At 29.0% G+C, this 115343-nt stretch carries 125 protein-coding genes, 1 pseudogene and 1 riboswitch (1 of these 127 running past the window's edge); of the genes and pseudogenes, 62 read left to right on the top strand and 64 right to left on the bottom strand.

Going from position 1 to position 115343, the window contains the following annotated elements:
- Both AMN83_RS03660 and AMN83_RS03655 read right to left on the bottom strand, forming a co-directional pair.
- Nucleotides 1-988 carry the 5' portion of a Gfo/Idh/MocA family protein gene (locus AMN83_RS03660; protein WP_075504320.1) on the bottom strand. Its footprint begins 95 nt before the window's first position, so 988 of the gene's 1083 nt are visible here — the first part of the coding sequence; its start codon is at nucleotides 986-988; its stop codon lies beyond the left edge, outside the window.
- A 30-nt stretch (nucleotides 989-1018) separates the two neighbouring features.
- On the bottom strand, nucleotides 1019-2236 hold the full coding sequence (locus AMN83_RS03655; protein ID WP_425304145.1) for a cytochrome-c peroxidase: 1218 nt from the start codon (nucleotides 2234-2236) through the stop codon (nucleotides 1019-1021).
- Between the two features lie 120 nt (nucleotides 2237-2356).
- On the opposite strand from AMN83_RS03655, the gene AMN83_RS05275 reads away from it, so the two are divergent.
- Nucleotides 2357-2827, top strand: a complete 471-nt coding sequence (locus tag AMN83_RS05275; RefSeq protein ID WP_075504319.1) for a tetratricopeptide repeat protein — start codon at nucleotides 2357-2359, stop codon at nucleotides 2825-2827.
- Between the two features lie 40 nt (nucleotides 2828-2867).
- Here AMN83_RS05275 and dctP read toward each other — a convergent pair whose 3' ends face one another.
- The 3 genes from dctP to AMN83_RS03635 all read right to left on the bottom strand — a co-directional run bounded on the left by dctP (nucleotide 2868) and on the right by AMN83_RS03635 (nucleotide 5896).
- Nucleotides 2868-3920: a TRAP transporter substrate-binding protein gene (dctP, locus tag AMN83_RS03645; protein ID WP_082255113.1), complete on the bottom strand. Its 1053-nt coding sequence runs from the start codon at nucleotides 3918-3920 to the stop codon at nucleotides 2868-2870.
- Between the two features lie 90 nt (nucleotides 3921-4010).
- Nucleotides 4011-5300 carry a TRAP transporter large permease gene (locus AMN83_RS03640; protein WP_075504318.1) on the bottom strand — a complete coding sequence of 430 codons (1290 nt, stop codon included), beginning with the start codon at nucleotides 5298-5300 and terminating at the stop codon, nucleotides 4011-4013.
- Nucleotides 5300-5896, bottom strand: a complete 597-nt coding sequence (locus AMN83_RS03635; RefSeq protein WP_218960976.1) for a TRAP transporter small permease — start codon at nucleotides 5894-5896, stop codon at nucleotides 5300-5302. Before AMN83_RS03635 ends, AMN83_RS03640 begins: the two co-directional genes overlap by 1 nt.
- A 111-nt stretch (nucleotides 5897-6007) precedes the next feature.
- Between AMN83_RS03635 and AMN83_RS03630 the strand changes: the two genes are divergently transcribed.
- A complete protein-coding gene (locus tag AMN83_RS03630) occupies nucleotides 6008-6973 on the top strand; it encodes a hydroxyacid dehydrogenase (protein WP_075504317.1) in 966 nt (321 codons plus the stop codon).
- 21 nt (nucleotides 6974-6994) lie between these two features.
- Here the strand turns inward: AMN83_RS03630 and iolE are convergent, their stop codons facing one another.
- Complete coding sequence (iolE, locus tag AMN83_RS03625) at nucleotides 6995-7897, bottom strand: myo-inosose-2 dehydratase (protein ID WP_075504316.1); 903 nt, start codon at nucleotides 7895-7897, stop codon at nucleotides 6995-6997.
- A 135-nt stretch (nucleotides 7898-8032) separates the two neighbouring features.
- Between iolE and iolG the strand changes: the two genes are divergently transcribed.
- The 8 genes from iolG to AMN83_RS03585 all read left to right on the top strand — a co-directional run bounded on the left by iolG (nucleotide 8033) and on the right by AMN83_RS03585 (nucleotide 16799).
- Nucleotides 8033-9034: an inositol 2-dehydrogenase gene (gene iolG, locus AMN83_RS03620; RefSeq protein WP_075504315.1), complete on the top strand. Its 1002-nt coding sequence runs from the start codon at nucleotides 8033-8035 to the stop codon at nucleotides 9032-9034.
- A gap of 1 nt (nucleotide 9035) precedes the next feature.
- Entirely contained in the window at nucleotides 9036-9890 is an 855-nt protein-coding gene (locus AMN83_RS03615) for an SDR family oxidoreductase (RefSeq protein WP_075504314.1), read from the top strand.
- 19 nt (nucleotides 9891-9909) lie between these two features.
- A complete protein-coding gene (locus tag AMN83_RS03610) occupies nucleotides 9910-10872 on the top strand; it encodes an aldo/keto reductase (protein ID WP_075504313.1) in 963 nt (320 codons plus the stop codon).
- 140 nt (nucleotides 10873-11012) lie between these two features.
- Nucleotides 11013-12257 carry an ABC transporter substrate-binding protein gene (locus AMN83_RS03605; protein ID WP_075504312.1) on the top strand — a complete coding sequence of 415 codons (1245 nt, stop codon included), beginning with the start codon at nucleotides 11013-11015 and terminating at the stop codon, nucleotides 12255-12257.
- Nucleotides 12258-12333: 76 nt separating this feature from the next.
- Nucleotides 12334-13254 (top strand): carbohydrate ABC transporter permease, encoded by a 921-nt coding sequence (locus AMN83_RS03600; RefSeq protein ID WP_075504311.1) that lies wholly within the window; start codon nucleotides 12334-12336, stop codon nucleotides 13252-13254.
- Nucleotides 13255-14106, top strand: coding sequence for a carbohydrate ABC transporter permease (locus tag AMN83_RS03595; protein WP_075504310.1), 852 nt, complete (start codon nucleotides 13255-13257; stop codon nucleotides 14104-14106). It abuts the gene before it with no gap.
- A 1-nt stretch (nucleotide 14107) separates the two neighbouring features.
- Nucleotides 14108-15436, top strand: a complete 1329-nt coding sequence (locus AMN83_RS03590; protein ID WP_075504309.1) for an alpha-glucosidase/alpha-galactosidase — start codon at nucleotides 14108-14110, stop codon at nucleotides 15434-15436.
- A gap of 1 nt (nucleotide 15437) precedes the next feature.
- On the top strand, nucleotides 15438-16799 hold the full coding sequence (locus tag AMN83_RS03585; RefSeq protein ID WP_075504308.1) for a GH1 family beta-glucosidase: 1362 nt from the start codon (nucleotides 15438-15440) through the stop codon (nucleotides 16797-16799).
- Nucleotides 16800-16838: 39 nt separating this feature from the next.
- Here AMN83_RS03585 and AMN83_RS03580 read toward each other — a convergent pair whose 3' ends face one another.
- Nucleotides 16839-17915, bottom strand: a complete 1077-nt coding sequence (locus AMN83_RS03580; RefSeq protein WP_075504307.1) for an ABC transporter ATP-binding protein — start codon at nucleotides 17913-17915, stop codon at nucleotides 16839-16841.
- A gap of 257 nt (nucleotides 17916-18172) precedes the next feature.
- On the opposite strand from AMN83_RS03580, the gene AMN83_RS03575 reads away from it, so the two are divergent.
- The 7 genes from AMN83_RS03575 to AMN83_RS03545 all read left to right on the top strand — a co-directional run bounded on the left by AMN83_RS03575 (nucleotide 18173) and on the right by AMN83_RS03545 (nucleotide 22309).
- A complete protein-coding gene (locus tag AMN83_RS03575; protein WP_075504306.1) occupies nucleotides 18173-18499 on the top strand; it encodes a GYD domain-containing protein in 327 nt (108 codons plus the stop codon).
- A 62-nt stretch (nucleotides 18500-18561) separates the two neighbouring features.
- The gene (gene moaA / locus AMN83_RS03570) at nucleotides 18562-19554 is read left to right on the top strand and encodes a GTP 3',8-cyclase MoaA (RefSeq protein ID WP_075504305.1); all 993 of its coding nucleotides are present in this window, start codon (nucleotides 18562-18564) and stop codon (nucleotides 19552-19554) included.
- Nucleotides 19554-20099 (top strand): cyclic pyranopterin monophosphate synthase MoaC, encoded by a 546-nt coding sequence (moaC, locus tag AMN83_RS03565; RefSeq protein WP_075504304.1) that lies wholly within the window; start codon nucleotides 19554-19556, stop codon nucleotides 20097-20099. The genes moaA and moaC overlap by 1 nt, the downstream gene beginning before the upstream one ends.
- On the top strand, nucleotides 20099-20368 hold the full coding sequence (locus tag AMN83_RS03560; RefSeq protein WP_075504303.1) for a MoaD/ThiS family protein: 270 nt from the start codon (nucleotides 20099-20101) through the stop codon (nucleotides 20366-20368). The genes moaC and AMN83_RS03560 overlap by 1 nt, the downstream gene beginning before the upstream one ends.
- Nucleotides 20368-20814: a molybdopterin synthase catalytic subunit gene (locus tag AMN83_RS03555; protein ID WP_075504302.1), complete on the top strand. Its 447-nt coding sequence runs from the start codon at nucleotides 20368-20370 to the stop codon at nucleotides 20812-20814. The genes AMN83_RS03560 and AMN83_RS03555 overlap by 1 nt, the downstream gene beginning before the upstream one ends.
- A 1-nt stretch (nucleotide 20815) precedes the next feature.
- The gene (gene msrP / locus AMN83_RS03550) at nucleotides 20816-21721 is read left to right on the top strand and encodes a protein-methionine-sulfoxide reductase catalytic subunit MsrP (protein WP_075504301.1); all 906 of its coding nucleotides are present in this window, start codon (nucleotides 20816-20818) and stop codon (nucleotides 21719-21721) included.
- A gap of 6 nt (nucleotides 21722-21727) precedes the next feature.
- Nucleotides 21728-22309, top strand: coding sequence for a protein-methionine-sulfoxide reductase heme-binding subunit MsrQ (locus AMN83_RS03545; RefSeq protein WP_075504300.1), 582 nt, complete (start codon nucleotides 21728-21730; stop codon nucleotides 22307-22309).
- Here AMN83_RS03545 and AMN83_RS03540 read toward each other — a convergent pair.
- From AMN83_RS03540 to AMN83_RS03510, 7 genes are all read right to left on the bottom strand, one after another.
- On the bottom strand, nucleotides 22292-22867 hold the full coding sequence (locus AMN83_RS03540) for a nucleotidyltransferase family protein (protein ID WP_075504299.1): 576 nt from the start codon (nucleotides 22865-22867) through the stop codon (nucleotides 22292-22294). The genes AMN83_RS03545 and AMN83_RS03540 overlap by 18 nt on opposite strands.
- Entirely contained in the window at nucleotides 22864-23544 is a 681-nt protein-coding gene (locus AMN83_RS03535) for an XdhC family protein (RefSeq protein WP_075504298.1), read from the bottom strand. The genes AMN83_RS03540 and AMN83_RS03535 overlap by 4 nt, the downstream gene beginning before the upstream one ends.
- Complete coding sequence (locus tag AMN83_RS03530) at nucleotides 23544-23873, bottom strand: XdhC family protein (protein ID WP_075504297.1); 330 nt, start codon at nucleotides 23871-23873, stop codon at nucleotides 23544-23546. Before AMN83_RS03530 ends, AMN83_RS03535 begins: the two co-directional genes overlap by 1 nt.
- Before the next feature lie 21 nt (nucleotides 23874-23894).
- Nucleotides 23895-24680 carry an FAD binding domain-containing protein gene (locus tag AMN83_RS03525; RefSeq protein WP_075504296.1) on the bottom strand — a complete coding sequence of 262 codons (786 nt, stop codon included), beginning with the start codon at nucleotides 24678-24680 and terminating at the stop codon, nucleotides 23895-23897.
- Between the two features lie 7 nt (nucleotides 24681-24687).
- Nucleotides 24688-27066: a xanthine dehydrogenase family protein molybdopterin-binding subunit gene (locus AMN83_RS03520; protein WP_075504295.1), complete on the bottom strand. Its 2379-nt coding sequence runs from the start codon at nucleotides 27064-27066 to the stop codon at nucleotides 24688-24690.
- Nucleotides 27067-27086: 20 nt separating this feature from the next.
- Nucleotides 27087-27548, bottom strand: coding sequence for a (2Fe-2S)-binding protein (locus tag AMN83_RS03515; RefSeq protein WP_075504294.1), 462 nt, complete (start codon nucleotides 27546-27548; stop codon nucleotides 27087-27089).
- 96 nt (nucleotides 27549-27644) lie between these two features.
- Nucleotides 27645-28211, bottom strand: a complete 567-nt coding sequence (locus tag AMN83_RS03510) for a CoxG family protein (RefSeq protein WP_075504293.1) — start codon at nucleotides 28209-28211, stop codon at nucleotides 27645-27647.
- A gap of 21 nt (nucleotides 28212-28232) precedes the next feature.
- Here AMN83_RS03510 and AMN83_RS03505 point away from each other — a divergent pair, with 21 nt between their 5' ends.
- Nucleotides 28233-28478, top strand: coding sequence for a DUF1244 domain-containing protein (locus tag AMN83_RS03505; protein WP_075504292.1), 246 nt, complete (start codon nucleotides 28233-28235; stop codon nucleotides 28476-28478).
- Here AMN83_RS03505 and AMN83_RS03500 read toward each other — a convergent pair whose 3' ends face one another.
- On the bottom strand, nucleotides 28479-28979 hold the full coding sequence (locus AMN83_RS03500) for a molybdenum cofactor synthesis domain-containing protein (protein ID WP_075504291.1): 501 nt from the start codon (nucleotides 28977-28979) through the stop codon (nucleotides 28479-28481). It abuts the gene before it with no gap.
- 9 nt (nucleotides 28980-28988) lie between these two features.
- On the opposite strand from AMN83_RS03500, the gene AMN83_RS03495 reads away from it, so the two are divergent.
- The 3 genes from AMN83_RS03495 to AMN83_RS03485 all read left to right on the top strand — a co-directional run bounded on the left by AMN83_RS03495 (nucleotide 28989) and on the right by AMN83_RS03485 (nucleotide 31427).
- Nucleotides 28989-29735 carry a sulfite exporter TauE/SafE family protein gene (locus tag AMN83_RS03495; RefSeq protein ID WP_075504290.1) on the top strand — a complete coding sequence of 249 codons (747 nt, stop codon included), beginning with the start codon at nucleotides 28989-28991 and terminating at the stop codon, nucleotides 29733-29735.
- Nucleotides 29736-29771: 36 nt separating this feature from the next.
- A complete protein-coding gene (locus AMN83_RS03490) occupies nucleotides 29772-30362 on the top strand; it encodes a putative 2OG-Fe(II) oxygenase (RefSeq protein WP_075504289.1) in 591 nt (196 codons plus the stop codon).
- Between the two features lie 91 nt (nucleotides 30363-30453).
- Nucleotides 30454-30519: riboswitch (SAM riboswitch) on the top strand.
- A 5-nt stretch (nucleotides 30520-30524) separates the two neighbouring features.
- Nucleotides 30525-31427 (top strand): homocysteine S-methyltransferase family protein, encoded by a 903-nt coding sequence (locus AMN83_RS03485; RefSeq protein ID WP_075504288.1) that lies wholly within the window; start codon nucleotides 30525-30527, stop codon nucleotides 31425-31427.
- Here AMN83_RS03485 and AMN83_RS03480 read toward each other — a convergent pair.
- On the bottom strand, nucleotides 31420-32307 hold the full coding sequence (locus AMN83_RS03480) for a DMT family transporter (protein ID WP_075504287.1): 888 nt from the start codon (nucleotides 32305-32307) through the stop codon (nucleotides 31420-31422). The two genes, AMN83_RS03485 and AMN83_RS03480, sit on opposite strands and share 8 nt — an antisense overlap.
- Complete coding sequence (locus AMN83_RS03475; RefSeq protein WP_075504286.1) at nucleotides 32304-32786, bottom strand: YbaK/EbsC family protein; 483 nt, start codon at nucleotides 32784-32786, stop codon at nucleotides 32304-32306. The genes AMN83_RS03480 and AMN83_RS03475 overlap by 4 nt, the downstream gene beginning before the upstream one ends.
- A gap of 137 nt (nucleotides 32787-32923) precedes the next feature.
- On the opposite strand from AMN83_RS03475, the gene glnA reads away from it, so the two are divergent.
- Complete coding sequence (glnA, locus tag AMN83_RS03470; protein ID WP_075504285.1) at nucleotides 32924-34330, top strand: type I glutamate--ammonia ligase; 1407 nt, start codon at nucleotides 32924-32926, stop codon at nucleotides 34328-34330.
- A gap of 9 nt (nucleotides 34331-34339) precedes the next feature.
- On the opposite strand, the gene AMN83_RS05215 is transcribed toward glnA, so the two are convergent.
- The 9 genes from AMN83_RS05215 to AMN83_RS03430 form a co-directional block, all read right to left on the bottom strand.
- Complete coding sequence (locus AMN83_RS05215) at nucleotides 34340-34510, bottom strand: hypothetical protein (RefSeq protein WP_023855029.1); 171 nt, start codon at nucleotides 34508-34510, stop codon at nucleotides 34340-34342.
- A gap of 66 nt (nucleotides 34511-34576) precedes the next feature.
- Nucleotides 34577-34912: a HesB/IscA family protein gene (locus tag AMN83_RS03465; RefSeq protein ID WP_072091219.1), complete on the bottom strand. Its 336-nt coding sequence runs from the start codon at nucleotides 34910-34912 to the stop codon at nucleotides 34577-34579.
- Complete coding sequence (locus AMN83_RS03460) at nucleotides 34912-35211, bottom strand: SUF system Fe-S cluster assembly protein (RefSeq protein WP_075485463.1); 300 nt, start codon at nucleotides 35209-35211, stop codon at nucleotides 34912-34914. Before AMN83_RS03460 ends, AMN83_RS03465 begins: the two co-directional genes overlap by 1 nt.
- 3 nt (nucleotides 35212-35214) lie before the next feature.
- Complete coding sequence (gene sufU, locus AMN83_RS03455; RefSeq protein WP_075504284.1) at nucleotides 35215-35679, bottom strand: Fe-S cluster assembly sulfur transfer protein SufU; 465 nt, start codon at nucleotides 35677-35679, stop codon at nucleotides 35215-35217.
- Nucleotides 35679-36896, bottom strand: a complete 1218-nt coding sequence (locus tag AMN83_RS03450) for an aminotransferase class V-fold PLP-dependent enzyme (RefSeq protein WP_075504283.1) — start codon at nucleotides 36894-36896, stop codon at nucleotides 35679-35681. The genes sufU and AMN83_RS03450 overlap by 1 nt, the downstream gene beginning before the upstream one ends.
- Nucleotides 36893-38140, bottom strand: coding sequence for a Fe-S cluster assembly protein SufD (sufD, locus tag AMN83_RS03445; RefSeq protein ID WP_075504282.1), 1248 nt, complete (start codon nucleotides 38138-38140; stop codon nucleotides 36893-36895). Before sufD ends, AMN83_RS03450 begins: the two co-directional genes overlap by 4 nt.
- The gene (gene sufC / locus AMN83_RS03440) at nucleotides 38141-38875 is read right to left on the bottom strand and encodes a Fe-S cluster assembly ATPase SufC (protein WP_075504281.1); all 735 of its coding nucleotides are present in this window, start codon (nucleotides 38873-38875) and stop codon (nucleotides 38141-38143) included. It lies immediately after the preceding gene.
- A 1-nt stretch (nucleotide 38876) separates the two neighbouring features.
- Nucleotides 38877-40319, bottom strand: coding sequence for a Fe-S cluster assembly protein SufB (gene sufB, locus AMN83_RS03435; protein ID WP_075504280.1), 1443 nt, complete (start codon nucleotides 40317-40319; stop codon nucleotides 38877-38879).
- A gap of 1 nt (nucleotide 40320) precedes the next feature.
- Nucleotides 40321-40746: an Rrf2 family transcriptional regulator gene (locus tag AMN83_RS03430; RefSeq protein WP_075504279.1), complete on the bottom strand. Its 426-nt coding sequence runs from the start codon at nucleotides 40744-40746 to the stop codon at nucleotides 40321-40323.
- A gap of 148 nt (nucleotides 40747-40894) precedes the next feature.
- On the opposite strand from AMN83_RS03430, the gene AMN83_RS03425 reads away from it, so the two are divergent.
- Nucleotides 40895-41539: an alpha/beta hydrolase gene (locus AMN83_RS03425; protein ID WP_425304144.1), complete on the top strand. Its 645-nt coding sequence runs from the start codon at nucleotides 40895-40897 to the stop codon at nucleotides 41537-41539.
- Here AMN83_RS03425 and AMN83_RS03420 read toward each other — a convergent pair.
- Entirely contained in the window at nucleotides 41533-42678 is a 1146-nt protein-coding gene (locus AMN83_RS03420; protein WP_075504277.1) for an anhydro-N-acetylmuramic acid kinase, read from the bottom strand. The two genes, AMN83_RS03425 and AMN83_RS03420, sit on opposite strands and share 7 nt — an antisense overlap.
- A gap of 45 nt (nucleotides 42679-42723) precedes the next feature.
- On the opposite strand from AMN83_RS03420, the gene tyrS reads away from it, so the two are divergent.
- Nucleotides 42724-43953: a tyrosine--tRNA ligase gene (gene tyrS, locus AMN83_RS03415; protein WP_075504276.1), complete on the top strand. Its 1230-nt coding sequence runs from the start codon at nucleotides 42724-42726 to the stop codon at nucleotides 43951-43953.
- Here tyrS and AMN83_RS03410 read toward each other — a convergent pair.
- The 3 genes from AMN83_RS03410 to AMN83_RS03400 all read right to left on the bottom strand — a co-directional run bounded on the left by AMN83_RS03410 (nucleotide 43950) and on the right by AMN83_RS03400 (nucleotide 49806).
- Nucleotides 43950-46379: an AsmA-like C-terminal region-containing protein gene (locus AMN83_RS03410; protein WP_075504275.1), complete on the bottom strand. Its 2430-nt coding sequence runs from the start codon at nucleotides 46377-46379 to the stop codon at nucleotides 43950-43952. The two genes, tyrS and AMN83_RS03410, sit on opposite strands and share 4 nt — an antisense overlap.
- Nucleotides 46369-47470 (bottom strand): peptide chain release factor 2 gene (gene prfB, locus AMN83_RS03405; RefSeq protein WP_425304143.1). Its coding sequence is split into 2 segments (ribosomal slippage): nucleotides 46369-47400 and nucleotides 47402-47470, totalling 1101 coding nucleotides; the frame shifts between segments, so codons are not numbered across the junction. The genes AMN83_RS03410 and prfB overlap by 11 nt, the downstream gene beginning before the upstream one ends.
- A complete protein-coding gene (locus tag AMN83_RS03400; protein WP_075504273.1) occupies nucleotides 47470-49806 on the bottom strand; it encodes a penicillin-binding protein 1A in 2337 nt (778 codons plus the stop codon). The genes prfB and AMN83_RS03400 overlap by 1 nt, the downstream gene beginning before the upstream one ends.
- Nucleotides 49807-49905: 99 nt before the next feature.
- Between AMN83_RS03400 and AMN83_RS03395 the strand changes: the two genes are divergently transcribed.
- Nucleotides 49906-51723 carry an Rne/Rng family ribonuclease gene (locus AMN83_RS03395; RefSeq protein ID WP_075504272.1) on the top strand — a complete coding sequence of 606 codons (1818 nt, stop codon included), beginning with the start codon at nucleotides 49906-49908 and terminating at the stop codon, nucleotides 51721-51723.
- On the opposite strand, the gene AMN83_RS03390 is transcribed toward AMN83_RS03395, so the two are convergent.
- Entirely contained in the window at nucleotides 51716-52489 is a 774-nt protein-coding gene (locus tag AMN83_RS03390) for a thiazole synthase (RefSeq protein ID WP_075504271.1), read from the bottom strand. The genes AMN83_RS03395 and AMN83_RS03390 overlap by 8 nt on opposite strands.
- Nucleotide 52490: 1 nt before the next feature.
- On the bottom strand, nucleotides 52491-52709 hold the full coding sequence (gene thiS, locus AMN83_RS03385) for a sulfur carrier protein ThiS (protein ID WP_075504270.1): 219 nt from the start codon (nucleotides 52707-52709) through the stop codon (nucleotides 52491-52493).
- A 16-nt stretch (nucleotides 52710-52725) separates the two neighbouring features.
- On the opposite strand from thiS, the gene aroQ reads away from it, so the two are divergent.
- Genes aroQ through accC form a run of 3 tightly spaced genes read left to right on the top strand, consistent with a single transcriptional unit; the run spans nucleotide 52726 to nucleotide 54937 of the window.
- A complete protein-coding gene (gene aroQ, locus AMN83_RS03380; protein ID WP_075504269.1) occupies nucleotides 52726-53175 on the top strand; it encodes a type II 3-dehydroquinate dehydratase in 450 nt (149 codons plus the stop codon).
- A complete protein-coding gene (locus AMN83_RS03375) occupies nucleotides 53162-53596 on the top strand; it encodes an acetyl-CoA carboxylase biotin carboxyl carrier protein (protein WP_075504268.1) in 435 nt (144 codons plus the stop codon). Before aroQ ends, AMN83_RS03375 begins: the two co-directional genes overlap by 14 nt.
- A gap of 3 nt (nucleotides 53597-53599) precedes the next feature.
- On the top strand, nucleotides 53600-54937 hold the full coding sequence (accC, locus tag AMN83_RS03370) for an acetyl-CoA carboxylase biotin carboxylase subunit (RefSeq protein ID WP_075504267.1): 1338 nt from the start codon (nucleotides 53600-53602) through the stop codon (nucleotides 54935-54937).
- Here accC and AMN83_RS03365 read toward each other — a convergent pair.
- A complete protein-coding gene (locus AMN83_RS03365) occupies nucleotides 54934-55341 on the bottom strand; it encodes a DUF2155 domain-containing protein (RefSeq protein WP_075504266.1) in 408 nt (135 codons plus the stop codon). The genes accC and AMN83_RS03365 overlap by 4 nt on opposite strands.
- Entirely contained in the window at nucleotides 55304-55663 is a 360-nt protein-coding gene (locus tag AMN83_RS03360) for an NADH-ubiquinone oxidoreductase subunit NDUFA12 family protein (RefSeq protein ID WP_075504265.1), read from the bottom strand. Before AMN83_RS03360 ends, AMN83_RS03365 begins: the two co-directional genes overlap by 38 nt.
- Before the next feature lie 113 nt (nucleotides 55664-55776).
- Here AMN83_RS03360 and AMN83_RS03355 point away from each other — a divergent pair, with 113 nt between their 5' ends.
- Nucleotides 55777-56601: a TSCPD domain-containing protein gene (locus AMN83_RS03355; RefSeq protein ID WP_075504264.1), complete on the top strand. Its 825-nt coding sequence runs from the start codon at nucleotides 55777-55779 to the stop codon at nucleotides 56599-56601.
- A 1-nt stretch (nucleotide 56602) separates the two neighbouring features.
- On the opposite strand, the gene aspS is transcribed toward AMN83_RS03355, so the two are convergent.
- The 3 genes from aspS to AMN83_RS03340 are packed head-to-tail and all read right to left on the bottom strand — an operon-like array spanning nucleotide 56603 to nucleotide 60125.
- The gene (gene aspS, locus AMN83_RS03350) at nucleotides 56603-58387 is read right to left on the bottom strand and encodes an aspartate--tRNA ligase (RefSeq protein WP_075504263.1); all 1785 of its coding nucleotides are present in this window, start codon (nucleotides 58385-58387) and stop codon (nucleotides 56603-56605) included.
- Entirely contained in the window at nucleotides 58388-59050 is a 663-nt protein-coding gene (locus AMN83_RS03345) for a P-loop NTPase family protein (RefSeq protein WP_075504262.1), read from the bottom strand.
- Nucleotides 59037-60125 carry a hypothetical protein gene (locus AMN83_RS03340; RefSeq protein ID WP_075504261.1) on the bottom strand — a complete coding sequence of 363 codons (1089 nt, stop codon included), beginning with the start codon at nucleotides 60123-60125 and terminating at the stop codon, nucleotides 59037-59039. The genes AMN83_RS03345 and AMN83_RS03340 overlap by 14 nt, the downstream gene beginning before the upstream one ends.
- An 11-nt stretch (nucleotides 60126-60136) precedes the next feature.
- Between AMN83_RS03340 and purM the strand changes: the two genes are divergently transcribed.
- Together purM and purN are read left to right on the top strand one after the other, a co-directional pair.
- A complete protein-coding gene (gene purM, locus AMN83_RS03335) occupies nucleotides 60137-61168 on the top strand; it encodes a phosphoribosylformylglycinamidine cyclo-ligase (RefSeq protein ID WP_075504260.1) in 1032 nt (343 codons plus the stop codon).
- Nucleotides 61143-61724, top strand: coding sequence for a phosphoribosylglycinamide formyltransferase (gene purN / locus AMN83_RS03330; RefSeq protein WP_075504259.1), 582 nt, complete (start codon nucleotides 61143-61145; stop codon nucleotides 61722-61724). The genes purM and purN overlap by 26 nt, the downstream gene beginning before the upstream one ends.
- Here the strand turns inward: purN and ndk are convergent.
- Together ndk and AMN83_RS03320 are read right to left on the bottom strand one after the other, a co-directional pair.
- Nucleotides 61714-62124 (bottom strand): nucleoside-diphosphate kinase, encoded by a 411-nt coding sequence (gene ndk, locus AMN83_RS03325; RefSeq protein ID WP_075504258.1) that lies wholly within the window; start codon nucleotides 62122-62124, stop codon nucleotides 61714-61716. The two genes, purN and ndk, sit on opposite strands and share 11 nt — an antisense overlap.
- Entirely contained in the window at nucleotides 62117-63571 is a 1455-nt protein-coding gene (locus tag AMN83_RS03320; protein WP_075504257.1) for a leucyl aminopeptidase, read from the bottom strand. The genes ndk and AMN83_RS03320 overlap by 8 nt, the downstream gene beginning before the upstream one ends.
- 61 nt (nucleotides 63572-63632) lie before the next feature.
- Between AMN83_RS03320 and AMN83_RS03315 the strand changes: the two genes are divergently transcribed.
- From AMN83_RS03315 to rsmA, 6 genes are read left to right on the top strand one after another with little or no spacing between them, the layout of a single operon-like run.
- Nucleotides 63633-64781 (top strand): LptF/LptG family permease, encoded by a 1149-nt coding sequence (locus tag AMN83_RS03315; protein WP_075504256.1) that lies wholly within the window; start codon nucleotides 63633-63635, stop codon nucleotides 64779-64781.
- Nucleotides 64778-65851 (top strand): LptF/LptG family permease, encoded by a 1074-nt coding sequence (locus AMN83_RS03310; protein WP_075504255.1) that lies wholly within the window; start codon nucleotides 64778-64780, stop codon nucleotides 65849-65851. The genes AMN83_RS03315 and AMN83_RS03310 overlap by 4 nt, the downstream gene beginning before the upstream one ends.
- 1 nt (nucleotide 65852) lies before the next feature.
- Nucleotides 65853-68459: an LPS-assembly protein LptD gene (locus tag AMN83_RS03305; RefSeq protein ID WP_075504254.1), complete on the top strand. Its 2607-nt coding sequence runs from the start codon at nucleotides 65853-65855 to the stop codon at nucleotides 68457-68459.
- 8 nt (nucleotides 68460-68467) lie between these two features.
- Entirely contained in the window at nucleotides 68468-69394 is a 927-nt protein-coding gene (locus tag AMN83_RS03300; RefSeq protein ID WP_075504253.1) for a peptidylprolyl isomerase, read from the top strand.
- Nucleotides 69384-70352: a 4-hydroxythreonine-4-phosphate dehydrogenase PdxA gene (locus AMN83_RS03295; protein ID WP_075504252.1), complete on the top strand. Its 969-nt coding sequence runs from the start codon at nucleotides 69384-69386 to the stop codon at nucleotides 70350-70352. Before AMN83_RS03300 ends, AMN83_RS03295 begins: the two co-directional genes overlap by 11 nt.
- A complete protein-coding gene (gene rsmA / locus AMN83_RS03290) occupies nucleotides 70349-71134 on the top strand; it encodes a 16S rRNA (adenine(1518)-N(6)/adenine(1519)-N(6))-dimethyltransferase RsmA (protein WP_075504251.1) in 786 nt (261 codons plus the stop codon). Before AMN83_RS03295 ends, rsmA begins: the two co-directional genes overlap by 4 nt.
- Here rsmA and gmk read toward each other — a convergent pair.
- From gmk to fabD, 4 genes are read right to left on the bottom strand one after another with little or no spacing between them, the layout of a single operon-like run.
- Nucleotides 71131-71763 (bottom strand): guanylate kinase, encoded by a 633-nt coding sequence (gene gmk, locus AMN83_RS03285; protein ID WP_075504250.1) that lies wholly within the window; start codon nucleotides 71761-71763, stop codon nucleotides 71131-71133. The genes rsmA and gmk overlap by 4 nt on opposite strands.
- A gap of 8 nt (nucleotides 71764-71771) precedes the next feature.
- A complete protein-coding gene (locus AMN83_RS03280) occupies nucleotides 71772-72011 on the bottom strand; it encodes an acyl carrier protein (protein WP_008544320.1) in 240 nt (79 codons plus the stop codon).
- Nucleotides 72012-72059: 48 nt separating this feature from the next.
- Complete coding sequence (gene fabG / locus AMN83_RS03275) at nucleotides 72060-72797, bottom strand: 3-oxoacyl-[acyl-carrier-protein] reductase (protein WP_075504249.1); 738 nt, start codon at nucleotides 72795-72797, stop codon at nucleotides 72060-72062.
- Nucleotides 72794-73720, bottom strand: coding sequence for an ACP S-malonyltransferase (gene fabD, locus AMN83_RS03270; protein WP_075504248.1), 927 nt, complete (start codon nucleotides 73718-73720; stop codon nucleotides 72794-72796). The genes fabG and fabD overlap by 4 nt, the downstream gene beginning before the upstream one ends.
- A gap of 87 nt (nucleotides 73721-73807) precedes the next feature.
- On the opposite strand from fabD, the gene rpsF reads away from it, so the two are divergent.
- The 12 genes from rpsF to AMN83_RS03210 all read left to right on the top strand — a co-directional run bounded on the left by rpsF (nucleotide 73808) and on the right by AMN83_RS03210 (nucleotide 85785).
- Nucleotides 73808-74161, top strand: a complete 354-nt coding sequence (gene rpsF, locus AMN83_RS03265; RefSeq protein WP_075504247.1) for a 30S ribosomal protein S6 — start codon at nucleotides 73808-73810, stop codon at nucleotides 74159-74161.
- Nucleotides 74161-74433 carry a 30S ribosomal protein S18 gene (gene rpsR, locus AMN83_RS03260; protein ID WP_075504246.1) on the top strand — a complete coding sequence of 91 codons (273 nt, stop codon included), beginning with the start codon at nucleotides 74161-74163 and terminating at the stop codon, nucleotides 74431-74433. The genes rpsF and rpsR overlap by 1 nt, the downstream gene beginning before the upstream one ends.
- Nucleotide 74434: 1 nt before the next feature.
- A complete protein-coding gene (gene rplI / locus AMN83_RS03255; RefSeq protein WP_075504245.1) occupies nucleotides 74435-74893 on the top strand; it encodes a 50S ribosomal protein L9 in 459 nt (152 codons plus the stop codon).
- Between the two features lie 67 nt (nucleotides 74894-74960).
- Nucleotides 74961-76379, top strand: coding sequence for a replicative DNA helicase (locus tag AMN83_RS03250; RefSeq protein WP_075504244.1), 1419 nt, complete (start codon nucleotides 74961-74963; stop codon nucleotides 76377-76379).
- A gap of 21 nt (nucleotides 76380-76400) precedes the next feature.
- The gene (locus AMN83_RS03245; RefSeq protein WP_075504243.1) at nucleotides 76401-78797 is read left to right on the top strand and encodes an efflux RND transporter permease subunit; all 2397 of its coding nucleotides are present in this window, start codon (nucleotides 76401-76403) and stop codon (nucleotides 78795-78797) included.
- Entirely contained in the window at nucleotides 78797-79342 is a 546-nt protein-coding gene (locus AMN83_RS03240) for a CvpA family protein (RefSeq protein ID WP_075504242.1), read from the top strand. The genes AMN83_RS03245 and AMN83_RS03240 overlap by 1 nt, the downstream gene beginning before the upstream one ends.
- Nucleotides 79296-80777 (top strand): amidophosphoribosyltransferase, encoded by a 1482-nt coding sequence (gene purF / locus AMN83_RS03235; protein WP_075504241.1) that lies wholly within the window; start codon nucleotides 79296-79298, stop codon nucleotides 80775-80777. The genes AMN83_RS03240 and purF overlap by 47 nt, the downstream gene beginning before the upstream one ends.
- Nucleotides 80778-80780: 3 nt before the next feature.
- The gene (locus AMN83_RS03230; protein ID WP_075504240.1) at nucleotides 80781-81338 is read left to right on the top strand and encodes an HD domain-containing protein; all 558 of its coding nucleotides are present in this window, start codon (nucleotides 80781-80783) and stop codon (nucleotides 81336-81338) included.
- A gap of 29 nt (nucleotides 81339-81367) precedes the next feature.
- Nucleotides 81368-82663 carry a glutamate--cysteine ligase gene (locus AMN83_RS03225; RefSeq protein ID WP_075504239.1) on the top strand — a complete coding sequence of 432 codons (1296 nt, stop codon included), beginning with the start codon at nucleotides 81368-81370 and terminating at the stop codon, nucleotides 82661-82663.
- A complete protein-coding gene (gene gshB / locus AMN83_RS03220; RefSeq protein ID WP_075504238.1) occupies nucleotides 82653-83579 on the top strand; it encodes a glutathione synthase in 927 nt (308 codons plus the stop codon). Before AMN83_RS03225 ends, gshB begins: the two co-directional genes overlap by 11 nt.
- On the top strand, nucleotides 83576-84451 hold the full coding sequence (locus tag AMN83_RS03215) for a DMT family transporter (protein WP_075504237.1): 876 nt from the start codon (nucleotides 83576-83578) through the stop codon (nucleotides 84449-84451). The genes gshB and AMN83_RS03215 overlap by 4 nt, the downstream gene beginning before the upstream one ends.
- Nucleotides 84452-84480: 29 nt before the next feature.
- Nucleotides 84481-85785, top strand: coding sequence for an MFS transporter (locus AMN83_RS03210; RefSeq protein WP_075504236.1), 1305 nt, complete (start codon nucleotides 84481-84483; stop codon nucleotides 85783-85785).
- Here the strand turns inward: AMN83_RS03210 and AMN83_RS03205 are convergent.
- The gene (locus AMN83_RS03205; protein ID WP_075504235.1) at nucleotides 85782-86231 is read right to left on the bottom strand and encodes an MOSC domain-containing protein; all 450 of its coding nucleotides are present in this window, start codon (nucleotides 86229-86231) and stop codon (nucleotides 85782-85784) included. The two genes, AMN83_RS03210 and AMN83_RS03205, sit on opposite strands and share 4 nt — an antisense overlap.
- Nucleotides 86232-86278: 47 nt before the next feature.
- Here AMN83_RS03205 and AMN83_RS03200 point away from each other — a divergent pair, with 47 nt between their 5' ends.
- The 4 genes from AMN83_RS03200 to AMN83_RS03185 are packed head-to-tail and all read left to right on the top strand — an operon-like array spanning nucleotide 86279 to nucleotide 89663.
- On the top strand, nucleotides 86279-87103 hold the full coding sequence (locus tag AMN83_RS03200) for a phytanoyl-CoA dioxygenase family protein (protein WP_075504234.1): 825 nt from the start codon (nucleotides 86279-86281) through the stop codon (nucleotides 87101-87103).
- 3 nt (nucleotides 87104-87106) lie between these two features.
- Complete coding sequence (locus tag AMN83_RS03195) at nucleotides 87107-88117, top strand: Gfo/Idh/MocA family protein (protein ID WP_075504233.1); 1011 nt, start codon at nucleotides 87107-87109, stop codon at nucleotides 88115-88117.
- Nucleotides 88114-89193 (top strand): Gfo/Idh/MocA family protein, encoded by a 1080-nt coding sequence (locus AMN83_RS03190; protein ID WP_075504232.1) that lies wholly within the window; start codon nucleotides 88114-88116, stop codon nucleotides 89191-89193. The genes AMN83_RS03195 and AMN83_RS03190 overlap by 4 nt, the downstream gene beginning before the upstream one ends.
- 2 nt (nucleotides 89194-89195) lie before the next feature.
- Nucleotides 89196-89663, top strand: a complete 468-nt coding sequence (locus AMN83_RS03185) for a hypothetical protein (RefSeq protein ID WP_075504231.1) — start codon at nucleotides 89196-89198, stop codon at nucleotides 89661-89663.
- A 224-nt stretch (nucleotides 89664-89887) separates the two neighbouring features.
- Here AMN83_RS03185 and AMN83_RS03180 read toward each other — a convergent pair whose 3' ends face one another.
- The 7 genes from AMN83_RS03180 to AMN83_RS03145 form a co-directional block, all read right to left on the bottom strand.
- A complete protein-coding gene (locus AMN83_RS03180) occupies nucleotides 89888-90457 on the bottom strand; it encodes a hypothetical protein (protein ID WP_075504230.1) in 570 nt (189 codons plus the stop codon).
- 498 nt (nucleotides 90458-90955) lie between these two features.
- The gene (locus AMN83_RS03170) at nucleotides 90956-91147 is read right to left on the bottom strand and encodes a hypothetical protein (RefSeq protein ID WP_075504229.1); all 192 of its coding nucleotides are present in this window, start codon (nucleotides 91145-91147) and stop codon (nucleotides 90956-90958) included.
- Complete coding sequence (locus tag AMN83_RS03165) at nucleotides 91144-91452, bottom strand: hypothetical protein (RefSeq protein ID WP_075504228.1); 309 nt, start codon at nucleotides 91450-91452, stop codon at nucleotides 91144-91146. Before AMN83_RS03165 ends, AMN83_RS03170 begins: the two co-directional genes overlap by 4 nt.
- A 65-nt stretch (nucleotides 91453-91517) precedes the next feature.
- Nucleotides 91518-93194 carry a DEAD/DEAH box helicase gene (locus AMN83_RS03160; RefSeq protein ID WP_075504227.1) on the bottom strand — a complete coding sequence of 559 codons (1677 nt, stop codon included), beginning with the start codon at nucleotides 93192-93194 and terminating at the stop codon, nucleotides 91518-91520.
- Nucleotides 93195-93392, bottom strand: a complete 198-nt coding sequence (locus tag AMN83_RS03155) for an HNH endonuclease (RefSeq protein WP_075504226.1) — start codon at nucleotides 93390-93392, stop codon at nucleotides 93195-93197.
- On the bottom strand, nucleotides 93389-93664 hold the full coding sequence (locus tag AMN83_RS03150) for a hypothetical protein (RefSeq protein WP_075504225.1): 276 nt from the start codon (nucleotides 93662-93664) through the stop codon (nucleotides 93389-93391). Before AMN83_RS03150 ends, AMN83_RS03155 begins: the two co-directional genes overlap by 4 nt.
- Nucleotides 93665-93675: 11 nt before the next feature.
- A complete protein-coding gene (locus AMN83_RS03145; RefSeq protein WP_075504224.1) occupies nucleotides 93676-94182 on the bottom strand; it encodes a hypothetical protein in 507 nt (168 codons plus the stop codon).
- A 193-nt stretch (nucleotides 94183-94375) separates the two neighbouring features.
- Between AMN83_RS03145 and AMN83_RS03140 the strand changes: the two genes are divergently transcribed.
- Nucleotides 94376-94576, top strand: a complete 201-nt coding sequence (locus tag AMN83_RS03140) for a hypothetical protein (protein WP_075504223.1) — start codon at nucleotides 94376-94378, stop codon at nucleotides 94574-94576.
- A 76-nt stretch (nucleotides 94577-94652) separates the two neighbouring features.
- A complete protein-coding gene (locus AMN83_RS03135; RefSeq protein ID WP_075504222.1) occupies nucleotides 94653-94880 on the top strand; it encodes a hypothetical protein in 228 nt (75 codons plus the stop codon).
- Here AMN83_RS03135 and AMN83_RS03130 read toward each other — a convergent pair.
- The 6 genes from AMN83_RS03130 to mobA are packed head-to-tail and all read right to left on the bottom strand — an operon-like array spanning nucleotide 94873 to nucleotide 101065.
- Nucleotides 94873-95922 (bottom strand): threonine aldolase family protein, encoded by a 1050-nt coding sequence (locus tag AMN83_RS03130; protein ID WP_075504221.1) that lies wholly within the window; start codon nucleotides 95920-95922, stop codon nucleotides 94873-94875. The two genes, AMN83_RS03135 and AMN83_RS03130, sit on opposite strands and share 8 nt — an antisense overlap.
- 2 nt (nucleotides 95923-95924) lie before the next feature.
- Nucleotides 95925-97040 (bottom strand): serine/threonine protein kinase, encoded by a 1116-nt coding sequence (locus AMN83_RS03125; protein ID WP_075504220.1) that lies wholly within the window; start codon nucleotides 97038-97040, stop codon nucleotides 95925-95927.
- A gap of 5 nt (nucleotides 97041-97045) precedes the next feature.
- Nucleotides 97046-98263 carry an aminopeptidase P family protein gene (locus AMN83_RS03120; protein WP_075504219.1) on the bottom strand — a complete coding sequence of 406 codons (1218 nt, stop codon included), beginning with the start codon at nucleotides 98261-98263 and terminating at the stop codon, nucleotides 97046-97048.
- Nucleotide 98264: 1 nt separating this feature from the next.
- Nucleotides 98265-99170 (bottom strand): DMT family transporter, encoded by a 906-nt coding sequence (locus tag AMN83_RS03115; RefSeq protein WP_075504218.1) that lies wholly within the window; start codon nucleotides 99168-99170, stop codon nucleotides 98265-98267.
- 49 nt (nucleotides 99171-99219) lie between these two features.
- Entirely contained in the window at nucleotides 99220-100464 is a 1245-nt protein-coding gene (locus AMN83_RS03110) for a molybdopterin molybdotransferase MoeA (RefSeq protein WP_075504217.1), read from the bottom strand.
- Nucleotides 100457-101065, bottom strand: a complete 609-nt coding sequence (gene mobA / locus AMN83_RS03105; RefSeq protein WP_075504216.1) for a molybdenum cofactor guanylyltransferase — start codon at nucleotides 101063-101065, stop codon at nucleotides 100457-100459. Before mobA ends, AMN83_RS03110 begins: the two co-directional genes overlap by 8 nt.
- A 42-nt stretch (nucleotides 101066-101107) precedes the next feature.
- Between mobA and AMN83_RS03100 the strand changes: the two genes are divergently transcribed.
- From AMN83_RS03100 to AMN83_RS03075, 6 genes are read left to right on the top strand one after another with little or no spacing between them, the layout of a single operon-like run.
- Nucleotides 101108-101506 (top strand): iron-sulfur cluster assembly scaffold protein, encoded by a 399-nt coding sequence (locus tag AMN83_RS03100; protein ID WP_075504215.1) that lies wholly within the window; start codon nucleotides 101108-101110, stop codon nucleotides 101504-101506.
- Nucleotides 101507-101983 (top strand): HPP family protein, encoded by a 477-nt coding sequence (locus AMN83_RS03095; protein ID WP_075504214.1) that lies wholly within the window; start codon nucleotides 101507-101509, stop codon nucleotides 101981-101983.
- 4 nt (nucleotides 101984-101987) lie between these two features.
- Nucleotides 101988-102827: a formate dehydrogenase accessory sulfurtransferase FdhD gene (gene fdhD, locus AMN83_RS03090; RefSeq protein ID WP_075504213.1), complete on the top strand. Its 840-nt coding sequence runs from the start codon at nucleotides 101988-101990 to the stop codon at nucleotides 102825-102827.
- 18 nt (nucleotides 102828-102845) lie between these two features.
- The gene (locus AMN83_RS03085) at nucleotides 102846-104501 is read left to right on the top strand and encodes an NADH-ubiquinone oxidoreductase-F iron-sulfur binding region domain-containing protein (RefSeq protein ID WP_075504212.1); all 1656 of its coding nucleotides are present in this window, start codon (nucleotides 102846-102848) and stop codon (nucleotides 104499-104501) included.
- Entirely contained in the window at nucleotides 104501-107269 is a 2769-nt protein-coding gene (gene fdhF / locus AMN83_RS03080) for a formate dehydrogenase subunit alpha (RefSeq protein WP_075504211.1), read from the top strand. The genes AMN83_RS03085 and fdhF overlap by 1 nt, the downstream gene beginning before the upstream one ends.
- Nucleotides 107270-107274: 5 nt before the next feature.
- Nucleotides 107275-108720 carry a protein adenylyltransferase SelO gene (locus tag AMN83_RS03075; protein ID WP_075504210.1) on the top strand — a complete coding sequence of 482 codons (1446 nt, stop codon included), beginning with the start codon at nucleotides 107275-107277 and terminating at the stop codon, nucleotides 108718-108720.
- A 169-nt stretch (nucleotides 108721-108889) separates the two neighbouring features.
- On the opposite strand, the gene AMN83_RS05100 is transcribed toward AMN83_RS03075, so the two are convergent.
- Genes AMN83_RS05100 through AMN83_RS03055 form a run of 3 tightly spaced genes read right to left on the bottom strand, consistent with a single transcriptional unit; the run spans nucleotide 108890 to nucleotide 111639 of the window.
- On the bottom strand, nucleotides 108890-110053 hold the full coding sequence (locus AMN83_RS05100) for a tetratricopeptide repeat protein (protein ID WP_082255111.1): 1164 nt from the start codon (nucleotides 110051-110053) through the stop codon (nucleotides 108890-108892).
- A gap of 12 nt (nucleotides 110054-110065) precedes the next feature.
- Nucleotides 110066-111169, bottom strand: coding sequence for an NAD(P)/FAD-dependent oxidoreductase (locus tag AMN83_RS03060; RefSeq protein ID WP_075504209.1), 1104 nt, complete (start codon nucleotides 111167-111169; stop codon nucleotides 110066-110068).
- Between the two features lie 2 nt (nucleotides 111170-111171).
- The gene (locus AMN83_RS03055) at nucleotides 111172-111639 is read right to left on the bottom strand and encodes a TspO/MBR family protein (protein WP_075504393.1); all 468 of its coding nucleotides are present in this window, start codon (nucleotides 111637-111639) and stop codon (nucleotides 111172-111174) included.
- Between the two features lie 23 nt (nucleotides 111640-111662).
- Here AMN83_RS03055 and AMN83_RS03050 point away from each other — a divergent pair, with 23 nt between their 5' ends.
- Nucleotides 111663-112421: an SDR family NAD(P)-dependent oxidoreductase gene (locus tag AMN83_RS03050; RefSeq protein ID WP_075504208.1), complete on the top strand. Its 759-nt coding sequence runs from the start codon at nucleotides 111663-111665 to the stop codon at nucleotides 112419-112421.
- Here AMN83_RS03050 and AMN83_RS03045 read toward each other — a convergent pair whose 3' ends face one another.
- From AMN83_RS03045 to AMN83_RS03030, 4 genes and pseudogenes are all read right to left on the bottom strand, one after another.
- On the bottom strand, nucleotides 112422-112970 hold the full coding sequence (locus AMN83_RS03045; RefSeq protein ID WP_034390313.1) for a DUF3833 domain-containing protein: 549 nt from the start codon (nucleotides 112968-112970) through the stop codon (nucleotides 112422-112424).
- A gap of 17 nt (nucleotides 112971-112987) precedes the next feature.
- Nucleotides 112988-114166, bottom strand: a complete 1179-nt coding sequence (locus AMN83_RS03040; protein WP_075504207.1) for an SAM-dependent methyltransferase — start codon at nucleotides 114164-114166, stop codon at nucleotides 112988-112990.
- Entirely contained in the window at nucleotides 114166-114930 is a 765-nt protein-coding gene (locus AMN83_RS03035; RefSeq protein WP_075504206.1) for a DUF1365 domain-containing protein, read from the bottom strand. The genes AMN83_RS03040 and AMN83_RS03035 overlap by 1 nt, the downstream gene beginning before the upstream one ends.
- Nucleotides 114923-115343: pseudogene (locus AMN83_RS03030) on the bottom strand (NAD(P)/FAD-dependent oxidoreductase); the annotation flags it as partial. The pseudogene AMN83_RS03030 and the gene AMN83_RS03035, both read right to left, overlap by 8 nt.

The raw sequence follows: 115343 nt of genomic DNA, 5'->3' as shown, positions 1-115343 counted from the left end.
ATGAAACCTCTGGATCTGAATTACTTTTAATAGCTTTCAAAAAAGCTAAGTGTTCGTAGTAAGTAGATCCATGATGGTGGCCAGCCTCAAGAATTTTTTTATCTACTTCAATATTTTCGATGTGTGTTTTACCATCTCTCATTCCAATTCTTATATTTGATGAGGTTTTACCTGAATCATCCGAGGGGACTGAGGTTTCAATTTTTCCTTTATTTCCTGTGGCTACAAGCTCTTCTTGCATGTCAGAATTTTCTGCAAACATACAAAGCTCAAGCAAACTCCTTGCTCCATTTTCAAAATTTACAATCACATAAGCATTATCAATGATGTCTGGTTTTTTACCATTATACACTTCATCTAAATGATTAACGTCTTGACCACCACTAGCATAAACACTGAGTGGCTTACTTTGGATAATCAATCTCATTAAATCAAAGAAATGACAGCATTTTTCAACAAGTGTACCACCAGTATTTTCCTCAAAACGATTCCAATCATTTACTTTTTTTAAAAAAGGAAATCTATGTTCCCTTATGGTTAAAGTTTTTAAATCACCAATTTTATTATTATGAATTTCATTAATAAACTTTGAAACTGGTGGCATATATCTATACTCCATCGCAGTCCAAAATACTGAAGGATAATCTTTTGTAAGTTTTCTTATTTCTAAACAATCTTTTGTATTAGTGCATAATGGTTTTTCTACTAATATGTGTTTTTTAGTTTTGATTACATCTTTCAAGATTTCTATATGAGTAAAGTTAGGAGATGAAATTAAGTATACATCAACAATATTTTTCTCAATCATTTCTAAATGATTTTTAAAACATAAAACTTTTGTTTTTAGAATTTCTTTACACTGATTTAATGAATCTTCATGAGGATCAGCAAGTGCAACTACTTCGGCATTATCAATTAATGATATATTCAAAATATGTTCTCGAGCCATTGTCCCTGCTCCAATAATTCCATATTTTATTTTTTTCATATTCTGTTTGTATCAGTTTAATTTAAAAACTTAATCAATACTTAGCCCACTTGGCACTTTATCTGGTTTACCTAGCGGTCTCTGATTTCCACTTCTGCCAGTTAAAGATTCGAGAAAAGAAACAAGTTCATCAATTTCTTTATCATTCAATTCTATAGGCTGTATGTCAATGCTTGAGAGAATTCTGTCTTGTTCCCTTTTGTCTGAAAAAGTTACGAAATCAATTTCTTCTAACCAAGGTGCCTTAGGTAAATTTGCATATTCAGGTTTCCAATTCTTATTCATTTTTATTGGATTTAAATGATGCTTAATTATTGATTTTAAAGTTGGATAAGCACCATTATGACCGTAGGGAGCTGTTAAAGAAACGTTTCTTAATGCTGGCGTTTTAAATTTATACATATCGTTTATATTGTCCGTTTCGACCATTCGTCCAACGTCACGTGCATAAGGATCAAAAGGACGTGTCCTTCCAGGACCAAATTGGGGAATTCCTATTGAATGAAATTTTTGATCTGACAACAAAGATCCTGAATGACAAGAACTACAGTTTGCTTTTCCATAAAATAAATTCATCCCATTTATTTGCTTTAAAGTTAAAGCTTGTTTATCTCCATTTAAATATTCATCAAAGGGAGAGTCGAAAGATGTCCATTCATGAATTTCAAATGCAGCAATCGAATTAACAATGTGTGTAATGTTAATATCTAAGGCGCTGTTTACATCATCAAAAGCATTATTAAATAATTCAACATATTCTGGAATTCCTCTGATCCTGTGGGTAATTACAGGCCAAACTCTATCAATTCTCATACTATCTTTTCCAACTTTTGAGACCAAACCTATAATTTCATTTTCACCTGGATTTCCTGCCATCTCAAACTGTCTAGTCATCGGAAATAAAGCTTGAACTGCAACTATATTATCAAGTCCTTTAGGAAGAGCTTCTTGAGCAGGTGTATTAAAACCGTTACCAAATATATTCGATTTAGTTACTCTTCCATCATGTAACAAAGTAGTAATGTCTTTAAATCCTAAATTCCATAAAGCTAAAGCATTTCTTGGAATTCGTTTTTTTATTTTATCATCGCCCTCACCTGCAGTTCTCTCTAATCCTATACCTTGACCTCCTTCACCAATACCTAAAGAAAGTCCATCTGAACCTCCTTGATCATGACTATGGCAGGTTGCGCAAGCAATGTTTCGATTTGCAGATAAAATTTTATCGTGAAATAAAAGTCTTCCAATTTTAACTTTTTCTATATCAACTTCATGGAAATCTTCGCTCTTTAATGGTTTTGGTAAATCAATTGCGTAAGTTTTATTTACTGAAATTAAAAATGGAATTATAAATATTATTATTTTTAAATGATTAAATATCTTTTTATACTTTTGTTTCTTCCATCTATAGTTTTTGCAGAAATAGAAAATGCTCGAGATTTGATGGAAGAAGGAAAATTTAAAGAAGCTATGGAGGAACTTATCCCAGCAGCTAGATCTGGTAATGCTGATGCTGAAGAACTTATTGGGATTATGTACGCTATGGGTCTTGGTGTTGAAAGAGATGATGTTAGAGCTTTTGAATGGTATCTCAGATCTTCTATGAAAGGTCATCCTGGCGCTCAATCTGGTGTTGGGTGGTATTACGAAATTGGTAGAGGACTCCCTGCTCCTGATCTTGTTAGAGCTTATATGTGGTACGGTTTGTCTGCTATTGGTGGAGATCCTGATGCTGCAATTTCTCAGGAAGAAGTTATTAAAAAAATGACTCCTGAACAAATTGAAAAAGCTCATATTCTCATAAAAGATTATAAATCCTGGATATATCCTTTTAGATAATGAGGCGAACCAAAATCCGCCCCATTATATTAATGTGAAATTACAAATCTTTTTTGTATGCGCTCGATGCTTTTTTCTCTGCTTTAGCTACTGCCTTAGTTAAAGCGTTGAAAATTTCTTTTCCACCTTTAACATTGGCTTTAAACCAATCATATACTGGGCTAGCTTCTTTTTTAAAACTAGCTTTTTGATCGGGCGTTGGAACATATAAATCTCCACCACCTGCTACAAAGTCTTCGTAAGCTTTAATTGATTTTCTCTTAGGAGAAGCAAAAGTTGCTTGCTGCAAAGCATAGAAACCATCAGTCACTACTTTTTTAAGATCTGTTGACATCGATTGATATTTTGCATTGTTCATCCACCATAATGCTCCCATGTATGCATGACCGTCTAAAGTAACATATTTTAGACCTGCATCAGGAAACTTCATGTTCATAATGTCAGTAATTCCATTTTTAGAACCTTCAACTACACCAGTTTGAAATGATGTAAATAATTCAGGCCATGGAATAGGAGTTGGAGATGCACCTAATGCCCTTACAAGTTCCTGGGGTAAATCAGCTACAACTGTTCTGATTTTTAAACCTTTCATGTCAGATGGGTTTGCAACTCTTCTTTTTGTGTTAGCAAAATTTCTCCATCCACCAGTATTTCCAATTGTCATCAATCTGATTGAATCATTAGAATCTTTTAGAGCCATTTTTCTCATTGTTCTTACAAAATCACCTTGCATTACATCTTCAGCAATTCTGTCATCAGCCATTAGATAAGGTAAATCTAAAACTTGAACATATGGGAATACACCTGCTGCACCTCCAGAAGTAGAAATGTAAATATCTATACTTCCATCAGATACACCTTGTAAACACTCAGCGCCTTTTGAACAAAGCTGCGTTCCTACAAATAGTTCTACAGCTATTTTTCCATTTGAAGCTGCTTCTACGTAGTTTTTAAATACTACAGCACCATCATAATCTTCATCTTGATCATTAGAGTTCATTGTCATTCTCAAGTTATAATCTGCAGCTGAAACAGATGCAGTAAAACTAATTAAGAATAATAATGAAAAAAATGATTTTATTATTTTACTCATAATTATTTCCCTCTCATTAAATATTTATGTATGAAAACTATACTTAAATTGAATTAGAGAGTCTATCGACTAGTAAAAAAATATTGAAATTTACTTTGCGAATCCAGTAAGCAAAGGAATTGTCATCGAGATTGATGGAAAATATGTTATTAAAAATATAACTATAGCTTCAACTGCCAGGAATGGCAATATAGCTTTTGCTATTGTTTCAACTCTTTCCCCAGAAACAGAAGATGCAACAAATAGTACAAGACCCATAGGTGGAGTTGCTAAACCGACTGTCAAATTAACCGACATTATTATTGCAAAATGCACAGGATGAACTCCTAGCTCAACAAAAACTGGTCCAAGAATTGGTCCTAAGATAATTATCGCTGGGCCTGCATCTAAAAACATTCCAACAACAAATAATAAAATATTTATAAGAAACAATAAAACATACGGGTTATCAGTTAATCCTAAAACGAACGCAGCAAGATGCTCAGGTGCATGAGATAAGCTAACTACAGTTTTAAAAGCCATTGCAGCACCAACTAAAAGAAGTACAACGGAAGATACCATCGCTGCTTTTGTCATCACTTTAGGAACATCTTTCCATTTCAATGATTTTAAAACAAATAGACCGATAAACATTGCGTAAGCAGCTGCTACAGCTGATGCTTCTGTTGGTGTAAAAATTCCACCAAGAATACCACCTAAAATTATTACTGGTGTCATCAAAGGAAAAAAAGCTTTTAGAGATGCCTTACCTCTTTGACCCCAGGTTGTTTTTTCTGTCACTGCTGGAAAATTATATCTCTTGGCCATAAATTTTATTGTGACCATCAAACTAACTCCTACTAAAATACCAGGTACAATTCCTGCTAAAAATAATGCTGCAACACTCTCACCCATTACATACGCATAAATAATCATTATCCCTGAGGGTGGAATTATGGGTCCGATTACTGAACTAGCTGCAGTAATAGCTGCTGCAAATTTTTTTGTATATCCTTGTTTTTCCATTGCAGGAATAAGCATTGATCCAATTGCTGAAGTATCAGCTACAGCTGAACCAGATAAACCAGCAAACAACATTGAAGTTAGTACATTGACATGAGCCAATCCACCTTTTAAGTGACCCATCATCGCTTGACTAAACTCTACAAGTCGATGGGTTATTCCTCCTCTGTTCATTAACTCCCCTGCTAACATAAAAAATGGAATTGCCATCAAAGGGAAGCTATCAATTCCATTATAAATATTTCTATAAAGCATTGCACCATCTCTGGCCTGATCATTTAACCAAAGTAAAATTCCTGGTGCCGCTAACAAACCAAAAAATACTGGTAAACCAATTAATAAAAATAATAAAAACAAAGGAAGAAACCAAACTAACATTATTGTGTCTCCAACTTTTGTTTATCGTAATCTTCAGGTAAATCTAACTTTGTAAAATTAGTAAGAATATTTCTCAAAATTAATTCAATATTCACAGATATTAAAAAAATAATACCAACTGGTAATGACATATACATCCAAGCTAATTTTATTGGTTCTGCTTTTCCACCAATTAAATGAAAAGGAATTTTTATCGAAGAAGAATTAAATATCCATCCTGCATTAATATGTTTAAAACCTAATTCTAAACCTATAACTAATACAAAAAGAGATACAATTAATAAAAACAAAGTTAAAAAAGTTGATATAAGTTTTGGTAAAAATCTCTCTAATAAATCAATAGAAACAAATCCGCCCCATCTATAAGCAGAAGGTGCGATCAGTCCTGTCATCCATAACATCAAAAATCTAGCAACCTCATCAGGCCACGGCAGTGCATTATTTAATACATACCTAAAAAATACTTGTACCAAGATAACAATCACCATCAAGAGTATTGCTATCCATGCAAATTGTCTGCCAATTCTTAAAAAAAAAGTATTTATTTTCTCAAGGGTATTAAAAACAAATAGGAGAATATTAATTGTCAAATTCACAGCTAAATTTATTTTAATTATTAAATAAATACAACTTTAATCAAAAAACTAATTTACTTTATATAATAATTCTCGTATTAAAAATGCTCTCTAAAAAATTTATATACAATTATGAGTAATAAAAAAAAGATATTGATTATTCAAAAAGTCCATGAAAAAGGTATGGAATTAATTAATAACCACCCTAACTTTGATGTTGAAGTAACAGATGACACCTCTGTAGAAAATTTAAAATCTAAAATAAAAGATTGTGATGGCGCTTCAATTAGAATAGCAAAATTATCAGGTGAGGTAATTAATGAAGCAAAAAATCTTAAAATAATTTCTAGACATGGGGTTGGCTACGATAATATTGATTTAAAAACAGCTAAAGAAAGAGATATAAAAATTGCTATTACAGCTAATGCAAATGCAGTTACAGTTGCTGAGCATGTTATGTTTGTCCTGCTAAATATTGCAAAAAGAAGAGAACTTTATCATACGACAGTTAAAGAAGGTAATTTTAAGGACAGAAATAAATTACCTAAAACCATTGAAGTATGGAAAAAAAATTTCCTAATTATGGGATTTGGTAGAATAGGTAAAGCACTAATTAAAAGGTGTTTGGGATTTGAAATGAATGTTTACGTCTATGATCCATTTGTAGATAAAGATATAATAGAGAAGCTTGGTGGTAAAAAAGTTAATAATATTGAAGAGGCAATAAAAACAATGGATGTAATATCTCTACACATGCCTTTAACAGACAAAACAGAAAACCTTATTAATTATAATTTGCTTAAAACAATGAAGAAAAATTGTATCATCATTAATGCTGCTAGAGGTGGAATTATAAATGAAGAAGATCTTAATAAAGCTTTAAATGAAGATTTAATTTTTGGAGCAGGAATTGATGTATTCAAAAAAGAACCACCAGAAAATGATAATCCTCTTTTAAAAAATGATAAAGTTTATTTAAGTCCACATACTGCTGCTTTTACTGACGAATGTATGACAAGAATGGGTGTAGAAACAATTCAAAATATAATTGATTATTTCGATGATACATTAGAAAAATCAAAAATTGTAAGATTGTAGTAAGATATATTGTTTTAAAAGTTAGCTTTTATAAAGCTCGATACCACTAAGATTTAAAGTTTCAGTTAAATACTTGTAACCTATTTTTGCGTATTCATATGGGTTTGCTTTTTCAGGATCTTGTTCCGCCTCTACTACCAACCATCCAGAATAATTTTTTTTCTTCAATACATCAAACAATGGCTTGTAATCAATACATCCATCACCTGGAACTGTAAATGCACCTTCTAAAAATGCCCCTCTAAAACTTAAGTCTTCTTTTAAAGATTTTTCCAAGACACTTTTTCTAATATCCTTACAATGCATATGAATTAATCTTTCGCTAAAATCATTTAATATTTTTAAAGAGTCTCCCTGAGCAAATAACATGTGGCCAGTATCTAATGTAAGTTTTACACTATCATGTGTGTTTTCAAGTAGTCTTACCGTATCCTCTTCAGTCTCTATTATCGTGCCCATATGATGATGATAAGCAAGTGGCATACCTTCATCTTCAAGATATTTTCCCATTTCTGAGATTTTTTCATAATATTTTTTTGACTCTTCAAGACCCATTTGAGGTCTTGTAGATAATTTTCGATCTGGATCTCCTTGAATTGAACCAGAAACTTCGGCAAAAACCATACAAGGTGAATTACAATCTTTAAAAAGTTTAAGCTGATCTTGAATTAAATCTTTTTCTTCATCTATACTATTTGTCCTTAAATTAGCTCCATACCAACCTGAGCAAAGATTTAGATTAAATTCTTTAAGTTTAGGGATTAGTTCTTCTGATTTTTTTGGAAATTTACCACCAGACTCAATTCCAATAAATCCTGCCTGACTAGCTTCAGACAAACATTGTTCTAAAGAAGTATCGCCACCCAATTCAGGCATATCATCGTTACTCCATGCAATTGGTGCTATTCCTAATTTTACCGACATAAAATTTATTAAAAAGTTAAAACATTTTTAAATGATGATGTTATGTGCATCAAGAAAATTATATTTTTAATTAGTGTTTAATTCATCATTAAAAATGTTTCTTGATTTTGTTTTTTAATTCTGTTCTATATTCTTATGATTAACTTTTCGTTAATGGGAGCAGGACGGATTGGAAAAATGCATGCTAAATTTATTGCAGCACATCCAAAAGCAAAATTAAAATACATTTACGACATTAATTCTGAATTCGCTGAAGAAGTAGCAAAATCAACAGGGTGCTCAATTGCTTCTTCACCAGAGGACGCAATTAATGCAGATGATATAGACGCAGTTCTTATAGCTTCTGCTACTCCAACTCATACTCAATTTATTACAATGGCTGCAAAAGCAGGAAAAGCAATTTTTTGTGAAAAGCCAATTGATTTAAATATCAATAAAGTAAATGAGTGCATGGAAAATATCAAAGGAACAAACGTTCCTATTCAAATTGGCTTTAACAGAAGGTTTGATGCCAGTCATGCAAAGGCACAACAGGCAAAGGTAAAAAAAGAAATTGGTGAATTGGAAATGCTTATTATTACTAGTAGAGATCCTGAGCCTCCTGGAATTGACTATTTAAAAGCTGCTGGAGGATTTTTTAGAGATACTACTATTCATGATTTTGATTTAACTAGATTTATATTGGGAGATGATCCTATAGTTCAAGTATCAGCATTTGGAAGTGCTTTATTTGATAAAAATTCACAACAAGTAAAAGATCTAGATACTGCTATGTTTATTTTAAAATCAAAAAATGGTGTTTTAATTCATATTAACAACTCTCGACGAGCAGTTTATGGGTATGATCAAAGAGTTGAGGTATTTGGTAGTAAAGGAATGGTAATCTCTGATAATCAAACTCCTACTTCTTTAGAAAGATATACAAGCACATCAACAAATGAAAAAGAACCTATACATTTCTTTTTTATTGAGAGATATGAGCAAGCTTACAGAGATCAATTTAATGAATTTGTAAAATGCGTTGAAAATAAAACAAAACCATTAGTAGGATTTGAGGATGGAAGAAACGCTTTGATTATAGCTAATGCAGCATATGAATCCTTTGAAAGTGGTAAAGTAATAGATATAAAATTCTAACATGTCTAATAAATATATATCTGAACAATCTAACCAATTTAAAAATAAAATAATAATTGTAACAGGAAGCACCCAAGGAAGTGGAGCTGAGACTGCGAAATTACTAGCAAGCAGAGGCGCTAAAGGAATAACTATCTGTGGAAGAAATAATAAAAATGGAAACAAGGTAAAATCTGAAATAGAAAGCATGGGCGCAGAATGCCTATACGTTCAAGCAGATTTAGAAAAACTTGAAGACTGTAAAAAAATAATTTCTGAAACTGATAAAAGATTTAGCACAGTAGATTCTTTCATAAATGTTGCAGCTTTTACTGAGAGAGGAACGATCTTAAGCACAACAGAGGAAAATTATGATAAAAATTTTAATGTAAATGTAAAAGCTCCTCTTTTTATGATGCAAGACGTTATAAAAATAATGATCAGGGATAAAAAAAAAGGAACTATAGCTCATATTCTATCAATGGCTGGATATAGTGGTATGCCTTTCTTAACTGCTTACAGCTCTTCTAAAGCAGCATTAGCAGTAATGATTAAAAATGTTGCAAATTCAGTTTCTGGTCATCAAATAAGAGTGAATGGAGTAAATCTAGGTTGGACAGATACACCAGCAGAAACAGTAATTCAGAAAAAATTTCACAACGCAGATGATAATTGGTTGAAAAAAGCTGAATCAAAAGTTCCTTTTAAAAGATTAAACAAACCTTTGGATGTTGCAAAGATATTGGCATTCTTGTGCTCAGATGAGTCAGGAATTATGACTGGCAGTATTGTTGATTTTGATCAGACAGTTGCAGGATGGCATTCTTATTCAGCATATGACACCAAGGTATTAGACGATAGTATTTTAGGTGAGTGAACCTAATAAAAATTAATTTGTGAAAAAAAATAAAATTAAAGATACTGGTTTGGAAGTTACAGAATTAAGTTTTGGAACATCCTCTTTGGGGAGTATGCCAGATACTTATGGTTATGAAGTACCAAAACAAAGGGCTCAAGAAACGTTAAAAAGATTTTTTCAAGGTCCAGTAAATATGCTTGATACTTCAAGAAATTATGCAATGGGAGAAAGTGAAAAAAGGATTGGAATAGCAATAAAGGAAAATAAGGGTTGGCCAGAAAATTTTATCTTATCAACAAAAATTGATAGAAATATGGATACGCTAGTTCTTGATAAAAAAAGAACAAGAGAATCTATTGAAGAAAGTTTAAAAACTTTAAATGTAGACTCTGTTGATATTTTATTTCTTCATGATCCAGAATACGTAAAAGATATAAATGATATCACTAAAAAAGATGGGGCCTTGGATGAGTTATTTAAAATAAAAGAAGAGGGTTTAGCTAAGGCAGTTGGTTTAGCTATGGGAAAAATAAATATAATGTTTCCTCTTTTAAAAAATTGGGACTTTGATGTGATAATTAATCATAACAGATATACTTTATTAAACAGAGAAGCAGATGAAATGTATAGCTATGCTCACAGTAAAAATATATCTATTTTTAATGCTGCTCCTTACGCTGGTGGTATTTTAGCAAAAGGTCCAAGTAACTTTAAAAAAATAACTTATCAAGATGTTACAGAAGAAAAACTTGCACCTGCTAGAGAAATAGAAAAAGTTTGTAAAATGTATAATGTTGAAATGGGTGCAGCTGCCTTACAGTTTTCAATGAAAGATAAAAGAATTACCTCTACTCTATGCGGTGTTACTAGCATTCAGAGTATTGAAAAAAACCTGTCTTGGGCTAAAACAAATATCCCAGAAGAATTTTGGAACGAAGTTTTAAAATTACCTTACTCAAGCAAAGATCCAGAATCTGAAAGAAAATATACACCTGGTTAAATTTTAAAAAAATTATAAGTAAGATAATTATATATTTATTTTGTTAATTTAATTATCAACAATTTATGGGGATAATTTTTAATTGTAATCAATTTTAAAAATACATAATCTATTAAACATAAATTAAAAAAGGAGCATAAATGAAAAAGGTTATTATCTCATTAATAATGATGTTTGGAATAATCTCTTCAACTTCATTTGCTGGTACTTTGGTGATAAATACAGACACATCTGATGCAGCACCAAAAGAAGCTTTTGAATATATTATTAAAAAATTTGAAGAAGAGAACCCAGACGTCACAGTAAAATGGAATGTTTTTGACCATGAAGGTTACAAACAATCCATAAGAAATTTTTTAAACACTGATCCACCTGATGTTGCAAACTGGTATGCTGGAAATAGAATGTTACCATTTGTAAGAGCAGGTTTGTTTGAAGATGTCTCTGATATTTGGAAAGACTCAGGTTGGGTAGACGGAAACCTTTCTGAAAATATGGAGCATGCTAAAAAATCTATGACGATTGGTGGTAAGCAATGGGGTATTCCTTACACTTATTATCAGTGGGGCGTGTATTACAGGAAAGATTTATTTACAGCAAATGGAATATCTGTACCAAAAACATGGGATGATTTTGTAGCTGCATGCGCTACGTTAAAAGCTGCAGGTATTACACCTATTACAATCGGATCAAAGTATCTTTGGACAACAGCTGGTGTTTTTGATTATTTAAATCTTAGAACAAATGGCTATGAGTTCCATATGGATTTAACACTAGGTAAGGTTCCTTACACAGATCCAAAAGTGCAAGCAGTATTTGATAAATGGGATGAGCTTGTAAAGCCTGGATACTTCTTAGAAAATCATGCAGCACTTAGTTGGCAAGAAGCTTTAACTCCTATGGTGAACGGTGAAGCAGCAATGTATGTAATGGGTAACTTTGCTGTTGCTCCTTTAAAAGAGGCTGGCTTAAGAGATTCTAATTTAGGTTTCTTCCAGTTCCCTGAAATCACACCAGGTATCCCAATGGCTGAAGAAGCACCTACGGACACTGTGCATATACCTTCTAAAGCTAAAAATAAAACTGATGCTAAGCGTTTCTTAATATTTATGTCTCGAGCAGATGTGCAAGAAGAGATCAATAAAATATTAGGTCAGCTTCCTATTAACAAGAACTCTAGTGTTAAAAAGGGAGATCCATTCTTAAAAGCAGGATTGAATATGCTAAATAATGCTTATGCAATGGCGCAATTCTACGATAGAGATGCTCCAGCTCAAATGGCATCAGAGGGTATGAAAGGCTTTCAAGAATATATGTCTAATCCTGACAGAAGACAAAAAATCTTAGAAAGATTAGAAAAAGTACGTCAAAAAGTTTATAAATAAACTTTTAGCTTAACTGTGGGGCTTACTGGCCCCTCAGTTAAAAATTCGATTTCATCAATTTTTAAAATATAACTATATGGAACTAAATAATCCAAAAACTAAAAGAATTACTTGGTGGCAAAAAAATCAAATTAAAATAAGCCCATGGATTTTTCTAGCTCCAGGATTAATATTTTTTTCCATTTATGTAATAGCACCGATATTTGTATCTATTGGCATTTCTTTTTATCAATGGGATGGATTATCTCCATCTATATATGTTGGTCTTCAAAATTACATTGAACTTTTAGATGATGAATATTTTTATATTTCACTTTGGAATAATCTTAAATGGTTAATATTTTTTATGTTAGCAGTTCCTATTGGCTTAGGACTAGCAATATTTTTAAATCAAATTGTTTTTGGAATTAGATTAATTAAATCTCTATTTTTTTTTCCATTTGTTATTTCTCAAGTAGTCATTGGACTTATTTTTACTTGGTTTTACCAACCAAATTATGGTGTTATTGCACCCTTTCTAAATTTTATTGGATTAGAAGGATTTTCAATTCTTGCAAATGAAAATACTGCAACTTATGGGATAATATTTGCAGGTCTATATCCACAAATTGCTTATTGTTTAATTTTATATTTAACAGGACTTAACAATATTAACCCTGAACAAATTGAGGCTGGGAGAATGGATGGCGCCAAAGGATTTCATTTATTTTGGAATATAGTGCTTCCTCAACTAAGGCACGCTACCTTTTTAGCAATTGTAGTAACTGTGATTGGTGCGCTTAGAAGTTTTGATATGGTGGCAATAATGACTCAAGGTGGACCTTATGGTTATTCAAATGTGTTAGCGTATTACATGTTTGAGCAAGCTTTAAGTGAATACGGTTACAGAATGGGATACGGGTCAGCAATAGCAACTGTTTTGTTTACAATAATGATGTTTTATATTTTATTTTTTATATACAGAATGTATCGAAACGAGAGGGAGGATAATAACTAAATGTTCCCTACTCCAATTCATCAAAGACCAATCGTAAATCAATATATTTATAAAATATTTTTACCTATCTCATTAATTATTTGGTTGATACCGATTTTTGGTATTTTAATGACATCAATAAGAGGTTTGGGAGATATTACTGCAGGAAATATGTGGGGAACTCCAAGTGAATTTTTACTTTTTTCAAATTTATACGATGTTTTCACTAACACTCCAATGATCAAATACACTCTAAATAGTTTTAAAGTAACTATTCCAACAATGTTAGGAGCGGTTGCTTTAAGTTGTATGACTGGCTTTGCTCTTGCGAATTATAAGTTTAAGACAAATTTAATAATATTTTTTATTTTTATAGCCGGAAACTTTGTTCCATTTCAAATTTTAATGATACCGGTTAGAGATCTGACTTTTAAAATTGGTCTCTACAACACTATTACAGGATTGGTTTTATTTCATGTAGCTTTTCAAACAGGTTTTTGCACACTTTTTATGAGAAATTTTATTAAAGCGTTACCTCAAGAGCTTATCGAGGCTGCGAGAATGGATGGAGCATCTGAATTTAGAATATTTTGGAAGATAATATTACCTTTGACTAGACCAGCTATAGCAGCACTGTGTGTTTTAATTTTTACATTTATATGGAACGATTATTTTTGGGCAACCGTCTTAATACAAGGTGATCATGCAATGCCAATTACTGCTGGATTAAAATCATTAAATGGTCAATGGATTACAGCTTATCACTTGCTATCAACTGGATCTATTGTTGCTGCGATACCTCCTGTTATTATGTTTTTTTTAATGCAAAAACATTTTATTGCTGGATTAACTCTTGGAGCAACTAAAGGTTAGTATGATTAAAGTTACTTTTATTGGAGCAGGAAGCACTGTATTTATGAAAAATATACTTACAGATATTCTGCTTGAAAAAAATTTCAGTAACTGTGAAATAGTTTTGCAAGATATTGATGATAGAAGATTAAAAACCTCAAATTTGGTTGCAGAAAAAGTTTCAAAATCAATAGGTGCAAATCCAAAGATTATAATCGAAAAAAATCAAAAAAAAGCACTTAGTGGAGCTGACTTTGTAATATTAATGTTTCAAATAGGAGGTTATGAGCCCTCTACAGTTATTGATTTTGAAATTCCGGCAAAGTATGGACTAAAACAAACTATTGGTGACACTTTAGGAATAGGTGGAATCATGAGAGGATTAAGAACTGTCCCCGCTTTATTGTCAGTTGCAAAAAATATGAGTGAAGTTTGTCCAAGCGCAACTATGTTGCAGTATGTTAATCCTATGGCAATTAATTGTTTAGCATTGTCTAAGTTTGCACCTGAGCTTAAATATGTTGGACTTTGTCATTCTGTACAAGGAACTGCTGAAGATTTAGCAAAAGATATTGGCGAGGATATAAAAAACATTAGTTATGAATGTTCAGGAATCAATCATATGTCTTTTTATACTAAGTTTGAAAAAATTAATCCTGAGGGAAAAAAAGAAAATCTTTATCCTAAAATTTTTAAAGCTGGAAAAGAAAAAAAATTTGGTACCAATTGGGATGGATGCACGAACGAAGTTAGATATAAAGTTTTAGAAAAATTTGGATATTTTGTTACTGAGTCATCCGAACACTTTGCAGAATATACTCCTTGGTTTATTAAAAATAACAGAGAGGACTTATTAAGTGAATTCAATATTCCAATTAATGAATATATTCGAAGGTGCAAAAAACAAATTAAAGAGTGGGATCAACAAGAGCAAAATTTATTAGATGGAGAAAAATTTGTTTGTGAGAAATCTTTAGAGTATGCTTCACGGATAATTGTATCAATTGTTGACGGAAAAGAAGACACAGTTCATGGAAATGTTTTGAATAACAAGTTAATTTCTAATTTACCAGATGATTGTTGTGTTGAAGTACCATGTAAAATAAATAATGAGGGAATTAACCCTCAAAAAGTTGGGGATTTACCTATGCATTTAGCAAACCTAATGAAAACTAATATAAATGTTCAACAATTAACTGTTGAAGCTTTAAGAACCAAAAAAAAAGAGACCATTTATCATGCGGCTATGCTAGATCCACTTACTTCTTCTTTATTAAGTTTAGATCAAATTAGTTCTATGGTAGATGAGTTATTAAAAGCTCATAAAAATTGGATACCAGAATTTAACTAACATGAAAAATAAATTTCCTAATGATTTTTTTTGGGGAACGGCTACAGCAAGTTACCAAATAGAGGGTGCTACAGATAAAGATGGAAAAAGCAAAAGTATTTGGGATACTTTTACACATACACCTGGAAAAGTTAAAAATAATGAAAACGGAGATACTGCTGTAGACCATTATCATAGATACGAAGAAGATATTGAGCTGATGGCTAATATAAATTTAAATTCATATAGATTTTCTTTAGCGTGGACCAGGATTATCCCTGAAGGGATAGGTAAAATAAACCCTAAAGGAGTAGATTTTTATTCAAGGTTGATAGACAAGTGTTTAGAAAAAAATATTGAGCCTTTCATAACTTTATATCATTGGGACCTTCCTCAATCACTGCAAGATAAAGGGGGTTGGGCAAATAGAGATATAACAAATATATTTTCAGATTATTCAGAGGCTATTGTTAAAAATTTTGGAGATAGATGTAATCATTTTATCACATTTAATGAACCACAAGTTTTTACTATTCATGGATATGTAGATGGTTACATGGCTCCAGGATACAAAGATTTAGAAAAATACTTTGCATCAATACATAATGTTAATCTTGCACATGGCAAAGCTTTTCAAGCAATGAAATCTTTAAATAATAATATAAAAATTGGCTGCACTTTTAATATGGCGCCATGTATTCCTGCCACAAAATCAAGTGAAGATCTTCATGCAACTAAATTATTCGATACTTATTGGAATAGATCATTTGCCGACCCTATGTATCTTGGAAGATATCCTGAATTACTAATTGATGATGTCTCAAAACATATTCATCAAGATGATATGAAAAATATTTTTCAAAAAAATGATTTTATTGGATTAAATCATTATCAACATATTAGAATTAAAGCTGATAATAAAAGTTTACTTAAAGCAAGAGGAGCATTCAATGATGAATTGCCTTTTGGTCTTGAGGGCAAAGATGCAAAGTTAACTCTTATGGGATGGGAAATTGTTCCAGATGCTTATTATGATCAAATTATGGATTTAAAAAATAATTATGGAAATCCAGATATTTATCTAACTGAAAATGGTGCAGCATATCCAGATTTAATAGAAAAAAATGGAGAAATAAACGACACCGATCGTATTGATTATTTTAAAAAATATTTAAGTGCTGTAAAAAAATCTATTGATGATGGAGCTAAAGTTAAAAGTTACTTTGCATGGACATTCATGGATAATTTTGAATGGGCGTTAGGATTTGAAAAGAGATTTGGAATAGTGCATGTTGATTTTAAAACTTTAAAAAGAACACCTAAAAAATCGTACTATTTTTTCAAAAAGCTTGTAGAACAAAATTCAATTCCTTTTGATTTTTAATTTATTAAATCTAAATAAAAACTTACTTAAAAAGATAAATTATTTAAAAGCTAAATTATTTTCGTCAAATAAATGACATTTATTTAAATCAAAACTTAAGCTTAAATTGTCTCCAATATTAGCTGAATTCTCACCATCTGTTTGAACAACTAATGGTTCTCCATCTTTCTCTAAATATAGAAATGTAGATGAACCCAATTTTTCAATTACGAACACCTTGCTATTCCAGCATTTTTCACCAGTATTAATTAATATATGTTCAGGTCTGATACCAATCTTTACACTATCGCCAGGTGAAACTTTATCTGAAGTTTTTGGAACAATAATTTTTCCTTGTCCTAAAATTTCAACTTCAGTTCCAGAGCTATTAGAGCTTATAACTTTAGAATTGATAAAGTTCATCTTTGGTGAACCAATAAAACCACCAACAAATAAATTTTCTGGTTCATTGTATAATTTTAAAGGTGATCCTTTTTGAGATACTATTCCATGATCTAATACAACTATGTCATCTGCAAGTGTCATTGCTTCAGTTTGATCGTGAGTAACATAAATCATCGTTGCATTTAATTGATCATGTAATTTAGCAAGCTCTACTCTCATCTGAACTCTTAAAGCTGCATCTAAATTAGATAAAGGTTCATCAAATAAAAATACTTTTGGCTTTCTTGTAATTGCTCTACCAATTGCAACTCTTTGTCTTTGTCCTCCTGACAATTGTTTTGGTTTTCTCTCCAAGTATTCTTCGATTTGAAGAATTTTAGCAGCCTCCATAACTCTCTCTGTAATTTCATCTCTAGATTTTTTTTCAATCTCTAAACCAAAAGCCATGTTATCGAACACTGTCATGTGTGGATACAAAGCATATGATTGAAAGACCATTGCTATATTTCTTTCTGATGGTGGAAGATCATTAATAACTTGTCCATCAATTGAAATTGTTCCTGAGTTAACCTCTTCTAAACCAGCAATCATCCTTAGCATTGTTGATTTACCACAGCCACTTGGCCCAACAAATACAGTGAAAGATTCACTTTTAATTTCTAAAGACACATCTTTGATTACATGTGTGGACCCAAAAGATTTATTAATTTTCGAAATATTTATCTCTGCCATCTTAAGTTAATATTATTTTTAAGTATTTATTAATAACCTCTAGTTTAAATTTAAGTTCTATTAAAATTTAAAATAAAAATAAATCTATATATAAAGGTGCACAACTAATATGAAAATTTAAAATACTATCTCAAGTTGTAATTTCTCAAATATTAATTTTTAAATTAATATATTTAAAATTCACATAACTAATATTTAATTTTTTCATTAATTATTTTTCTTCTATAATGTTACTTTATAATAAGTAGGAGGTAACTATGGCTAAATTTATAGTAATGGGCAATTATACAGCTCAAGCTTTTAAGGGATTTATAGGTAATCCAGATCAAGACAGGGCTGCAGCAGCTACTGCTTTATCAGAGGCAGTAGGAGGAAAAATGGAATCTTTTATGATAACAAGAGGAGCTTATGATTTTGTAGGAGTTGTGAGTGGTAGTATTGGATTTGAAGGTGCAGCAGCAGTTAAGCTAGCAGTTGAAGCTTCTGGAGCTATAACAAATTTTACCATATTAGAGGAAATGGATATGGGTAAAGCTGCAGGCATGGCATCAAAAGCTATGGCTAATTATAAACCAGCAGGTTAAAGCTAGATTTTAAGTTAATTCTATCATGATTAATTTTATTAATTATGATAGCTTTAACTTAAATGAAAATGTTAAGAGATAGTTTTGGTAGGTCTTTTCCATATATAAGACTTTCGATCACCGATGTATGTAATTTTAAGTGCGGCTATTGTCTACCTAATGGTTACCAAGTTGATAAGAGCGATAATAGAAAATTTCTTCACTTAGAGGAAATTAGACGTTTAGCAAAAGTTTTTTCAAAATTGGGTGTATGCAAAATTAGACTTACTGGAGGTGAACCAACGGTAAGAAAAGATTTTTTTGATATAATCAAGATCTTAAAAAATGAAGCTGGAATAAAAAAAGTTGTAATTACCACAAACGGTTATCATTTAGATGAAAAAGCAAAGATGTTAGTGGATAGTGGTTTAAACGGCATTAATATTAGCATTGATAGTCTAAATAGAAATACATTCAAAAGTGTAACAGGTCATGATCGATTACCAGAGATTTTAAAAGGAATTAGTATCTTACAAGATTTGAATTTTGAAAATATTAAGATCAATGCAGTTCTTTTAAATGGAATAAATGCATCAGACAAAGATTTTGAGTCTTGGGGAAAATTTATAAAAATGAACAAAGTGGATTTTCGATATATAGAGTTAATGCAAACAGGTGATAACCTAGATTATTTTAAAAAATACCATGTATCTTCAAAAATCTTTAAAGAATACTTAAATAAAAATAATTGGATTTACCAAACCTTAGGTAAAGATGCTGGGCCGTCACTAAATTATATCAATCCAGAATATAAAGGGAAATTTGGAATCATAGCGCCCTACTCTAAAGATTTTTGTAGAAGCTGTAATAGATTAAGAATTACATCAAGAGGAGATCTTAGATTATGCCTATTTGGAAATACTGGAATAAGTATAAGACATTTATTACAAAAAGATGATCAAATTGAAGAATTACAAGATCTTATAATGGGTCAAATGAAATTTAAAAAAGAATCTCACCATTTGGAACTTGGTGAAACTGGTTTAACTAAAAATTTATCTACCACAGGTGGCTAATGTCAAAATTAAAAATTATAAATCAAGAAGAGCTTAAAGATTGGGCGAAAGAAATATTTCAAAAAAATTCTTTCAATATGGTTGATGTTTCTTCAAAAAAAGAAACTTTTAGAAGAGCACTTGCGTCAGGTAAAATTTATGTTGGAAAAGAGGTTTTCGATCTAATTAAAAATAAGAAGATGCCTAAAGGAGATCCCATTACTTTAGCTGAAGTATCAGCTGTGTTGGGTGTAAAAAAAACAAGTGAACTTATTCCTCTATGTCACCCACTTCCAATTGACCATACGGCTACTAAAATAATTATGAATGAATTAGACCATTCATTAGAAGTTTTTTGCGTAGTTTCTGCAGTAGCAAAAACAGGTGTTGAAATGGAAGCTATAATGGGTGTTAACTCTGCCTTAATCACAATTTATGATTTAAGCAAAATAGTAAATCCACATCTTAAAATTGATAACGTAAAATTATTAATTAAAGAAGGTGGAAAAAGTGGATTATGGAAAAACCCTGATGGTCTTCCAGATTTTTTAAAAAATATTTTTTAATGAAAATATCAGTTGAACTATTTGGCGCAGCTAGAGAATTTAGTACTAAATCCCATTTAGACTTTGAATTAATTGAAAATTCTTCAATAAAAGATCTTAGAAACCACATGATAGAGTTTATTGATATAAAATTTAAAGGAAATGAAACTTTTAAAAAAATTATTAAATCATCAGCTTTTTGTTCGTCTGATGATAAAATTGTCTCAGACAATTATAAAATAGTTAAAAAACAAAACTTTAGCATTATACCTCCTATAGGAGGCGGTTAATGCTACATACTAAAATTATTGATGCTTCAAAAAAAGAGAAGATAGAAATTTCAAAAGCAGAAAATTTTTTAAATCAATCAAAATTTGGCGCTGTAATATATTTTGTTGGGACTGTAAGAGATTTAAATGAAAATAAAACAGTTACTGGTATTACCTATGATGCCAAAGAAAGTATGGTTATAAAAAGTTTTGAAGAAATTTATGAAGAAGCCGATAACAAGCTAAATATTAGAGAAAAAGCAGTATTTATTGAGCATGTTAAAGGATATGTGGGTTTAAAAGAAAAAAGCATCATTATTGGTGTAGCTTGCAAACATAGGGATCAAGCTTTTGTATTATCTAGATATATAATTGAAGAAATTAAAAAAAGATCACCTATTTGGAAAAAAGAGCATTATGAAAATGAGGACAGTGAGTGGTTAAAAGGAATATCTCTAAATAATTAAAATGATAAAATTCAAAAATTCAGAAATTACACCAGAGAATATTTATAAAAAAAGAAGATCTTTCATTAAATCTATAGGTCTTAGTGCAAGCACATTAGCAATGTCCGCTATACCCTTTGTAAATAAATCTTTAGCAAGTGAGAGAGATAAATTAACAAGTTATAAAGATATTACGACTTATAATAATTATTATGAGTTTGGAACATCAAAGAGTGATCCTCATAGAAATTCTCAAATATTTAAAACAACTCCTTGGGATATAACTATTGAGGGTGAAGTTGAAAAACCAATAAAATTATCTATGGAAGAAATCTCAGAAATGTTTATTTCTGAGGAAAGAATATATCGATTAAGATGTGTTGAGGGTTGGTCTATGGTTATTCCATGGATGGGTTTTTCTTTAAGTAAATTACTATCAAAAGTAAATCCAACTAATAAAGCAAAATTTGTTGAATTTGAAAGTGTGTATGACCCTGCACAAATGAAAGGTCAAAGATACCCTGTTTTAAACTGGCCTTACAATGAAGGTCTAAGAATTGATGAAGCCATGCATCCTTTGACAACGGTAGTGACAGGTTTATATGGCAAGAAACTACCTAATCAAAACGGAGCACCACTAAGAATTTTTATTCCTTGGAAGTATGGTTTTAAAAGTGCAAAAGCTATTGTTAAAATTAAATTTGTCGAAAACATGCCTACCTCATCATGGATGTGGGCTTCGCCTAGAGAATATGGATTTTACTCAAATGTTAATCCCAATGTTGATCACCCAAGATGGTCTCAAGCAACTGAAAGAATAATAGGCGAAGGTGTTTGGGCACCTAGAGTAAAGACCTTAATGTTTAATGGTTATGGAGATGAAGTTGCAAGTCTTTATAGCGGTATGGATTTAAAAAAAAATTTCTAAATTAAATTGAGTAGATATTCTAAAACTCTAGTTTTTTTTCTCTCTCTTTGGCCAATTTATGTGATTTCTTATCAAATAATTTTTAATAAATTAGGTCCAGAGCCTGTTGATAGAATCATAAATCACTTTGGAGAATGGACTTTGATATTTATTCTTTTAACTCTTTCAATGACACCGCTTAAGAAAATCACAAAATCAGTAGAGTGGATCAAGTTTAGAAGAATGCTTGGTTTGTTCACTTTTTTTTATGCATCTATTCATATGTTAAGTTATGTTGGTCTTGATTACAGATTTGATTTTGAGCCACTGATAAACGATGTTTTAAAAAAGAAGTTTATCTTTATAGGATTTTCAGCTTGGCTGTTATTAATCCCACTTGCTGTAACTTCATCTGAGAGAATGGTTAGACTGTTAAAACAAAATTGGAAAAAAATTCATAGATTAATTTATATAATTGGGATTTTTGGCGTGCTTCATTATATTTGGCTGTCAAAAACAATATTTTTCAAACCACTTATATTTTTAATTATTTTAGTAATTCTTTTACTTTTTAGAATTAAAATTACTAGATCAGCTTCTAAAATCTGAGGCTTTATCAAAATCTTTAAAAGATTTAATACCCATAGTTTTAATAAAATTTGTTCTATTTTTGAGCCTTTTAACCATAAATTTTGCTCCAAACTGACCTTTAATATTTTTAAATTTTTTTATTAAAGAACTGTCAAAACCAATAGGATTACCTACTCTAGTTTTATATTTTAAAGCATGTATTAAAAATTTTTTAGAATTTATAGATCTACAAATTTTATTTATATCTGATTGTTTAACAAATGGCATATCAGACTGAGCTACAATAAAGCCCTTATCATTTTTAGATATTTTTTTTAATCCTATTTTTATAGAAGAGGCCATCCCTTTTTTGTAATTTTTGTTGTAGGTAAAAATAATTTTTTTATTTTTTTTTATTATTTTTTTCAATTCTTTGTGTTGATGACCAAGAACTATAATAATTTTGTTTACTTTACTTTTTGTTAATACATTTAATGAATAATTTATTAACGGTTTGTTTTTATATAACTTAATAAGTTTATTTTCTGATTTCATTCTTTTTGATTGGCCAGCTGCAAGTAATATTGCTTTAATCACTTTTTATAAGTTTCTGATACTAATTGAGCTATAATAGATAAAGCAATTTCTGGAGCAGATTTACCACCAAGCTTAATTCCAATTGGTCCGTGAATTGAATTAATTTCATCATTAGTAAATCCTGCTTCGGCTAATCTTTGACATCTATTTTCATGAGTTTTTTTACTACCAAGTGCTCCAATATAATAAAATTTATTTTTTAATGCGTATTGCAAAGCAGGATCATCTATTTTTGGATCATGTGTTAAAGCAATTAAGGCTGTACTTGAATTTGTTTCAATTTCTTCAAAAGCTTCTTTTGGCCATTTGTTAATAACTTTAATTTCAGGAAATCTTTGCTCAGATGCAAAATATCCTCTTGGATCTATGATACTAATTTCAAAATTTAAACTTTTTGCAAAATCAACTAAATATTGTGCAATATGCACAGCCCCAACAATAATTACTTTTATTGGTTTTATATAAGTTTCAACAAATATCTCTGAATTTTCTATAACCCCGTTTTTTTTTGATTTAAAAAAATTTTCTATTTCAACAGCATATTTTGAAAATTCTCCTTTTGGAGAAGTACCAGGTAAATAAATTTCACTATCACCATTTTCTAAATTTGTAAGTATTGCAAACTCAGTTTTTGATGATTTTTTTTTTAATATTTCTTCGAGTGTTTTAATTTTCATTAGTGTATCTGCTCAATATATACTGCTATTTCTCCACCACATGCTAGGCCCACTTCCCACGCGCTCTCGTTCGAAACTTTAAATTCTATTTTTTTACAAGGCTTGTTGTCTTTAATTAATGATAGACACTCACTTACAACTGCAGACTCCACACATCCACCAGAAACTGATCCTGAAAAATCTCCTTTTTCGTTCACAATCATTCTGCTACCGACTTGTCTAGGTGATGATCCCCATGTTTGAATTACAGTTGCTAAAACTACTTTTTGATTAGCTTTGATCCAATCTTTAGCTTCGTCTAAAATTTTCTCATCAAATGAATTTTTCATCTGATAAAATATAGTTTCTAACTAACAAGCATCAACGGCTTTTTTAGCCTGAGTGACAACTAAACTAGCTCTAAAATCTGCAGAAGCATGCATATCAGAGTTCATTTCTGAACTATCTAGATCCATTCCATCTATTGAAGAAGAGGAAAAATTACCCGATAGAGCTTTCGACATTTCTTTATCATTATAAACACATGATTTTGCACCAGTAACTGCAACGTTTACATCTTCTTTATGTTTAGCCACATATACTCCAACGATTGCATATCTAGATGCAGGATTAGGATGTTTTTGATAGCTAGATTTTTCTGGTATTTGAAATTCTATAGCTTCTATTAACTCACCTTTTTTTAAAGCTGTCTCGAACATTCCTTTAAAAAACTTTGCCGCTTCAATTTTTCTTTCATTTGTATGTATTGTCGCGTTTAAAGCAATACAGGCTGATGGATAATCTGCCGATGGATCATTATTTGCTATTGATCCACCTATAGTTCCTCTATTTCTAACTTGAGGATCACCAATTCCTTCAGCCAAACTAGATAACGATGGAATTGCTTTTTTTACATCTTTAGAATTTGAAACTTCAACATGTTTGGTTGCGGCTCCTATTGTAACTGACTTCCCACTTACTTTTATACCACTTAATTTTTTAATATTTTTAATATCAATTAAATCTTTGTAAGTAGCTAATCCTAATTTCATTGAAGGAATGGTAGTCATTCCTCCTGCTAAAAAAGCAGAACTAGATGAAGCAAGTTTAGATGCCTCTTTACTATCTTTTGCTGAATGATAATTAAAATCTTTCATAAACCTCCTATGCTGCTTTTGCGTTAGATTTTTTTAGATTCTTACAAGCCTTCCACACTTTTTCAGCTGTTGCTGGCATAGTAACCTCTTGTCCACCTAAGGCATCAATTACAGCATTCATCACAGTAGGTGGTGCTGCTATTGCTCCCGCTTCTCCGCAACCTTTAACTCCTAAAGGATTTGTGGTTGCATGTGTACAAGTATAACCAATGTTGAACTCAGGGAAATTATCTGCACGTGGCATCGTATAATCCATATAAGATCCAGTCATCAACTGACCTGTTTCATCATACTCTGCATTTTCATACAATGCTTGACCAATACCTTGAGCAAGGCCACCATGAACTTGTCCTTCGACAACCATTGGATTAATTATTCTTCCAAAATCATCACAAGCTGTATATTTTTCTAGCTTCACATGACCAGTTTCTGGATCTATCTCAACTTCAGCAATATGTGTTCCTGCTGGAAAAGAAAAGTTTGAAGGATCATAAAAAGAAGTTTCTTTTAAACCAGGCTCATCACCCTCTGGCAATGGAGATTTCATTTCATCTCTTACACCCGGTAAATAACAAGCAAAAGCTACTTCTCCTATTGTTTTCTTTTTATTTGATTTAGAAACAATAAATTCACCATCTTTAAACTCAACATCTTCTGGATTTGCCTCTAACATTTTAGCTGTAACTCTTTTACCTTTTTCAACTATTTTTTTGCAAGCATTTACAATAGCAATACCACCAACAGCTAAAGATCTAGAACCGTATGTCCCCATACCAAATGTTCCTTTATCTGTATCTCCATGAACGATATCTATATTTTCTATTGGTACACCTAACTCATCAGCTGCTATTTGGGCAAAAGTTGTTTGGTGGCTTTGTCCATGACTATGTGAACCTGTGTAAACAGTGACTTGTCCAGTTGGATTAAATCTAACCTCTGCAGATTCCCATAATCCAACTCCACATCCTAAAGACATTACAGCAGCCGAAGGAGCAATACCGCATGCTTCAAAATATGAAGTAACACCTATTCCTCTTAGTTTTCCTTTGGCTTCAGACTCTTTTCTTCTTGCCTCAAAACCTTTGTAGTCTGCCATTTGTTTTGCCTTTTCCATTCCAGCAACATAATCACCGGAATCTACAGTATGAACTAATGTTTGTTTAAAAGGAAATGCTGTAGGGAAATTTTTAATTCTAAGTTCAGTTTTATCTATCCCTAATTCCATTGAAGCTTTTTCAACTAATCTTTCAATAGTGTATGTAGCCTCTGGTCTTCCTGCACCTCTATAAGCATCTACTGGAGCTGTATTTGTATATACAGCTTTGACATTTGTATAAGCTGCTGGAATTTCATAAACTCCAGTTGCACAAGGTCCAAATAAATAAGTCGGTGTCACTGTACCAAATACTCGAGCATAAGCTCCAAGGTTTGCTATGGTCTCATTTTTAAAACCAAGAAACTTTCCATCTTTAGAAACCGCTAATTCTGCATGAGTTACATGATCTCTTCCATGTATGTCAGTTAAAAAAGATTCTGATCTTTCTGCAACCCACTTTATAGCTCTATTAATTTTTTTAGCTGCCCAGCTACAAACAATATCTTCATTGTAGACATTAATTTTTGAACCAAAACCACCACCAACATCTGGGGCTACAACTCTTAACTTATGTTCAGGAGCTACATTTCCAAAAGCAGACATTATCAATCTTGATAAATGTGGATTTTGACTTGTTGTATATAAAGTAATCTCTTCAGATGCTGCATTGAAATCGGCAACACATGCTCTTGGCTCCATTGCATTTGGAATTAATCTATTATTAATGATATCAATAGAAATTACTTTATCAGCCTTATCAAATGCTTCTTTAACTTTTTGTCTATCGCCTAACAACCAGTCAAAACAAAGATTTTTTTCGATGCCTTCATGAATAGTATCTCCATTCATAGCATCTGCAGTACTTGTGACTGCTTTTAGTACTTTGTAATCAACTTCAACTTTTTCTGCAGCTTCTTTTGCTTCTTCTAAACTTTCAGCAATTACAACTGCAACAGGATCTCCAACAAAATTTACATTATCTTTAGCTAGCGGAGGGTTTCCAGGACATTTCATTTCTGTACCATCTTCACTTCTGATTGCCCAACCTGCAATTAAACCTCCAATTTTATCATCTGCTATTTCTTTGCCTGTAAGTATGCTTACTACTCCTGATGATTTTAAAGCTTTATCAATATTTAATTTTTTAATAGATGCTCTTGCATGTGGAGACCTAACAAAAATCGCGTAAGTTTGATTTGCTAAATTAATATCTGCTGTGTATCTGCCTTTACCAGTTAAAAATCTTTTATCCTCTTTTCTCTCAACTCTAGAACCTACTAAACTTGCCATTTTCTTTTTCCTCCTTAAAATTACATTTTCGTTGCTGCTTCTTTAACTGCTGCAACAATATTTTGATAACCAGTACATCTACAAATATTTCCCTCTAACCAATCCCTAATTTCTGTATCTGATGGTTTTTTATTTTTTTGTAAAAGATCAACTGCACTCATAACCATTCCTGGAGTACAAAAACCACACTGTAAGCCATGAAGTTTTTTGAACGCTTCCTGCATTGGATGCATTTTTCCATTTGTTTCTAAACCCTCAATTGTTGTAACTTTTGATCCATTAACGTCAGCTGCTAAAGCCGTACAACTTTTTAAAGAATTTCCATCAACATGAACTACACATGCTCCGCATTGACTAGTGTCACATCCAATATGTGTACCTGTTAACTGTAAATGCTCTCTTAAAAATGTAGATAGTAAAGTGTTATCTGAAGCCTCTTTTTCGACTTTTCTTCCATTAACTTCTAGTGAAATTTTACCCATAATCTCTCCTTTAATTAATATCTTTACCCATTAAGATTTAATCATTTTGGGAATGTAAAGGCAACTATCAAATTTAAACTCTAGTAAAACTAGAATTTATTTTAAAAACACCCAATAAATTATGAAAATTCCTAGAACTACTGCGGCAGTTAAATATCTATAATTAATTTTTGACACGGGTACTTTTTGATCGTCGGACTCAACTATCTCACTTGATTCATTTTTTTCAGAAGAAATTAATTCAGAAAATTTACCAAAAAATATATCTGCCATTTTTTTTGCTGTCATATCTATAAGTCGTGAACCTACTTGTGCAATTTTACCACCTACTTGTGCTTCAACAGAGTAAATTAAATTTGTTCCATTGTCTGTATCCTCAAGTTTAACTTCAGCTTCTCCTGAAGCAAAGCCAACTAGAGAGTTTCCAGATCCTAATATCTTGTAGCTGTTAGGAGGGTTTAGATCTTTTAACTCAATATCGCCAGAAAATGTTGCATTAAAAGGTCCAATTTTATTTGTGGCTTTTGCAGAAAATTCAGTATCAGATTTTTTATTAAATTCTTCACATCCTGGGATTGCTTGTTTTAGTATTTCTGGATTATTTAAAGCATCCCAAACTTTTTGTTTCTCTAAATTAATTTTATAAGATCCTGTTAATTTCATAAATTAAACATATAATAAATTATGGACGAAAATACAAAAAAAGAATTACAGTCTGCAGCATTTGAAAGACTTATATCTCATCTAAGAGAAAGAAAAGATGTACAAAATATAGATCTAATGAATCTTGCAGGTTTTTGTAGAAACTGTCTTTCGAAGTGGTACAGAGAAGAAGCAGGAAAAAAAGGAATTGAAATTTCTGATCCTGATGCAAGACAGCATGTTTATGGAATGCCTTACTCTGAATGGAAAGACAAATATCAAAAATAATTATTTCTCTTTAAGTCTTGGAAATAATTCTACAAAATTACAAGGTTTATGATTAACGTTTAATTGATGCTTTAAGATTCCATCCCACGCATCAGTTACACCTCCTGAGGACCCTGGTAATGCAAATATATATTTACCATTAGATAAAGCTGCACAAGCTCTAGATTGTATAGATGATGTTCCAACTGTTTTTAGACTTATTGTTCTAAAAACCTCTCCAAATCCAGGTATATGTTTATCTGCAATTTCATTAACTGCTTCAGGAGTTATATCTCTTCCAGTAAGACCTGTTCCTCCCGTAGTAATAATAACGTCTATATCTTTTTGATAAGTCCATTCTTTTAAAATTTTTACAATATCTTCTTTATTGTCTTTACAAATTTTTCGATCAATTAATTGATGTTTTGCTTCTTTAATTTTTTCAACTAAGATTGCACCTGATTTATCATTATCAAATGTTCTTGTATCTGTTACAGTCAATAAAGCTATATTTACATCCATAATTTAAAAATGATTATATTATCAATTCTTTTCTTTGTAACTGCATTAATATACTCAAGTGTTGGTTTTGGGGGAGGCTCAACATATCTTGCAATACTTTTAATTTGGGGTGTACCTTACACAATATTTCCGGTTATAGCTCTTGTATGCAATATTATTGTTGTATCTGGTAATTCTATTAATTTTATAAGATCTAAAAACATAAATTTTAATTTACTTTTTCCTTATTTAATTGGCTCTATTCCATTTGCATTTATTGGAGGATCAATAAAAATTGAAAAAAGTTTATTTGAAATTTTATTATTTTGTGTTTTGTTGGTTGCAGGCATTTTTTTATTAATTGAAAGTAAATCTTTTAATAAAGACCAAATTAAAATTAATAAAATACCAAGATTAATCTCAATTTCTATTGGATCGATAATTGGCTTTATGTCAGGGTTAGTAGGAATTGGTGGAGGAATTTTTTTAAGCCCTCTTTTATTTTTAATGAAAGCTGGATACCCTAGACATATCACCAGTAGTGCATCTTTGTTTATTTTAATCAATTCTATCTTTGGAATAGCTGGACAGCTGACAAAAGATCAGGTTTTAGATCAGGTTACTAACTATTGGCCATTGTTTTTAGCGGTGCTTATTGGAGGACAAATTGGTAGCTTATTAAACATTAAATTTTTATCGAATAAAATTTTAGCTCTACTCACTTCTTTTCTTGTAATTTTTGTCGCAATAAGAATGGGAATTAAACTTATTGCTTAATCTTGAATTAATATACTTTTAATATATCTAAGCATTATGAAAAATATTAAGCCTTTTGGTCCATCAATTGGAAAAACAAAAATTTCAAAGAAATTTTTAAATATCTTGAACAAAGAGATTGATAATAAAGTTTTAACAAAAAATAATGATTATAGTTCTAAATTAGCCAGTCAAATTAAAAAAGAAATTAAAATTTCAAATAATTTTATAAAAAAGAATTTTGAGAGAGAAATAAAAAAAAATATCAAAGATTTTCTTAAAAATGAAAAAATTAAAAAAGTTAAAAATATAAAAATATTAAATTTATGGGTAGTTAGTCAATTTAAAGATGAATATAACCCTATTCATTATCATGATGGAGATATATCTGGTGTGGGTTATTTAAAAGTCCCAAAAAATATGACTAAAAATAAACTTTTAAAAAATAAAAAAGATAAGACTAATGGCACAATTGATTTTATAAACGGACAAAAGGGTTTTTTAAGCAGAGGTATTTTTAATATTGTGCCTAAAGAAAGAGACTTGATAATTTTTCCAAACTATTTGATGCATACTGCATATCCATTTAATATTAATGCTGAAAGAAGGTCTTTTTCTTTTAATGCTAAAATTATTTTAGATAAATAGTTTACAAACATTCATTTATCAATTAAAAACTAATTGCCGATTTGATCCTATTGCGGGCATAAACTGCTAAAATGGAAATCCCAAAATAATCAAATAAGCAAGGTAGTTGAACTGTATTGTGCACCTAGCATAAAGCTAAAGCACAAAAAAAGTGAAGACACAATGGATATTAATTTTTTTAAAGAGACGAGAATATTGGATGGTGGAATGGGTCAAGAGCTTTTGGCTCGAGGCATGAAGCCAAATGGAACTTTATGGAGTGCTAATGCGATACTAAATTCTGAATATCATGAATTAGTAGAGAGTACACACAAAGATTTTGTAAAAGCCGGGGCAGAAGTAATTGTTACAACAACTTTTACCACCAGAAGAAAAAGACTAAGTGAAAACAACATTGAAGATAAATTCGAATATCTTAATAAAAAAGCAGGAGAAATTGCTTTAAAAGTGAAATATGAATATCCAAATATAATGATTGCTGGAGGTTTGCCACCTCAACGTTTAACTTATGAAGAAGATACAAGAAGTGATGTTGAAATCACTAAAGACTTTAATGAACAGGCTAGATTATTAAATGAATATGTAGATTTTTATTACTTTGATGTTTGGAGCAGCATTAGAGAATTTAAATGTGGTATTGAGGCAATTAAAGAATTCAAAAAACCTTATTTAATAGGAATTCATATTTCAGAAGGTACAAAGTTACCTAGTGGTGAAAAAATTTCAGATATTAAAAGTATTATTGATGGAAATCTTTTAGGCGTTATGCTGTCTTGTGTTTCACCTGAAAATTATGAGCACAATCTTGAAGAAATCAAAAAATTAAACGTACCATTTGGATTTAAATTAAATGGATTTATGACCACTAAACCAAAAAACGGATATACAGCTAATTATTTAAAAACTAAGGGAAATCCAAATGAGTTTTTAGGAAAAAGATATGATCTTACACCAGATAAATTTCATGAAATTGCAAAAAAATTTAAAGAAAATGGAGCAACAATTATTGGAGGTTGTTGTGAAACTGGTCCTGATCACATAAAAGCAATGGCAAAACTTAAGTAACGTTTTTATAATCTGCTTTTCTTGCTAAATATATTCCAATAAATACAGCAATTAATGCAACAATAATTTTTGAGGTAATTATTTCATTAAGAAATATGTATCCTAAAATAATTCCAAATATTGGAATGATATATGAGACTTGTGAATGAAATATGAGACCATTTGTTTTTAAAATTCTGAATCTCAATAACCATGCTATCCCGGTAGGAAAAATTCCTAAATATATTACCGATATAATAGAGTCTGTTGAAGGATTTAACATCCAAGGTTTTTCAAAAATTAAAGTGAATGGAAAAAGTATAATTGTTGACCAAATTAAAATTGAACCTGTAACATTTTCATTTTCTTTATTGCTTATTTTTAAGGTTATTACTCCTCCAATTACATAGCAAGTTGATCCAAGTAGAATTAAAAGTGCAGCAACAAAGTTATTTCCATTTATTAAAAAGTCATCTGAAAACAAAAATACTATTCCTGAAAATCCTATTAATAATCCAATAGTTTTTAATAAGTTAAATTTTTCTCCTTTTAAAAAAAAGTGAGCTAGAACTGTTGAGCTTAATGGTGTTGTGGACATCAAGATAGCTGCTAAGTTACTTTGAACAAAATTCACTCCATAAGAAATTAGTATGAATGGAATAACTAAATTTACCAATCCAATGATTGCAAACCACTTCCAGTCTTTTGAGAATGCTTCAATTTTTATATTTTTATAAAAACATAAAATTAAAACTGGTATAGCTCCCAAAAAAGATCTTAAAAAACCTATTGTAATAGGTCCGAATGAGTATGTCGCAATCTTTATATTAAAAAAAGCAGATGCCCATATTAATGACAACAATGTCAACAACAAATAATCAACTAATTGTGGTTTTCTCATTCTGTTATTTCGTTTATCTCACCAGAGGTTAAGGCAATTAAATTTTCAAAATTTATTTCGAATACTGCATTAGGATGACCTGCGGCTGCAAAAATAGAAGAAAATCTATTTAAAGTTTCATCAATAAAAATTTTTATTTTTGTTAAATGTCCTGTTGGAGATACTCCACCAATTGTATATCCAGTAATTTTTTTAACATCTTCTGGGTTCGCCATTGAAACATCTTTTTCATCTAAAATTTTTTTTAATTTATTTAATGAACACCTTTTATCACCAGAAACTAAACATAAAACATAACTATCCCCTGCTCTAAAAAGTAAGCTTTTGACAATGGCTCCTACTTTGCAACCTAAAGCTGTAGCTGCATCGTTAGCTGTTCTGGCTGTTTGCTCTAAAACAATCACTTTAAGATTTGGGTTAAATTGTTTTAACGATTTTTCTGCTCTTAAAACCGGCTCTTTATTTAATATTGAATTCACAAGTTAAATATATTTATTATTTTAGTGACTAATTACACTACTTATGTGAAAATTGCATAGGTGTTATTTATTAAATAAGCAATATTTTTAAGTATTTTTTTGCTAATTAGGCCAGACAAAATTACATAGGAGACAAAATGAGTGCAGCAAACGTATTAAAATTTATCAAAGAAAAAGAAGCAGAATTTGTGGATCTAAGATTCACTGATCCAAGAGGAAAACTTCAACACTTAACAATGGATGCTTCAATAGTTGATGAAGGTATGTTGAATGAAGGTGTCTTTTTTGACGGTTCGTCTATTGCTGGTTGGAAAGCAATTAATGAGTCTGACATGATTTTAAAACCTGATACTGCAAGAATGTTCATGGATCCTTTTACGTCTCATAATACTGTGGTTTTGTTTTGTGACATTCTAGATGCAATTAAAAAAGATCCTTATGAAAGAGATCCAAGAGGTGTTGCTAAAAAAGCTGAAGAATATTTAAAAGCTTCAGGTATAGGTGATAAAGCCTTTTTTGGACCTGAACCAGAATTTTTTGTATTTGACGATGTAAGAATCAAAAATGATATGAATGAGTGTGGATTTAAATTGGATAGTAAAGAAGGTCCTTACAATTCAGGTAAAGAATATGAAAATGGAAATATGGGTCATAGACCTCAAATTAAAGGTGGATATTTCCCAGTACCACCAGTTGATAGTGAACAAGACATGCGTGGTGAGTATCTTAAAAATTTGAAAGAAGTTGGAATTAAAGTTGAAAAACATCACCATGAAGTTGCTCCTAGTCAGCACGAGCTTGGAATGTATTTTGGAACTTTAGTAAACCAAGCTGATAACGTGCAATTATATAAATATGTTGTTCAAATGGTTACACATTCATTTGGAAAAACTGCAACTTTTATGCCAAAGCCAGTTGCTGGTGACAATGGTTCAGGTATGCATATCCATCAATCCATTTGGAAAGGTGATACTCCGGTATTTTCAGGTGATGCGTATTCTGGATTAAGTGAAACCGCATTACATTATATTGGTGGAATTCTAAAACACGCTAAAGCAATTAATGCTTTTGCTAACTCTACAACAAACAGTTACAAAAGATTAATTCCAGGTTTTGAAGCTCCAGTTCTTCTTGCATATTCAGCAAGAAATAGATCTGCTTCTTGTAGAATACCGATCACATTAAGCAAAAAAGGTGCAAGATGTGAGATTAGATTCCCAGATGCTGCAGGAAACCCATATTTAACTTTCGCAGCTATGTTGATGGCTGGAATTGATGGAATTAAAAATAAAATTCATCCTGGTGAGTCTTTTGATAAAGATTTATATGAATTGCCACCTGAAGAAGTTAAAGCTATCCCAACAGTTTGTGGTTCTTTAAGAGAAGCAATGGAAAGTTTAGATAAAGACAGAGAGTTTTTAACTCAAGGTGGTGTCTTTACTGACGATCAGATTGATGCTTACATTGCTCTTAAGTTTGAAGAAATTCACAAATTTGAACATGCACCTCATCCTGTAGAGTTTGAGATGTATTACAGTAGCTAATAAATTTAATTACTGTCTAGTTGTTGCAATTGTATCTTTGTTAACACCTTTTTTAACTACGTAATCTTGTGTGCCGTTCGCACCGGTTTCAACTTCTTTACGTAGTTCTTTAAAGAATGTTTTTTCCTTTAAAGAGTCTTTTAAGTTTTTAACAAGATTTTTAAACTCAAATTTGTTCATAAAGAATCTATATACTAGATATGCATATAATGCAATACAGATATGCGATAAATGGGATAATACAACTTATGATATTTTGAAAGACTCTCCGCAGCCGCAACGCTCAGTTTCATTAGGATTATTGAACACAAATGATGAGGACAATTCCTCCTTTTTGTAATCCATTTCAGTGCCAAGCAGATACATAATAGCGGCTGAATCAACGAATACTTTCACACCCTTATCCTCTATAACTTCATCATTAGGATTTAACTCTTTTGTGTACTCCATCACGTATGACATCCCTGCGCAACCACCAGATTTCACTGATACTCTAACTCCGATAGAATCTTTTTCAGCATTAGACATTATCTCTTTTATTCGTAATGCTGCGTTATCACTTAATTTAATTATAGGGTTCATTATAAATTCAATTCTAATTTTGCTGCTTCTGACATCATATCTTTATTCCACGGTGGATCCCAAACTAACTCAAGATCAACATCCTCTATACCTTCAACTTGCATTGCACCATCTTTTACTTCTTTAGGTAAACTTTCAGCTACTGGGCAATTTGGTGTAGTCAAAGTCATTTTAATTTTAGCAAACTTATCGTCCTCAACCTTAATATCATAAATCAAACCCAATTCGTAGATATTTACAGGTAACTCAGGATCATAAATTTTTCTTATTTCTTCAATTATCTGTTCTTTTTTTGACATAATTTAATTTTCCGTTTTTACTTCCTCTGTTTTTTCATCAAAAGCAGAAACCATTGTATGCCAAGATAAAGTTGCACACTTAACTCTCATTGGATATTGCTTAACACCAGATAAACACATTAGTTTAGTTTTTTCATCTTCGCTCAAATACTTAGATTTTAATTTAGGATTTTCCTTAATCATTCCTAAAAAATCCTCAACTATCTCTTTAGCCTCATGCTCATTTTTTCCCTTAATTAAATCTGTCATTATAGAAGCTGAAGCCATTGAAATCGCACAACCACTACCTTCGAAGGATGCATCTTCTACAATTTTTTGTCCATTTAGTTTTAAATAAACATGAACATTATCACCACAAAGTGGATTATTACCTTTTGCGTCTTTATTAAAACCTTCTGTCTTTCTAAGATTTCTAGGATTCTTACCGTGTTCTAATATAATTTCTTGATAAAGTTCTTTTAAATTCATTATAAATTAAATATTTTTTTACAGTTGTTTATTGACTCATTCAACTGATCTAAATCCTCTTTTGTATTATAAATACCAACCGATGCTCTTGCGCTAGCTGGAATATTTAATTTGTCATGTAGAATTTGACAACAATGATGTCCTGCTCTTATTGCAACCCCGTCTTCATCCAAGATAGTAGCTATATCATGAGGGTGAACTCCTTCTATAGTGAATGATAAAACCCCTCCTTTATTTTTTGGATTTCCGATAAGTTTAACTGAGTTATTTTTTTGTAATAGTTCTTGCCCGTATTCAACTAAATCAGCTTCATGTTTCATAACATTTTCAATACCAATGCTTTCTAAAAATTTTATTGATTGGTCAAAAGCAATTACTTGTGCTGTAGCCATAGTACCAGCCTCATATTTATTAGGTAGTTCACCATAAGAAATCCTATCTTTTTTAACTTCATTTATCATTCCTCCACCACCTTGGTATGGAGGTAATTCTTCTAACCATTTTTTTTTACCATATAGAACTCCCAAACCTGTAGGTCCATACATTTTGTGACATGAAATTGCATAGAAATCACAATCTAAATCTTGCATATCTAGTTTTAAATGTGGCGCTCCCTGACATCCATCGACTACAACAATTATTCCTTTTGAATGTGCAAGCTGGGTAATTTCTTTTACAGGTAAAATTGCACCTGTTACATTCGACAGATGAGTAATAGAAATTAATTTTGTTTTTGGAGTTATTTTCTTTTCTATTTCTTCAAGGGTAATTTCACCTTCTTCATTTATTTCAGCAAAATTAATTTTTATATTTTTTGATTTTCTTAAGAAATGCCATGGCACATAATTTGAATGATGCTCAAGTTCCGTAATTAATACCTCATCACCCTCCTGTAGGTAACTTTGGCCTAATGTATTAGCAACTAAATTTAATGCTTCTGTAGCACCTTTTGTAAAAACAATTTCATTTTTATCTTTAGCGTTGATATATTTTTGAACTGATGATCTTGTGTTTTCGTATAAATTTGTTGCTGCTACAGCAAGATAATGAACACTTCTTCCAACGTTAGAAAATTGTTTGGTATAAAATTCATTAATTCTATCCACAACTATTTTTGGTTTTTGTGAAGAATTTGCACTATCTAAATAAACTAGATCATTATTTTGAATTTTTTCATCAAAAATTGGAAATTCTTTTTTTATCTGATCAATATTCATTCTTTAATTCCAAGCATATTTTTTATTAAGTTTTTTATTTCTGAGTCAGTAATTTTTTCCACAACGTCAAGCAGAAAACCATTAATCAATAGCTCCCTTGACTGCTGATAACTTAAACCTCTAGACATTAAATAAAATATAGAGTCTTCATTTAAACTGCCTGATGCTGAACCATGCGAACACTTAACGTCATCAGCATAAATTTCTAGTTCTGGCTTGGCATTAAACTCCGATTCTTTATTTAACAATATTGCTTTACTCAATTGGTATCCATCAGTTTTCTGAGCATCTGAATTTACAAATATTTTGCCTTGATACACTGCTTTAGAGGTTTGTTCTAAAACACTTTTAATTAATTGATAACTTTTTGTATTTTCAGTTAAGTGATTTATTATTGATCTAATTTCGTGATGTTTATCATTATTCAATAAAAAAACACCATTAACAAAAGCTGATGCATAAACTCCGTTTAAATTACAGTTTATCTCATTTTTAGAAAAATTTGATCCAGAAGATAAAATAAATGTTTCAGAAATACTGTTCTTGTCTTGATCAATATTATTAAAAGAATACTTAATATTTTTATTCTCAAATTTATCTACTTTATAGTTTTTTAAAACAGCATTTTCCTTTAATTCAAAGTTATAAAATATATTTAAAAAATTCTTTTCAGATACATCATTAAACAAATCAATTAATCTTAATGAGCTATCTTTATCTAGTTCAAAATTAAGTCGTAAATTAATGTTTTTAGACCAAATTTTTGAATTTGTTGTATGATAGATAATAAGAGGTTTTGCTAACTGATAACCTTTTTTTACCAATATTTTAAAACATTTATTAGTAAAGGCATTATTTAAGTCAGATAATGAATTGCTATTTTCAAATTCATTTATAGTTTCTGATTGATCAATTATTTCTATTTGATCTTTTTTTTCATATTCAAAATCAATTTTTTCAATTCTACCATTTATAAAAACTATTTTGTTGTGCTCTAATCCATCTACAAATACAGAGGTATCAACTTTATTAGTAGAAGCTTGATCATTATAAAAACTAAGTTCTCCAATATTATTTTTTATTATTTGATTAAGATCTGAAAATTTCCAATCTTCTTCTTTTTTATTAGGAAAACCTTTGTCTATAAAATTATCTAAACAAAATTTTTTTATCTCAATATCTTTTTGAGATAAACTTAAATTTTTTATACTATTATAAAAATCTTTTTTTAATTGTTCTTTCATTTAATTAAAATTTTCGTATCCTTTTTTCTCTAATTCTAAAGCTAAATCAGGACCACCAGATTTTACAATTTTTCCATTCATCAAAACATGAACAAAGTCAGGTTTTATATAATCAAGTAATCTTTGGTAGTGTGTAATAATTAAAAATGAATTATTTTTATCTCTTAATGTGTTAACTCCATCTGCAACAATTTTTAAAGCATCAATATCTAAACCAGAATCTGTTTCATCTAAAATTGAAAGTTTTGGAGCTAGCAACGACATCTGTAAAATTTCATTTTTCTTTTTTTCACCTCCAGAAAAACCAACATTTAATTGTCTGTTTAATTTTTCCTCATCAAATTTTAATTCTTTAGACTTTTCTTTTACCAATTTTAGAAACTCAATAGCATCAAGCTCTTTCTCTCCCCTAGCTTTTCTAACTGCATTTAAAGAAGTTTTTAAAAATATATTTGTATTTACACCTGGAATTTCTAAAGGATATTGGAAAGCTAAAAATATACCCTTGTGTGCTCTTTCCTCTGTTTCAAGTTCAAATAAATCTTTTTCTTCAAAAAGAACTTCCCCAGAAACTTCATAACCTTTTTTTCCAGATAGAATATTTGATAATGTGCTTTTTCCAGATCCATTAGGGCCCATAATTGCATGAACCTCACCGGGATTTATATCTAAGGATAGTCCGTTTAAAATAGACTTATTATCGATGGTTGCATTTAAATTATTTATTTTAAGCATATTAACCAACACTTCCTTCCAGACTGATACCTACAAGTTTTTGCGCTTCTACAGCAAATTCCATAGGTAGTTGTTGCAACACTTCCTTACAAAAACCGTTAACAATTAAGCTAACAGCTTCCTCTGGATTTAGTCCTCTTTGTTGACAATAATGTAGCTGCTCTTCACTAATCTTGGATGTGGTTGCCTCGTGAGCAATATTGGACTCAGAATTTTTGTTTTTTATATAAGGCACAGTGTGAGCTCCACATTTATTTCCCATTAATAAAGAGTCGCACTGAGTATAATTATTTGAATTTTTTGCTTTTGATGAAATATCAACTAAACCTCTATAAGTCATATCAGAACTACCAGCTGATATTCCTTTCGAAATTATTTTACTTTTAGTATTTTTGCCTAAATGGATCATTTTGGTACCTGTATCTGCTTTTTGGTGGTTGTTAGTAATAGCTATTGAATAGAACTCACCAACAGAGTTATCTCCTTTAAGAATACAACTAGGATACTTCCAGGTAATTGCAGAACCTGTTTCAACTTGTGTCCATGAAATTTTAGAATTTTTACCTTTGCACAAACCTCTTTTGGTGACGAAATTATAAATTCCACCTTTGCCATCTTGATCTCCTGGATACCAGTTCTGAACAGTTGAATATTTTATTTCTGCATCATCGAGCGCAACTAGCTCTACATTAGCAGCATGTAATTGATTTTCATCTCTCATTGGAGCTGTACATCCCTCTAAGTAACTTACATAACTTCCTTTATCTGCAATAATTAAAGTTCTTTCAAATTGACCTGTATTAGATGCATTAATTCTAAAATAAGTTGATAGTTCCATTGGACATCTAACACCTTCTGGAATGTATACAAATGAACCATCTGTAAAAACTGCTGAATTTAATGTTGCAAAAAAATGATCACTTATTGGAATTACAGATCCTAGATATTTTTTAACTAATTCAGGGTGATTTTGAATTGCTTCTGATATAGGACAAAATATAATTCCTTGTTTAGTTAATTCATCTTTAAATGTAGTGGCTACAGAAACTGAATCAAATACAGCATCAACAGCTATTCCATTTAATCTCGCTTGCTCTTGCAAAGGAATTCCAAGTTTCTTATAAGTTTCTAAAAGTTTAGGATCCAGTTCATCTAAGCTTTTTGGCTTATCTTTCATACTTTTAGGTGCAGAATAATAATATAAATCTTGATAATCTATTTTTGGAAATTTAGGTTTCTGCCAGTCAGGTTCTTTTAATACTTTAAATCTTTCAAAAGCTTTTAGTCTAAACTCAAGCATCCATGCAGGTTCTTTTTTAATATTAGATATAAATTTAATGACATCTTCATTCAAACCTTTTGGAGCTTGAATATTTTCTATGTCTGTCGAAAAACCATACTTATAGTCTTTTAAATTATTTATTTCTTTTTGTCTGTTATCCATTCTAAACTCTTGTTTCTTTGTTGTTGTTTAATAAATCTTTCAGGCTTTTATTTTCAAAAAATGTATTTATGTGTATCTCTAATTCGTCCCATAAATTATGAGTAATGCACTTTGTAGCTTTGCCGTTGCATCCTTTTTTAGATTCTTTTTTACATTGAACAGTTTTTACTTTTTCATCAACTGCATGAAAGATATTTGTTAATTTTATATCATTTGGATTTTTATTAAGAACGTATCCTCCTTGCTTTCCTCTTATACTTTTAACAATTTGGTTTTTTTTTAATTTAGAAAAAATTTGCTCTAGGTAATCTAAAGATATACCTTGTCTTAATGATATATCTCTTAGTGATACTGGATTGATATTATCAAACCTAGCTAAATCAACTAATGCCATTACAGCATATCTACCTTTGGATGTAAGTTTCATTTTTTACCCTTAAATTGTGAGTTTTTATACATACCTGACTAAAATGGTCAAGTTTAGAGTGTAAAAAAAAACTAACATATTGTCGCTGACTTATGATAAACGTACATTTTTTTGAGAATAATAATCAATATCGCTTATGGACAATAAAATTTTAGAAATATTTATACCTGGTCCTGCTGGAAGACTTGAGGCTAAATATTATAAAAGTAAAAAAAATACTTCACCAATTGCTTTAGTGTTACAGCCCCATCCTCAATATGGAGGAACGATGAATAATAAAGTAGTAGTAGATACTTTCCATGCATTTATGGATAACGATTTTTCGGTGTGCAGAGTAAATTTCAGAGGTGTTGGTAAAAGCGATGGAGAATTCGATAATGGTCAAGGCGAACTTGCTGATGCAGCAGCTGCTTTAGATTGGTTAGAAAGAGAAAATTTTGACAATTCACAATGTTGGGTTACAGGATTTTCATTTGGATCTTTGATTGCAATGCAATTATTAATGAGAAGACCAGAAATAAACAGATTTATAGCCATTTCACCACAACCAAATGTTTATGATTTTTCTTTTTTATCTCCATGTCCAACTTCAGGCTTAGTTGTTTATGGTAAAAAAGATGAATTGGTACCAGTAGAATACATTACAGAGTTAGATAAAAGATTAAGTGCTCAAAAAGGAATTAAAGTAGAATTTAATACAATATCAGAGGCTAATCATTTCTTTTCAAAAACAAGTGATACTTTAGTAAAGCATCTTGATAAATATATAAAAAAAGAAACAGCACTTTATTGAAAATTTTCTGCTAATTTTCCACCAACTGTAAATTCTTTACATCCAGTTGTTGTACTGAAAGAAATTGGTAAATTTAAAAAAGACCTTATAGCCAAAAATGCAAATGCCTGGGATTCAATATAATCACCATTTAAATTATAATTATCTATAAATTTCAAATTAATACTATTTTCATTTGATATGTAATTATTTATACGACTTATTAAATTAAAATTTTTTCTTCCACCACCACAGAGTAAAAATGTAATACTATTTTTTTGACCAATATATTTTAAGCCTTCTGCAATCAAATACGCTGTAAAATCTGTTATAGTAGCACAACCATCTTCTAGGGACAAACCTCTTGCAAAAGATACATCGAAATTTTTAATATCTAATGACTGAGAGTAAGAATTTATTTTAAAATTATCTATTGCTTGATTTAAAATTAATTGATCAACTTTCCCTACTGTAGCTAGTTCACCATTTTTATCAATTTTTTTATTTGAATTCTTTCTTACCCATTCATCAATTAAACAATTACCAGGACCTATATCAAAAGCAAAAAGGTTGTTTTGGAAATTATCTGAGTCATTGATAACTTTTGTAACATTTGCGATACCACCAATATTTAAGAAACCTACTGGAAATTTAACATTAAAATTTTGATTGATTTTTTTTGATAAAATATAATGGAAAATTGGTGTTAAAGGTGCACCTTGACCATTGTTTTTAATATCCGCTTGTCTAAAATCATAAATGACTTTTTTTTTGACCATTTGAGATAACAATTTCCCATCTCCTAATTGATTAGTAATTTTCTCACTTGGGTTATGAAAAATTGTTTGTCCATGAAAACCTATCAAATCAATGGGATCTCTATACTTTTTTAATGATTGATTAACTGCATCGGCATGAAAAAGAGTTAAATTACGCTCTAATTCTCTTAATTTTTCTGAATTATGTAAAAGATCTTTCTTTGTTAAAACTAAATCTCTTAATCGAACTAACTGATCCTGAAGATTTTTATCATACTCATAATAATCATCTAAAATGTTTGAAAATTCATCGTATCCATCTGAACTAATTATAGATAAATCAATACCATCCATAGATGTTCCGCTCATTAGTCCAATTGCAGTATATAATTTTTTTTTCATTGATATGTTTTTTAAAAAAAATTTGTATATTGTAACTATAAACTTATGAATAAATTTTTAAAAGAATTTAAAGATAGAGGTTTTTTCTATCAATGCACAAATGAAGATGAACTATCTAAACAATTAGATGAAGAAAAGATAAAAGGTTACATAGGTTTTGATTGTACAGCTGAAAGCTTACATGTGGGTAGCTTACTTCAAATAATGTGTTTACGACTACTTCAAAAAAATGGACATCGACCAATAGTTTTACTTGGTGGAGGAACTACAAGAATTGGGGATCCATCTGGTAAAGATAAAACTAGAAAAATATTAAGTGAGGATGAGATTGAAAAAAATATTAAAAATATCAAAAATATTTTAAAAAAATTTTTAGATAATGATGATCCGAATACAAAGCCAATATTTGTAAACAATTATACTTGGCTTAAAAATTTAAATTATATTTCGTTTTTGAGAGATATCGGAAAACATTTCACGATAAATAGAATGCTAACATTTGATAGTGTAAAACTCAGATTAGATAGAGAACAATCTCTAAGCTATATGGAGTTTAATTATATGATTTTACAAGCATATGATTTTCTTGAATTAAATAAGAAAGAAAATTGTGTCTTACAAATCGGAGGTTCAGATCAATGGGGAAACATTGTTAATGGTGTTGAGCTAATTAAAAGATATTCTAATAATCAAACCTTTGGTTTAACAACTCCATTAATTACACTAGCAACTGGTGCTAAAATGGGAAAAACTGAAAGTGGGGCTATTTGGTTAGATGAAAAATACTTATCAGCTTATGATTATTGGCAATTTTGGAGAAACATAGATGATAGAGATGTAATTAAATTTTTAAAAATGTTTACTGAAATTGAAATTAAGGAAATAGAAACAATTAAAGATAAAGATATAAATGAATTAAAAATACTACTTGCTAATAAAACCACAGAAATGTTACATGGAAAGGAAGCAGCTAAAAATTCTGAACAAGCAGCAAAAGAAGCTTTCTCCGGAAACACTCTGGGTTCGAACTTACCTAAAGTTAATATTCAATCAAATAAAATAGAAGAAAAAATAAATATAGTAGACCTTGTTTTATTATCTAAACTAGAAAACTCGAAAAGCGAAATCAGAAGGCTTATAAAAGGGAATGCGGTAAAAATTAATGACGATGTTATTTTAGATGAAAAATTCGAAATCAATAAAAATTTATTTAAAGATAATTATCTTAAACTTTCCCTTGGAAAAAAAAGACATATCAAAATAGAATTAAATTAATTTTTTTTAATTTTCTCTAAAGTTCTAGTAATAAACCTGGGTGTTAGAGTTTTTATAGGATTTACAGTAGTTTCTAAATCTTTAGGGGGACCTTTAATTTTAAAGCTGACACCAAAAACACCATCGCCTACTTTCTTTCCAATCAATAAATCTCCAAGTAAAGGTATTGAAGCGATAGATCTATTAATTGTTGTCGCTGGAACCAAGGTTCCTCTTAAACTAATTAATTTATCCTCCTCAATGTATCCTTCCAATAAAATAGATATTGCTGGACCAATTGCATATAATTCTTGAATTTTCATTAGTTTATCTTGATTAGTAAAATTCATTTCAAAATCTGTAAATCTAATCCCCTCTCCTGTAAGTAAGTCTGCTATTCCCTGAAGAGATGCAAGAGCCAACAACTTAGCTAACGCTGGAATTTCTTTAACTTTAAAATTATCAATTACTAATTTAGAGGTTGAGACTCCATCTTTTTTTAAGGAGTAAAAGTCTAAATATCCTTCTCTATCATCTTTAAATCCTTTAATGAATTTATATCTATCTACTAGGGGTTTAGCCTTAGATGAGAAAAGGGTGGTAATTTTTTCACCTTGATCATTTGTTCTAATTGTAAATTTTATATTTTGCGAATTATTATAAAGGGCCAAAATATCTGCTTCTTCTACTTTATTATTAATAATTTTTATCTTTCCATTTAAATCCTTAACAAAGTGTATTTTATCAAAGTAAACTTCCTTAAAATTTAGATCCATACTTACGTTATTTTCAAAAAGATTGTTTTCTTTTTTATCATTGGTATCTAGTAAATTCGAAATTAAAGAATTTGCATTAAATGAGGTGCCATCAATTAAATAATTTTGGCCTTCTACTTTTTTTATATTGTAATTATTTTTTTTGTTTTCTGTATCTAAATAATTAAAATTTGCCTTATCAATTTTTATTATTTGATTAGAATCATTAAGAAATAAATTCTTGATTTTAATGTTATTATTTTCATCATTAATAATAAAGCTATTTATATTAAGATTTTTATTATTTTTTAATTCTCCATTAATTTGAAGATTCATTTTACTTTTATCTTGTTTTTTAAAATTAATATTGTCAATTTTAAATTTTGTATTTTTTACATTTAAATTAGTATTAAAACTTATTTTATTTTCATTTTTCTCAATAAAATAATCAATTTCTTCAAAATCTTTATCGATTTTAATTTTTCCAGAACCAGAAAAAGATAGATTATTATTTTTAAAATTAATTTTTAATTTTTGATTATTAAAATTTAAATTTTCATTAGTTTGAGGGAAGAAAATTTTTAAAAACTCTTGCTGCTCTAAAAATATATTTTTTAAAAATAACTCTGACTCTATACTTAAATTCTTATCTTTTTTATTTATAGAATACTTAATTTCATCTATTTCTCCAGTATTTAACTGAATTTGTCCCTCACCGTTAATTGATAAATTTTTGTCCTTATATTTTAGATTTAATTTATGATTATCGAGTAAAATTAGATCATCAACTTGTGGAAAATAGTTATTAATTATTTTTAAATTTTTATATTTTAGCTGAGTAATATTTATATCAGAATTTAAAATAATATTTTTAACTTTGAATTTTTCATCTATTTCCAAAGAAAATTCATTATTTGTTTTAAATTTAGCATCATCAACAATTATATTTTCAAAACTTAAATTTAATAATTTTAATATATTTGAATTTAAACTTGATTGATCGTTTTCAACAATAGCATCAATTAAAAAGCTATTGTTTTTCTTTTTTACGTTTATTTTTTTTGAAATAAAATTTACTTCTTCTGCTTTAAAATTTATTTCATCAAAGAGATAATTATCTTTTTGAAAATTGAAATTAAAATTTATATTTTTAAAATTAGCCTTATTTAAAAAATTAATACTTGCATCTTTTATTATACCTTCAATTCCATAATCATTTTTAATTTTGCCATTTTCATCGATATTCAAACTCAGATCTATAATTACATGACCTTTTTTTACAATTTTTTCTAATATAAATAACTCAGGTTTGTTGGTTGTTGTACGAATAAATTTAATTAAATCATTTAATAATATAGACTTAGTCGTCACTTCTATATTTGACGATGAAATCTTATTTTTAATTAAAGAACTGATCGAAACTTCAGTTTTTATGGTTTCTAATGATAAAGGTCTTTTAGAAATATATACAGTGGTACCAACTGTTTTTGCATAAATTTTAAGTTTAAAAGGATCTAGGATTAATTTAATTTTTTTTAAATCTATATCTATCTTTTTATTTATTAGTGAAATTTTTTTTTTAATTTGGTCGTTAAATTTATCTGTCTCTAGACCTACTGTGCTAAGGTAAACTATTAAAATAACTAACACTGACAGAAGTAAGATAAAATATTTTAAAATATTATTTTTCATTTAATTTATAAAGCGATTGTTCTAAAAATTCATCTATATCACCATCTAACACTTTATCAGGACTAGTGCTTTCAAAATTAGTTCTATTATCTTTTACAAGTCTATAAGGTTGAAGTACGTATGATCTAATTTGATGGCCCCAACCTATTTCAGATTTAGAACTTTCAACATTTTGACTTTCTTCCTCTCTTTTTTTAATTTCATAATCATATAATCTCGCTTTCAACATATTCATACATGTTTCTTTGTTTTTATGTTGAGATCTTTCATTTTGACATTGAACAACAATTTTTGATGGAATGTGTGTTATTCTAACTGCGCTATCAGTAGTGTTAACGTGCTGACCGCCTGCTCCACTAGAACGATAAGTATCTATTCTTAAATCTTTTTCTAAAATTTCTATATTTATATTTTCATCTACAACTGGATAAATCCAAACACTTGCAAAACTTGTATGCCTTCTTGCTCCAGAATCAAATGGGGATATCCTTACTAGTCTATGTATTCCCGACTCTTTTTTTAACCATCCAAAAACATAATCGCCATCTATTTTAATTGTTGCTGACTTTATACCAGCCTCGTCACCTCTATGTTCACTAATCAAACTTGACTTAAAATTTTTTTTATCAGACCATTTTAAATACATTCTTCTTAACATATCGGCCCAATCTTGACTTTCTGTACCTCCAGCTCCAGCATGTATTTCTATGTAACAATTTAAAGGGTCTGCTTCATTAGATAAAAAACATTTAATTTCATTTTTTTTAACTTCACTTCTTAAGTCTTTAATATTTTGAAGAACTTCTTTTTGGACCTGTAAATTCTCTTCTTCAAGCGCCAGTTGATTTAAATCATCTAGATCTTTAAGTTTTTCAACATTGTTATTTAAAGAGTTAGTTAAATCTTCATAAAATTTCTTTTCTTTGATTACTTTTTGAGAGTTATTTTTATCTTGCCAAAAATCGGCACTCAGCATTTGTGAATTTAAAGATTGCAGTTTTGAATGGATATTGTTTTTTTCAAAGATACTCCTGTATTTTTTGATTTATCTTTTCAATTTCTTCTTTAAAATTTTGATAATTATTATCCATTAGTAAAACTTTAATATATTATTTGAATCTAATCTATCTGAATTTGTATAAAGTACTTTTCCATCAACTACATTTTCTTTTTTAAAAACCTCAATAATAGTATTCTTTGAGTTAAATTTTGCTTTTTGACCAGTTAAAGGGTCAACAACCATCATCACTGTTCCTTTAGCAGCCTTAAATGGTCTTGCATCATTTTTGTTAATAGAATCACTTATAAAACTTTTGAATATTGGCAAAGCCGTTTTAGATCCTGTTTCATATTTTCCTAATGGAGTTGGATTATCTGAACCAACATAAACACCAACTAGTACATTTGAGGTAAAACCTATAAACCAAGTATCTGTATTTTTATTTGTTGTTCCAGTTTTACCTGCAATATTTAAATTTAAGTCTTTTAGTTTTTTAGCTGTACCTCTTTTAACAACTCCTTCTAAAATTGATGTCATTTGAAAAGCTGTTTCTGGAGAAAAAATTTGCGTATAGTTATTTTTAATCTCTGGATAATCGTTGGTTAAATAAGAAATTTGATCACAATTAATACATTTTCTTTTATCATTATTAAAAATAGTATTTCCCTCACTGTCCTGAATTCTATCTATCAGTATTGGTTCAACAAGTTTTCCTCCATTAACAAAAACTGAATAAGCAGATGTAAGTTTTAATAAAGTTGTTTCAGCAGATCCCAAAGATATGGATAAAAGTTCTTCTGGATTATCATAAATTTTTAATGCTTTTGAAAAATCAACTATTTTCTGTACACCAAGATTTTGGGCTATTCTTACTGTCATTAAATTTCTAGATTTCTCCAAACCAACCCTTAAAGTCGAAGGTCCATAAAATTTTTTTCCATAATTTTCTGGTTTCCACATTTTTAAATCATCTCCTTGGTCTAAAACCAGTGGTGCGTCTAGAACTAATGATGTTGGTGTAAAATTGTTCTCTAAGGCTAATGCATAAACAAATGGTTTAAAAGCTGATCCAGGTTGTCTTTTAGCTTGAGTTGCTCTGTTAAATTCACTTTTTTTAAAACTAAAACCACCACTTAGTGCTAAAACTCTTCCAGTAAATGGATCCATCACAACAATTCCACCATTTACCTTTGGTAATTGTTGTAAGTTAAAAATATTTTCTTTAAAATTTTTAACATAAATAATATCACCGGTTTTTAATAATTTATTAAATTCTTTTTTTGTCCAAGAAATACTCTGATATTCAATTACGCCCTCAATATTATCTTCTGTTTCTATTTCTGCTGAAAATTTATTTATTTTTTTGACTATTGCTAATTTCCAATTAATTGAATTTTCTAATTTATACTTTTCTAAATCTTTTTTCCATTCTGAATTATAAATCTTGTTAGTAAGTGGCCCTCTCCATCCCTTTCTTTTATCATATGCTATTAATCCATCTCTAAGTGATTTTGTTGCAATTGTTTGTAAATTTAAGTCTATTGGAGTATTGATATTAAAACCTTGTTTGTAAACTTTATCATAGCTCAAAGTTTCAATTACGCTCTTTCTCACATCTTCAATAAAATATTGGGCATCCTCTAAATAAATTTTTTTATTTTTTTTTAAAATTATTTCCTCATTTGTCAGTTTTTCATACCATTCTAACGTTAGATAATTGTTTTCTAATAAATTTTTTAAAACTAAATTTCTTCTAAATTTTGCTACATCTGGATCTCTATACGGATTATATCTACTAGGTGCTTTGGGCAAAGCTGCCAACAAAGCAGCCTCTGAGTAATTTAAATCTTTAATAGATTTATCAAAATATTCTAAGCTTGCAGCAGCTACTCCATATGCTCCACTTCCAAGATAAATTTGGTTTAGATAAAGTTCTAAAATTCTTTCTTTAGATAAAGCTCTTTCTATTCTAAAAGCTAGAATTGCTTCTTTAATCTTCCTATTTAAACTTACTTCATTTGTTAGTAAAAAGTTCTTTGCTACCTGTTGAGTAATTGTAGATGCTCCCTCCAATCTTTTAGATGATAAAATATTTGAAATATTGTTTATTACAGCTCTAATAACACCTTTTGCATCAACACCTGGGTGTTTGAAAAAATTTTTATCTTCAGCAGATAAAAATGCATTAATTACATTTTTAGGGATTGAATTATATGGAACAAATACTCTTTTTTCTTGAGAAAAATCTGCCACCAAATCGCCATTACCAGAGTAAACTTTACTGGAAACAGGGGGTTTATAATTTTTAAGAAATTTATAATCGGGTAAATCATTCGAATAAGTCCATAATATACTTAATATCAAAATGGCAGATAAAAGAATAAAAGACGAAGTTAAAACAAAGATATTTCTTAAAATTTTATTCATTTTAATTTCATTATATCTCGGAATTTGTTAAAGATATGGCAAGAAAATAAAACAAAATTTTAAAATTAAATTATTAATGAAATTAACATTCACAAAATTATGGAAAAAAATTTGTATATTGATGCTTCGCATCCTAACGAAACTAGAGTTGTTCTTAAATCGGGCGAGAATATTGAAGATTACGAGTACGAAGGTCTAAAAAATAACTTAATTAAAAATAATATTTATTTAGGCAAAGTAAGCAGAATAGAACCCTCTTTACAAGCAGCTTTTGTTGATTTTGGAAGAGAGAGACATGGTTTTTTATCTTTTAATGATATTCAGTCAGATTATTATCAAATACCAAAAGCAGATTTAGAAAGAATCAAAGAGGAAGAAGAAAAAGCTAGAGAAGAACTTTCAAGAGAAGTTGAGGCTAAAGAAGAAGAAAATATTGCTGAAGGAAAACTAGAGATTGATGATCCTATAGAAAAGATATCAGAAGAGCAAACAGAAGAGGATTCGAATACTAAAGAAAATATTTCTGAAAAAGAAAATTTAGGTGATGTAAAAGAAAAAAAAAAGGAACAGAGATTTAAATTTAAAAAGTATAAAATTCAAGAGGTAATAAAACCTAATCAAGTAATTCTTGTACAAGTTATTAAAGACGAAAGAGGTCAAAAAGGTGCTGCTTTAAGTACCTTCATTTCAATTGCAGGAAAATACATAGTATTAATGCCTAATACACCAAAAGGTGGTGGAATTTCCAGAAAAATATTTAATCCAGCTGACAGAAAAAAAATTAGAACAATTCTTAATGAAATAGAAATACCTAGAGAGATGGGTTTGATTGTTAGAACCGCTGGAAGCAACAAAACAAAAAACGAAATTAACAATGATTTAACAACTTTGATTAATACTTGGGGACAAATAAAGGAAAACGCAATTAACTCAATAGCTCCTTCTTTAATTCATCAAGAAAGCGAGATTATTAAAAGAACTTTAAGAGATATGTTAGACGATAATACACAAAATATAGTAGTAGAAGGAAACGATGGGTATAAGAAAGCACAGTCATTCATGAAAACAATGATGCCATCTAGTGTGAAAAAAGTAAAAAAATATAGAGGAAAAGTTCCGCTATTTATTCAAGAAAATATTGAACAAAAGTTAAATCAAATATTTGATTCTGAAATTAAACTTAAATCAGGTGGATATTTAGTTATCAACCCAACAGAGGCTTTGGTTTCTATTGATATAAATTCTGGAAGTTCAATAAAAGGAAAAAATGTTGAAAGCACAGCTTTAGATACAAATATCGAGGCGGCTGAAGAAATTGCAAGACAAATAAAGATAAGAGATTTGTCTGGTTTAATTATCATAGATTTTATTGATATGCTTGGTTATGGAAATAGAAGATTAGTTGAAAGGAAACTTAAAGAAAAATGTAGATCAGATAGAGCAAGAATTCAAATAGGTAGAATAAGTAATTTTGGTCTTTTAGAAATGTCTAGACAAAGGCTTAGGGAAAGTGCGATTAAATGGAAAGTTACATTAACAGATGAGTCTTTCGCTCAAAAACTTTTAAAAATCGTTGAATTAAAAGCTGTAATTAATAAGGCTAAATTTGTTGAATTAAAAGTTTGCGAAAAAATTTCAGATTTTCTTAAAGAAAATTTTGTTAAAGATTTAACCTATTTTGAAAAAAAAAATAAAGTAAAAATAGATATTATTAGCGATAATTCATTAATAATACCTGAGTATATTATAGATATTAAAAATAAATCAAAAAAAACAATTGAGCTAGTGGAATATTACGAGAAACTAAAAAATCTGGAAATACAGAATAAAGAAAGTAAATTTGAAGAAAAAAAAGGGATTAATAAAATAAAAAAAAAAATTTATAAAAAAAAACGATATTATAAAAAAGCTAAATAATTCCTCCTGATGGAGAAGATGGATTGCCCATTAAAATTTTATCTATTCTTCCTGACTTGTACGATTGTCTTCCTGCAATAACTGCATTTTTAAAAGCAAGTGCCATTTCAAAAGGTTTTTTTGCTTTTGCAATCGCTGTATTAACCAGCACTCCGTCACAACCTAATTCCATCGCAATTGTTGCATCAGAAGCTTGACCTAAACCAGCATCTATAATTAATGGAAGTTTGGTTTGTTTTCTAATTATTTGAATATTGATTTTATTTTGTATGCCTAATCCTGAACCGATAGGTGCTGCCAATGGCATAATAGCGTCAGCCCCTGAATTCTCTAAACGCTTAGCCATTAAAGGATCGTCATTACAATAAACCATAACCTTAAAACCCTCTTTAGCTAAAACTTCTGTTGATTTTAAAGTTTCTATCATGTCAGGAAATAAATTTTTTTTATCTCCTAAAACTTCTAATTTAACTAACTTCCAACCACCTATTTCTCTAGCTAATCTTAAAGTTCTCAAAGCTTCTTTTGAATTAAAACATCCGGCAGTATTGGGTAAATATGTAATTTTTTTTGGATCAATATAATCCATCAGTAAAGGCTTATTTTTATCTGAAATATTGACCCTTCTTACAGCAACTGTTACGATTTCTGCCCCAGACAGTTTAATTGCTTTTGCGCACTCAGACATACTTTTATATTTTCCCGTTCCAACAATTAATCTGGAATTAAACTTTTTATTTGCAATAATTAAACTATCTTTTTTCAAATTAACCACCTCCAATAAAATGAACTATTTCAATTTTATCATTTTTATTTAATTTTATTTTATTAATTTTTTTCTTATCTATTATTTCTTCATTAAGCTCAATTGCTACTTTATTTAATGGTATTTTTAGATTTTTTAACACATCAGAGAGGTTAGAATCTTGAGTTATAGATTTAAATTTACCATTTATTTTAATTTTTATTTTTTTTATTTTTTTCATCGTATATAAGTGCTGAATGAATAATAAAATAATTATTATTAATGGTCCAAATCTTAATCTATTAGGAGAAAGAGAACAATCACAATATGGATCAACTACTTTTGACCAACTTAAAGAGAATTGTTCTAAAAAAGCGCAAGAAATTGGACTTGATGTTGAATTTGCCCAATCTAATGTTGAAGGAGAGCTTGTTAATATAATTCAAGATGCTAGAAAAAAATTTGATGGTATAATTATAAATGCCGCTGCATTTACTCATACTTCTGTGGCTATAAGAGATGCTTTAGATTTATTTAAAAAACCAATAATCGAGTTACATTTATCTAATATTTATAAAAGAGAGGAATTTAGACATAAATCACTCATAAGTGGTGTGGTTACTGGAGGAATTTTTGGATTAGGTGCTGAAGGATATATTTTGGCCATAATTTCATTACAAAAGACTTTGCAAAATGAAAATAGATAAAAAAATAATTAAAGAATTAAGCGATTATTTAAATGAATTTAATCTTACTGAAATAGAGATAACTGAAAAGGATACAAAAATTAAAGTATCAAAAAATAATGTTTCAATTAGTAATCAATCACAAGCTATTTCACCCTCATCACCTGCAACAAGTTCAAGGCCTACTCAAACTCAAAATATTAAATCAGGAACTGAAATTACTTCACCTATAATTGGAACTGCTTATCACGCTCCAGAACCTGGTGCTAAAAAGTTTGTTGAGATTGGAAAAAAAATTAAAAAAGGTGATACAATAATGATTGTTGAGGCTATGAAAACAATGAATCATGTTCCTTCAACAGCAGATGGTGTAGTAAAAGAAATTTGTGTTGAAGATGGCCAAGCTGTAGAATTTGGTCAAACTATTATTATCCTAGAATAAATAATGTTTAAAAAAATTTTAATTGCAAACCGTGGGGAAATTGCAGTTAGAATTATTAGAGCATGTAAAGAATGGGGAATTCCTACTGTAGCTGTTCATTCCGATGTAGATAGAGAAAGCATGCATGTAAGAATGGCTGATGAAAGCGTATGTATTGGTTCTCATCAACCAGCAAATAGTTATTTAAATATTCCAGCATTAATGTCAGCAATAGAACTTACAAATGCTGATGCTGTTCATCCTGGATATGGTTTTCTTTCTGAAAATGCAAATTTTGCAAGAATTTTAGAAGAGAATAAAATTAATTTTATAGGAGCTTCATCAAAACATATTGAAATGATGGGTGATAAAATCCAAGCAAAAAGAATAGCTAAAGAAAATGGATTGCCCATTATTGAAGGGTCTGAAGGAGGAGTAAGAGATGTTTCTGAAGCAAAAGAACTTTGTAAAAAAATTGGTTTTCCTGTCTTAATCAAAGCCTCAGGTGGCGGTGGAGGTAAAGGTATGAAAATAGTTTACAAGGAAGAGGAATTTGAGACATTGTTTTCAACTGCAAAATCAGAAGCTCAAAAATACTTTGGTAATGACGAAGTTTATATTGAAAAATTTTTTCAAAATCCAAGACATATTGAAGTTCAAATATTAGCTGGAAAAAATAGAGCAGTTCACCTACATGAGCGGGATTGTTCGGTTCAAAGAAGGCATCAAAAACTGATAGAAGAAACACCAAGTCCAGTTTTAAATGATGAAATAAGAAAAGATTTATTTGAAAGAACAGTAAAAATGGTAGCTAAAATAGGTTATATGGGAGCTGGGACTGTTGAGTTTATATATGAAGATGGAAAATTTTATTTCCTTGAAATGAATACAAGAGTTCAGGTTGAACATCCTGTAACTGAAATGGTTACAGGCGTTGATATAATTAAAGAGCAAATTTGGATTGCTTTTTCAGGAGAAACGGCTTTGAAACAAAGCGATATAAATCCAAGAGGACATGCAATTGAATGTAGAATAAATGCTGAGGATGCTAGTAAAAACTTTCAGCCTTCGCCTGGAGTTATTACAATGTGTCATCAACCATCTGGTTTTAGAACTAGAGTAGATGGCTCAATATTTCAAGGATACAAAGTAACACCCTATTACGATAGTATGGTTTGTAAGTTAATTTGTCATGGAAGAAACAGAACAGAAGCAATTCAAAGAATGAATAGATCTTTAGATGAATTTGTTATTGAAGGAATAACTACAACAATTCCTCTCCATAAAAAATTACTAAACCACAAAAAATTTATCAATTCAGATTTTAACGTTAGTTGGCTAGATAAAGACTCAATTGTTTAATAACAGCTTACCAACCATACATCATAGACAGGGTGATCAAAAGGTTCGATTGAAGGACTAGATGAAAACATCCAACCATTAAAAACAAAAACTTCATCATTATTTTTATTAGTCAGATCTCGAACTTGTATATATGCAGTTATTTCTGGATTATCATCAAATTCTGAATTTTTACATTTCAGACTTTTAATTGATAAATCTTTAAACTTTATTAATTCTCCGTTTTTAAGTTTAAGCAAGGTATTTTTAGAACTTATTTTATCCAAGATTTTTATGTCAGTAAAAGTTCCCTCTAAATTACTTTTTGCGTTTGAGTTTAAAACTAAACAAAAATAAAATAAAAAAACTAAATAGATTAATTTAAAATTATTCTTTCCAACTTGAGTATTTCTTTTTAATACCATCTTGATTTTTATTTGGATAATATGCTGCGTCAGTCCCAGTTAAATTTTCTTGATGTGGTTTTTGCCATTCATATTTTTCTAAGGTATGTTTTTTCTCAATTTTATTTGGTGTAAAATGTATCCAAGAATACCATTCAACAGGAATTTTTGATGCATCAATTGTGTTTGAATAAATAACCCATCTTTTTCCGTTTTTACTCTCATAGTATTTATTACCTAGCTCATCAGTACCAACTAGTTTTCCAAAAAAAATAGTTTTTAGTCTTGTCCCAAAGGTATCCTGATTCCACCATGTGAAAATTTTTCTTAAAAGTGTCAACATAATATTTTTTTTTTTTTCAATTAAAAATTGTAAAATTTAAATTAGACTAAAATATGAATATGTATATAAATTAATTGATTCATTATTCAAATTAAAATTTAAATTGAGGTCAAATGGCAAAGTATTTAGTTGAAACTTATTATACCTGTACCTTTAAAGTAAATCATTATTTAGATGATATTAATGAGGCAGAGTTAAAAAATTTAGAAAAAAGAGATGATGGTAAATTTGAGGTTTTAGACGTAAAACTTGATAATAGAAAAACAAAAAGTCTGGACCCTAAAAACAATAAAGTCCTTGAAAACAACAAGGTAGAAGTAGTTACCGAAACAGATCAAAAAAACCCAAAAAATAAAGAAAGTGTAATAACAAGTATTAACACAGCTAACGAGAGGTCAGGTAAAAGATTTAGCATGCCTGACAGAAGAAAAGGATATATTCAAAAAGCTACTATTGGTGACCACAAAGTTTACTTACATACCGGAGAATATGAAGACGGAAAAATTGGAGAAATATTTATTGATACCAGTAAAGAAGGTGAGCTTGTTAAAGCTTTAATGAATAATTTTGCAATTGCTGTATCTCTAGGTCTTCAATATGGTGTTCCTTTAGATGAGTTTATAAGTGCATTTGTAGGTACAAAATTTGAACCGTCTGGCAAAGTCCATGGTAATGATAGAATTTTAAGCGCTACATCAATTTTGGATTATATTTTCAGAGAGTTAGCTATTTCATATCAAAATAGAGAAGATCTGGCCCATACTCCAGCTATTGGAGGAAATGATGCCATCAATGCAGAAGATCAAAGCTCTGAGGATCAAAATCAATTATTGAAAATTGTAAAAGACATTACCAGTAAAGGTTTTGTTAGAAATAATTATAAAAAAAATCTAGTTGATCTTTCAGATGTAAAAATAAGTTTAAAAGGTAAAAAATAAGTTATTTTTTTGTTTTTAAAGCTAAATTTAATTCTTTCAATTGATCTGGATTTACCTCAGATGGTGCATTCATCATCAAATCTTGTGCGTTTTGGTTCATTGGAAACATAGTAACTTCCCTAATATTTTTCTCATTAGCTAGTAACATTACGATTCTATCAATACCAGGTGCTATTCCTCCGTGTGGAGGTGCGCCATAACTAAGTGCATTAATCATACCACTAAATTTTTCATCTACTTGATTTTTATCATATCCTGCAATCGAGAAAAGTTTATACATAAGTTCTGGTTTATGATTTCTAATTGCTCCTGAAGATAATTCTATACCATTACAAACTATGTCGTATTGGTAAGCAAGTATATCTAATGGGTTTTCAAAATCTTTTTCACTTAAATCACCTTGAGGCATTGAAAATGGATTATGACTAAATTCAATCTTGTTTGTTGATTCATCTTTTTCGAACATTGGATAATCTACAATCCAACAAAATGCGAAAATATTTTCATCAATTAAATCAAGATCTTTTGCAATTTTATCTCTTGCTATTGCAGTAATTTTTTCTAATTCATCTTGTTTTCCACAAGCCATGAAAACACTATCCCCTATTTCGCAGTTTGTTTTATTCATGATTTCAACCAATGCATCTTGAGAAAAGAATTTTCCTATAGGGCCTTTTGCTGAAATATCTTTATCTTTTTCAAAAGTAAAATAAGCTAAACCAGAAGCACCTTCTTCTTTAGCCCATTTATCAATATTATCAAAAAAACTTCTGGGTTTATCTTTTGTATTTTTTGTAACAATACATCTTACTTTAGATCCAGATTTTACTAATTTTTTAAATATTTCAAATGAAACATCTTCTCTTGTAAAAATTTCAGTTATATCGTTTACAATGAGTGGGTTTCTTAAATCTGGTTTATCGGTACCATATTTAAGCATTGCTTCCTTGTATGAAATCTTTGGAAATTTATCAAACATCAATTTTTTAGTTGAAAAATTTTTAAATGTATTAACCATTAACTTTTCAACAACATTAAATACATCCTCTTGTTCAACAAATGACATTTCCAAATCTAATTGATAAAATTCCCCAGGACTTCTGTCTGCTCTTGCATCTTCATCTCTGAAACAAGGTGCAATTTGAAAGTATCTATCAAAGCCCGAAACCATTATTAATTGTTTAAATTGCTGAGGAGCTTGTGGTAGTGCATAAAATTTTCCTGGATTTAAACGACTAGGTACTAAAAAATCTCTAGCACCCTCTGGGCTAGATGAGGTTAAAATTGGTGTTTGAAATTCTAAAAAACCTAATTTAGTCATTTCATTTCGGATGTATGAAATAACCTTGGATCTTAAAATAATATTTTCATGGATTTTTTTTCTTCTTAAATCTAAGAATCTATATTTCAATCTTATTTCTTCTGCATATTCTTGATCACTAAAGATTGGCATTGGAAGTTCTTTACAAGTGCCTAAAACTTCATGCTGCTCAATAACAACCTCTATTTCACCAGTGTCAATTTCAGAATTAATTGTTTCTTTAGATCTGTTAACAACTTTCCCCTCAACTTTAATTACTGTTTCTAATTGCATTTTTTCTAAATCAGAAAAATATTTATTATCTTTATCAATTATACATTGGGTAATTCCATAATTATCTCTCAAATCAATAAATAATAAATTCCCATGGTCTCTTTTTTTATTTATCCAGCCTGAAAGAGAAATTTTTTTGTCTACATCCTCTTTTCTTAATTCATTACACTTGTGTGTTCTGTATTTATTCAATTAAACCTCTAATGCTTCTTTTATAATTTTAAAATCGATTGGTTTTTTTCTTTTTAAACTAATTTCGTCGATTTTATATATGAAATCGGAAATTTTGCCATAAGTTCTATCAATTCTCTTAATTATAAATTCAATAAGTTTTTGGTCTATTGATATTTGACGATCAGAAAGATTTTTTAATATTAGTGCATAAATTAAATCGTCACTAGGTTTTTCAATTTGAGATAAAATAAAATTATTAGATCTTGAATTAAGATCATTTAATTTAAAATTAAAGTCAACTATTGGTATTTTTGAGGTTACTATTAAGTACTTATTATCCTGATCTATTATATTTATAAGTGTAAATAACAAATTTTCATTTATTTTTTCAGTTAAATCCTCAACAATAATATTTTCATATATTTTAATTTGTTGAAGAAAGTCATTATTAATATCTTCTGCATTAATTTTAATTCCTCTGTGCTTTTCTAAAAATATATTTATTAAATGACTTTTTCCTGAAAACTTTTCACCTATTAAGTTTATAAAATTTTTATCCCATTTTGGCCAACTATTTAAAAGGCTAAAAGAGTGTTCGTTGCTGTTTGAAACATAAAAATCCTGATCTTTAAAATTTTGATCATAATCAAATTTGAGTATTTGCTGATTAAGATTTGTCATTTAAAACCCAAATTTTATTTTTAATTTCAAAATTATAATTTTGATCACTCATAACTTCTAAAAACTTATCAGGTGTTCCATTAAAAATAACTTTATAAAAATTATTTCGATTATCGAATTTATAAATTGAAAAATTATATATGAAATCCATATCAGATAAAATTTTTTCAAATTTATTAATTTTTATATTATTAGAGTTATCAATAGAAATATTTAAAGATAACTTTACTGAAGTATTGATTTGATTTTGTGATTTCCAATAATCTTCGTAGACTAATTTTAAATTATCAATAAATTCAAATAACTCTTCTTCTTCATCAAAATTAACTTCTGTATAATTTAAATTTTTTATATTTTTTTTTTGATTGAAAAAAATTTTATTAAATACTCTTATTTTGTTATCATCTTTAAATACAATCATAATTATGTGATCATTTATATTGTATTTATTTATAATTTCTTTGAAGTCGTAAGTTTCTAAAATATTAATATTTTGTTTTATCAATCTAAAATCATCTAAATCTTGAGTGGGTAAGATATAATTTAAAAGACTATATTTTTTGTTGTTTACATTCCAGCTAGAAAATAATTTATCCTCAGAGAACATTGAAACTTGATTTTTATTCTGATCAACAAAAACTGGAATGAATAAGAAATCTTTTTTTACAGGTAAAGACGGAAATACATTTTTTGACTCTAGTAAATCAAATATATTTTTTTTATTAAATGAAACATTCAAAACAAGATAATAAATTTCATCTATGAACTTTTCTTCCTTAATAGAGAAAGTTTCTATCATTCCTTTTATTTTATTAATTGGTGTTTTTTTTAATTTTATTTGATCTTTACTTTGGACAATTGAAAAAATTAGTTCATTAAATGCCTTTAAAAATCCTTTATCAATAATTTCATTTTTATTAAAATTTATTTCAAAAGGTGTTGATATTTCAATATCATTTATAGAAAATGTCTTTGCATGACTATTTTCTGTGGAAAAGAAAATATTTATTAAAGCAAGAAATAAAAAAAAATTATATAAAAGCCTTAATTTATAAAGTTGAGAAATAAATTTCATAAAACATATTAATGAATAAAAAAAAATTTACCTATAAAAAAAGTGGAGTTAATATCAAAGCTGCAGACAAATTTGTTGATTTCATTTCTACAGTTTCAGCAAAAAAAAGAGGCAAAAAAAAGTTTTCAAATATAGGTGGGTTTGGCTCAATAACAAATATACCAGGTAATATTAAACAACCTAAAATCGTAGCTTGTACAGATGGTGTGGGAACCAAAATTGAAATCGCTAATATGTTAAATAAATTCGATACCATTGGAATTGACTTGGTTGCTATGAGTGTAAATGATTTAATCGTACAAGGAGCTAAGCCTTTGCTTTTTTTAGATTATATATCAATAAATAAAATTGATCTTAAAAAACTTAAAGCAATAATAAAAGGGATTAACAAAGGCTGTAATCAATCAGAATGTGAGCTCGTCGGAGGAGAAACTGCTGAAATGCCAGGTACGTATGAAAAAGGTAAATTTGATATCGCAGGTTTTGCTGTAGGAGTTGTAGGAAAGAATAGAATTTTAAATAAAAATAAAATAAAAAAAAATAATCTTATAGTTGCAATTCCTTCAAGTGGTTTACATTCTAATGGATATTCTCTTGTAAGATATTTATTAAAACAAAAAAAAATAAATATTAAAAAAAATAAATTTTTAAAATCTGAGCTTCTAAAACCAACTAAAATATATGTTAAAGAAATAATGAATTTGATAAACAACAAATTAATCAATGGCTGTGCAAATATAACTGGGGGAGGTTTGTCTGATAATATTAAAAGAATTATACCAGATAAGCTCTCTGCACATATAAGTTTAGATAAAATTAAAACGTCTAAAATATTTAATTGGCTTAAAAATAATGGAATTTCTGATAAAGAAATGCTGAAAACATTTAATTGTGGGGTTGGTTTTTGCCTTATTGTTGAAAGTAAAAATTTAAAAAAAATAAGTAAATTTTTTTCAAAAGAATACAAGCCATATGTTATTGGAAGAATTTTAAATGGTAAAAACAAAGTTAAGTTAAATGATTCTATCAACTGGTATCAATAGAATTAGAACAGCTGTGTTTATTTCAGGAACAGGAAGTAATTTAAAATCTTTAATCAAATTTTCTAAAACTAAATTATCTCCTATATCAATTGACTTTATCGTTTCAAATAACTCTAAGGCAAAAGGTTTAAATTATGCCAAAAAATTTAAAATTAAAAAAAAAGTTTTAAATTTTAAAAACAAAAAATTAAGCGAAAATAATCTACTTTCTATCTTAAAAAAAAATAATATAGAAATGATTTGTCTAGCTGGATTTATGAAAATTTTGTCAAAAAATTTTATAAAAAAATTTAAAGGAAAAATTTTAAATATACACCCCTCTTTACTACCTAAATATAAAGGCTTAAATACTCACCAAAGAGCATTAAATAATAAGGAAAAATACTCAGGATGCACTGTTCATTTTGTAAATTCTAAATTAGATTCTGGAAAAATCATTCTACAAAAGAAAGTCAAAATTACAAAAAAAGAAACTGAAATATCTCTTGCTAAAAAAATTTTAGTTCAAGAGCATAAGCTTTACCCAAGAGCTATACTAAAAGTTTTTAATCTTTAAAGAAAAAATGTATTTCAATTTTAGCATTTTCGACACTATCAGATCCGTGTACGGAATTCTTATCAATCGAAATTCCATATTTTTTTCTAATTGTGCCTTCTTTAGCATCTTTTGGATTTGTGGCTCCCATTAGCTCTCTATTACCTAATACTGCATTTTCTTTCTCAAGAACCATAACCACAATTGGACCAGAAGAAAGATAATCACATAAATCGTTATAAAATGGCTTAGTTTCGTGCACTTTATAAAATTTTTCTGCCTCAGATTTTTCAATTTGAATTTTTTTTTCTTTTAAAATTGAAAAACCATTGCTCTTAAACATTTCTTTAATTTCGTTTTCAAGATTTCTCTCAACTGCATCTGGTTTAATAATTGACAAAGTTTGTTCTAAATTACTCATAATGATCCTCTATTAGTTTGTTTAATAATCTAACTCCATAACCTGTAGCACCACCTGAATTTAATGCTCCACCATATTTTGAAAAAGCCATTCCAGCTATATCTAAATGTGCCCATGGAGTTTTGTTTAAAATAAATCTTTGTAAAAATTGCGCAGCTGTAGTTGAGCCAGCACCACCTACATAATTAATATTCTGCATGTCCGCATTTTTTGAGTCGATTAATTTATCAAAATTTTTATTTAATGGCATTCTCCAAACTTTTTCCTCAACATTTTCGCCTGCATCAATTAATTGTTTAGATAATTTATCATCATTTGAAAATAGCCCCGCATACTCAGATCCAAGTGAAACAATAATAGCTCCAGTTAAAGTTGCTAAATCCACTATAAATTTTGGTTTAAATTTTTCTTCTGTATAAGTTAATGCATCAGCTAATACCAATCTTCCTTCTGCGTCAGTGTTTAAAATTTCAACTGTCTTTCCACTGTAAGACTTAACAATATCTCCTGGTCTTTGTGCATTTCCTCCAGGCATATTTTCTACCAAACCAACTACACCAACTGCATTTACTTTTGCTTTTCTTAAAGCTAAACTTTTCATTAATCCAACAACTACTGCTGATCCTGCCATATCGTAAGTCATATCTTCCATAAACTTTGCGGGCTTTAAAGATATTCCGCCTGTATCAAAACATACTCCTTTACCCACAAATGCTAAAGGTTTTGATTTTTTATTCAAACCATTCCATTCGATTGTAACAAGGTATGATCCTCTAATACTGCCCTGACCTACACCAAGTAGAGTGTTCATTCCAAGTTTTTTTAATTTTTTTTCATCATATATCGTTACTTTTAAACCGTATTTTCTTAGTGAGTTTAATCTTTTTGCATATTCGTCAGGATGCAGAATATTACCAGGCTCAGAAACTAAATCTCTAGTATAAAAAGTTCCGTTTTCTATTGCTCTAAATTTAATTTGATCTTTAGTAGATGGTTGATTTTTACCTGTTATAATTACTGAAATATTTTTACTATTTATTTTTGTTTTGTATTTATCAAATGTGTAAGATTTTAATTTTATACCATGTGCAAAGTAACCCATAATATTTTTTTGTTGAGTCGATAAAGAATCTGAATTCAAGTTGAATTCACTTATTTTACTATTTTTAAATTGATCATAAAAACTTGCACCTAAATTTTCTAGATCAGAATTTGTAATATTTTTTTTTAATGAAACTAATATTATTTTCTTTTTTGAGCTAATATCGAATGATAATATTTTCTTTTTTTCGTCCCTTTTTTTGATTAAGTCAGCAATAAATTCATAATCTGAGCCTGAAATGTGTTTTTTTAAGCTGGAAACATTGAACTTTTCATCAATAAATAAAACTAAATTTTGAGCATTATTTTTTGTTTTTTTGTTTTTATAAGATATTTGAACTGTCATAAATTTTAAATACAATCTACACGAGATGAATGCTATATATGAATAAAATTAGCATATTTCAATGAAAAAAATTTTATTTAGAAAATTATTATCAGATTATCTAACATTTTTTTTTCTAACTTTAATAAGTACTACTATAGTTATTTGGGTTTTCCAAGCAGTTAACTTTCTGGATATTATGATTGAAGATGGGCGAGACTATCTAGTTTATATAAATTATTCATTATTAAATTTTCCTAAAATTTTAAGTCGAATTTTTCCGTTTGTATTATTTTTTAGCCTTTTTTATATAACTTCTAAGTATGAATTAAATAACGAATTAATTATATTTTGGAGCTTTGGGGTTCAGAAAATAGAAATAATTAATTTTATATTTAGAGTTTCAATTTTATTAATGTTGTTACAAATGATTTTAACAAGCCACTTTGTTCCTAAATCCCAAGATCAAGCCAGATCTTTCTTAAGAACCTCAACTATTAATTTTTTTGGTAACTTTATAAAACCACAAAGATTTAATGATACAATTAAAGGAGTTACTATATATGCAGATAAAAAAGATGATAAAGGAAATTTAGATAACTTATATCTGAAAAGAGAATTTGAAAATAATCAATTTCAAATAACATATGCTAAAAAAGGCGAATTTATAGAAAAAGGAAATGCGCCTGTATTAGTTCTGTATCAAGGTGCAACTTTAACTTCTAGAAATAATAAAATTACTAATATTTCATTTTCAAAATCAGATTTTTCATTATCTAATATTGAAACAAACACTACAACTTATAAAAAAACTCAAGAAATTTCCTCATTTAAAATACTACAATGTATAAATAATTTCTTTAATTTAAAAAAAAAAAAATTTGATGAAAAATCTAAAAATATTGAAAATTGCTCTCTAGCTAATATTGATAATATTTTTAAAGAGTTTTATAAAAGATTTATTATCCCAATCTATATTCCAATTTTATCAATTATTCCTTTTTTACTTTTAGTTTTATCAAAAGAAAATAATAGATATCAAAAATTAAAGTTCACTACTTTTTTAATTGGTCTTTTTATAATAATTTTTTCAGAAACAACAATAAGATTTATTTCAAATAACTTTTTACAAAATATGTTTATAATTTTAATTCCCTTTCTTTTGGGTTTATTTTTATATTTATATTTTATTTTTAAATTCACTTTTAATTATAAAAATATACAATCATGAAAGTATATATTAAATTCATAACTTCTGTTTTTTTTAGATCTCTATTTTTTGTATTCTCTATAATGATTAGTTTAGTATTTATTTTAAATCTACTTAGTGAACTTGAGTTTTTTAAAAATGAAAATATATCAATTGGATTTACAATATTTTTATCATTAATAAATTCTCCATCCCAGATTTTTGAGATGTTCCCATTTATTATGTTAATAACAATTCAACTTTTTTTTATTAAATTTTTTGAATACAAAGAAATAGAAATTTTTAAATATTCTGGCCTAAAAAATTCAAAAATTATAATTATACTTGGCTCATTATCTTTTATTACAGGAATATTAGTAATTTTAATATTTTATAATTTATCATCTAATTTAAAAAATATTTATTTAGAACTTAAGTCAAACTATACTAATGATGGAAAATACCTTGCTGTTGTCACAAAAAATGGACTTTGGATAAAAGATAAAGTAGATGAAAAAATCATTATAACAAATTCCTCCTCCATAGATGGAAAATATTTAGTTAAAAACTTTATTACTGAATTTGATGAAAATTATAACGTCATTCGAAATATACAAAGTAATGAAATTGATATATCAAAAAAAGAATGGAAGATTTTAAAACCAACAATTTATAAGCAAAATAATTATGAGGACAAAGATATAGTATACCTAAATACAAATTTTAACTCTGAGAGAATTCAAACCTTATATTCAAATTTATCTTCATTAAATTTATATGAGCTATATGAATTAAAAAAAAATTACGTAAAATTAAACTATTCAATTACAGATGTTAATTTGCACTTACTAAAACTCATATCTAATCCTATATATTTGTTGTTAATAACAATTTTTTCAGCGTTGATTATGTTAAACATTAAGCAAGTTAAAAGCTCTACATTTAAAATTTCGATAGGACTATTTTTCTCAGTGATAATTTATTATTTAAATAATTTTTCATATATCTTGGGAAGTACTGAGAGAATATCGTTATTATTATCAATTTTTTTACCCCTCGTAATTTTAGGAACTATTAATGCTTTATTGCTTTATAAGGTAAACGTAAAATAATATGAAAAAAATAATCTTAATATTTATATTTTTTTTACTTTCATCAAATTCATTTGCTTCTGAACAATTCATTTTTAATGTAACTGAAATTGAAATAACCGATGATGGAAACAAATTTATTGGAAATAAAAACGGAACAGCTAAATCAGATAGTGGAATAATTATAGATGCAGAAAACTTTGAATACAATAAAAAATTAAATATTTTGAATGCAAAAGGAAAAGTTAAAATAACTGATACTATAAATAAATATATTATATTTACAGACGAAATAATTTACGACAAAGAAAAAGAATTAATTAAAACAAAAATAAAATCAAAAGCATTTAGTTTAAATGATGACATAACAATAACTGCTGAGAAATTTGAGTATAATAAGTCATTAAATAAAATTATTGCAAAGAATGATGTCAAGATAATAGACCAGAAAGAAGATTATAAAATTTTTGCAGATCAAATTACTTATTTAAGAAATGAAGAAAAAATTATTACAAAAGGAAAAACAAGTGCAATTATAAAATCAAAGTATGACTTTAATTCTAAAGATGTTTTATTCCTAAAGAATTCGATGGAATTGAGTTCAAAAAAATTTACGTCAGTAAAAGATAAAAAAAATTTATACAACTTAAAAAAGTTTAAATATTTAATTAATGAGGAAAAACTATTTGGTGAAGATATACTTATCTCTACAAACTTTAAATCACCAAAAAATGATAAATTCTATTTCTCTAGTGGTATTGTAGATTTAAAAACGCAAAATTTTATTGCAAAAGATACAAAAATCAATTTGCACAAAAGTTTATTTGATAATTCTGAAAATGATCCAAGACTTAATGGGGTATCCTCAATTAAAAATGAAAATATAGTAACTATTAACAAAGGTGTTTTTACGAGCTGTAAAGAGACAGATACCTGTCCTCCATGGTCAATCCAAGCAGATGAAATTAAACATGATAAAAATAAAAAACAATTAAATTATAAAAATGCAATTGTTAGATTGTATGATTTTCCAATTCTTTACTTCCCTAAATTTTTTCATCCAGATCCCACAGTTAAAAGACAGTCAGGTTTTTTAAAACCAATTTTAAATAATTCTAATGTATTGGGAAGTTCATTTACAGTACCATATTATTCTGTGTTATCTGAACATAGCGACTTAACCACTGCTCCATTATTTTTTGATAGCAAAACTAAAATGATTCAAAATGAGTTTAGATCAGTTGGAGAAAAGTATAGTTTTAAGGGAAATTTTGGTCACACTAGAAAATATGAATCATCATTACAAAATAAAAATAAAAATATTAGTTATATATTTTCAAATTTAAAATATGATTTAGAATTTGATGATTTTGAAACAAGTAAATTTTATATTAATATTGAAAAAATAACTAATGACACTTTTCTAAAAGTATTTGACTCAAATTTAATTGATGACACAACATCTTTAAAACCACAGAATAAAGATAGCTTATCAAGTGAATTTAAATTTACTCTGGATAAAGAAGAATTTAATTTAACAACTGGATTTCAATCGTTTGAAAATTTACAATTATCAAATAATGATAGATATCAATATATTCTTCCTTATTATAATTTTAATACAACTCTATTTCCCAGTAAATATGCTGGTTCACTTAGATTTAGCTCGAGTGGAAGTAATAATTTAAATAATACAAATCAGTTAAAATCTCAAATAACAAATAACTTGGACTATTCAAGTTTAGACTATGTGTCAGAAATTGGTGTTAAAAATAACTTTAATATTAAATTGAAAAATCTAAATTCTGTTGGAAAAAACATCTCCGAATATAAGTCAAGCCCTGAAATAGAAATTTCATCATTAGTTGAATTTAACTCAACTCTTCCATTAAAGAAAATTGATAATGATTATATAAGTTTATTATCTCCTAAATTATCTTTAAGAGCGAATCCAGGCGATATGAAAAATTATAAAACCGATTCAAGAACCATAACTCCTGAAAATATTTTTTCACTTAATCGTCTAGGTCTAGATGACTCCCTTGAGTCTGGTAAATCTCTAACCATTGGTTTTGATTATAGAAAAGAAAAATTAGAAAATATGAATAAATATTTTGAGTTAAAATTAGCTTCAGTTTTAAGAGATAAGGAAGAAAACTTTATACCCGAAAATACTACATTGAATAAAAAAACCTCAAATATTTATGGTTCACTGTCCAATAACTTTTCAGAAAATTTAAAATTAGATTATAACTTTGCTATAGATAATAATCTCAACGAAATACAATACAATGATATTAAAACTACGTTAACAATAAATAATTTTGTTACTTCATTTAATTTTATAAAAGAAATTAATGAAATGGGTGATCAAAATTTAATTGAAAATAGAACTTCTTTCAAGGTAGATGAAAATAACTACTTATCTTTTAATACTAGAAGAAATAGAAAGCTAGATTTGACTGAATACTATGACTTAATCTATGAATATAAAAATGACTGCCTAACAGCTGGAATTAAATATAATAAAACTTATTATGAAGATAGAGATTTAAAACCAACAGAAAATTTGTTTTTTAGTCTTACATTATTTCCATTAACAACATATGAACAAAAAATTGATCAATAAATTTTTAAATGAATTTTAAAATAAAAATTGTAATCTTTTTCTTATTAACACTATTTTTTAATAATAAAATTTATGCTTTAGAAAATAAAATTCTTTTTAAAGTAGATAATGAAATTATTACTTCTATAGATATTCTAAATGAGATCCAATATTTATCTTTATTAAATAAAAATCTTTCTAACTTAAAAAAAGAAAATATTTTTGAAATTGCTAAAAATTCAATAATTAAAGAAAAAATTAAAATTATTGAGTTATCAAGATACCTTGATAAAATTGAGGTTGAACAAAAATACTATAAATTATTTTTAAATGATTATATTAAGAATCTTAATGTAAGCTCATTAGAAGATTTTGAAAGATTAATTTTAGAAAAAGGAATTAAAATTGAAAATATTCAACAAAAAATAAAAGTTGAATTATTATGGAATCAATTAATATTTAGTAAATTCTCAAAAGATATAAAAATTAATAAAGAAAAAATAAAAGAAGAAATTCTTAAAAATAATTTACAAAATGAATATTTGATTTCAGAAATAGTTTTTAATCTTGATAAAGGACAGCAGCTAAATACTAAATTAAATTTAATAAAATCAGAAATAAAAGATAATAGTTTCTCTAGTGCCGCATTAATGCACAGTATTTCAAATTCGTCAAATAATGGAGGAAGACTTGGATGGATCAAACTTAATTCATTAAATTCAAAAATAAAAAATCAAATATTAAAAACAAAAGTGAATGGAATTACGGAACCAATAGTAATACCAGGAGGTTTTATTATTTTAAAAATTAATGATGTTAGAAAAACAAAAATAGTTGATAACATTGACAAGGAAGTTGAGCTAGTAGTGAGAGAAGTTAGCAACAAACAATTAAATCAGCATTCAATTATTTACTTTAATAAAATAAAAAAAGAAATTGAAATAAATGAATTCTAGATATTCAATTTTAGTAATAGCGGGCGAGCCAAACAGTGTTTTTTTAGAAATTTATTTTAAATCATTAAAAAAATTGAAAATTAAAAAACCTTTGATTTTAATTGTATCTTTAAAATTAATTAAACTTCAAATGAAAAAATTGAAATTCAAAAGAAAAATAAAAATCATAAACCCTGATGAAATTTTAAACTATAAATTAGATAACAACTACTTAAATATAATTGATGTGGATTATAAACAAAGCAAAGCTTTTGAAAAAATAACTTCAAAATCAAATAATTATATACAAAAAAGTTTTGAAATCGGGTTTAATATTTTAAAAGAAAATAAAATTAAAAATTTAATTACCGGTCCTATTTCAAAAAAAACTTTCTTGAATAAAAAATACTTAGGATTAACTGAATATATTTCAGATAATTTTAAAATAAAAAAAAATGCAATGCTTATATATAACAAAAAATTATCAGTATGTCCTTTAACCACTCACTTGCCATTAAAGAAAGTTTCGAAAAAAATAAATAAAAAGTTAATTATAGAAAAAGTAAAATTAATAAATAAATTTTATGTAAATAAATTCAAATTAAAGCCAAAAATAGCAATTTTAAGTCTAAACCCTCATGGTGAAAGTATAGATAAATTTAATGAAGATGAAAAAATTATAAAACCTGCGATAAAATACTTAAGAAAATTTAAGTATAAAGTCTCAGGACCTTATTCAGCTGATACATTTTTTTTAAAAGGTAATATGGAAAATTTCAAAGTTGTAATTGGGATGTATCACGACCAAGTGCTTACTCCAATTAAAACACTTTTTAATTATGATGCGATTAATATAACTCTTGGATTACCTATGCTAAGGGTCTCGCCGGATCATGGTCCAAATGAAAAAATGATTGGAAAAAATATTTCTAACCCTTTGAGTTTAATCAAAGCAATTAAATTTTTGGATAACAATTGAATAGAGCTAAAAAAAGTTTAGGTCAGAATTTTTTAATTGATAAAAATATCTTAGAGAAGATTGTAAATGTAGTAGATTTTCAAAATAAAACTATTCTTGAGGTTGGGCCAGGAACTGGAAATTTAACATCATTCATTTTAAATAAAAATCCAAGAAAAGTGTTTGTAGTTGAAAAAGATAATGAATTAGTAAGTGATCTAAGAAATAAATTTAATGATAAATTAATAATTATAAATGATGATGTTTTAAAGATTGATGAAACTAAACTTTTCAATGATAAAGTCATTGTTTTTGGTAATTTGCCATATAATATTTCTACAGAAATTATAAGTAAATGGATATTAAACTTAAAACAGAATTTTTGGTTTGAATGTCTAATTTTAATGTTTCAGAAAGAAGTCGCAGACAGAATAATTGCTAACCTCAATACTTCAAGTTATGGAAGGTTGTCAATTATTTGTAATTGGAAACTGAATATAAAAAAATTATTTGATATAAAACCAAATGCGTTTTCTCCAAAACCAAAAATAGATAGTTCTTTACTTTTTTTTTATCCAAAAAAAAAATTTGTTAAAATTAAAGATCCAGCTAACTTGCAAAAAATTACAAGAGTTTTTTTTAATCAAAGAAGAAAAATGATTAAGAAACCCTTCAATCAACTTTTTAATGGAAATAAAAAAATTATAGATAAACTTAATATAAATTTAACTATGAGGCCACAAAATATAAATTTAGATACTTACTACAAACTAGCTTGTGAATATGAGGACTTGAGAAGTTAGTTCGTTAGTTTATCAACGTGATTTCTAATATAATCTAGATCGTAATCTTTAGAGCCATCATTTATTACTGCATCAATTAAGTTTGATATTTTAATATAACATTCATCTAAGTCATTATTTATCACAACATAATCATAGTTTATCCAATGCAATACATCTCTTTCAAATTGCTTCATTCTTTCTTGAGCTATTAATTTATCATTTGCGTGTCTTTTGGATAATCTTTCAAACAAAACCTCCTTACTAGGGGGAAGTATAAAGAAAGTAATTAATTTATAATCTAATTTTTTATTTTTAATTTGATCAGCTCCCTGCCAATCAATATCAAAAAGAACATTTTTTCCTTTATTTAATTTGTCTATGACAGGTGTTCTTGTTGTGCCATAAAAATTATTGAAAACTTTTGCATACTCAAGAAACTCTTCATTTTTAATAAGTCTTTTGAACTCTGTTTCATAAACAAAGAAATAGTCTTCGTTTTGACTTTCGTTTGGTCGTGGTTGTCTGGTTGTGTGAGATATAGAGATTTCAAAATTATTTTTTTCTGATAATTTTTTTACAAGAGTAGTTTTACCTGCTCCTGAAGGAGAGGATAATATAATCATTATCCCATCTTTTTTTGATGGCATTAAAATTTCTAGTTAGCTTTTCCTTCGATAAATTTGACTGCATCACCTACAGTTAAAATTTTCTCAGCTTCACTGTCTGAAATTTCAGATCCAAATTCTTCTTCAAAAGCCATCACTAATTCTACTGTATCTAAACTGTCAGCCCCTAAATCATCTATAAAACTAGACTCTTCAGTAACTTTGGCTTCATCGATACCTAAGTGATCTGCTACAATTTTTTTTACCTTACTTGAAACGTCTTCTGACATATTGATCCTTTTTGTTATAAATTCTTAATAGTTTAAAAACCTATTTTGTCAAGCCATATACATGCCTCCATTAACATGCAAGGTTTCTCCGTTTATATAACTTGAGTGACTAGAACATAAAAAAAGTACAGCATTTGCAATATCATCTGGCTCTCCTAGTCGGGCAGAAGGAATTTTTGATATTATTGCCTCTTTAAATTTGTCATCTAATTTATCTGTCATAGCTGTTTTGATAAAACCAGGTGAAATACAATTTATATTTATATTTTTCTTAGCATATTCTATTGCCAAACTCTTAGACATAGCAATTATACCTGCTTTAGAAGCGGTGTAATTAGCCTGTCCTAAATTACCTGTATGTCCAACAACTGAGGTAATATTAATAATCTTTCCAGATTTGTTTTTAAGCATTTTTTTAATTGCTGATTTGCTCATTAAAAAAGTTGATGTTAAATTTACATCGATTACTTTTTTCCATTCATCTAGGCTCATCCTTATTGCTAAATTATCTTGGGTAATGCCTGCATTATTAACTATACAATCTAAACTGCCGCCAAGTTCTTTGGTTGCGTTTTCAACAAACTCCTCAATTTTATCGCTTTGAGAAATATCAAACTTTAATGTTTTAATATTTCCATATTTACCTTTTAGTTCCTCAAGTTTTTCTATTCTTGTACCTGAAGCTAAAATATTTGCTCCTGATTGACTTAATTTTTCAATTATTGAATTTCCGATCCCACCTGAAGCACCTGTAACGATAATATTTTTACCTTTTAAATCTATCATATTTTTAAACCCTCAATATCACTTTGACTATTTATTGTATCAATTTTTACATCTCTATTAATTCTTTTTACCAAACCTGACAAAACTTTCCCAGGTCCAATTTCTATAAAATGGTCTACATTATTTTCTATCATACTAATTACACTCTCTCTCCATCTAACTCTATTTTCTATTTGCTTAATCAATAGATTTTTTAGCTCATCTAGATCTTTAATTTCGTTAGCAGTTACGTTTGAAATTAATTTATTTTGTCCATTTTTAAAATTAAGTTTATTTAACTCCTCTGACATAATTTTTGTTGCATTATTCATCAAATTACAGTGGAAGGGTGCACTTACCGGAAGCTTAATGTTTTTTATTGAATTATCTTTTAAAATTTGAATTAAATTTTCTAAATCCCCTGTTTCTCCACTTAAAACAATTTGACCTTCAGAATTGTCATTTGCAATTTGTGCTTTTAAATTTCCTTTATTTTCTTTCAAAATTTTTTCAATCATATCAACTGTTGAGCCCAATACCGCAACCATTCCTCCCTGTCCTTTAGGTACAGAGTTTTGCATAGCATCCCCTCTGATTCTTAAAATTCTTAAGGTATCAGAAAAATCTAGATATCCTGCACACGATAAAGCTGAATATTCACCTAAAGAGTGTCCAGCAAAGTATTTTGCTTTATTCAAATCTATATTGAATTCATGTTTTGCTAAATTAAATATTGAGTAACTTATTAGATATATGGCCGGCTGCGTATTTGCAGTTAAATCTAACTCTTCTTTTGGTCCCTCTAGAATAAGTTTAGAAATAGAAAAATTTAGCGTATCATCTGCCAGTTTAAAAAGGTCTTTTACTATATTAAATTTATCATAAAGCTCCTTTCCCATTCCCACTATTTGAGATCCTTGACCTGGAAAAATTACTGAAAACATATAAAAAAAACTAATATTTTTGCCTTTTTAACTATTGTAATTGAACTTTTATAATAGTATATCCTCACTTTTTATTAAAGAACTTAAATGAATTTATACGAACACACTATTATAGCTAGGCAAGATACTTCACCAAGTGAATTAAAGCAATTAACAGAGAAATATTCTAAAATTGTTGAAAAAAATGATGGTGAAGTTGTTAAAACTGAAAACTGGGGATTGCTAAACTTATCTTATCTAATTAAAAAAAATAAAAAAGGAAGTTACATACACTTCAAAATCAAAGCTAAAGGTAACGTTATTGATGAATTAGAAAAAAATGAATCTATAGATAAAAAATTACTGAGATATTTAACAGTTAGAGTCAAAAAATTTGACTTAGAAACAAACTATTTTGGAAAAAAAGAAGATAGTGAAAAAAAAGAAAGCACTAAAAACTAATGCCAAAAAGACAAAGTGGAAATAAAAAAGGTAAACAGAGTAACTTTGCAAAATTAAGTATTTTTCAACCAAATAAATATAAATTTAAAAAAAGCTGTCCATTATCTGTAAAAGGTGCTCCTGAGGTAAATTATAAAAATATAAAGCTTTTAAAAAAATATGTATCGGAGAATGGTAAAATTTTACCATCAAGAATAACAAATGTTTCTCAAAAGAAGCAAAGAGAACTTTCTCTCTCAATCAAAAGAGCGAGAAACTTAGCCCTAATATAAAATGAAAGTAATATTATTAGAAAACGTAAAAAGAATTGGATCTATTGGTGAAGTAATAGATGTAAAAAGAGGTTTTGCTAGAAACTTCTTAATTGCAAATAAAAAAGCTCTCTATGCATCAAAAGAGAATATAAAAGAGGTTGAAAAAATTAAAGCTGAGTTATCTAAAAAAGACAACGAAAAGAAAAAAGAAGCCTCTCAAATCGCTGAACAAATAAATGGTAAAGAGTATTCTGTAAATAAACTAAGTACAGAAAATAATGAATTGTATGGTTCTGTTAAACCGACTGAAATTTCAAAACTTATTCAAGAAGAAAACAAAATCGATGTTAAGCCTTCAATGATACAACCAGTTGAAGAAATAAAAGCTTTAGGAAAATTTAAAGTTAAAATTTCTTTACACTCAGAAGTTGATGCTGAAATTACAATCAATGTTTCTTCAGCTGATACAATTCAATAATTATACATTCTTTTCCCCAGTGGAAATATACAATTTGATTTAATTCTATTTCATATAAATTATTTTCATGGAAAATAATTTAAGTATAGTCAAAGATCAATTTAAAGAGTTACCAAATAACATTGAGGCAGAGCAAGCTGTTATAGGATCTATTCTAGTAAGCAATGATATTTTTGATGAAATAAATACAATAATTTCCAGTATTAACTTTTATGATCCTATGCATCAAAAAATATTTGAGGCAGTTGAAAGTCTTATCTACAAAGGAATGTTAGCTAACCCAATAACTTTAAAAAATTATTTTGAAGATGAAAAAGATGATCTAAATGTTCCAGAATATTTGGTAAAAATCACAAAGTTTTCCACATCAGTTAGGCAAGCAATAGAATACTCAAAAATAATTTACGATATGTTTGTTAGAAGAGAGTTAATAAAAATTTCTGAACAAACTATTGATAGTGCGAAATTAAATGATCTTGATACTAACGGACAATCTATAATAGAGAGTTCTGAAAGATTATTATTTGATTTAGCTGAAAAAGGTTCTTTCAATTCTTCTTTAGTAAAATTTGATGAAGCAATGAAACAAACAATTGAAATGGCTTCAGCTGCTTATAAAAATGAAGAGGGAATCGTAGGTGTTCCAACTGGTTTAAGAGATTTAGATGACAAGCTTGGTGGTTTACATCAATCAGATTTAATTATTATTGCTGGTCGACCATCAATGGGTAAAACATCACTTGCAACAAATATAGCTTTTAACGCAGCTCAAAAATTACAAGAAAGTGGTAAGAAATCATCTATAGCTTTCTTTTCTCTTGAAATGTCTTCAGAGCAATTATCTACAAGAATTATTTCTGAACAAGCTAGAATTAGCTCTAATGATATTAGAAGAGGAAGAATATCTGACGACCAATTTGATAAATTTTTAGAAACATCAAAAAATATTTCTGAACTGCCTCTTTATATTGATGAAACTCCAGCAATAAGTATTGCTGCTTTGAGTAATAGAGCACGACGTATTAAAAGGCTTTTTGGTCTCGATATGATCGTAGTTGATTACATCCAGTTAATGAGAGGAACTACATTTAACAAAGATGGAAGAGTTCAAGAAATATCACAAATTACTCAAGGACTTAAAGCAATAGCCAAGGAACTATCTGTTCCAGTAGTAGCTCTTTCACAGCTATCTAGACAAGTAGAACAAAGAGATGATCATAAGCCTCAATTGGCAGATTTAAGAGAGTCTGGCTCCATTGAACAAGATGCTGATGTTGTAATGTTTGTTTATAGAGAAGGGTATTATTTACAGAGAAAAGAGCCAAGAGAAGCAACTGTTGAGCATGCAGAGTGGCAAGCAAAAATGAATGAAGTTGCACATTTAGCTCAAATTATAATTGGAAAACAAAGACATGGTCCTATTGGTAATGTAACTCTTGAATTTGAAGAAAGATTTACAAAATTTAAGGATACTCAATTAAGTTAAATTCCAATATAAAGAGCTTGAATGATAGCTCATTTTTACCAAAACGTTATCCTTAAAAATCCCAAAGCAATATTTGTTTTGTTAATTATTGCTATTATAAGTTTTGGATACTATTCAAAAAATTTTAGGCTAGATGCTTCATCAGAAACCTTATTAATAGAGGGTGACCCGGATTTAGCATATTTAAAAGAAGTTTCTCAAAGATATGGGTCTAAAGAATTTTTAATTCTTACCTATACACCAAATGAGGGAATGGTAAGTGACTCATCAATTAATAATTTATTAAGTTTAAAATATAAAATTCAGAGTTTAAACTGGGTCCATAGTGTAATTACATTATTAGACATTCCACTTTTAAATAATTCTGATGCACCACTTCAGGAAAGACTAGAGAGCTTTAAAACATTAAAAGATGAAGATGTTGATAGAAATCGAGGTTTTAAAGAGATTTTAAATAGTCCTGTTTTTAGAAATTTTGTAATTAGCGAAAATGGTAAAACTAGTGGCATTATTGTTAATATTAAACAGTCTCAAAAATTAGAAGATATAAAAAATAAATCAAAAGAAGAAGTTGAATTAATTAAAGATCAAATCAAAAAACAAAACCATCAGAATATTTTAGAAATAAGACAAGTTATTCAAAGTTACGGTGATGTTGGAAAAATATATCTTGGAGGAATACCAATGATTGCCGATGATATGATGACTTTTATCAAAAGCGATATAATTGTTTTTGGTTTGGGAGTTCTGTTATTTATAATTGCTACTTTATGGTTTGTTTTTAGAAACCTACTTTGGATTGTGGTTCCTATAAGTAGTTGTCTTTTTTCTGTGATAATAATGATGGGATTACTTGGATTGCTAGGATGGAAAGTTACAGTCATCTCATCCAATTTTATTGCACTGATGTTAATTCTAACAATGGCAATGAATATTCATATGAGTACAAGGTTTCTTCAACTTAAAAAAGATTTTCCATCAAAAAATAATTTTGAAATTATTTTTTTAACTACTTCGAAAATGTTTTGGCCAATTTTTTATACTGTTCTAACGACAATTTTTGCATTCTTATCTTTAATTTTTAGTGAAATAAAACCTATTATTGATTTTGGTTGGATGATGACTTTTGGTTTAATTACATCATTTATCATCACTTTTACTTTGCTACCTACCCTTTTAAACTTTGCACCCGCAATTAATATTTCAGTGAAGAAAGAACAAAAATCTAAAATCACAAATTTACTTAGTTTAATTTCTATAAATAATAAAAACTCTATCTTCTTAGTAACTGGAGTAGTTGTAATTTTTAGTATTGTTGGAATAAGTAAGCTTGAAGTTGAAAATAGTTTTATAAATTACTTTGATAAGAATACTGAAATTTATAAGGGTATGAAACTTATAGATGAAGAGCTAGGTGGAACCACTCCTTTAGAAGTTATTATAAAATTTCCTGAGAAAGAAAAGGTAAAAAAATCTGAAGAAGATGATGAATTTGACGATTGGGGTGATGAAGAAGATGCTAGTGATGAAAAATACTGGTTTACCAAAGATAAAATTGATCTAATTTCATCTGTTCATAATTACTTAGATAGCTTACCTGAAATTGGCAAAGTTCTATCTTTTTCATCTATTATTGAAGTTGCTACTCAATTAAATAACAATAAGCCTTTAGGTACTTTAGAAATGGGAGTGCTTTATTCTAAAATTCCTGAGAGTATTAAAACTGAAATCATTGATCCCTATCTTTCAATTAAAGATAATGAGGCTCGAATTAGTTTAAGAATTATAGACTCGCAGGAAGATTTAAGAAGAAATGATTTAATTAACAAAATCAATTTTGACCTTAAAGATAAATTTGGTTTAGAAGAAAAAGATTACAAATTAGCAGGAGTATTAATATTATTTAATAACTTATTACAAAGCTTGTTTAAATCTCAAATTTTAACATTAGGATTGGTTATGATTGGAATATTTTCAATGTTCATAATCTTATTTAGAAATATTAAACTTTCATTGATTGGCGTTGTTCCAAATTTTATTGCAGCCTTTTTTATACTAGGAATAATTGGATTGTTAGGAATACCTTTGGACATGATGACGATAACAATTGCAGCAATCACGATAGGTATCGCAGTAGATAACAGCATTCACTATATCTACAGATTTAAAGAAGAGTTTAATAAAATAAAGGATTATAACAAAACATTAAAAACGTGTCATTCAACTGTTGGAGTTGCTATACTAAACACTTCAATTACGATTGTTTTTGGATTTTCAATTTTGGTGCTATCAAAGTTTATCCCAACAATTTATTTTGGTGTGTTTACAGGTCTGGCTATGTTATTAGCTATGATATCGGTATTAACACTACTTCCTGCATTAATTTTAATTATTAAACCTTTTGGCAAATCATCTTAATGTTAGAAATCATACAAGATTTTTATAAAGCAATATCAATAATTGATTTAATTTATTTAATTTTAACAATTCTTTCTTTGATAAATTGTTACAAAAAGGGTTTCATTTTAAGTATTCTCTCAATGGCTAAATGGTTGCTGGCTTACATTATTACATTAATTCTATTTCCCAAAATTAAACCCTATGTAAAAGACATAATTGATAATGAATATGTGCTCGATGTTGGTTTGGGAATAATAATATTTGTTGTTGTTATCTTTTTGGTTCTATTAGTTAATAAAGGAATCAGTAAAGCAGTCAGATATACAGGAATCGGTGGCTTAGATACAACATTTGGATTCTTTTTTGGTTTTATAAGAGCTTATATTATTTCTGTATGTATCTTTTCAGGTGTTCATATCGTTTATAATTATGATAAATGGCCAATAAATTTTGACAAATCATACGTCTTTCCATATTTAGAAAAAGGTAGTAGTTATCTGATAAAAGAATTTCCTAATGAAAAAACATATCAAGATTCTAAAGAAAAAATTACAGAACTATAATCCAAGACTTAAGGAAGAATGTGGAGTTTTTGGTATTAGCAATGCAAAAGATGCTTCAGCTCTAACAGCACTTGGACTACACGCTTTACAACACAGAGGTCAAGAAGGTTGTGGAATAGTTACTTTTGATGGAGAAAAATATTATTCTGAAAAAAGATTTGGTTTAGTTGGTGATAATTTCAATAAAGAAAAGGTGCTTAATAATCTTAAGGGAAATTATGCAATTGGTCATAACAGATATAGTACAACTGGTAACAATATATTAAGAAACATTCAGCCCTTTTTTGCTGACACTAATGCAGGTGGAATTGGAGTTGCACATAATGGAAATCTTACTAATTCAATAGCTTTGAGAAATAAACTAGTAGAAGATGGAGCTATATTTTACACTACTTCAGACACTGAAACGATTGTTCAATTAATTGCTAAATCAAAAAGACCAAAAACAATTGACAAAGTAATTGATGCAATTTTTCAAATTCAAGGTGGCTATGCATTAGTGATGCTAACGCAAAACTCATTAATTGGGGTAAGAGATCCTTACGGAATTAGACCATTAGTAATCGGCAAACTCGGCAACAGTTATGTCTTAGCATCTGAAACTTGTGCATTTGACATTATTGGTGCAAAATTTGTTAGAGAAGTTGAAAATGGTGAAATAGTTTTAATTGAAAATAAAGAGCTGAAAAGTATTAAACCCTTCCCTGCTAAAAAAGTTAGACCTTGTGTATTTGAATATATTTATTTTTCAAGACCAGACAGTCTGATTGGAGGAAAAACAGCATATGAGCATAGAAAAAACATTGGTAAAGAACTTGCAAAAGAAAATGATACTGATGCTGATATAGTGGTTCCGGTCCCAGATTCTGGAAATGCTGCTGCTATGGGTTTTGCTCAAGAGCTAAAAATGAACTTTGAACATGGGTTAATTAGAAATCATTATGTTGGAAGAACTTTCATAGAGCCAAGCCAGAAAATTAGAAGCTTGGGTGTAAAATTAAAATTAAATGCTAATCAAACAACAATTAAAAATAAAAAAATAATTCTAATTGATGACTCTCTTGTTCGAGGAACAACGTCCTATAAAATTGTTAAAATGCTTTATGATGCTGGTGCAAAAGAAGTTCATGTGAAAATTGCGTGCCCTGAAATAAGATACCCAGATTTCTATGGTGTAGATACACCTACAAAAAAAGAATTGTTAGCAGCAAATAAAACTAATGATGAAATTTGTGAATATATTGGAGCTAAATCTTTAAGATTTTTATCAATAGAAGGTTTGTATAAAGCTATTGGTTTTCAAAAAAGAAACGAAACATATCCACAATTAACAGATCATTACTTCACAGGGGAATATCCTGTTAAATTAGTAGATGAATTAGGAGATAATAAAATAACTCAATTATCTTTATTAAGTACTGGATCAAACAATTAAGTTATGAAAACAGTAAATTTTACTGAAATGAAAAATGGAACTAAGGAAGATTATGAGCTTCTTGAAAAATTCGAGAAAAACTTTGAAAGACAAACAGCTGAGAGAGTTTTAAATTATTTATCTAAACAAACTACTACTTTAGAAGGTTACAAAATCACAAGACTAGAACACTCCTTACAAGCTGCAACAAGAGCTTTTAAAAATAAAGAAAGTGATGAAATGGTTGTTGCAACTTTACTACATGATATTGGAGATGATTTAGCACCAATGAACCATTCTCAATATGCCGCATCTATACTAAGACCTTATGTTTCAGAAAGAACTTATTGGATTATCCTACACCATGGTCTTTTTCAAACTTACTACAGCGCCCATCATTTAGGTGGTGACAGAAATGCAAGAGATAAATTTAAAGACCACAAGTATTATCAAGACACTATAGATTTTTGTGAAAAATATGACCAATGCTCTTTTGACCCTAATTACAAAAGTATGACTTTGGAAGATTTTAAGCCATTAGTTAAAAAAATATTCGCAAAAGAGCCTTATTATTATCTTTAAATTTAGCTATAAATCACTACTTACAGCGCATGATTGATTCAAAAGAAAAAATTATAAATTATTTTAAATCAGGTATTAAAGAGTCCAAAAATTTCAAAATCGGGATCGAGCATGAAAAGTTTTTATTTAATAATTCAGACAATAAAAGGGTTGATTATCCAAAAATAAAAGAAATGTTTACAGCCTTACTTGAATTTGGCTGGAACCCAGTTTTTGAAAAAGAAAATATCATTGCTCTTAACAAAGGTGGAAAAAATATAACTCTTGAACCAGGTAACCAAATAGAATTATCAGGAGATAAATTAAATCACATGCATGAAGCTTGTGCGGAGTCACAAGACTATTTGTTTGAATTAAAACAAGTTACTAAAAAATTAGATATAAAAATTGTTAGTTCAGGATTCGATCCAATATCTAAATTAAATGAAATACCAAACAATCCTAAACAAAGATATGAATTGATGACTAAGGATATGCCTTTAGGTGGTGAACTTAGTTTAGATATGATGTATAGAACATGTGGCACTCAGTTAAATATAGATTATAGCTCAGAAAAAGATTTTATTAAAAAGTTTAGAGTAGCAAACTCAATTGTACCCATTGCAATTGCTTTGTTTGCTAATTCCTCAATCGTGGAGAAAAAAAATAGTAACTATTTATCTTATAGATCTAGAGTGTGGCAAAGCACTTCTAGAGGTGGATTGCCTAAATTATTTTTCGAAGATATGGATTTTGAAAAATATGCAAATTTTGTAATTAATTTTCCCATATTATTTATACAAAATGAAGATCAGTATATTTCGGGTAGGAAATATATTTTTAAGGATTTTATGGAAGGAAAAATTCAAGAAATAGAAAATAGGATTCCAACTGAAACAGACCTAACAACTCACTTAAGCACAATATTTACAGAAAACAGGGTTAAGAAATATATTGAATTAAGATCAATGGATACCTGTGGCTGGGATTGTTTGTGTGCAGGACCAGCTTTCAATATAGGTATGCTTTATGGAAATTTAGATGAAGTGCATGAACTAATTTTGAAATGGGAAAACGATAAAATAATTAATGCTTATTTAGAGGCACCAAAAAAAGGATTTAATACTCAATTAATGGGTAAAGATCTTCTTTATTGGTCATCTACACTTTTAGATCTTTCAAGAAAAGGGTTGGAGAATAGAGATGTTTTAAGCAAGAAAGGTAATAACGAGACAGTATTCCTAAACCATCTACAAAAAGTAATTGATAATAAGACAACAAACGCAGATCATATGATTAGTAAATTTTCAAAAAACGAAAATTTAGACGAATTGTATGATAAATAAAATTATTGCTATTCAAGGGAATCATCCTTCTAAACTAAATCCTTTAACGGATACAAGTGTTTTTTTAGCAAACGAAATTCAGAACAAAAAATATAAAATATTCTATTATGATCCAAAAGACTTATCAGTTATTAATTCAAAAGTTACAGCTAAAGGTTTTTTTATTAAATTTAACTATAACAATAAAAAATTCTATAAAATCAAAAAAAAACAAAATCTAGATTTAACAAAATGTAAATTTATTCTTATTCGCCAAGATCCACCTTTTAATCTTGAGTATATTTCAACAACACACATTTTGGATACAATTAAGACTAAAGTTAAAATAATTAACAACCCTACCTCTGTAAGGAATATTTCTGAAAAATTGTATTCATCTAAATATCAAAAATACATGCCAGCTACTATTTTTACTCAAAATATGAATGAAATTAAAAAATTTTTCAAAAGAAACAAAAAAGTTATTTTAAAACCCATCCACAGTTTCAGCGGAAATGATATTTATTTACTAACTAAATTTAATTCAAAATTAGTTAATAAATTTATAAAAAAACATGATCATATCATGTGCCAAAAATTTCTTCCTAAAATAAGTAAGGGAGACAAAAGGGTTTTTATTATTAATGGGAAAGTATGTGGTGCAATTTCAAGAGTTCCAAAGAAAGGTTCAATTTTAAGTAATATGAGTAAAGGAGCAAAACCCACTAATATAAAATTAACAAGTAAAGAAATTAAAATTTCAAAACTAATTGCAAAAGATTTAAAAAAAGAAAATATTTTTTTTGCAGGGATTGATTTTATAGATCAAAAACTCAATGGAGATATAAATGTTACTTCTCCAACTGGACTTAAAACACTTTATGATCTATCGGGAAAAAATTTAGCTAAAATTTTTTGGAAAGAACTTAAAGTGTGAGCAATTTAACTAATCAGCAAAAAGGTTCATTGATGGCTTTTATTGGAGTTATGTTTATAACTCCTGACTCTTTACTAATTAGATTATCAAATATTGAAACTTGGGGGATGCTTTTTTACCGAGGAGCAATACCATTTGTAGTGGTTTTAATTGGTCTTCTTTTGTTTTATAAAAATAATTTCTTAAAAGCTTTGTTTAAAATTGGTTACCCAGGCATTTTTTATATAATTAGTTTTTCTATTTGTAATATTACTTTTATTATTTCAATTCAAAATACTAATGTAGCAAACACTTTGTTGATGGTAGCTCTTGCACCAATGCTCTCAGCAATATTAGGGGCTATTTTCTTAAAAGAAAAACCAGATAATAAAACTTGGCTTGCTATAATAATTACCTTTATTGCTTGTGTTTATATTTTTTATGACTCTTTAAGTCTTGGCAATTTTTATGGTGATATGTTCGGTTTAATCACTTCTTTTGGATTAGCTTGTAATGCTAACATTGCAAGATACGCTAAAACTATTGATTTAGTGCCTGCTGCTGTAATTGGAAAATCGTGCGTTGCTATATTTGCCTTTTTCTTTGTTAAAGACTTTGCATTAGTTGGAAATGATCTTTTTTATATACCTTTAATGTGTGTAATGTGTGTAGCCATACCATTTGTTTTAGTCACCATAGCACCAAGATTTATAACTGCAGCTGAAGTTAATCTATTTTTCCTTCTAGAAACCATACTTGGGCCGATATGGGTTTGGATGGTTATTAAAGAACAGCCCTCTAACGAGACTATCTATGGAGGTATCGTTATCATTATTACGATAGCAATTCATTCTTTACTGGCCATAAAAAAAACACAAACCAAAACTACGTAGCCAGAAAATATTAAACTTAAAAACTATATATGCAAAAAGAAGTAAAAAAGTCTTGGGCTCTATTTATAGGGATAGGGGTGATGATGATTGCTCATGGTTTGCAAATGCAAGTTATGGGTATTCGATCAGTACTTGAAGATTTTAGTGTTTTTACAACTGGTATCTTTATGTCCGGATATTATGTTGGTTACTTTGTAGGCTCAAGAACAACACCTAACTTTGTTCAAAAAGTTGGTCATATAAGAGTTTTTGCTGCATTCGCTTCACTTGCATCTTTAAGTGCTTTAATTGCTGTTGTTTATGTAAATCCATTTATGTGGACAATTAGTAGATTTATAACAGGTATAAGTTTAGTTAGTTGTTATGTGGTTACTGAAAGCTGGTTAAATGACAGGGCAACCAATAAAAATAGAGGACAACTATTGTCTGCTTATATGATGGTAATCTATTTTGGATTAGCTATAGGTATGTTGCTACTTAATGTTAGCAAACCAGAAGACTACGAACCATTTATTTTAGTTTCTATTTTACTTTCTCTTGCGCTTGTTCCTATTTTATTAACTAAAAGACCTGCCCCTAAATTTAAAAAGATAGAAACAATAAGTATAAAAGAATTGTATAAGATTTCACCGCTTGGTTCATTGAGCTCATTCTTTACTGGTATCATTCACGCAGCATTCTTTTCTTTAATATCTGTTTACGCAACACTTGCGAAATTTTCTTTGGTTGAAACATCAATACTTTTATTTATTGCAACAATTGCAGGAGTCATTGGGCAAGGACCAATAGGTTATTTTTCAGATACATTTGATAGAAGAAAAGTAATTGTTATGACAACTTTTGGAAGTTGTTTTTTAGCGTTTATTTCAATTCTAACTTCAAATGATCCTATTCAAAATATTTATTACATGGATGAATTTGCTTTTAGAAAAATTATATTTTTTATTGCTGTAGGATTGTATTCAAGTTTATGTCTTCCTTTGTTTTCACTTAACCTTGCCCACACAAATGACTTTGTTCCTAAATCAAAATTCGTAGCAGCTGGAGGTGGTTTGCAGTTTATCTTTGGTGTGGGTGCAATTAGTGGTCCTATTTTGTGTTCTATATTTATGGAATGGTTTGGTTTAAATGGTTTATTTATTTTTTTAATTATTGCTCATGCGATAATTGGTGGATTTGGTTTATATAGGATGAAAGTTAGAGAAACTGTTGAAAACCCAGACTCAACTTTTACACCTATACCAGCAACAATTACACCTGCTGGACTAGAACTAGATCCAGATACACCCGCAACACTTGATGAAAATCCAGTTAATGAAACTGTAAAACCTTAAATATTAATAATTTCTATTTTATCACCGACATTAATTTTGGAAGATGAGAGAATTTGGCATCTAAGGCCTCCTTTTCTCATAAATTCTTTAAGGATATTTTTTTGATCAAGCATTTCAGTCAAATGTCGACACGGACGACATAATTCTACCCCCTCCAATTCAACATTTCCTACCTTTAATTTTTTTCCAATTAAATTATTTAATTGAATGCCTTTTGTAACAACATTCCTTCTAAAATTGATGTAAGGTATATCGAGCCCAAATTTAATATTATATTCATCAATATTTTCAGCCTCTATTAAAGATAATTGATTGTAAGGATCATTAAAATCATGAAAATGTCGATCACCTACTATTCCTTTATTAACTAAAACCTCAATTGAATTTACTTCCTTGATTGGTTGATTGTTGTTAGCGGTAATTCCTAATTTAAATACTTCGGCCATAAATTATTGAAGAAATAGTTGAGCTCATATAATCTTTTTAAAATAATATGACTTATCTATCATCAAATCAACTTAAACAGTATGAAGATCAAGGATACATATCCCCTATTGAAGTTTTGTCTAGTAGTGAAGCATTAGAGGCAAGAGAAGAAATCGAATTAATTGAAAAGAAAATGCCAAACGAAATAGATAAATCGGGAAGATATAATGTTCATTTAATTTCACCAAAACTTGATTCGATCGTTCATAATTCAAAAATTTTAGATGCAGTAGAAAGTATTATTGGAAAAAACATCTTAGTTTGCAGCACTACTTTGTTTATTAAAAACCCTAACGAACAAGGTTTTGTAAGCTATCACCAAGATGCAAAGTATATAGGATTAGAACCACACAATTGGATTACAGCATGGGTAGCATTAACAGATTCAAATGAAAATAACGGATGTATGAAAATGTGGCCTAAATCACATTTGAATATTAAAGATCACAATGAGAAATTCAATGAAGGAAATTTACTTACCAGGGGACAAACAGTAGAAAATGTACCTGAAAACGAAGTTAAATCTATAGAACTAAAAGCTGGTCAAATGTCTTTGCATCACCCAAGAGTAGTGCATGGTTCAGGAATAAATAAGAGTAATCACAGAAGAATAGGATTTGTTATTCAAAGTTATATAGGGACAAACGTAAAACAAACCTTAGGTAAAAATAGCGTCCAAATTGCAAGAGGAGAGGATAAATATCATCATCATGAAATTATAAACAGAACTAATGCTTTAATGAGTGAAGAAGGTATTTTACTTCGCAAAAAAGAAAATGATTACTTGCAAGAAATTTTTTATAAGGGTGCAAAACAAAAAGGATCTTATTAATTTATGAAAAAAGCACTTAACCTTGGAGTAATCGGAATAGATCATGGTCATATTTTCGATATGCTAAATGAAATGATCAAAGAAGGTTGTAGCTGTAATTACTTTTGGACAGATGGGGATCCTTTAACTCTTCAAGAATTTAATAAAAAATATCCAAATATTAAAAGAAAAGAAAATAAAGAGGAAATATTAAATGACTCATCTATTGATATGATTTTAATATCTTCGATCCCTGTAGATAGAGCTGGTCATTCAATAGATGCATTAAAAGCTGGGAAAGATGTTATGGTAGATAAACCAGGCTGTACTACGTTAGATCAGTTAAATAATTTGAAAAACACTGTTAAAGAAACTGGAAAAATATGGTCTGTAAATTTTTCTGAAAGATTTCACGTTGCTGCAGTTGCTAAAGCTGAAGAATTAGTCAATGAGGGAAAAATTGGTAAAGTAAAGCAAACGATTGGTACGGGTCCCCATAGACAGGGTAATTATGAAAGACCTGATTGGTTTTATAATCGTCAAAGTTATGGAGGAATTATTACTGATATTGGTTCCCACCAAATTCATCAATTTTTGGTTTTTACAAATTCAAATCAAGCAAAAATCAACCATGCATTAGTAGAAAATACGACAAAGAAAGATATGCCTGGTTTTCAAGATTTTGGTGAAGTGAATCTTACTGGTAATGGTGGGCATGGCTATATTCGTCTGGATTGGTTTACTCCAGATGCCCTTCCAACCTGGGGAGATGGAAGATTGCTAATCCTTGGAGACAAAGGTTTTATTGAAGTAAGAAAATATACAGATTTAGCAAAATCAGAAAAAGGTAATCATTTATTTTTAGCAAATAATGATGAAGTGAAACATATTGATTGTTCTAATGTTAAGCTGCCCTACTTTAGAAATTTAATTAATGATATTTTAAACAGAACAGAAACTGCATGTCCTCAGGATCTTACTTATCTTTCAATGGAACTTGCTATTAGAGCTCAAGAGCAAGGTGAAAAAAAATGAAAAAATATCAAGTAGCAATAATTGGAACCAATATAGGAGCAAAGCATTTTGAGGATTTTAAAAAAGTATCTGAGAGATTTAATGTTCACACATTATGTGGTTTAACTCGTGAAGTTATTGATAAAATATTACAATCAAATACTGAGACAAAAGTTTCTCTAAATTTTGATGATGTATTAAAAGTTAAAGAAATTGATATTATTGATATTTGTCTCCCACCCCATTTACATTTTTCTGCTTGTAAAAAAGCTATGGAAGCTGGAAAGCATGTGATTTGTGAAAAACCATTAGTTTCAAGTCTTAAAGAAGTAGATCAGTTAGAAAAGATCAGTAAAGCAACTGGTAAGATTATTTTTCCAGTATTTCAATATCGATATGGTCTAGGGTTTTCAAAATTAAAAGCATTAATCAAATCTGGTTTAGCAGGAAGCCCTTTGGTTGCTTCTTTAGAAACTCATTGGAATAGAGGTAAAGATTATTATTCAAAACCTTGGAGAGGAACTTGGGAAGGTGAACAAGGCGGCGCAATATTAAGTCATTCCATCCATATTCATGATTTAGTGAGTATGATCTTGGGGCCTGTTTCAAATGTTTTTGCAAAATTAACAACTAGAGTAAATGATATTGAAGTTGAAGATTGTGCAGCTCTTTCTATTGAAATGGAAAACGGCACATTGGTTACAAGTTCAATTACATTGGGTGCAGCAAATGATACGAGTAGACTTCGATTTTGTTTTGAAGGGTTAACAGCTGAGTCTGGTGCATCACCAGATAAACCATATAGTCCAGCTGATGATAAATGGGACTTTTTACCAAGAGCTCCTATAACTCAAGCTCAAATAGATGAAGTACTATCAAAAGTTAAAGAACCAAAATCATGGTATGCAGGTATGTTTGAAGAAGTTGCAAATAAACTAGATGGATCTAGTAGTGATGAAGTAACTTTATCAGATGCTAGAAAATCTCTAGAATTTGTAACCGCTGTGTATGATTCTTCTAGACAAAATAAGAATATTAAACTTCCAATTAATAAAGATAACCCTTTATATAATTCTTGGTTACCTTTAAATAATTAAATATGGGAGATTCAAATAAAGCACCAAACGATTTTTTTGATAATTGGAATAAAATCCAATCAATGTCATATAAAAATGTCATTGAGCTACTTGTAAAGAGAAGTAGTGAAAAAAAAATACTAGCTTTAATTCAATTTGAATTAGATCAATTTTCTGAAAATGTTCAAAAGGATTTGGCTATTTCTGAAACAAGTTCTTTCTATCAAGAAATATCTAATCTTTTCAGAGATTCAAACTGGTGGTCAACAGCTACAGTTACAGATGCTTGTAAATATTATTTAAACTGTGCAAGAAATAATATTTCTTATTTTGAAAACTATGTAGAGGCAGATAGTGATTTATCTCAAAATCAAAAAAATGAGATTTTTGCCTTATATCAATTATGTACTTTATTTGTTTCTTGGAATGCTATTAAAGACAAACAGATCAGAGAAGTTATAGATATTAGAAAAAGTTTATTTTTTAGATAAAATTCATCAATATGAATAAAGAAAACGCAAGTAAACTCTGGAAAATTATTCAGGAAGCTGGCGATTATTTGGGGTGCTAGAGGTACACACTAGCTCACACTACCTCACACTACTCCACACTAGTTACGCGGATAATTAAATTTTAATTGAAAATAATTCGCATTAAGACTCATCAATTTAAGCAACAAACTAGACACAGAACTAGATCTTTTTTAGATAAATCATTAACTATTTAAATTGCTAATTTCTTTACATTTTCTGTGAGCTTCAAGTACAGATGGAACAAGTTTATCTAATTTCCAGCTATTGATAGATATATCAAAATATTTACTAGTTTTAAAATCAAGTCCATCAATTATTTTAATTTCAAATTTTTTTTCTTCGATATAAAAATTATTTAACTTGTAAATATATTCTTTGATAGGAAATGATCCTAAGGAAAATAAAACTCTATATCCTTGTAAAAATGGCATAATATGATCGACGTATGCTGTCACTTCCTCATTATTAATCTTTATTGGAATATGTTTGTGAAGTAGTTGTTTTATATCTCCAGGTTGTTCATATGTATAAAATGTAAAATTGTGCCAAACCTTTTCACAATTATCTGAAGCTCTAATAAAAAAATTTAAACTATCTCCATGAATTACCTCTCCATAAACCCGTGCAAATATCAAGTTTTCAAATCTTTCAATGCTCCATTCTTCTTCTAATTCTTCAGCTTGAGTGTGATAGGCAAAAATAATAAAAAAAAGAGATAGATGTAATAAAATAATAAGTAAAACTCTTTTCATGATTTGAGCTCCACTTTGTATCCATTTTTCTTAAATATTTTTATGATTTTATCCCAGACTAAACTGTTGTGTTCACCTGGTAATATTTCAAATTTGAAAGTTTGTTTATAAACGGGATCGCAGTTATCATACGCAACGTAAGCACTCACGTGACAGTACTTACAGACACGGCCTATTTCCATATATTGGAACTCCTATTGTTGATTGATTTTTTGAGAGTTAAAAGTTTGTAATTTGTAATGGTCTCAATCCTTTTCGTTTGGTTCGAATTACGCAACAAGGGAGATAATAAAAAAAGCGGAATACGATAGAAAAGGATTGAAATCCAATGCATATGCCTAGCAAATCATTCTTAGATGTTTTATTTTTGACTTAATTATGTTTTTAAAAAGATTAATTTTTTTAATAGACCAAAGAGGTAAATAACCTAACAAAAAAATCTCTAAGATTAAATTAACAAAACCAATAAATTTTTTGATTAAAATTACTATTAGAAATTCATAAATCAAGTTTATGCTCTATTTTTTTTATTTTTTTATATTGGAAATAAATTATTAAAAGCAAAGCTATTGCAAATAATGGATAACCAACAACAAATATTACTATATTAACAAACTCATAACTTGTTCCAGTAAAATTTGCTATCCAAACAAGAATATCGACACATAAATAAAATAGATAATCTATCATAAGTTAATTTCCTCATTGTTATGTATTTTTTCAAGCATGTTATTAATTTTGTTATTTATTTTTTTATTAGATTTTCTTTTTATAAGTTCGCTTAGTTTTTCAGAAATAAATTGATTATTTTGAATTATCTTTAAAATTTGACTTCTGTTTGATTGAAATTTTGACAGTTCAAATAATATTAAAAAATCTCTATAATTTTTTGTATAATTTAACAATTTTGGAGCTAAAAGCCTTACTGGATCTGGGAAGAGCCTTAATTCTCCTGTAATTATTTTTGTTATTTTATTAAGTTCTGAGATTTTCAATAATTAATAAAAACATTTTCTGATGTTAATAATTAGACTGAATTTTGTCTTAAAATTGATATAAATTATTTTGATGCTTTATCTAGTATTCTTTTTAATTTAACTAGCGCTTCATCTGGAAACAAGCTTAAAACCTCAATCACTCGTGCATCACCACTTTCTAAAATTTCTTTTCTAATATTCTTATAATATTTTTCAGCCTCTTGAACATCGGCCTCATCTACATCCATTTCTCTTGCAATTCCACCCATTCTCAAAGCATTATCTAATGTAATAACAAAATCATGACCAAACTTCTCACCACATTTTTGGCATTCATCTAGATTTACTGGGTTTTGATGACCACAACCATCGTTTTCGCACACTTTAAATCTTGTTGATCTTTGAGGAAATTCATATCCACAAAATTTACATTCAACGTTACTTTTGTCATTTTCCTCCTCACACTTAGGACAAATTTTTGTATTTTTTGAGGATTCTTTTATTTTGATTAATTTCATCTCTCTTTCTACTCTACGAGCATAATCTTCAAAAATATTATGAGTAGGCATTACCACATATGCGCTAGAGTCATCGTTTTTTCCTGCAGATCTAACAACTCTTCCCAATGCTTGTCTAAAAGATAATTCAGTTTGTGCATTTGGAAGATAAACAAGAACTCTTAATCTTTTTATATCTACACCTTCACTGATCATTGCAACAGATACGATCCAATCCTTGTTACTCTCTCTAAATGCTTCAATTAAACTATCTGCATTGGACATATTGCTATGAACCAACATTGGTTTTTCGCCTGTTAATTCTTTAAGAGTATCAGCCATGTACTCAGCAACCTTAATATTAGGTGCAATAACTAACCCTCCAGCATTTGGTAATCTTTCTTTGATATCTTCAAGTTTAGATATCCCCCACTCTAACATTGATGCTTGATAAGAATTTAAATCAGGTGTTTTTCCGTCCTTTTTATATTTTGGTGACCTGGCTAATGTGTAAAAATCGCAAGATTTTTGAATTGCTCCAATAAATTTTTTAGTATGCTTTTTTTCATCTATTTCTATGCCTGTTGTCCCTGATACAAATATTGGATCATTTTCATCTTTAAGAACAACAGTGAATTTACCTTCATGTCGATGAAAAAATGCTGGTCTACAATATTTTAAATCTACTGCTTCACCATATGTAAGTGTATACTGGCCTTCTTCAGGATGCGTAATCTCCCCACCAGAATATTCAAACCAAACAGGTCTTTCGCCATCACTACGTATTGGTGTTCCAGTTAAAATTAAAACATATTTTGCTTTTAAAAATGCGCTATCAGCACTTTCTCCCCAAGCAGCTTTAACCGCCGCATGATGATGTTCATCGCATATAACTAAAGTGTTATCTGTTTCACAAATTGTTTGGAATAAATCTTTTTGATCATTTACTGAGTTCCAGGTTGCACAAACATCTAATCCCTGATCCTCGTTTTTACCTACTACAACAAGCATAGTTCTGCCAGTTACAGCTTTAAACTCATCTTTCCATTGTCTTACAACTTCCTTTCTTGGTGCTATAACAATAACTCTTTTTACAGCCTCTTTTTCAATAAGTTTTTTTGCGATTACAGCAGCACAAATAGTTTTTCCAGCACCAGGTGCAGCATTAATTAAAAATTTATTATTTGCTTGTTCCTGGCTAAAATACCAATTTAAAGACTTATTTACTGCTTGGTCTTGCCAAGATCTTAAAGACAATGACATTTACTTTGCACCCTTTTTTAAATTACACTTTGGACATAAAGCTTGCCCATTGTTTAATATTGTCTTACCTTTTTTAGAGTAAGGTATTACATGATCGGCATGGAATCCATCCTTAAGATTTTTGCCACAAGAAGCACAAGTGTTTCCACCAACTATCTCTAAAATTTTTCTTTGTCTTTGACTAAAAGATCTGCTCATTTACTTATCCACCATTCACTCATTATTATATCTCTTATGGGTAAATTTTTTGGTGGCTCGCACTTAAGATCTTTATTTATTCGCCTTAAAATTTTGGCCATAGAAACGGGTGTTTTTTTTACAATAAATCCTTTTCTTTTGATGATTGTAAGAACAGCTGTAAAATTTTGTACCCCGAATAATAGCAACGATTCGAGTCTTGATACTCTGTTACCTTCAATCATATATTCAGTTAAAGCTGAGGTATTTCCATATTTTATTTTATCAGCCATATCTTAAATCTTTATTTATTTATATCAGTTAGATGATATCCTCTTATTCTAGGATAATCATTGTTATTTTCAATTTTTATATTATCTTTTTCTAAAATATTATTTAGCTTAATTGCATCTGGCTCACGAATATCTTCAAAAATCTCTGATATTTCTGGTCTATCTAATCTCTGTAACTCTCTTACAAGTACAGCAAACTCTAATCTGGTTATCATCAGGAATACGTTTTGAGAAAAAAAATATGGCCTGCCCTCACGAGATTTTAATTCTTTAATTTCTCCTTTTTCATCTATTACTGTTTTTTCAATTAAAGCATCAGATAACAGAACAACTTGTTCATCAGATAAGCCAACATTAAATTCTTCGGAAATATATTCTACAGCTTCTCGTATTTTTAATGCTTGTTTAACTTCATCTATGGATTTAATTTTAGAAATATCTATATCTCTCTTAGAATTTTTTTCTAAGAATTTTTTCCATTCCTTTTTAATATATTCTATTCTCTCTTTTTCATTCATAAATAATTTTGATACACCTATGGTGTAAAAATTTTTTTACTTTTTAAAATTTTTTTTTTTCAATTTCACTTTTTCATAGACAAAAGTATATTAATGATATATGGTTAATCATATCTAAATTAATCCCTTTAAAATCTAAATAATCATCAACTCAGGTAGAATTTTTATCAATAATAATATACAAATATTTTTTATGAATAATTGGCAAATATTATTAGCTATAGTAATAGTTGGATTAACAATTTTAATTCCAATTTATTATTCTTACTTAGAAAAAAGTAAAAGAAAAAAATTACAGGATAAATTAGTAGAATCTAGACGTGTTACGGAAAGAGAAAAAATAAGGGTTTATATCGATAGTATTAACGAAAAATACAGAGCTAAAAGAAGATAAGTTTGTTTAAAAGATTTCATTATATAACTAGACACAAAACTAGATCTTTTTTAGATAAAACAAGGTTTAGAGTAGTATGACGCCAGAAAACTCGCAGAAACTCTGGAAAATTATTCAGGATGCTGGCGATTATTTGGTGGGGCAATTACCTGACCATCCAAATCACCCTAAAGGAAGAAACCCATACGCTCATGTTGCTATATGTGTGAAAAGCAAATTTAATGCAAGTTATAAAGATATTCCTGATGAACAGTATGATGAAGTTATAAAGTATATTAATTTTTTAAAAGAAAATCCTAATTAGCTTTAATTGTATTTAATAATTCATCAACATCACTATCTTTAGTATTCCAAGCAGCAACTAACCTTACCGCTTTTCCATCTAATTCTTCTTCATTCATTTTGTAACCCTCAGAATTTAGATGTTCTATTTTTTCTCTTGGAAATTTTGCAAATACTTCATTTGCTTCTGTTGGATAAGCAATTTCAATATCATTATGCTTGCTTAAGCCATCGCTTAATTTTTTACCCATTAAATTAGCGTGTTTTGCATTTCTCAACCAAACATCATTTGAAATGTACGCATCTAATTGTGCAGAGACAAAACGCATTTTAGATAATAAATGCCCTGCTCTTTTCATTAAAAAAGCAATGTCTCCAACTAATTCTTTCTTAAAAAATATAATTGCTTCAGCTGCTAGACATCCATTTTTAGTTGCTCCAAATGACAAAACATCAACCCCAGATCTCCATGTCATTTCAGCAGGAGTTGCGTCTAAAGAAACCAATGCATTAGCAAATCTGGCTCCATCCATATGTAAATTTAAATTATGTTTATGAGTGATTTCTGCAATTTTTTTAATTTCCTCTAATTGATAAACTTCACCTGTTTCACAAACCTGAGTAATACTAACTGATGAAGGTTGTGTATGATGAACAATCCCTTTTCCACCTATCGATTGATCCAACTCCTCTGCTGTTATTTTTCCCATCACTCCATTTAAAGTAACTAACTTTCCCCCTCCTGTATAAAATTCAGGTGCACCACATTCATCTGTATTTATATGGGACATCTTATGACAATAAATATTTCCATAAGAAGGTGTCATTGTCGATAATGCTAAAGCATTAGCTGCAGTACCTGAGGCAGTAGGAAAAATAATTACCTCTTTTTCAAAGATTTCTGAAAACTTATCTTGTAATTCAGTTGATATTGGATCATTCCCATAAGGAGTGCTATCTCCCTCATTGGCTTTTAAAATTGCATCTAATACCTCGGGACAGGCACCAGCAACATTATCAGAAGCGAATTTAACTCGCTCTCTTTTAATTTTAATTTTTGCCATAATTATTGTTTTGGAAAGTAATCTTTAAGTTCACCCTCTCGGTAAACATCTGCAGTACAACAATGTAAGCCTCCGCCAAAAGCATATGCATCTCTAAGTTCTACTGGTATAACTTCCATTCCTAATTTATCCAATTGTTCAGCTTGATATTTTTCGCTTTTTTCAACACATACAGTTTTAGGATCCAAAACTAAAACATTCATTGATAGCCAAGTTGATGAATAGCATAAGGGAGGTGGTTCGTTATGTGCTGGTTGCGCGCTGTCTACAATTTCCCAACCATTATCTTCAAAAAGTTTTCTTTGTTCCTTGGGAAGTCTTCTTTGTGGGTTATTGATAATTAAACCCTCTTTAATTGGGGTAAAAGTTGCATCAATATGAATTGGATAAGGATCACCTGGGAAGTTAACTGCATGAACTCTGTGATCTTTATAATGTCTTTTAAGCCAATCAATTCCTTTTAAATTTGTTGTAAATCCATGTTGTACAACCAAGTCTTTACCAAATCTTAATACGTCCGCTGCATCAAATAATGGTTCTTCTTCAGTGGTTACAAAATATTTTTTTTCAGTCCACTCTAATCTTTTTTGAACACCAATTTTATCTGATAGATAATCTTTTCTATAATCTGCATCAGTTAACCTTGGCTTTGGAGCAGACTCGTGTCTCATGTTAGGATCTTGATTATAATAATCTTTTAGAAGTGGTCGGTAACATAAATATTCAAACCAACGACATCTATAACTCATTGTAGCTTCCAAAATTTCGTTTCCCACAGTTAACAAAACATCCCTTGGAGGCATGCAGCCAAACATGGTTTCAGCTTCCCAATCAGGTGTAGATGTTTTTTGATTAAAATCTATTGGTGTCGGTCTATCAACTTTAATGCCTCTTTTTTCAAGCATATTTGAAAAATTATCTAATAATTCATTTGCTTTATCGACAGTATCTTTTGTTCTTGGTCCAAACTGACCTCGCATATCGCTGTCTTCTGGAACTTTTGCATCCAAAGCAGGCTCTGGTGCAGGAATACAAGTTCCATCCGCTCTACCAACAATTACATGTTTTAACGGATCCCATTCGTTCCAACTATTAACAATAGTTTTGTTATCACTCATAAAGATTAGTTTTTTATAATATTATGCTCAGGGCCGAAAGGAAATTTTGTAATATTTTCTACTCCATCTTTACCAATCACTAAAATATCGTGTTCTCTATATCCACCTGCACCAGGATTACCTTCTGGAATCATTATCATTGGCTCCATAGAAACCACCATATTTTCCTCAAGAACAGTATCAATGTCTTCTCTTAATTCTAAACCTGATTCTCTTCCATAAAAGTGTGAAAGCATACCAAATGAATGTCCGTAACCAAATGTTCGATACTGAAGGTAACCAAGCTCAGCAAAAAGTTCGTTAAGCTCATGACAAATATCAGAACATTTAACACCTGGTTTAATTAATTCTAATCCTCTTTTATGAACTTTAACATTTGCCTCCCAAGCTTTAAGAGAAGCATCATCGACATGATTTAAAAATAAAGTTCTCTCTAGTGCAGTGTAGTAACCTGAGATCATTGGAAAAGTATTTAAAGATAAAATATCTCCTTTGACTAATTTTCTATTAGTCTTTGGATTGTGAGCTCCGTCTGTATTGATACCCGATTGAAACCATACCCAAGTGTCCATATACTCAGCACCAGGATAGCTTTTAACAATCTCTCTTTCCATTCTATCTCTAGCTGCAATTGCTACTTCGATCTCCGTATTATCTTCTCTTATATTTTTAACTATTTCTTCACCACCAATGTCTGCAATTCTTGCACCATTTCTAATGATCTCAATTTCTTCGTCAGATTTAATCATTCTAAGTTTCATTAGATCTTTTGAAACATCGCTAAATACAGAGAAAGTGAATATAGATCCTATTTTTTCTCTAATATCTAAAGTGACATGATCATATTCAATTCCAATATTTTTTGGAGGTTCATCCCTTCCAATAATTGAAACAATGGCTCTTAAAAAATTATCTCTTTTCCAATCAGTATAAATAACGTTATCACAATGGGATCTACGCCATGGTTGACTTGCATCAATGTTAGCTGAAATTGTTGAAATTTTATTTTGAGTGATCACACATCCGTAAGGTCTACCAAAAGAACAATAAATAAAGCCTGTGTAATATGCAACGTTATGCATTGAGGTTAAGATGATCATATCAAGACCATTTTGATCCATCACTGATCTAAGTTTGCTTACTCGATCGTTATACTCTTTATCTGTAAATGGTAATTTTACTTTTTCACCATTTTTAAGTTCAAAAAAATCTGGTCGTTCCATATTAATTTAATGCTATATATCTTTTGTTCCATCTCATTATTAAACTGTAATAAAATATAGATACAAAAAGAAAAAAGCCACCAATTATAGTGTTTGTAGATGGTACTTCATTAATACCAAATAATGGCAACCAAACCCAAAAAATTCCTCCTACAACTTCAGTTAAAGATAATAAAGTCAATTCTGCTGCTGGTATCGCTTTAGATCCAATTGAATATAAAATTAAACCAAAACAAACTAATGTCCCATGTAAAGAAAATAAAGCTCCGTTATAGCTAGATGAAAAGAAAACTAAGTCTTTAGATAAAATCATAATTGTTGCAAACACAAAACAAAAGAAACCTGCAAAAGCTACTGTTGTGAATTTTGGTGTTTCTTTTCTCCATCTAAGCGTTACAGAAAAAACTGAGAAACCAATTGAGGAAGTTAAACCAAATACAAAACCAATTAATGATTTTTCACCAGTATTTCCAAGTGCCATAATAATGATACCAACTGTTGCAATTATGATTGATATCCAAACATTAAGAGAAATTTTTTCTCTTAAAAATAAAAATGCCAATAATGCTGTAAAAAAAGGCATTGCTGCCAAACAAAGCAAAGTAACAGCAGCACTAGTATTTGTAATTGAATAAATAAATGTAATCATAGCGATCCCCAATCCAGATCCGCCGATTACGCCAGATAAACCTATTTTATAATAGTTTTTGTAAAAATTTTTTCCTTCCTCGAAAAATAAATAAAGATTTAATAGAATGAAAATTGTTAAACCTCTGCCAAAAATATACTGCCAAGGTACCAATTGCGGATTATCCATGTATCGAACCACTAATGGGCCAAACGACCACAATAGACCAGCAAAAAGTACAACGGGAATGGCTATCCTTGGATTTCTCAACTCTAACATAATGAGAAATCTAATTGTAAATAGAATTTTCTACAACAAAAATACGTTTCTAAACTAAATTTTGATTTGAAAGGTTGGGGAAAAAGCAATCAACAATATCTCCTTTTTTAAATTTTGATTTACCAGCTGGTAACAAAACCCAAATATTTGATTTTACAAATGATTTAATTCTAAAAGACTCTTGACCTTTTAAAATTTCAACATTTAGTTTTCCATTTTTAGTTGTGCTTAATTGGCTTTTTACAAATCTTGTGAAATTCTTTTTTTTAACAAATCCATTTGTCAAAATAGCTTTTATTGATTTTTCTTCTGATAATCCTAAAGCATTTAAAATATATGGAATTACAAAAAATCTAAAACATGCAGCTGAAGAAATTGGATTTCCAGGGAGTCCAAATATTGCCTTTTCTTTTCCTTTGATTTTTGCAAACATTATTGGTTTACCGGGCCTTATTGCAGCACTTTTGAAATAGCTTGATAACTTAAATTTTTTAACAACATCAGGTATGAAATCAAACTTACCTGCAGACACAGCGCCTGACGTAATAATAATATCATCTTTAGATTTAATTAATTTATTTATTTTTTGTTTAAAAATATTTTGATGATTATCTCTTAATATACTTCCGCTTTTAAAATTAAATAAAAAATTTTGATTTAAGTTTCTAATATAGTGTGTGTTGGAATTTCTTACCATCCAATTTGGAATATTATCTTTGTTTGATATTTCGTTTCCGGTTGAAAAAAATAATATATTAATCTTTTTTTTTACTTTAATTTTTTTAATACCTAAACTTTTAAAAGCTAAAATATGGTTTGGGTGAACAATTGTATTTTTTTTTATTACAACTTCCTCTTTTCTATAATCTGAGCCTGCAAACCTAACGTGATCAAATTTTTTTATTTTTTGGTCAATTAAAATATATTTTTTATTAGGAGCAAAAATTATTTGTTCTATAGGAATAATTGTATCAAAACCCTTTGGAATAATTCCTCCAGTCATTATTTCTGCCGTATCAAATTTTTTTATCTTTTTTTTGAATGGTTTCATTCCTGCTACAATTGATCCAATAATTTTAAATTTTTTTGGAAATTTTTTTTTTAATCCATTAGTATCTTTTGAATTAATTGCATACCCATCAAATGCAGCATTATTCCCTGCTGGATAATTTATTTTAGAATAAATATTGGTAGAAACTACTCTATTTAGAGAATTTATACTCTTTATATTTTCATCTTTAATTTTAATTTTTGCTTTTTTTAAAATTCTCTTTGATTTTTCGTAACTAATCATTTTTGAGTATTTCTTCAGCTTTTTTTAAATCTTCTTTTGTATTTATATTAAAGAAAGGATCATTATTTGAAAACTCCATATTAATTATTTTTACCCCAGTATTATTAGCCCACAACTCTACTTTTCTTTCTCCATTGTTTAAATCCGTCTCTAACTTATCTAGTAAATTAATCGACCATAAGCCAAATATATTGTGTCGTGTATTGTTTGACTTAATAAAAAATAAATCGCTTTCATTGAAATTAATATTTTGAATAAAGTCTTTAAGCATTTGTCTCTTAAAAAAAGGTGTATCAACAGGGAAAGTTGCTATCCATTTGTAGTCTTTTTGATTTTCTTTTATCCATTTCATAGCTGATAAAACTCCACCTAACGGACCAAGACCTTTTTCATAATCTTCGATTATTGAAATTTTTTCTGAGTTATAAAAACTAATTTTATTATTTGATACTATTAAGAGTTCTTTGAATTCATCAATAATTTCAGTCAACATGTGATCAATTAACAATTTACCAGCTAACTTTACTTGGGATTTATCTTCTCCAAACCTTTGTGACTTACCGCCTGCTAGCACAGTGCCTAAAATATTGTTATGATCCATCTATAAAATATAAAGCATTGAAAGTTGAATTAAAGAAATTAAATGGATTTAAGAATTTTAGAAATAGCAGCACATACTGAAAATAATAAAGTTGTTGAAAACTATACTCATAAGTCAAAACACAAAAATCCATTATGTGGTGATGAGATGGAAATAAGCTTAATCGTCAAAGAAGATGTTGTAAAAGATATGGGTTATCAGTGTAAATCGTGTGTTTATTGTCAGGCATCAGTCAGTCTATTATCAAGAAAAGTTAAGGAAAAAAGAGTTGATGATGTTAAAAAATTTATAAAAGTTGGTGAGCAACTTTTTGAGGATGCAAAAGTAAGTATGGAAAAACATTGGAAAGATTTTAAAGAAATTTTAGATAAAAAAAATCTTTCAAGGAAAGAGTGTTTGCTTTTACCTTTAAGAACTATTGCAAAAGCATTAAAAATATAAATGATTAAAATTACAAAACCATTATTGCAAAAAGCACTAATTGCAGGTTTTTTTTCAGCATTTACAATTGGTGTGCTAACAGTCCTTACTTATAAAAGTACACTCGGATATTTTATTGCGGCCTCTTTCGGTTCTTCAATGGTTTTACTATTTGGTTTTCCTGAAAGCCCATTTGCACAACCAAAGAATGTTTTTTTTGGACATTTGGTAACTGCTTTAGTAGGAGTAATTTTTGTAAACTACATTCCGCTTCCGATTTATATCAGTATTGCAATTGCAGTAGGAGCAGGAGTTTTTTTAATGATTTTATTTAATATTGTTCACCCGCCTGCTGGTGGAAATCCAATTATAGTTATTATTGGAAGTGCCTCTTATGATTATTTAATTAATCCAATAATTTTTGGTTGTATAATTATATTGCTATTAGCAATTATAATTAACAAATATTTATTAAAAAAGAACTATCCACTAAAATAATTTTATGAACTCCAAATACAAAGTTTTAAAATATTCATCTAATAAGTTTGAAAATATAGATGACTTAATTTCAATTGAAGAACCATTGGAGATTTCATTAAAGTATAAAGAAACTGATAAATGGATAAATCAAAGTTTATCTATAACAATGAGAACTCCTGGCGATGATGAGGATCTTGTAAGAGGATTTTTATATAATGAACAAATTATAGCAAATATTGATGATATTGATTCAATAGAAAGTTATGGAGATAAAGTTGGTAAATACAATATTCAAAACAAAATTTTAGCAACTTTAAATAATTCTAAAAATATAAATATTTCAAAAATAAAAAGAGACTTCTTAACTAATTCCTCATGTGGTGTATGTGGAAAATCTTCACTTGATGCTCTAGAAATAATTAAAAAAGATAAAACAAATCCATCAGAACCTAAAATCAAAAAAGAGGTAATTGTTAATTCACCAGATATATTGAGAGAAGGCCAATCAGAATTCAGTAAAACAGGTGGAATTCATGCAAGTGGTCTTTTTAATAGCAATGGAGAATTGGTTGCTGTCAGAGAGGATGTAGGAAGACATAATGCTCTAGATAAACTTATTGGTTGTGCATTAAAGAACAATCAAATTGATCCGAAAAACCAATTTATAACATGCTCAGGTAGACTAAATTTTGAATTGGTTCAAAAGGTCTTGATGACGGATATAGGTATAATGATAGGTGTTGGTGCGCCAACTAGTCTTGCTATCGATTTAGCGAATAAATTTGACATCACCCTTGTTGGTTTCGTAAAGAGGGACAGTTTTAATATTTACACAAATAACAAAAAAGTTATTGTGGGCTAAATTAATAAAAGGGTATTTGTGTCAAAAAATATAAGTAATTTATCAGGCAGAATAGGCTTAAAAGATAACCTGTTTAAGCAAATCTCAGAAAATACCTTAAGCGATAATCCACAAGATATTAAAGAAATTGCCAAAAAACATAACCTAGGCGTTTCAACTCTCCATGGTGCAGAATCCTTTTATGAATTTTTAAGACCCTCTCATAGAGAAAAGAAAGCTTTTGTTTGTAACGGTAGTGCATGCATGTGTGCGGGCACTCAAGACAAGTTAAAAGATAAACTAAAAGAAAAACTGGGTGACGACAAAGTTGGAGAAATGTTCTGCTTAGGTCATTGTTATGAAAACCATGCATTTCATTATGATGGAGAAAATTATGCTGGTAAAGATATAGAAAAAATTGACCAAATAATTAAAGGTGAAGAAATTAAACAAGATAAGTTTTTCTCTAAAAGTTATGCAACAACAAGTTTTTTAATGGATGACAAGTTATCTTCAACAGATCAATTCATAGAGCAATTAAGTAAATTTTTAAAAACAGATAAAAAAGAAATAGTAAAATCATTATTAGATTCAAATTTAACAGGAAGAGGCGGTGCTGGTTTTCCAACTGGAATGAAATGGGATTTTTGTAGTAAAGCAAAAGGAGATAAAAAATATGTTATCTGTAATGCAGATGAAGGCGACTCTGGTGCTTTCTCAGATAGATATTTATTAGAGGATCAACCTTTAAAAGTTATTTTTGGAATGGTAATTTGTGGTTATGTGATAGGAAGCAATGAAGGAGTTTTATACATTAGAGGTGAATATCCTAAATCTATTGAAGCAATTAATGGCTGCATCAATGAACTTAAAAAATTAAATTTACTAGGTGAAAATATTTTAGGAACCAATTTTTCTTTTGATCTTGGAATTTGTATTGGTCAAGGTGCTTATATTTGTGGAGAAGAAACAGCTTTGATTGCATCTATTGAAGGAAGAAGAGCTGAGGTAGATGTAAGACCTCCTTTCCCTGTTACCGAAGGGTTATATAAAAAACCAACTGTGGTTAATAATGTTGAAACATTGGCTGCTGCAACTGGAATTTTATTAAATGGATCAGAAAAATTTTCTTCAGTTGGAAATAAAAAATCAGCTGGAACAAAATTAGTTTGCTTAGATAGTTTCTTTAACAACCCAGGTGTTTATGAAATTGATATGGGTACACCAATGAAAAAAATATTTAATGAAATTGGTGGTGGATATAAAGAGCCTGTTAAAGCTTTTCAAATAGGAGGTCCATTAGGTGGAGTTGTTCCTTTAAGTGAAATAGAAAATTTAAATTTAGATTTTCAAGAATTTACAGCAAAAGGTTTTATGTTAGGTCACGCCAGTGTAGTTAGTATTCCAAAAGATTTTCCAATGGCTGAATACATTCATCACTTGTTTGAATTCTCAGCAGAAGAATCATGCGGGAAATGTTTCCCAGGAAGACTTGGATCTTACAGAGGTAAGGAGATGTTTGACCAAGCTAAGAAGAAAACAGCTAAAATTCCGTTAAAATTACTAGAAGAATTGTTGGTTACCATGCAAAAAGGATGCCTATGTGCTCTTTGTGGAGCAATCCCAACTCCAATTCAGAACATCCTAAAATACTTTGGTGATGAAATGAAAAATGATATGGTGAAAGATAATTAATGAGCTCAGAAAAAAGAAAAATTGCTTATATTGATGGAAAACCATACGAAATTGGTCCTAAACACACATCTATTCTAAAATTTGTAAAGAGCTATGTAGGTGAAAAAAAAGTACCTACTTTATGTGATGATCCAAACCTAGCTCCTTATGGTGCTTGCAGAGTTTGCTCTGTTGAAGTTGCTTTAGAAAAAGATGGTCCAACAAGAGTGGTCGCATCTTGTCATACTCCAGTTGCTGAAAACCAACATATCTTTACTTCAAATGAAGCTTTAACAAGTCTAAGAAAAAATATTGTTGAATTAGTTTTAACAGACCATCCAATGGAATGTGATACTTGTGAGGTAAATAATAATTGTGAATTACAAACAGTTGCAAACGATTTAGGAGTTGCTGATCATAGATACAACAGTCCTAAACAGCACAAAGGTATACCAAGAGACACTTCTCATGATTACATGAGAATGAATTTAGACAACTGTATTAATTGTGGAAGATGTGTCAGGGCTTGTGATGAAATTCAAGGTTCATTTGTACTTACAATGAGCGGAAGAGGTTTTGAGTCTAGAATAACAACTGATAATGATATGATGTTTGGAGATAGTTCATGTGTATCTTGTGGAGCATGTGCGCATACATGTCCAACTGATGCAATTTCAGATGTTTTTCAATCTAAATCTGCAGCTGTAGATAAAAAAGTTAGGACAACTTGTTCATACTGTGGTGTTGGATGTAATTTAGAAGCATCAATAAAAGATGATAAAGTTATTGCAATAGATACTCCAAAACAAACAGAGGTAAATGCTGGTCATACTTGTATTAAAGGAAGATATGCATTTAGTTTTTATGATCATCCAGACAGATTAAAAACACCTTTAATTAAAAGAAATGGAAAGTTTGAAGAAGCTTCGTGGGATGAAGCTTATGATTTTATTAAAAAAGAAATGAACAGAATTACAAAAGGTAACGGTCCTGATGCCTTTGCTGGAATTTCTTCTGCAAGATGTACAAATGAAGAAAATTATGTTTTTCAAAAAATGATTAGAGCGGCTGTGGGAACTAACAGTGTAGATTGTTGTGCAAGAATTTGTCATTCACCAACAGCTTGGGGAATGCAACAAACTTTTGGGACTGGGGCAGCAACTAACTCTACAGAAGATATTTATCATGCGGATTTATTTTTGGTAATTGGAGCTAATCCAACAAATGCTCATCCTGTAACAGGTGCAAAAATAAAACAGCAAGTTATGAAAGGTAAAAAATTAATTGTACTTGATCCAGTTACAACTGAACTTGCGAAACTTGCTGATTATCATATTAAACTAAGACCAGGAACTAACGTTGCAGTTCTAAATATGATGTTGTACTTTATTATTAAATCAAAACTTTATAATGCAGATTTTATTAGAGATAGAACTGAAGGTTTTGATAATTTCTTAAAAGAAATTGAAAGACAAGATGTTGATCATTTAGCAAAAGTAGCTGGTGTAGATAAACAATTAGTTAAAGAAGCAGCGATTGCATATGCTACTGCAAGAAATTCAATGGAGTTCCATGGTTTAGGAGTTACTGAACACGAACAGGGATCTAAAACTGTAATGTTAATTGCAGATTTAGCAATGATCACTGGAAACATTGGACGAAATGGTGTAGGGGTTAATCCTTTAAGAGGTCAAAACAATGTTCAAGGTGCAGCAGATATGGGGTGTCAGCCTCACCAAGGTGCTGGTTATTTTCCTGTAGCTGATGAAAAGCATCAAGAATTCTACACACAAAAATATGGAGTAACTCACCCAACTAAGCCAGGATTAAAAATTCCTCAAATGTTTGAAGCTGCGATAAACAAGGAATTAAAAGGTTTATGGATCATTGGAGAAGATATTGTTCAAACAGATCCTAATAGTGCTCATGTTATTGAAGCTATGAACTCTTTAGAGCTTTTAGTCGTTCAAGAAATATTTATGAGTGAAACAGCAAAATTAGCAACTGTTGTGCTCCCAGGCACAACTTTCTTAGAAAAGGATGGAACATTTACAAATACCGAAAGAAGAATTCAAAGAGTAAACAGAGCTGTGCCTCCTCTAACAGGCACCAAACCTGATGGATTAATTGTAACTGAGATGATGCAGAAATTAGGCTTCGATCAGCCGACTTATGATGCAGATCAAGTTCTAGCAGAAATTGCTGATATCGTTCCTTTCTTTAAGGGAGTTACTAGAGAGAGACTTGGAAAATTTGGATTACAATGGCCAGTTCAAGAAGATGGAACTGATACAAAAATTTTACATACAGAAACATTTAAATTAGGTAAAGGCCGACTAAAAAACTTTGATTGGAAAGAATCATCAGAAATTCAAGCTAATCAAAAAGACTATCCTTTGATTTTAACAACAAGTAGAGTTTTGCAACATTACAACGCAGCAACAATGACTAGAAGAACAAAAAACATAAATATTGTTGATGAAGATGTTTTGTTAATTCATCCTAAAGATGCGGCTCATAGAGATCTAAATACTGGTGATATTGGAAGACTTTATTCAGGTAGAGGCGAGGTTGCACTTAAAGTTGAGGTTACAGATAAAGTTAAAGAAGGAATTGTATTTACCACGTTCCATTTCCCAGAGCATATGGTCAATATGGTTACAGGTCATGGTAAAGATGAAGAAACAATGTGTGCTGAATACAAAGTATCTTCTGTTGAAGTACAAAAAATCTCTAATCAATTTAAAACAGAAGTTAAACCAAAAGAAAATCAAGCTGAAGTTAGTTAATTAAAATGACCATTGGTTGGCATTTTGATAATACCTATTCAAAATTATCAAATACTTTCAAAGAAAATATTAAACCAACTCCTGTTCATGACCCTGAATTAATAATTTTAAATGAGGAACTAGCGTCTACTTTAAATTTAGATTTTTCAAAAACAGACAAAAAAAAATTAGCAGAAATATTTTCTGGAAACTCCATACCGGAAGAAACTAATACCATTGCGCAAGCATATGCAGGTCATCAATTTGGACACTTTACTATGTTAGGAGATGGTAGAGCAGTTTTATTGGGTGAGCATTTAGTTAACAATGACAATCGTTTTGACATTCAGTTTAAAGGTTCAGGAAGAACCTCTTTTTCTAGAGGTGGTGATGGAAGAGCAGCACTAGGACCTATGCTTAGAGAATATATTATTAGTGAAGCGATACATTCATTAAATATTCCAACTACTAGAAGCCTTGCTGTTGTTAAAACTGGAGAAAAAATTGTAAGAGAAAATCTTTTACAGGGTGCAATATTAACAAGAGTTGCATCAAGTCATATTCGGGTTGGAACATTTCAGTATATTGCTGCTACTCAAAATATTGAAAATTTAAATACTTTAGTCGACTACACAATAAACAGACATTATCCAGAAATTAAAACATCGAATTCAAAAGCATTAGACTTGTTAAATCTTGTAATGGAAAAACAATGCCAGTTGGTAATCAATTGGATGCGAGTTGGATTTATTCATGGGGTTATGAATACTGATAACATGGCAATTTCAGGTGAAACAATAGATTATGGTCCTTGCGCATTTATGGATCATTATGATCCAAAAACTGTATTTAGCTCAATCGATAAATTTGGAAGATATGCCTTTTCTAATCAACCACCAATTACAAAATGGAATTTAGCAAGATTTGCAGAATGTTTAATTCCTTTAATTGATAAAAATGAAGATACTGCAATTAAATTAGCAACTGATTTAATAGATAACTTTCAAAATATTTATGAAGATAAATGGCTGAATATGATGAGAGACAAGCTTGGTCTATTTGGTGAGGATAAAGATGATAAAAAATTAATTAATGATTTATTTAATTGGATGGAAAAAAATAAAGCAGATTACACAAATACTTTTTGTAATTTAATGGATATCAATTCTAATGAACTTTACAAAAATAATGAGTTTATCGATTGGAAAAATAAATGGAAAAAAAGATCTGAGTTTAATAATTCAACTAAGGAAAAACAAAGTAAACTTATGAAATCAAATAATCCAATTGTAATCCCTAGAAATCATAAAGTAGAGGAAGCTTTAGCACAAGCAGACGAAGGTAGTTTAGATAAAATGAAAAAGTTATTAGATATTTTAAAAAATCCTTACGCCAATCAGAACAATATTAAAGAATATCAATTGCCAGCTTCATTAAATAATGAAAAATACCAAACTTTCTGTGGAACCTAAAGTACTACTTATAAGCAATCAAATTAAAACTAATTGGAGCGCCATAAGTTGCATAATCGCTTGTATCATTAAAAAATGAAAAACTTTTTACACTTTCAATTTTTTTGTATATTTAAAATACTCCAACCTTCTTTTATTTCTTTTCCACCTATGTGTAATTTCATTTGTTCTAATTATTATCAAATTTAAAACTAAAAGGGAAATGCATCCATCCTGTAATAATGTATTTATATCCCTTATTCAATATTTCCCCTCTATGTGCATGTGTCCATTCTGCTGGCCAAATTAATGTTTTACCAATACTAGGCTTTATTCTCAAATTAAAATGTTCAAAATATGTTTCCCCACCATCCTCAACATCGTTTAAATAAGTCATCCATGCAAATACTCTATGCATACTATGAATATTAGATCTTTCGCAGTGCATCATATTAAAATGACCACCTATTTCATATTTTTGTAAATTAAAAGATGGAATATCTAAATTATTTATATTTTCTTTTAGAAACGGCCATTGATTTTTGTAATCTTGAAAACATTCGTTTAAACAATCGATATAAGATTTAATATCTTCAAATCCTTCATTAAGAATATTTCTTGGATCTAAAGTAATATCTGTAGATTTTTTTACTTTTTCATCTTTCCCAAGACTAGATTCTCCTATTTTATGTAGATCTTTTCTATCCTCAAATAAACGAATTATTCCTTTGCATAAATCATCATTATTTATGTTCCAGCAACCTATAAAGTTTGTATCGTGAGAGATGTTTAATCTTTTTATTTTTGTATTTTTATTTAATTTTTCTTTAAATCTGATTATACCCGAAGATTTATAATCATGATACTGTCCTTGAGTGATTTCACCATTTTTCATTAAGAATTTTCCATACATTTTATTTCCTAAAATAAAATCTTTATTAATCGAAAGTGTTTTTAGAAAAAAATTTTTTGCCTCTTTAAGATTATTTTGTTTTTCAAAATTAAGAGCTAAAGCTAGATTTGCATGTAAATATTCTGGGTCTATTTTTAATGCGTTTTTATATGACTTTTGAGCTTCATCTAACTGACCTAGTTGGTGAAGCATAACACCCAAATTGTAGTGGGCAATTTTGTTATCTGAATTCAGGTTAAGCGATTTTTTTAATTGCTCTGCAGCTTTTTGAGAATTATTAAGTAGAGCATAAATATTTGCTAATAAAAAATACGTGTGGTGATTATCTTTTTTAAATTTTATAATTTTATTAAGTTCTTTTTCAGCTCCTAAATAATCTTTTTTTTCTATAAGTTTTACTATGTCCGTTTCAGACATTAAATTTTTATTAATACCATCCATTTTTTTCAATAGTTATAAAACGTAAGGCTCTGGCCTAGCTGTTTTACCTAAAACTCTTTCTACAGCAAAATCACTTATATCAATTGTTTGGTATGATCCTGTTGTGATTAATTCAGTTAAGGCTCTACCGATACCTGGTGCCTGCATTAATCCTCTACCAGTAAATCCAGATGCCATATAAACATTTTCAAATTTTGGATGCTTACCAACAACTGCATTGTTATCTAATCTATTGCAATCATAGTAACCTGCCCATCCACCAGTTAATTTGAGTTCTTCAAAAGCAGGTATTCTTTTAGCAAGAGCTGGCCACACTAACTCCTCAAAATCATTCCAAGCTGGCTCTAAATCCTCTGCATCAAATACAGAAATAGGTGATCCTGCTAAATATTCTCCTCCTTCTGGTCTCCAATACACACCTGTTGTTAAGTCTCCGCTTAGAGGCATCTCTTTTATATATGTTGGGCATTTAACCCTAAAAACAGTATGCTTTTGAGGAACAACAGGAATGTCTTTTAACAATTCTTTTGTCCAGCAACCAGCCGCAGAAACAATTGTGTTGGCATTTATTTCAGAAATACTTTTTACTTCACCTTTAATAAATTCTGCTCCAAGCTCTATTGCTTTGCTCTTTAGAGCGCTGTGAAACATAAATGGATCAATCCATCCTTCACTTTGATTATCTGTATAAGTTGCTGTCTCTATCCCCTCACTATTCACATAAGGGAAAACCTTGGATAATTCTGATCCTTTAATATTTTTTGTTCCAGCATCACATTCTTTATGATTTTCTAGTGCTCTATATTGTTCTTCAGCATGTTCAGGACCAAACATTAAAAGATATCCATTGGTTACCATGCTAGCTGTTGGATTAGGATTTTTTTCTGTTTTTAATAAGTCTGGTATTTGAAAAATAAATTCTCTTGCAAATTTTCCTAATAAAATATTTTCTTTTTGGAAAAATTGTCTTCTAAAACCACCTAGAGATAATGGGAATGAAGCTGTTTTATAAGTAGGATCTCTTTCAATAACCTTAACTTTTCTACCTTCTTTGGATAAAAAATAAGCTGTTGCCGTCCCAATTATTCCACCACCAATTACTACAACATCATCCATATCTAATTTAATATAATTAAGCTTGTGTTCAGAATTAGTGCAAAGCTACACCAAAGTAAATATGGAATCATTAGGTAAGCACTCAACATCTTGACGCGTTTAAACCTTAAAATAAGATTGATTATCAACGTTATTAATATGATTAATACTAAAAGAGCCAAAACCATATTATGGAAAACAAAGAAAACTACACTCCAAGTTGTATTAAATGCTAAATGAATAAAATAAATATAAACAGTATTCATATCTCTGTTTTTTGTATGCCAGTAAAGCCATATTGAAATTGTCATCAATGTATACAAGGTAGTCCAAACAGGTCCAAATATCCAATCTGGTGGATTAAATGATGGTTTATTTAGTAATGAGTACCATGGCTCTTTAAATGTAATGGTAGCTAAACCACCAATTAATGAAGCAGAGAATGTAATAGAAAGAAACAATATAAATGTTAAAAATTTATTTTTAAACATGTTAAGTATATTCATAACAAAAAATGAGTAAAAAAACTATTTGGATTACAGGCGGCAGTACTGGAATTGGTAAAGCTTTAGCAATTAAGTTTGCAACTAAGGGATGGAATGTTGCTATATCTGCAAGAAGAGCTGAATTACTAAATGAGCTTTCAAGTTCTTATGAAAATATTTCAGGTTTTCCTTTAGACGTAACAGATAAAGAAAAGTGCAAAGAAGTATTTAATGAAATTAAAAACAAATATGAAAATATAGATATTTGTTTTTTTTCAACCGGAACATGGGATCCAAAAAAAGAAAAAGATATTGATGTAGAACAAATGGAAGATGTTTTTAGAGTGAATTTTTTTGGAACAGTGAATAGCATCAAAGCAGTTGAACAGTATTTTAGAGATAAAAAAAATGGTATAATTACTATTGTTTCATCAATTGCAGGATATAGAGGGTTACCTAATTCAACTGGATATGGACCATCTAAATCTGCATTAAATAATCTCGCTGAGAGTTTGTACTTTGATTTTAAAAGGTACAATGTGCGTGTTTGTTTAGTATCTCCTGGATTTATTAAAACACCAATGACAGATAAAAATGATTTTAAAATGCCTTTTTTGAAAACTCCTGAGTATGCCGCAAATCAAATTTATGAAGGTTTAGTTAAGAAAAATATATTTGAAATACATTTTCCAAAATCACTTACAATTACATTAAAACTATTGAGTTTTTTACCAAGTAAAATTTATTTTGGTTTAGTTGGAAAACTAACGAAATATCAAAAAAAATAATTAATCTTTTACAAATACAACTGTCAATTCAGCTACTTTAAAACCAAATTTAGTCATTGTTGCTCTATTAATTGCAACTCTATCATCTTGTTTAAAAATCCAATCATCGAAAGTTATTTTTAATTCTTTACCTTTAACTGGAACTAATAAAACATATTCAAATTTAAACGCTGGTCCGTAAGAATATCCTATTGCTTTACCCACAACATCTCCTGCTGTTCCTTCGTAATTATGTTCATCAATTTTATTTATTGTCCATTCTCGGTCTTGAACTTCTCCATCATCCCAATTAAATTTTTCTTTAAGAATTAATTGCTTTCCATCCCAGGTTCCATTTAAATCTGCAGAAAATTGTCTTGTAACTTTTCCTGATCTATTTTGCAGAACACCCCAAGCCTTAACATTTCCAGATAAGTATTCCTCAATAATTAATCTTGGTTCTTTGTTTTTAAAGTCTTCTGGTTTCATAGCGCTATTATTTGAGCAACTTGTAATTAAGAATAATGAAATTATCAATGAAATTGACTTAATTATTTTTATATGTCGCATAATTATTTCCATTATTTTTATTTGTTTTGCATTGAAAATTGTATCAGATCAATATTTTTTGACTTAAATCCAGCTTCACAATAAGAAAGGTAAAACTCCCACATTCTTTTAAATGTTAAATCAAAACCTTGATTTTTTATTAAATCCCATTTTTTTAAAAACTCATTTCTCCATATAGCCAATGTATTTGCATAATGGTCAGCATAAGAAATGTATGAATTTATAGTTAAGCCATTATCAGAAACATAACGATTAATACTATTTTTATTTGGTAAAAAACCTCCAGGAAAAATATATTTTTGAATAAAATCTTGTTTGTTTTTGTATCTATCAAACAACCTATCATCGATAGTAATTGCTTGAATAGCTGCTTTACCACCATCAGATAAGTTAGTTTTAATAGTTTTAAAATAACCCTCTAAATAATTTTGACCAACTGCCTCAATCATCTCTATAGAGGCAATTGAATTGTATTTGCCTTTAAGATCTCTGTAATCTTTTATTTCAATATTTACTTTTTCGTTTAAACCACAATTAAAAATTCTTTCTTTTGTGTATTCAAATTGTTTTTTTGATATTGTTATACAGTCTAGTTTAACATCGTATTTTTTACCTAAGTACTCAGCAAAACCTCCCCAACCACATCCTATTTCTAAAACTTTGTCGCCATTATTTGGTTTAATTAAGTCAATTAATTTTTGATATTTATTATTTTGAGCGTCAGAAAGATTTTTCGATTTATCATCAAAAATAGCACTAGAGTAAGTAAGTGTGTCATCTAACCAAAGAGAAAAAAAATCATTCCCAAGATCATAATGTTTAGCAATATTTTCTTTGCTCCTACTTTTTGTATTTTTTATTATTTTATTTTTTACAAAATTAATTATTGGAAAATCAAGAAGGCCTGAGAATTTATATATAACTTCTATATTTCTTGCAGTTAATTCAATTAAATTTGATAAATTATCAGTTTCAAATTCACCTCTCATGTAGCTTTCAGCAAATCCAATACTACCACCTTTAATTAAATTATAATTAAAATCTGGTTTTTTGATTGAAATATTTGCATGCAATTTTTCATTTGGATTTCCAAACTTTAAAACTTTTCTGTCATGTGTAGTAAGCTCTAGATAACCATTATTTATTTTATTAAGAAGTTTAAAAACTAATTTATCTGCGGCGTTATTTAAAAACATTAATTTTCTACTGTTATATTATTTTTAATTTTAAATTTTTTTTTAATAAATTTAATTCCTTTAATCCACAATTTAAACGCTTCAAAATGTATCGCAGAGATAATTTTAAATGTCATTAAAGGGTGTTTAAGATAAGAATTCATTAAGTTTTTGCTTGTCAAATCAGATCTTTCACCATCTTGAGATGCAAAAAGAATTTTTCCTTCTTGATCATATTGATCAATTACAACTGACAACTTCTGCTCTGGATTTAATATTCTAAAAAAATAATTACAATCCATTTCAATAAATGGTGAAACATGAAATTTTTTTGAGCAATTATTTTGAATTAATTTATTTTGTCCCTCTACTTTAAAAACATATGTGTGTTGCTCACCAAATGTATTCTTAACCTCATATAAAATAGAAATTAAATTATTATCTCTATCATATACAAAAAAAATACTTAGTGGATTAAAAACATAACCAAATATTCTTGGATAGCATAAAAGTTTAACTTTTATGTTTTCTGAACTAATTTTGTTATTAATTAGATTTTTTTTTACCCAGTCAAAAAGAGATGACCCATCACGATCACCATGATCTTTCTCATAAAAACTAATAAGATTAAATTTATTTAATGAAAAAAATTTTAATTTATCATTAAGCTCATTTAGCTCTGATAGATCTATAAATAATGAAAATACTTTATATTTAAAAAAATGTTCTTTTGGTTTAAATCTCTTATGGATTACATTTCCATTATATATACAAGAACTAATCATTAAGGTTTTTCAGCATTTCAATAGATGATTTTATTCCATCTTCATGAAATCCGTAACCAAAATAACTGCCACAAAAAAGTAAATCTTTTTGATTTTGTATTTTAATAAGCTCTGATTGAGCATCTAATGCTTTTTGATCGTAATATGGATGTGTAAATTTTACTTTTCTCAATATTTTTTTATCATCAATATTGAAGTAAGGATTTAGTGTTAAGAAAATATTTTCATCACATTTTAAATTTTGTAATAAATTTAACCAGTAGGTAATTGAATTTTTTTCTAAATTTTTGTTATCTATTGATGAATTCCAAGAAGACCAAGCTTTTTTATTTTTTGGCATGGCCCGCTGATCTGTGTGTATGTAAGCTATATTTTTTTTGTAGCTAAAATTCGAAAGAATATTTCTCTCATCC

The sequence above is a fragment of the Candidatus Pelagibacter communis genome, from assembly GCF_001180025.1.
Classification (GTDB): domain Bacteria; phylum Pseudomonadota; class Alphaproteobacteria; order Pelagibacterales; family Pelagibacteraceae; genus Pelagibacter; species Pelagibacter ubique_A.
Note: the sequence above shows the minus strand (reverse complement) of the source record. Positions and strands in the feature narration are given on the sequence as shown.

Coding starts and splice junctions, on each gene's coding strand:
- AMN83_RS05275 (WP_075504319.1), top strand. CDS start 2,357: ATGATTAAATATCTTTTTATACTTTTGTTTCTTCCATCTATAGTTTTT.
- dctP (WP_082255113.1), bottom strand. CDS start 3,920: ATGAGTAAAATAATAAAATCATTTTTTTCATTATTATTCTTAATTAGT.
- AMN83_RS03640 (WP_075504318.1), bottom strand. CDS start 5,300: ATGTTAGTTTGGTTTCTTCCTTTGTTTTTATTATTTTTATTAATTGGT.
- AMN83_RS03630 (WP_075504317.1), top strand. CDS start 6,008: ATGAGTAATAAAAAAAAGATATTGATTATTCAAAAAGTCCATGAAAAA.
- iolE (WP_075504316.1), bottom strand. CDS start 7,897: ATGTCGGTAAAATTAGGAATAGCACCAATTGCATGGAGTAACGATGAT.
- iolG (WP_075504315.1), top strand. CDS start 8,033: ATGATTAACTTTTCGTTAATGGGAGCAGGACGGATTGGAAAAATGCAT.
- AMN83_RS03615 (WP_075504314.1), top strand. CDS start 9,036: ATGTCTAATAAATATATATCTGAACAATCTAACCAATTTAAAAATAAA.
- AMN83_RS03605 (WP_075504312.1), top strand. CDS start 11,013: ATGAAAAAGGTTATTATCTCATTAATAATGATGTTTGGAATAATCTCT.
- AMN83_RS03600 (WP_075504311.1), top strand. CDS start 12,334: ATGGAACTAAATAATCCAAAAACTAAAAGAATTACTTGGTGGCAAAAA.
- AMN83_RS03595 (WP_075504310.1), top strand. CDS start 13,255: ATGTTCCCTACTCCAATTCATCAAAGACCAATCGTAAATCAATATATT.
- AMN83_RS03590 (WP_075504309.1), top strand. CDS start 14,108: ATGATTAAAGTTACTTTTATTGGAGCAGGAAGCACTGTATTTATGAAA.
- AMN83_RS03585 (WP_075504308.1), top strand. CDS start 15,438: ATGAAAAATAAATTTCCTAATGATTTTTTTTGGGGAACGGCTACAGCA.
- AMN83_RS03580 (WP_075504307.1), bottom strand. CDS start 17,915: ATGGCAGAGATAAATATTTCGAAAATTAATAAATCTTTTGGGTCCACA.
- AMN83_RS03575 (WP_075504306.1), top strand. CDS start 18,173: ATGGCTAAATTTATAGTAATGGGCAATTATACAGCTCAAGCTTTTAAG.
- moaA (WP_075504305.1), top strand. CDS start 18,562: ATGAAAATGTTAAGAGATAGTTTTGGTAGGTCTTTTCCATATATAAGA.
- moaC (WP_075504304.1), top strand. CDS start 19,554: ATGTCAAAATTAAAAATTATAAATCAAGAAGAGCTTAAAGATTGGGCG.
- AMN83_RS03560 (WP_075504303.1), top strand. CDS start 20,099: ATGAAAATATCAGTTGAACTATTTGGCGCAGCTAGAGAATTTAGTACT.
- AMN83_RS03555 (WP_075504302.1), top strand. CDS start 20,368: ATGCTACATACTAAAATTATTGATGCTTCAAAAAAAGAGAAGATAGAA.
- msrP (WP_075504301.1), top strand. CDS start 20,816: ATGATAAAATTCAAAAATTCAGAAATTACACCAGAGAATATTTATAAA.
- AMN83_RS03535 (WP_075504298.1), bottom strand. CDS start 23,544: ATGAAAATTAAAACACTCGAAGAAATATTAAAAAAAAAATCATCAAAA.
- AMN83_RS03530 (WP_075504297.1), bottom strand. CDS start 23,873: ATGAAAAATTCATTTGATGAGAAAATTTTAGACGAAGCTAAAGATTGG.
- AMN83_RS03525 (WP_075504296.1), bottom strand. CDS start 24,680: ATGAAAGATTTTAATTATCATTCAGCAAAAGATAGTAAAGAGGCATCT.
- AMN83_RS03520 (WP_075504295.1), bottom strand. CDS start 27,066: ATGGCAAGTTTAGTAGGTTCTAGAGTTGAGAGAAAAGAGGATAAAAGA.
- AMN83_RS03515 (WP_075504294.1), bottom strand. CDS start 27,548: ATGGGTAAAATTTCACTAGAAGTTAATGGAAGAAAAGTCGAAAAAGAG.
- AMN83_RS03510 (WP_075504293.1), bottom strand. CDS start 28,211: ATGAAATTAACAGGATCTTATAAAATTAATTTAGAGAAACAAAAAGTT.
- AMN83_RS03505 (WP_075504292.1), top strand. CDS start 28,233: ATGGACGAAAATACAAAAAAAGAATTACAGTCTGCAGCATTTGAAAGA.
- AMN83_RS03500 (WP_075504291.1), bottom strand. CDS start 28,979: ATGGATGTAAATATAGCTTTATTGACTGTAACAGATACAAGAACATTT.
- AMN83_RS03495 (WP_075504290.1), top strand. CDS start 28,989: ATGATTATATTATCAATTCTTTTCTTTGTAACTGCATTAATATACTCA.
- AMN83_RS03490 (WP_075504289.1), top strand. CDS start 29,772: ATGAAAAATATTAAGCCTTTTGGTCCATCAATTGGAAAAACAAAAATT.
- AMN83_RS03485 (WP_075504288.1), top strand. CDS start 30,525: ATGGATATTAATTTTTTTAAAGAGACGAGAATATTGGATGGTGGAATG.
- AMN83_RS03480 (WP_075504287.1), bottom strand. CDS start 32,307: ATGAGAAAACCACAATTAGTTGATTATTTGTTGTTGACATTGTTGTCA.
- glnA (WP_075504285.1), top strand. CDS start 32,924: ATGAGTGCAGCAAACGTATTAAAATTTATCAAAGAAAAAGAAGCAGAA.
- AMN83_RS05215 (WP_023855029.1), bottom strand. CDS start 34,510: ATGAACAAATTTGAGTTTAAAAATCTTGTTAAAAACTTAAAAGACTCT.
- AMN83_RS03465 (WP_072091219.1), bottom strand. CDS start 34,912: ATGAACCCTATAATTAAATTAAGTGATAACGCAGCATTACGAATAAAA.
- AMN83_RS03460 (WP_075485463.1), bottom strand. CDS start 35,211: ATGTCAAAAAAAGAACAGATAATTGAAGAAATAAGAAAAATTTATGAT.
- sufU (WP_075504284.1), bottom strand. CDS start 35,679: ATGAATTTAAAAGAACTTTATCAAGAAATTATATTAGAACACGGTAAG.
- AMN83_RS03450 (WP_075504283.1), bottom strand. CDS start 36,896: ATGAATATTGATCAGATAAAAAAAGAATTTCCAATTTTTGATGAAAAA.
- sufD (WP_075504282.1), bottom strand. CDS start 38,140: ATGAAAGAACAATTAAAAAAAGATTTTTATAATAGTATAAAAAATTTA.
- sufC (WP_075504281.1), bottom strand. CDS start 38,875: ATGCTTAAAATAAATAATTTAAATGCAACCATCGATAATAAGTCTATT.
- sufB (WP_075504280.1), bottom strand. CDS start 40,319: ATGGATAACAGACAAAAAGAAATAAATAATTTAAAAGACTATAAGTAT.
- AMN83_RS03430 (WP_075504279.1), bottom strand. CDS start 40,746: ATGAAACTTACATCCAAAGGTAGATATGCTGTAATGGCATTAGTTGAT.
- AMN83_RS03420 (WP_075504277.1), bottom strand. CDS start 42,678: ATGAAAAAAAAATTATATACTGCAATTGGACTAATGAGCGGAACATCT.
- tyrS (WP_075504276.1), top strand. CDS start 42,724: ATGAATAAATTTTTAAAAGAATTTAAAGATAGAGGTTTTTTCTATCAA.
- AMN83_RS03410 (WP_075504275.1), bottom strand. CDS start 46,379: ATGAAAAATAATATTTTAAAATATTTTATCTTACTTCTGTCAGTGTTA.
- AMN83_RS03400 (WP_075504273.1), bottom strand. CDS start 49,806: ATGAATAAAATTTTAAGAAATATCTTTGTTTTAACTTCGTCTTTTATT.
- AMN83_RS03395 (WP_075504272.1), top strand. CDS start 49,906: ATGGAAAAAAATTTGTATATTGATGCTTCGCATCCTAACGAAACTAGA.
- thiS (WP_075504270.1), bottom strand. CDS start 52,709: ATGAAAAAAATAAAAAAAATAAAAATTAAAATAAATGGTAAATTTAAA.
- aroQ (WP_075504269.1), top strand. CDS start 52,726: ATGAATAATAAAATAATTATTATTAATGGTCCAAATCTTAATCTATTA.
- AMN83_RS03375 (WP_075504268.1), top strand. CDS start 53,162: ATGAAAATAGATAAAAAAATAATTAAAGAATTAAGCGATTATTTAAAT.
- accC (WP_075504267.1), top strand. CDS start 53,600: ATGTTTAAAAAAATTTTAATTGCAAACCGTGGGGAAATTGCAGTTAGA.
- AMN83_RS03365 (WP_075504266.1), bottom strand. CDS start 55,341: ATGGTATTAAAAAGAAATACTCAAGTTGGAAAGAATAATTTTAAATTA.
- AMN83_RS03360 (WP_075504265.1), bottom strand. CDS start 55,663: ATGTTGACACTTTTAAGAAAAATTTTCACATGGTGGAATCAGGATACC.
- AMN83_RS03355 (WP_075504264.1), top strand. CDS start 55,777: ATGGCAAAGTATTTAGTTGAAACTTATTATACCTGTACCTTTAAAGTA.
- AMN83_RS03345 (WP_075504262.1), bottom strand. CDS start 59,050: ATGACAAATCTTAATCAGCAAATACTCAAATTTGATTATGATCAAAAT.
- AMN83_RS03340 (WP_075504261.1), bottom strand. CDS start 60,125: ATGAAATTTATTTCTCAACTTTATAAATTAAGGCTTTTATATAATTTT.
- purM (WP_075504260.1), top strand. CDS start 60,137: ATGAATAAAAAAAAATTTACCTATAAAAAAAGTGGAGTTAATATCAAA.
- purN (WP_075504259.1), top strand. CDS start 61,143: ATGATTCTATCAACTGGTATCAATAGAATTAGAACAGCTGTGTTTATT.
- ndk (WP_075504258.1), bottom strand. CDS start 62,124: ATGAGTAATTTAGAACAAACTTTGTCAATTATTAAACCAGATGCAGTT.
- AMN83_RS03320 (WP_075504257.1), bottom strand. CDS start 63,571: ATGACAGTTCAAATATCTTATAAAAACAAAAAAACAAAAAATAATGCT.
- AMN83_RS03315 (WP_075504256.1), top strand. CDS start 63,633: ATGAAAAAAATTTTATTTAGAAAATTATTATCAGATTATCTAACATTT.
- AMN83_RS03310 (WP_075504255.1), top strand. CDS start 64,778: ATGAAAGTATATATTAAATTCATAACTTCTGTTTTTTTTAGATCTCTA.
- AMN83_RS03305 (WP_075504254.1), top strand. CDS start 65,853: ATGAAAAAAATAATCTTAATATTTATATTTTTTTTACTTTCATCAAAT.
- AMN83_RS03300 (WP_075504253.1), top strand. CDS start 68,468: ATGAATTTTAAAATAAAAATTGTAATCTTTTTCTTATTAACACTATTT.
- AMN83_RS03295 (WP_075504252.1), top strand. CDS start 69,384: ATGAATTCTAGATATTCAATTTTAGTAATAGCGGGCGAGCCAAACAGT.
- gmk (WP_075504250.1), bottom strand. CDS start 71,763: ATGCCATCAAAAAAAGATGGGATAATGATTATATTATCCTCTCCTTCA.
- AMN83_RS03280 (WP_008544320.1), bottom strand. CDS start 72,011: ATGTCAGAAGACGTTTCAAGTAAGGTAAAAAAAATTGTAGCAGATCAC.
- fabG (WP_075504249.1), bottom strand. CDS start 72,797: ATGATAGATTTAAAAGGTAAAAATATTATCGTTACAGGTGCTTCAGGT.
- fabD (WP_075504248.1), bottom strand. CDS start 73,720: ATGTTTTCAGTAATTTTTCCAGGTCAAGGATCTCAAATAGTGGGAATG.
- rpsF (WP_075504247.1), top strand. CDS start 73,808: ATGAATTTATACGAACACACTATTATAGCTAGGCAAGATACTTCACCA.
- rpsR (WP_075504246.1), top strand. CDS start 74,161: ATGCCAAAAAGACAAAGTGGAAATAAAAAAGGTAAACAGAGTAACTTT.
- rplI (WP_075504245.1), top strand. CDS start 74,435: ATGAAAGTAATATTATTAGAAAACGTAAAAAGAATTGGATCTATTGGT.
- AMN83_RS03250 (WP_075504244.1), top strand. CDS start 74,961: ATGGAAAATAATTTAAGTATAGTCAAAGATCAATTTAAAGAGTTACCA.
- AMN83_RS03245 (WP_075504243.1), top strand. CDS start 76,401: ATGATAGCTCATTTTTACCAAAACGTTATCCTTAAAAATCCCAAAGCA.
- AMN83_RS03240 (WP_075504242.1), top strand. CDS start 78,797: ATGTTAGAAATCATACAAGATTTTTATAAAGCAATATCAATAATTGAT.
- purF (WP_075504241.1), top strand. CDS start 79,296: ATGAAAAAACATATCAAGATTCTAAAGAAAAAATTACAGAACTATAAT.
- AMN83_RS03230 (WP_075504240.1), top strand. CDS start 80,781: ATGAAAACAGTAAATTTTACTGAAATGAAAAATGGAACTAAGGAAGAT.
- AMN83_RS03225 (WP_075504239.1), top strand. CDS start 81,368: ATGATTGATTCAAAAGAAAAAATTATAAATTATTTTAAATCAGGTATT.
- gshB (WP_075504238.1), top strand. CDS start 82,653: ATGATAAATAAAATTATTGCTATTCAAGGGAATCATCCTTCTAAACTA.
- AMN83_RS03210 (WP_075504236.1), top strand. CDS start 84,481: ATGCAAAAAGAAGTAAAAAAGTCTTGGGCTCTATTTATAGGGATAGGG.
- AMN83_RS03205 (WP_075504235.1), bottom strand. CDS start 86,231: ATGGCCGAAGTATTTAAATTAGGAATTACCGCTAACAACAATCAACCA.
- AMN83_RS03200 (WP_075504234.1), top strand. CDS start 86,279: ATGACTTATCTATCATCAAATCAACTTAAACAGTATGAAGATCAAGGA.
- AMN83_RS03195 (WP_075504233.1), top strand. CDS start 87,107: ATGAAAAAAGCACTTAACCTTGGAGTAATCGGAATAGATCATGGTCAT.
- AMN83_RS03190 (WP_075504232.1), top strand. CDS start 88,114: ATGAAAAAATATCAAGTAGCAATAATTGGAACCAATATAGGAGCAAAG.
- AMN83_RS03185 (WP_075504231.1), top strand. CDS start 89,196: ATGGGAGATTCAAATAAAGCACCAAACGATTTTTTTGATAATTGGAAT.
- AMN83_RS03180 (WP_075504230.1), bottom strand. CDS start 90,457: ATGAAAAGAGTTTTACTTATTATTTTATTACATCTATCTCTTTTTTTT.
- AMN83_RS03170 (WP_075504229.1), bottom strand. CDS start 91,147: ATGATAGATTATCTATTTTATTTATGTGTCGATATTCTTGTTTGGATA.
- AMN83_RS03160 (WP_075504227.1), bottom strand. CDS start 93,194: ATGTCATTGTCTTTAAGATCTTGGCAAGACCAAGCAGTAAATAAGTCT.
- AMN83_RS03155 (WP_075504226.1), bottom strand. CDS start 93,392: ATGAGCAGATCTTTTAGTCAAAGACAAAGAAAAATTTTAGAGATAGTT.
- AMN83_RS03150 (WP_075504225.1), bottom strand. CDS start 93,664: ATGGCTGATAAAATAAAATATGGAAATACCTCAGCTTTAACTGAATAT.
- AMN83_RS03145 (WP_075504224.1), bottom strand. CDS start 94,182: ATGAATGAAAAAGAGAGAATAGAATATATTAAAAAGGAATGGAAAAAA.
- AMN83_RS03140 (WP_075504223.1), top strand. CDS start 94,376: ATGAATAATTGGCAAATATTATTAGCTATAGTAATAGTTGGATTAACA.
- AMN83_RS03135 (WP_075504222.1), top strand. CDS start 94,653: ATGACGCCAGAAAACTCGCAGAAACTCTGGAAAATTATTCAGGATGCT.
- AMN83_RS03130 (WP_075504221.1), bottom strand. CDS start 95,922: ATGGCAAAAATTAAAATTAAAAGAGAGCGAGTTAAATTCGCTTCTGAT.
- AMN83_RS03125 (WP_075504220.1), bottom strand. CDS start 97,040: ATGAGTGATAACAAAACTATTGTTAATAGTTGGAACGAATGGGATCCG.
- AMN83_RS03120 (WP_075504219.1), bottom strand. CDS start 98,263: ATGGAACGACCAGATTTTTTTGAACTTAAAAATGGTGAAAAAGTAAAA.
- AMN83_RS03115 (WP_075504218.1), bottom strand. CDS start 99,170: ATGTTAGAGTTGAGAAATCCAAGGATAGCCATTCCCGTTGTACTTTTT.
- AMN83_RS03110 (WP_075504217.1), bottom strand. CDS start 100,464: ATGATTAGTTACGAAAAATCAAAGAGAATTTTAAAAAAAGCAAAAATT.
- mobA (WP_075504216.1), bottom strand. CDS start 101,065: ATGGATCATAACAATATTTTAGGCACTGTGCTAGCAGGCGGTAAGTCA.
- AMN83_RS03100 (WP_075504215.1), top strand. CDS start 101,108: ATGGATTTAAGAATTTTAGAAATAGCAGCACATACTGAAAATAATAAA.
- AMN83_RS03095 (WP_075504214.1), top strand. CDS start 101,507: ATGATTAAAATTACAAAACCATTATTGCAAAAAGCACTAATTGCAGGT.
- fdhD (WP_075504213.1), top strand. CDS start 101,988: ATGAACTCCAAATACAAAGTTTTAAAATATTCATCTAATAAGTTTGAA.
- fdhF (WP_075504211.1), top strand. CDS start 104,501: ATGAGCTCAGAAAAAAGAAAAATTGCTTATATTGATGGAAAACCATAC.
- AMN83_RS03075 (WP_075504210.1), top strand. CDS start 107,275: ATGACCATTGGTTGGCATTTTGATAATACCTATTCAAAATTATCAAAT.
- AMN83_RS05100 (WP_082255111.1), bottom strand. CDS start 110,053: ATGGATGGTATTAATAAAAATTTAATGTCTGAAACGGACATAGTAAAA.
- AMN83_RS03060 (WP_075504209.1), bottom strand. CDS start 111,169: ATGGATGATGTTGTAGTAATTGGTGGTGGAATAATTGGGACGGCAACA.
- AMN83_RS03055 (WP_075504393.1), bottom strand. CDS start 111,639: ATGTTTAAAAATAAATTTTTAACATTTATATTGTTTCTTTCTATTACA.
- AMN83_RS03050 (WP_075504208.1), top strand. CDS start 111,663: ATGAGTAAAAAAACTATTTGGATTACAGGCGGCAGTACTGGAATTGGT.
- AMN83_RS03045 (WP_034390313.1), bottom strand. CDS start 112,970: ATGCGACATATAAAAATAATTAAGTCAATTTCATTGATAATTTCATTA.
- AMN83_RS03040 (WP_075504207.1), bottom strand. CDS start 114,166: ATGTTTTTAAATAACGCCGCAGATAAATTAGTTTTTAAACTTCTTAAT.
- AMN83_RS03035 (WP_075504206.1), bottom strand. CDS start 114,930: ATGATTAGTTCTTGTATATATAATGGAAATGTAATCCATAAGAGATTT.